Consider the following 113,385-nt stretch of genomic DNA (forward strand, 5'->3'; position numbering starts at 1 on the left):
GAGCCCCATGCTGCCTGCCCTGCCAGACCTCTTCGACCGGCTCGGGTCCAGACGCGTGTGTGCGTTGGCCAGCGGCGATCCGATGCTGTTCGGCCTCGGCTCGACCCTGTCCCGGGTGCTCGGGCCGGACCGGATCGAGGTCGTCCCGCACCAGTCCTCGGTCTCCCTGGCCTGCGCTCGGTTGCGCTGGGCGATCCAGGAGGTCACGGTGATCAGCGCGGTCGGTCGGTCATGGGACCGGCTGCGCGGGGTGGTCGCGCCCGGCCGGCGGATTCTGGTGCTCAGTCCGGACGAGCACGGACCGGCGCGGGTCGCGAAGGTGCTCGCCGAGCTGGGCTACCGGGCGAGCGAGCTGACGGTCCTCGAACAGCTGGGCGGCCCGGGCGAGCGGGTGACCCAAGGGCGGGCGGAGGGCTGGGACGGCCCCGAGGGCGATCCGCTGGTCGTCGTCGCGGTGCACTGCGTCGCGGACCCGGGAACGAGAGGCCTCTCGACGGTCCCCGGGCTTCCCGACGACGTCTTCGAGAACGACGGCCAGCTGACGAAACGTGAGGTCCGTGCACTCACCCTGGCCCGGCTGGAGCCACTGCCCGGACAGCTGCTGTGGGACGTCGGGGCGGGCGCGGGCAGCATCGCCATCGAGTGGCTGCGAGCGGACCAGACGTGCCGGGCCATCGCGGTGGAGCACGACGAGACCAGGGCCGCACGCATCGGCCGCAACGCCGCCGCGCTGGGCGTACCGGCCCTCGACGTTGTGGTGGGCAGGGCTCCCGAGGCGCTCGACGGCCTCGAGACCCCCTCGACGATCTTCATCGGCGGCGGCGTCACGGCAGAGGGAGTCCTGCCCGCGTGCTGGTCAGCGCTGCGACCAGGCGGAAGGCTGGTGGCCAACGCCGTGACGGTGGAAGCCGAGGCGGTGCTTGCCGCCGCCTACGCCGACCACGGCGGTTCGCTCACCCGGATCGAGATCCAGCGCGCGGCCCCGATCGGTGGTTTCACCGGCTGGCGCCCGGCGATGCCGGTTACCCAGTGGGTCGTTGACAGGCCCTAGCGCTCCGCCTCGTACCCGGCTCCAAGGCATCTCGGCTGCGCCGTCGACTCGTGAGTGGCAAGGGCGCCTATAGGCGCCCGGATCACTCACGACGGAAAAGCTGTCGTGAGTGCTCCGAGCGCCTACGCCTTCGGCGCCCCTCCGGGGTAGGCGCCCTTGCCACTCACGTGGGGTGGGCGGCTTTGCCGCTCACGTGGCTAGATCAGGCCCAGGGAACGGACCGCGTCGCGCTCCTCGGTGAGTTCCTGGACCGAGGCGTCGATCCGCTCGCGGGAGAAGTCGTCGATCTCCAGGCCCTGGACGATCTCGTACTTGCCGTTCTTGCAGACGACCGGGAACGACGAGATCAGGCCCTCCGGCACGCCGTACGAGCCGTCCGACGGGATGGCCATCGAGGTCCAGTCGCCGTCCGGCGTGCCCAGCACCCAGTCGTGCACGTGGTCGATCGCCGCGCCGGCGGCCGACGCCGCAGACGAGGCGCCACGGGCCTCGATGATCGCCGCGCCCCGCTTGGCGACGGTGGGGATGAAGGTGTCGCGCAGCCAGTCCTGGTCGCCCACGGCCTCGGCGGCGTTGCGGCCGTTGACCTCGGCGTGGAACAGGTCCGGGTACTGGGTGGCCGAGTGGTTGCCCCAGATGGTGAGCTTCTTGATGTCCGAGACGGTCACACCCAGCTTGGCGGCCAGCTGCGCCAGCGCCCGGTTGTGGTCCAGCCGGGTCATGGCGGTGAACCGCTCGGCCGGTACGTCCGGGGCGTTGGACTGGGCGATCAGCGAGTTGGTGTTCGCCGGGTTGCCGACCACGAGCACGCGGACGTCGTCCGCCGCACCCGCGTTGATGGCCTCGCCCTGCGGCTTGAAGATGCCGCCGTTGGCTTCGAGCAGGTCGCCTCGCTCCATGCCCTTCGTGCGGGGCCGGGCGCCGACCAGCAGCGCGATGTTGACACCGTCGAAGGCGCTCTTCGCGTCGTCGGTGATGTCGATGCTGTCCAGCAGCGGGAAGGCACAGTCGTTGAGCTCCATTGCGGTGCCCTCGGCGGCCTTCACCGCCTGCGGGATCTCCAGCAGGCGCAGACTGACCCGGGTGTCCGGGCCGAGAAGCTGGCCAGAGGCGATCCGGAACAGCAGTGCATAGCCGATCTGACCCGCCGCACCAGTGACGGTGACGTTGACGGAGCGTGCCACAGGGAATCCTTCCGATCCGCGAAATGTCAGGCTCCACGGCGGCTGGGGCGCAGGCCCGCATCACCGCGGTGATGGGCACACTACTCAGCGTCCGGGGCCTCGGCGTGCGGCGGTGACCGGTATCTCCGATCGGGTCCCTCGATCGTGCCCGGTGGGGTCGTAGTCTGCCGGGGTGTTGTCAGGGTGTGGTGTCGGTCGATCCGGCGCGGCCGACGATCGTGCCGGCCCTGTCGATCACCAGTACGTCCGTGCTGACCGGGGCACCGCGCAGCACGTCCTCGGCGGTGGCGAGGGCACGCCGTGCGACGAGGTCGCCGAGCGCGAAACCGGCCTCCTGCCCCAACCGCAGTGCGTCCAGGGCGGTGTTGCCCGCACTGATCCGCCGGGCCAGCTCCGTGTCGGCGCCCGCGTCCAGCGCGGCGTCGGCGAGCGCGTCCAGGTCGACCTGGGAACGCTTCGAGTGCAGGTCGAGATGACCGTCGCCGAGTTTGCTCAGCTTGCCCACCCCGCCGACGATGCTGAGCCTCGGGACGGGATGACGGCGCAGGTACTTGAGGACGGCGCCCGCGAAGTCACCCATGTCGAGCAGAGCGTCGTCGACCAGCCCGTACTCAGCGCGCGCGGTGAGCTCCGAGGTGCTGCCGGTGCACGCCGCGACGTGCCGGTGGCCCACCGCGCGGGCGACGTCCACACCTCTGCGGATGCTGTCGATCCACGCCGAGCACGAGTACGGCACGACGACGCCGGTGGTGCCGAGGATCGACAGCCCGCCGAGGATGCCCAGGCGCGGGTTCCAGGTATGGGTGGCCAGCTCCTCACCACCGGCGACGGAGATCTCGACGAGCACGTCACCGGTGCCGCCGTGCCGGGCGGCGACCGAGGCGACCGCCTCGCGCATCAGTCGTCGTGGCACGGGGTTGATCGCCGGTTCGCCGACCGCCAGCGGCAGGCCCGGCTTCGTCACGGTGCCGACGCCGGGGCCCGCGGCGAAGCTGACCCCGGTGCCGGGAGCAGCCGGACGCACCGTGGCGAGAACCAGCGCGCCGTGTGTCACGTCCGGGTCGTCACCGGCGTCCTTGACCACCCCCGCGGTCGCCGCCGCGACGGCCAGCTCCGCGCGGTCCAGTGCGAACGCGGGCCGGCGCCCCTTGGGCAGCTCGATCCGCACCGGGTCGGGGAACGACCCGGTCAGCAGCGCCGTGTAGGCGGCCGTCGTGGCGGCGGTGGCGCACGCGCCGGTCGTCCAGCCGTAGCGCAGTCCGCCCGGGGTGACCTGGGGTTCCTCGGTCACGATCGCCGGCCCACGGCATGACGCGACAGGTGCTGATCCTGGGCGGGACCGGGGAGGCCAGGCGCTTGGCCGACGCGCTCGCCGACCGTCCGGAGTTCGAGGTGGTCTCCTCGCTCGCCGGCCGGGTCCGCGACCCGGCGCTGCCCTCGGGCGCCGTGCGCGTGGGTGGTTTCGGTGGCAGCGAGGGACTGGCCGCCTACCTGCTGGAACACCGGGTCGCCGCCGTGGTGGACGCGACGCACCCGTTCGCGGCGGTGATGACCGCGTCGGCGGTCACCGCGACCGGACGGCTCGGCGTGCCGCTGCTGGTGCTGCGCCGTCCGGGCTGGACACCGGTCGACGGCGACGACTGGCACTGGGTTCCCACGCTGGAGGACGCGGCGCGTGAGCTGTCCCGGTTCGGCGAACGGGTCTTCCTCACGACCGGTCGGACCGGGCTCGCGACGTTCGCCGGGCTCGACCGGCACTGGTTCCTCCTGCGCTCGATCGACCCGCCTGCCCCGCCGGTACCCCGACGGATGACGGTGTTGCTGGACCGGGGCCCGTTCACCGTCCGTGGAGAACGGGCGCTGCTGGTCGAGCATCGGATCGACGTGCTCGTCACCAAGGACAGCGGCGGTGAGATGACCTCGGCCAAACTTCAGGCCGCGAGGGAGGAGGGCGTACCGGTGCTGATCCAGGCACGTCCCGCGACGCCCCCGGTCGATACCGAATCGACCGTCGCCGGTGCGCTGCGCTGGCTGTCGAACCTGCCCTGACCTGGCCAATCGGGTACCCCTACTCCACGGGTGTCGCGATGGCGTTGATCGCCGCCGCCGCGAGGGCGCTGCCGCCCCGACGGCCGTGCACGACCAGGTGCGTGAGACCCGCCGGATGTTCGGCCAGCGCCTGCTTCGACTCGGCGGCACCGATGAAACCCACCGGTATGCCGAGGATCGCCGCCGGTCGAGGTGCACCCGCATCGATCAGCTCGAGCAGTCGGAACAGTGCGGTCGGCGCGTTGCCGATCGCTACCACCGCACCGTCGAGACGGTCCGCCCAGAGGTCCACGGCGGCCGCGCTGCGGGTGGTGCCCAACCTGGCGGCGAGCTCGGGGACCGAGGGATCGGCCAGCAGGCACAGGACCTCGTTGTCGGCGGGCAGTCGTTTACGGGTCACGCCGGAGGCGACCATCGTGGCGTCACACAGGATCGGCGCGCCCGATTCGAGCGCCGCCCTGCCCTTCGCCACGACATCGGGGGAGTAGCCGAGGTGAGCGGGCAGATCGGTCTGCCCGCAGGTGTGGATCATGCGTACCGCCACTGTCGCCACGTCGTCCGGGAAGCCCGACAGATCGGCCTCGGCGCGAATCGTGGCGAACGAGCGCCGGTAGATCTCCGCCGGATCGCGCACATATGAGTACTCCGCCATGGGACAACCGTATGTCGAGGCCCCCGGGCCACGATCATCCGGCGGCGGAACGGTCGATCTTGACTGTGGTCGACCGGCTCGGCGACAGTGGTGCCCTCGGCGCACCGACACCGCGGGAGAGAGCTCATGACGGACTTCGACGTGATCGTCGTCGGGGCGGGTAGCGCGGGCGCGGTACTGGCCGCCCGGCTGTCGGAGGACCCGGATCGCCGGGTGCTGCTGCTGGAAGCGGGACCGGATCACCGCTCCGCCGAGGTGCCGGAGTCGATCGGCGGCCGGAACTTCTGGGCCGCGTGCGCCGAGCCCGGCCGCAGCTGGGCCGAGCTCACCGCCGTGCACCACGAGGCCCAGGAACCCGCCGCCTACGTCCGAGGGCGTGGAGTCGGTGGCAGCTCCGCGGTCAACGCCATGGTGGCGCTGCGCGGGGTGCCCGAGGACTACGACCGCTGGGCCGATGAGCTGGGCTGTGCGGGCTGGTCGTGGGCCGACCTGCTGCCCTGGTTGCAGCGCGCCGAGGACGACGTGGACTTCGGCGGGGACGGCCTGCACGGCAAGGGCGGACCGATCCCGCTGTGGCGGCCGCCCGCCGACCGCTGGTCCGGTTTGGAGCAGGCGCTGCGGACCGCGACGGCCGAGCTGGGCTACCCCTACTGCCCCGACCACCACGCCCCCGAGGCGACCGGTTTCGGGCCCGCCTCACTGACCGTCCGCGACGAACGCAGGGTGTCGACCAACGACGCCTACCTCGAACAGGCCAGGGACCGTCCGAACCTGACGATTCGCGGGGACTCGCCGGTCGAGAGGATTCTGCTGGACGGCGGTCGCGCGGCCGGAGTGCGCCTGGCCGACGGCACCGAGCTGACCTCGACGGAGGTGGTACTCAGCGCGGGCACCATCCACTCGCCGTCGCTGCTGCTCAACTCCGGCGTTGCCGACCGGCCGGTCGGCCAGAACCTCGTCGAGCACCCCATGCTGCCCCTGGTGCTCGTGCTCACCGAGCGGGAACGTGCCCGCGCGGCCGAGGGACGGACGATCTCCAGCTTGCTGCGCTACAGCTCCGGCATGGCCGGAGCCGGTGCCAACGACATGCAGATGCTGCCGCTGACGCCGTTCGGGGTGGAACCGCCGGGAACGGGCATGGCGGTACTGGCGGTCGCCGCCACGCAGGTCTTCTCCCGGGGCCGGATCACCCTGGACCCGGACGGCCAGGTGGCCACGCCGCGCATCGAGTTCCGGATGTTGAGCGACCCCCGCGACCGGGACCGGCTGCGCGACGGCTTCCACCGCGCGGTCGCGTTGCTGCGCCATCCCGCCGTCGCGGAGCTCACCGAGCTCGTACTGGCCGGTGAGACGCCGCTGGAGCAGCTGGATTCCGACGTCGCGCTGGACAGCTGGATGGACAACACGGTGACCAACTACGTGCACGCGGTGGGGACCTGCCGGATGGGGTCGCCGGACGACCCAGCCTCGGTGGTCGACACCGACTGCCGGTTGATCGGCTACCGGGGGTTGCGCGTCGTCGACGCCTCCGTGCTGCCGGACATCCCGAGGGCCAACACGCACCTCACGGTCGTCGCGGTGGCCGAGCGGATCGCCGAGACGATGACCCGCTGACCGGTCGCTCAGCGACGCCGGGACAACGCGACCCCGATCAGGCAGATCACCCCGCCCACCACCGCCAGCCAGGCGGGCAGCTCGGCGAGGAGCACGGCGGACAGCACGATGGTCAGCGGCGGCGCCAGATAGGTGCTGACCCCGAGCCGCCCGGCGTTGGTCCGGGCCAGCGCGTACGCCCAGGTGCTGAACGCGAGGGCGGTCGGCACCGCACCCAGATAGACGAGGCCCGCCGTGGCGGGCAGCGAGGCCACGGAGAGGTCGTGGACCAGACCCGGAGCGAACGGCAGGCACACGACCATGCCGATCGTGCAGGCGAGCCAGGTCACCTGCAGCGCGGGCAGCCTGCCGAGCACCGGCTTCTGCGCCAGCACTCCGATCGCGTACGTCACCGCGGCGACCAGGCACAGGAGCACGCCGAGCAGATCGGCTTCGGGGGAGCCCGGCGCACCTCCCGGACGTGCCGTCGCGTAGCCGATCAACACGGCTCCTGCGCAGGCCACCGCCGCGCCGATCAACAGCCACTTCGGGAAGCCCTCGCCGAGCAACGCACCGGCCAGCAACGCGATCAGCACCGGCCCGATGTTCACCAGCATCGCGGTGGTTCCGGCGTCGACGCTCTGCTCGGCGGCGTTCAACGCGACGTTGTACACCGCGAACCAGGCAACGCCGCACAACGCGATCAGCAACCACTCGCGCCGGGTAGGGCGGACCCAGGTGCGGCGGACCAGCACCAACAACCCCAGCCCGATGCTGCCGACGAGCAGCCGCCCGAGTGCGAGCGGGCCCGGTGCGAAGCTGTGGCCCACGTAGCGGATGGCGACGAACGCCGAGGCCCAGGCCAGTACGGTCACCGCGACCGCGGCGATGACGGCGATCGAGGATCGGGCCGGAGGCGTCGAGGCGACGGCGGGGGCCGTCTCGGGTTGAGTCACGGATGAACAGTAGGCCGGGAACAGTTCGGCCGAGACCGAATAACGGCCGGTCCGAAGAGCGCGACGGACGGTGCTGATGGGATGAGGCACGCGGGGAGAAAACTCGTCCGACCAGGGCTGCCCTACGATGGCCGGAAGAGTCCGCGCCCGTCGAGGCGCATTCACCAGCGTTCTCCGGGAGATTCAGTTATGCCACAGATCAGCACCGCCGACTTCAAGGGTGGCATCAGCCTCGACCTGTCCGACGGGTTGTTCAACGTGGTGACGTTCCAGCACGTCAAGCCGGGCAAGGGTGGCGCGTTCGTCCGCACCAAGCTGAAGAACGTGCGCAACGGCTCCGTCGTCGACCGGACCTTCCGCGCCGGTGAGCGCGTCGAGCAGGCCATCATCGAGACGCGCGAGCTGCAGTTCCTCTACAACGAGGGCGACACGTACGTCTTCATGGACCAGGAGAACTTCGAGCAGCTCGAGGTGCCCCGCGAGGTCGTCGAGGACATCGCCGACTACCTGCTGCCGGAGATGACCCCGGCGCTGCGCTTCTACGGCACCGAGATCGTCGGCGCCGAGCTGCCCGCCTCGGTCGAGCTGACCGTGACCGAGGTCGAGCCGGGTGTGCAGGGCAACCGGGTGTCCGGCGCCACCAAGCCGGCAACGCTGGAAACCGGCAAGATCGTGAAGGTGCCGCTGTTCGTGAACAACGGTGACCGGATCAAGGTCGACACCCGCACCGGCGAGTACCTGACCAGGGCGTAGGACGCCCTCGGGTTCCGCCGATGACGGCCGGACAGTGGGAGAGCGCATGCGCACGTGGATCGGGATCGTCGTCGGGATTCTGTGCTTCCTACTCGGCGGGTTGTGGTTCCTGCAGGGAATCGGCGTCGTGGGCGGCAGCTTCATGACCGGCAGCCGGCTGTGGCTGTTCATCGGCCTGGTGGTCCTGATCGCCGGCCTGACCCTGATCTACAACAGCGCCCGGCGCCTCCGCCGCCGCTGACGCTCCCGCCTCGACCTGTGCGGACTCCACAATCGCGGTGGTCGCGCTGTGCACTTCGCACGGTGACTTTGTTCTGAACCCGGCCCTAGGGTCATCGCTCGAGCACACCATCGAGTGAACAGGGCGGCCGGCCATGGTCTCGCACATCGGAGTCGACGACCACGCGATGACCAGGGTGCCGGAGAGCGCCCGCTACTCGTGGTGGTCCGTCGCGGTCCAACGGTTCGGCCAGATCTCGGCGCTGAACCAGTTCCTGCTCGGCGCCATGCTCGGTTTCGGCATGACGTTCTGGAACGCGCTCCTCGCGCTGACCCTGGGCGCCGTGGTCCTCGAGCTGGTGGCGATCCTCGTCGGCGTCATCGGCGTGCGCGAAGGGCTCTCGCTGTCCGTGCTGGCTCGCTGGACCGGGTTCGGTCGCGGCGGGTCCGCGCTGATCGGGCTCGCTGTCGGGGTCAGCCTGGTCGGCTGGTTCGGCATCCAGTCGGCGATATCCGGCCAGGGTCTCGTACACCTCGTCGGCGGGTTGTCCGAGGGCGGATGGGCGTTGCTCTTCGGCCTGGTCGTCACGGCGATCGTGGTGCGGGGCATGAGCTCCATGGCCTGGACGGCCTACCTGACGGTGCCCGCTTTCCTGGCACTGGTCGCCTGGTCGGTCGCCACCGAGCTGTCCCGGCACGACCTGGGCGAGCTGGTCGGCTCGGCGCCGGCGGGACCGCCACTGACCCTGGTCGAAGGCACCACACTCGTAGCGGGTGGCTTCATCGTCGGTTCGGTGATCACCCCGGACATGACGCGGTTCAATCGCTCCGTCGCGGACGTGGTCAAGCAGACGGTGCTCGGGATAACCCTGGGCGAGTACGTGATCGGGCTGGCGGGTGTGCTGCTCGCGCACGCCGCGCGGACCGCGGAGATCACCACGATCCTGACGTCGTCCGTCGGCTGGGTCGGGGTTCTGATGGTCGTACTCGGCACTCTGAAGATCAACGACTGGAACCTGTACTCCTCCGGTCTCGGCGTGGTCAACTTCGTGGCGACGGTGTTCGGGCGCCAGGTCCATCGCGGCGTGGTCACCGCGCTGATCGGCGTCGCGGGCAGCGTTCTGGCCGCTCTCGGCATCCTGGGCCGGTTCGCCGAGTTCCTGACCGTGCTCGGGTCCGCGTTCCCTCCGATCGCCGGGATCATGGTGGCCGAGTACTTCGTCGTCCGGCGATGGCGTGGTGACCTGGAGGCCGCCAGAGCCGGGGGGACGCTCCCGGGCTCGGCCCCCGACTGGGTACCGGCGACGCTGGTGGTCTGGCTCGGGTCCGCGCTCGTCGGTCTGTTCGTCCACATCGGGCTGCCCAGCATCAACTCGCTGGTGGCGGCGATGGTCCTGTACGTCGTGGCCGGGCGCCTGGGGTGGGTCCGAGGGGTCGGCGAGTACCGGACCGAGGCGTCCTCATCCGTCATCGTCAGCAAGGAGAACTGAGCAGTGCGCATCGGAATCGATGTCGGCGGGACCAACACCGACGCCGTCCTTCTGGACGGCACCACGGTCCTGGCCAGTGTCAAGACCAGCACGACCGAGGACGTGACCTCCGGGATCGTGACCGCGATGGCGCAGCTGCAGCTCCGGCATCCGTTCGATCCGGGCGCGGTCGGCGCCGTCATGATCGGCACGACGCACTTCATCAACGCGCTGATCGAAGCGCGCCGCCTCGCGCCGACCGCGGCGCTGCGGCTCAGCCTGCCGTCCGGTGCGTCGCTGCCGCCGATGGTCGACTGGCCACAGCGGCTGGTCGACGCGATCGAGGGATGCGGCTACCTGGCGCACGGCGGGCACGAGTTCGACGGGCGGCACATCGCCGAGCTCGACGAGGCGCAGCTGCGCAAGGCCGCCGACGACATGGGCCGTCGCGGCATCCGCAGTGTCGCGATCTCCTCGGTGTTCTCCCCGGTCAACGCCGAGTTCGAGACCCGCGCGGCGGAGATCATCGCGGCCGAGCTGCCCGACGTCGCGATCTCGCTGTCGCACGAGATCGGCCGGATCGGACTGCTGGAACGGGAGAACGCGACGGTGATCAACGCGGCGTTGCGTGAGCTGTCCGCCGACATCGTCGACGGGCTCGGCTCCGCGATCGCCGAAGCCGGGGTGAGCGCCCCGCTGTACCTGAGCCAGAACGACGGCACACTGATGGACGTCGACTTCGCCCGCCGCTACCCGGTGGCGACGTTCGCCTCCGGGCCGACCAACTCGATGCGCGGCGCCGCTGTGTTGTCGGGGCTCGGCACCTGCGCGGTCGTCGACATCGGGGGAACCACCTCGGACGTCGGGGTCCTGCGGGACGGGTTCCCGCGCGAGGCGACCTCGGACGTCAGCGTTGCCGGCATCCGCACCAACTTCCGCATGCCGGACGTGCTGTCGATCGGCATCGGCGGTGGCAGCCGGGTCCGCGAGGAATCGGCCGGGGTGACGGTCGGACCGGACTCGGTCGGGTACGAACTGACGTCGAGGGCGCTCGTCTTCGGTGGGGACACACTCACCGCGACCGACGTGGCCGTGGCCGCCGGGCTGACCGACATCGGCGACGCCTCGCTGGTCGCACACCTGGATCCGGGCCTGGTACGCCGAGCGCTGGACCGGGTCGCGCGCGATGTCGCGGACGCGGTGGACCGGATGCGTACCTCGGCGGAACCGTTGCCGGTGGTTGCGGTCGGCGGCGGGTCGGTGCTGCTGCCCGAACTCCTCGACGGTGTACGGGTGAGCCGCCCGGAGGACTTCGCCGTGGCCAACGCGATCGGCGCCGCGATCGCGCAGATCGGCGGCAAGGTCGACCGGGTGTACGCGATCGAGCCAGGTCGTCGGGACGCGGTGATCGACGATGCGAAACAGGAAGCCGTCGACCGTGCGGTCGCGGCGGGCGCGGTCCCGGCGAGCGTCGAGATCGTCGACTTCGACGAGGTCCCGATCCCTTATCTCCCCGGCAACGCCACCCGGATCCGGGTGAAGGCCGTGGGCGACCTGCAGATGGAGGCATGATGCGCACGATCACCGCCGACGACGTCGTGGACATCGCGGACGGCGCCGCGATCCTGGGGACCGGCGGAGGCGGAGACCCCTACATCGGCCGGTTGATGGCCCAGGTCGCGTTGCGCGAACACGGCCCGGTCGAGCTGGTGTCCCTACCCGAGGTACCGGACGACGCCCAGGTGGTGACGGTGGCGATGATGGGCGCGCCGACGGTCATGGTGGAGAAGCTGCCGTCGGCCGAGCAGGTCGGGCTGGCGGCGAGCGCGCTGACCGACTACCTCGGACGGCCGCTGACCCACATCGCGTGCGCGGAGGCCGGCGGCGTCAACTCGTTGATCCCGGTGGCGGCCGCAGCGCGGCTGGGCCTACCGCTGATCGATGCGGACGGGATGGGCCGCGCGTTCCCGGAGATCCAGATGATGATGCCGACCCTGTACGGGATCACCACCACGCCGCTGGCGCTGATCGACGACAAGGGCAACCGCTGTGTCATGGACACCGTCGACAACGCCTGGGCCGAACGGCTGGCCCGTACGTCGACGATCGAGATGGGGTGCTCTGCGATGCTCGGCTCGTACGCGATGAGCGGGACTCAGGCCCGGGAGTCGCTGGTACCGGATACGCTGAGCCTGTGTGCCGAGCTGGGTGCGCTGGTCCGCGCGGCACGGGCGGCGCACACCGATCCGGTGGCGGCGGTCATCAACCGGATGTCCGGCCGGCACCTGTTCACCGGCAAGGTCGTCGACGTCGAGCGCCGCACCGTCACCGGGTTCGCTCGCGGCGTCGCGCGGTTGACCGGTATCGGTGACGATCTGGGCGCTGAGCTCGTCGTGCGGTTCCAGAACGAGAGCCTGGTGGCGGAACGGGGCGGAGTGGTCATCGCGTCGGTACCCGACCTGATCTGCACGGTGGACCACGAATCCGGCGCCGCGGTCACCACCGAGGGGCTGCGGTTCGGCCAGCGGCTCACCGTGTTCAGTGCTCCTTCGGACCCCCGCTGGCACTCCGAGGCAGGTCTTGCGCTGGCCGGTCCGCGCTACTTCGGCTACGACGTCGACCCGGTGCGGGTGTAGCCGGCCGATGCGGTGACACGGGTGTCCGATCCACGTAACCCACCTCGCCGTGGCCCGTGCCTCAGCGCGCCCTTCTCACCCCACACCGCGCACCGTGTGGTCACACCGCGCTGTGTGCACATGGCGCGGTGTGGACTTACGGTGCGCGGTGTCGCTCACATACCGTTGGGTACACGACTATCGGGCTTACGCCGTGACACGGCGCGAACCGATTTCAGCGCGGAACGCGCGGCCCCACCGGGCCACACATGCTGCGACGGGACGGCTTCCTGCCATGCACATCGACCACAACGCTGTGACGGCACTCGAACGCGGGGTGACGCTGCTCGGCTCGGGAGGCGGCGGGGACTCGGCGACGATGGCCGAGCTGATGCGGTTCCGGCTGCGCTCGCGCCGAGAGCTGTCCGTGACCCCGGTCTCGGAACTGCCGGATGACGCCACGGTCGTCCCGGTGGGCATGGTCGGCGCCACCTCCGCGCTCACCGAGAAACTGCCGAGCGGGCGGGAGTTCGCCGACGCCGTGAGCGCGATCGAACGGTGGACCGGCACGAGCGCCGACGCGGTCGTCTCGATCGAGATCGGCGGCACGAACGGCCTGTTGGGGCTCGTCGCGGCGGACGAGCTCGGCCTGCCCTGCGTCGACGCCGACCTGTGTGGGCGAGCGTTGTCCCGACTCGACCAGTTCTCCCTGGTCGCGGCGGGACGCGAGCTGGGTCCCGTTGCGTTGAGCGATCCCCGCGGCCAGCTGGTGGTCCTCGACCGGAGCGCACCTGCTCGGATCGAACGCACCGTTCGTGCGCTCATCACGCTCGGTGGCTGGGGAATGCTGGCGCTGGCTCCGGTCCTGGCGAGCGAACTGACCCACTGCGCGGTGCTGGGCACCGTCAGCGCGGCACTGCGGCTCGGCGAGCTGGCGCTGTCGCTGAGTCCTCCGGACCTCGCCGAGGCCGTCGGCGGCAGGCTGCTCGGCGAGGGGCGTGTCGTCGAAGTGGCCCGTCGACTCGAGCCGGGCAGGCACGACGACCCGGGTTTCGGCAGAGGCAGCGCGACCGTCCAGGCGACGGCGGGTGGGCTGGTGCGGTTGGAGATGGAGAACGAGTACCTGCTGGCGCTGTGTGATGGCGTGGTGGTCGCGACGACGCCGGATCTGCTCGTGGTGCTGGACAAGCGCACGGGCGTGCCGATCCCGTGTGACCGGCTGCGCCAGGGTATGGAGGTGGGCGTGCTGCAGCTGCCCGCACCGGAGTTCTGGCGGGACCCGCGACGCGGGGCGGCCGTGTGGCCGCGTGCGTACGGCATCGACTGTGATCCCGTCCTGCTGGCGGGTGCGCCGTGACGATCACCGTGCGTCGTCTGCTGGCGCTGGCGGACTGGGCGGGGAACGTCGAGGTGACGGGCGGCCGCGGGGGACTCGACCGTGCGGTGCGCAGGGTGCATCCGATACTGGATCTCGGGGCCCGGCACGAGATCGTCGACGGGGAACTGGCCGTGCTGGTGGAACCGGTCGCGGTGGCGGACTGGCGGGTCGACGCGCTCCTGCGGCGAATCGCGGACGCGGGGGGAGCGGGACTGCTCCTCATCGGCGGTCCGCTCGCGGCCTCGTGCCTGCTCGCCGACCGTCTTCGGGTGCCGCTGTTGAGCACGCCGGCGGAACCTCTCGCGCTGCTCGTCAGTGCCCGGCTGCTGCTGGCCGCTCCCGACCTCGACCGGGCGGAGTTGGTGCTGGCGACGCACGCGGAGCTCGACGACCGGTTGAGAGCACCCGAGGAGATCGTCGGCGTGCTGCGTGGTCTGCTGCGCGCGTCGGTGGCCCTGCTCGACGACCGGGGTACGCCGGTGGCCGGCGACCCGCTCGACGCCGGCCCGGTGCGCGTCGACGAGCCCGTGCCGCAGCGCTGTGCCTGGGCCGGGTGGGAGCTGCTCGCCCATCCGGTGCTCCTGCCGCGCTCCGCGCGTCCGGCGCTGTGGCTGGTGGCCGGGATCCGAGGCGACGGTGCGGCGTGGGCGGACACTGTCGCGCCCGCGTTGGCGATCGCCGCCTCGGCGGCCGCGAGATGGCTGCTGGTGCATCGGGTGGAGTCCGAACGCGACGCCCGTTATCGGACCGCTCTGCTCGGCGACGTGCTGAGAGTCGCCGGCGAGCCTTCCGCGGACCTGCGCCGCCGCGCCGCCGACGCGGGCTGGCGGCTGGGTGGCTGGCACGTCGGCATCCGCATCGGCGTGCCGCCGAGCACCGACGTGCTGGCCAGGGAACCCGACGTGGTGCGGGTACTGCGCGGTGCGGGGGTCGACGCTGTCGTCGTCGGGCACGGTGACGGCTGGACGGGGTGGGCCACGTTCGACGTCGAGCCTTCGGCCGAGCGGGTGCGCGCGACGGCCGCCGGGCTGCGCGATGCCCACCGTGAGCTACGGCGAACGCTGACCGCGCACCTCGGGGTGGGACGTCCGAGACCGAGTCACGAGGGCCTGGCCAGAACGGTCGCCGAGGCGGCCGATGCCGCCACCCTCGCGGCCACCCGACCGGAAAGCGGCTATTTCCTGCACGTCGACCAGCTGGGAATGGCTCAGCTGCTGCTGGAGTGGACACGGACCGACACCTTCGAGCCGGCGGCGCGAACGTTGCTCGCGCCGCTGCAGGAGGAGACCGGTGACCTGGTCAGGACACTGTCGGCGTATCTCGACGCCGAGTCGTCGCTCGCCGCGGCCGCCGCCGTGCTCGGCGTGCACCGCAACACGGTCGCGGCCCGTGTCGCCCGGATCGAACGGTTACTGCAGATCGACCTGGCGAGGGCTGACGACCGGCTTGCACTCCAGCTCGCTTGCCGAGCCGTCACCCTGTCCGACGACCAGGGACGTCCGGGGGCGCCTGCTCACGGCTGGCCGCCGGCGGGCGGGCCCTGGTAGCCGTGCTTCGAGGAGTTGTCGATACCGACCTCGAAACCGATCGTCTGGGCGACCCGGTTGCCGCTGATCTTCGCACCGGTGGATTTGTTGTCCAGCGCGAACGCCTTCTCGTTCTTGCCGGTGATGTCGTTGTTCGTGATGATCATGTTCTTGACGTCGTCGACCATGACGGCCTGCGAGGCCTGGGTGTCGCAGAAGTTGTTGGTGAACGTGACGTTCGAGCTCTCGCCCTTGCCGCTGCCGTCGCCCGCGCTGCTGTTGGGGCCTTCCGCGATGAGGCACTGGTTGTCGATCTTGGTGCACCGGTTGCTGTCGATCCGGACATTGGTGCTGGCCGGGGTGTCGGTGGCGTAGGTCTGCATGCAGTCGGCATGCGCGCCGCCGAGGTTGCGGACGTCGCTCACCGAGTTGTGCAGGATGTTGATGTTCGAGCCGAAGAACCGGATTCCGTCGCCGTCACCGCCCCTCGGTGAGGTGATCGAGTTGTTGAGCGCGGTGATGCCGTTGCCGGTCAGCTGGATGCCGGGCGCGGTCGCTCCGGCCGAGTCGAACCCTTCGACGACGACGTTGTCCGCTTGCACGGTGATGCCCTTCACCGAGGTCTGGCCGTCACCGATGATCTGCAGCGGTGCCGTCGGGGTGCCGGACCTGGTGACCTTCAGACGCTCGGTGGAGCTCCCGGTGGCACAGATCCGGTCGCCCGGATTCGCCGAGTCGATCGCGGTCTGCAGTCCGCCCGCGTCGACCTGTTTGGTGCACGAGACGGGCGCGGGCGCGGGACGCAGCGCGCCCGGACCGCAGATGTTCGCCCCGGCGGGCGCGCTCGGCACCCGCAGTGCGCTGGCGAGTGCGCCCAGCACGCCCCAGGACGCCGAGCACTCGGCCGACACCGGCTGACCGGCGGGGGCGAGGCCAGGAGCGGCCGGCGGCGCCGCGGGCAGGCTCGGCGCGGCCGAGGGCAGCGCGGATGGGAGCGCGGACGGGACCGCTGACGGGAGAGTCGAGGGCAGGGCCGACGGTGCGGCCGGGAGGGCGGACGGTGCGGCGACACCGGCGGCCGGCGCGGGGGGAAGCGCGGAGGGTGCCGGAATCGCCGAGGGCACCTCGGCCGCGGTGCTGGGAACGCCGGGCGACACCGGCGCGACCGCGGCGGGAGGCAGTGCGGCGGAGGTGGGCGGCAGCGCGCTGGGTAGTTGCTGCGGGAGAGCCGAGGGCATCGTCGACTCGGGCAGCGCGGGCTCAGGCACGGTGGAGGGAACGTCCGACTCGGGTGTGGGAGTGGTGATCACCCCGACCCCAGGCGCGACCTTCGGTGGTGTCGGGCGGGGCGGCGGTGTCGGCTTGGGTGGATGGGTCGGTGCGGCCGGCCGTGGTCCCTGCGCGGATTGGGCCAGCAGGGTGGGCGCCGAGGCCGAGCGGGCAGAGGCGGGGGGCGGGCTCACCGCGACCGCGATCAGTCCGGCCGCAACGGTCAGTGTCATGATTCCACCGACGACCGTGCGTCCGAGACCGGCGGATCGACCGTCTCGGGGACGTGGGGTGCTCACACCGCGTCGCAAACTCATGTGTGCACCTCGCTTCTCTCGCCCGCGTCCACTCTTTACTCGAACCGCAGTGACCACTTGGGCCTCTCACGTCACACCGAGTACGCAGAGCGTAGATCGACACCTCCACTAGAGTCAGAAGGTTCACCACACAGCGTGATGTCGCGCTGAGAGTTGCGCACATTAGGTGACAGTATGTTTAGACTTCGGTAACAGTGAGACGCTCACTGTGGGATTTTTGTGATATAGGGCACCGAGATACGACGATCATGCTGCGCGGGGGGCCGTCCACCAGCTGATCGAATCGCGCCGTGACCTGGGTGAAGTAGGTTCACTACACCCCGCCCCGCATCCGAGAAGACGTGACGTCGTTGAATAAGGGGAGCAGGCGGCATTGCGTAGCCTGATCTTGAGTCGGCCATGGACGGTCCACGAAGTCCGTCCGGGGGCGCCTCGGGAGTGGCGGCCCAGGAGCAATGTTGCGGCCGGTACACGCATGCCAGCCACACGGTCGGGTGCGTCATGGTGTTGGGAGCGGTGAATGCAAAGGCTGTCGGCGGCCAAGTGGGGTTACGTCACACGGCGGGTAGGTGAACCCTCGGAGCTGCAGCTCGGGGGCGCCGTCCGGCCGCCCCGCCTCGGTGACTTCGTGGTCGCCACCGTGGCGCACATCGGTGCGCACGAACACCTGGAGAACCCGCACGGCCGCCGTATGCGGATGTACCCGGGCGACGTCGTGGTCGGTGCCTGGGGCAACCGCTACGCGACCGACTTCTACGAGGGCTACCTGCCCGGTCCCGGCGACGCGGTCCACCTGCTCACCTCCGGCGGCCTGATCGGCACCGTGGCGTCCGCGCACACGAGCAAGGACGCGCCGACCGAGCTGGAGGTGCTCGGTCCGCTGACCGACGCCGAGGGCAACCCGCTCAACACCGACGACGTGGCCGTCGCGCCGAGCGAGCCCGGCCGGCCCGAGCTGGGCACGATCGTCGTGCTGGGCTCGGCGATGAACGCGGGGAAGACCACGACCACCTCGGCCATCGTCCGCGGCCTCGCCAAGGCGGGCCTGCGGGTCGGCGCCGGCAAGGTGACCGGCTCGGGCAGCGGCAAGGACCACTGGGCCTACGTGGACGCAGGGGCCGCCTCGGTTGCCGACTTCCTCGACTTCGGCATGCCCTCCACGTTCGGGTACCCGTCGGAGCGCCTGGTCAGCGGCATGTTCGCGATCCGGGACCGGCTCGTTGAGGCCGGCTCCGACGTGGTCGTCCTGGAGATCGCCGACGGCGTGCTGCAGGACGAGACGCGGGAGCTGGCCGCGAAGCTGCCGGGCTTCGCCGACCAGGTGGTGCTCGCGGTCGGGGATGCGCTCGGCGCGATCGCCGGCATCGAGGTGCTCGACGAGCTCGGTGTCTCGGTCCGGGCCGTCAGCGGCCTGGTGACCGCGAGCCCGCTGGCGACCCGCGAGGCCGCCGCCGCGACGGAGCTCCCGGTGCTGACTCCGGCCGAGCTGGTCGGGGGAGCGGCCGTCGACCTGTTGGCCGGCGGGGCGGGTCGGACCGAGGAGTCCGAGGGATCCGAGGAAGCCTCGGACGACGATCTGGTGAATCTGGGTGGTACCTCGGCATGATGACTGCCTCGGCATACCTGCCGGACAGCCGACCGGGGCCGGGTCGACTCGCCCAGGTCCCCCTTGATGTGCTCTCACTCGGACCGGCCGAGATCGTGCTCCCCGAGGCGACGGTGCGCGACGAGCGCGGCGTCGCGCTGCTCGACGGCGACCTCTCGTTCGGGCCCGCCTCCGGTGGCGGACCGGTCGGCGGACCCGAGCACGACCGCGTCGCGCGGGCCTTCGGCCTGGTGAACGTCGCCTTCCACACCCAGCGAGCGCTGCGCCGGATGTCGAGCCTGCTCGGACACCCGCTTCCGCACCTGCTGGTTCGGATCGGAATGCACGAGAGCCCGCGCCGCTGGGGCGGCGGGCACTACCGGGTGGCGGCGAGGTCCTATGATCCGCCGGAGCCCGGCCCGGTGCGGCCGACCGGCGAGGTGCACCTCGGCGGTGGCAGCGGGTTCCTGCTGACCCCCGGCGGCGAGCCGTACTTCGCGGCCCCCTCGCACAACCTGGCGATCATCTACCACGAGATCGGCCACCACGTGTGCCGCCACACGGCCGACTTCCGGCTGAACGGCCTGCGCCCCGCCGGTCAGCAGACCAACAAGAAGATCGCGCTGGACGAGGGCACGTGCGACGTGCTGACCGCGATCATGCTGGACAAGCCAGACATCTACGGCTGGCACCGCAACACCGTCCCGGCATGGGACCGGCGTCGTCGCGCGCTCGACCCGCGCTGGACGATGGCGAGCTTCCAGGGCGGTCGCACCGACCCGCACGGCGACGGCACCGTATGGGCCTCTGCCTGCTGGACGGCCAGGGAACACGTCGCGGCCGAAGGCCACGACCGCGATCGGTTCGACCGGATGCTGCTGCGCGGCCTGGAGCTGTCCTCCTCGGCCGCGTCCGGTGTCCGGTTCGGCACCCCGGAGGCCGAGCAGCTGCTGAAGAAGCGCCGCCACGTGGCGGGGCTGCTCGCCTGGATGGTGGAGGCCGACCCCGAGCTGACCGATCCGGTGCTGGCCGGGATGGCGGCTCACGGAATCCGGCTCGGCGCGTCCAACGTGGAACTGAGGGAGTCCGCTCAGGCCGACCAGCTGGTTGCGGTGGGCGAATGAAGGGTGGGGCCAAGCAGTCGGTTCCCGGTGATCTCGCGGGTCCCGACCTCGGCTTGCTCAAGCAGCTGTGGCGGTTCCGCGCCTACGGCAGGCGGGAACTGCGCCCGCTGCTGTTCGGCGTCGCCATGCGATTCGGTGAGACGCTGTCGGATCTGGCCGCACCATGGCCGCTGGCGTTGGTGGTCAACTACCTGATCAACGACCAGCGGCCGGGTGGTTTGCTGGGGCAGATCACCCAGATCTTCGGCCCGTCCAAGATCGGCATGCTCGCGGTCGCGGGCATCGCGGTGCTGCTGATCACCGCGTTCTCCGGGGTGTTCGACTACCTCGGCGACCGCATCATGAACAGCGCCGGTGAGCGCATCACCTCGGCGATCCGCTCCGACATGTTCGCCCATCTCCAACGACTGCCGATGGGCTACCACGACCAGCAGGCCGTCGGAGAGCTCACCAGCCGGGTCGCCACGGACACCGGCCGTATCGAGACCGGTCTCGTCGATGTCTTCTCGGTACTGATCCCGGGCATCCTGTCGCTGTCCGGCTTCGCCATCACGATTCTCGTCATGGACTGGCGGCTGGGTCTGATCGCGCTGGGGGCGGCACCGCTGGTGTTCTTCACCGCCGCGCGCTACACGCGGCTGACCCGCTGGTCCGCGCGCAGGCGACGCGCGGCGGAAGGCCGGCTGTCCGGCTTCGTGGCCGAGTCGCTGCACGGCATCCGGACCATCCACGCGTTCGGCAGGCAGGACCTGCACGACCGTCGGTTCGGCAACGACAACGACACGGTGCTCGCCACCGGCCTTCGCGCGGTGGAACTGCGGGCCAGGTTCACCCCACTGCTGGAGCTGATCAGCGCGGTCGGCACCGCGTTGCTGCTGCTCATGGGCGGCTACGGCGTGCTGAAGAACTGGTGGTCGGTCACCGTCCTGATCGTGGTGGCGAACTACCTCAAGGACATGCTGAAGCCGTTGAAGGCACTGTCCAAGCTGGCACTCACCTTCACCACCGGAGCAGCGTCCGCCGAGCGGGTCGCGGCGATCTTCGACCAGCACCAGCCGTCCATCGAATCCGGGCGGCAGCTGCCGGACCGGGTGGCCGGCGAGATTCATCTGAGTGACGTGACGCTGGACTACGGACGCGGCCCGGTGCTCGACGGTCTCGAACTGCTGATCCAGCCCGGTGAGCGGATCGCGCTGCTCGGCCACAACGGCGCGGGCAAGTCGACGATCCTCTCCTTGATCACCGGGCTGTACCCGCCGACCAGCGGGGCGGTGCTGCTCGACGGCATCCCGCTGGGTAAGCAGCCGGTGTGGTGGAGGCATCGACAGATCGCGGTCGTGCTGCAGGACACCTTCCTGTTCTCCGGGTCGATCGCCGACAACATTCGCTACGGCAGGCCGGACGCCACCGACGAGGAGGTCCAGGCGGTCGCCGAAGCCGCGTTGGTGACCGAGTTCAGCGACAAGCTGGACACCGGCCTGAACACGACACTCGACGACGGCGGTGTCGGCCTGTCCGGCGGTCAGCGCCAGCGCGTCGGCATCGCCAGGGCGCTGCTGACCGACGCCCCGGTCGTGCTGCTCGACGAGCCGACCACCGGTCTTGACGTGAACGCCGAAGAGGTCGTCGTACAGGCATTGCGTGAGCTGGTGACGAACCGGACGGTCATCATGACGACGCACCGCCCCGCGATGACCAGGCTGGCCACCCGAGTGGTGCACCTGAAGCGCGGCAGGGTGACCGATGATCCGGTCGATCCGGCCCTGTTCCGGCAGCGCCAGCCGATGCATCGTCCCGGGCCCCGGCCGATGCTTCCCCCGCCACCGATGCCACCGAACGGAATGGCACCGAACGGGATGCGGCCCGGCGGCATGCCACCACCCGGGATGGTCCCGAACGGCATGCCGAGTGCCCGGCCCCGGGGCCCTCAGCCCAGGGGTGGGGTCGCGGAGCAGCCGAGGCCGCCGGCCACGCCCGAGCAGACGGACCAGGGACGCCACCGTCTCGACCTGGAGTCGCGGCCCGACGCACCCACGCTGGAGCAGGAGCTGGACCGCGACTCCACGCGGTTCATCGCTGGGTCGTAGCGTCCTGCTGCTCGGCTTCCTTCTGTTCCGCGTGGTACTTGTCGGACCAGGCCTGGATCGCGGCGCCGTTCTTGGCGTCCAGCTCGCCGTGCCGGCTACGCGCCCACTGCTCAGCGGCGAGTAGCCGGCGCTGCGACGGCTGGAACGCCGGCATGACGTGGCGGGCGAACAGCTCGTAGTGCCGTTGGGTCGCCTCCCAGTTGGCCCAGTCGTGCTGCATCATCATGTAGCAGCCGAAGCCGCCGTTCGACTGCTCGACGAGCCGCTCGATCTGGGTGATCGCCTCGTCCGGGGTGCCGATGACACCGAGGCCCGTCTCGTTGATCCAGGCGACCCGCTCCTCGAAGGTGTCGCCCTCGGCGCGGAACGTGGGCAGCGCGAGCGTCCGCTGCGTGTAGTCGCAGAACTGGTCGAAGCCGTAGCGGACGTCCTCGATGGCCTGCTTCTTGGTCTCGGCGATGTGCATCGGCCCGACCAGACGCCAGCGGGACCGGTCGGTCGCCTGGCCGTGCTTGGCTGCCTCCGCCTCGACGACGTTCCAGTGGTGCGCGAGTACGTCGAAGCCCTCCCGGGTGGTGGCGCCGAGCGAGAGCAGGCCGAGCCCGTGCATGCCGGCCAGGATCGGCCCCGCGGGGGAGACCGTGGCCGCCACCGCGATCTCGAAGCACGGATCGGAGTAGGGAGCGAGCTGCGTGCGTGCGTCGACGAGGCGGTACCGGTCGTTCTCGTGACTGACCCGCTCGTCCGAGAGCAGGAGCCGCAGCAGCACGTCGAGGTCCTCACCGAGCGCCGGCCGCAGCTGGGCCGGTTCCAGCCCGATCATCTCCGCGTCGGTCGGCAGCGAACCGGGGCCGACACCGAGCATGAGCCGCCCGCGCAGCAGATGATCGACCAGGATCGCGCGGTCCGCGATCCACAGCGGGTTGTGATACGGCAGCGACACGACGCCGGTGCCCAGCTTGATGTTCTTGGTGACCGCTCCGGCATGCGCGATGAACGTCAGCGGATCGGCGATGATCTCGGTGCCGGCGGAATGGTGCTCGCCGACCCACGCCTCGTCGTAGCCGAGGCGGTCCATGAGCTGCAACGTCTCGATGTTGCGCTGCAGCGACGTCGTCACGTTCTGGGTGGGCGGGCTGTTGAAAGGCGGCATGAAGATGCCGAACCGCAGCTTGTTCACGAACGCTCCCGTGTCCTCGTCGACAGTGGCCCCGATCATCCCGCGATGCCGCTGCCCGCGCGCGTTGTGCACATCGGATTTCCCGCCGGTCGGCGCCACCGCTTGACAGGAAAATCCCGGACATCCACGCTACGTGCCGGTAGTGATCGCGCGGGGTGGAGCGCAATCGTCCCGGGTGCGCCCGGAGCTACCCCAGGCGAGCGATGGAGGACGCCAATGTCGGCTGATCCGAACGCATCCTCAGGCGCGATACGCAGCCTGATCCCGGCCAGGATCGACAGGCTCCCGTGGTCCCCATTCCATACCCGCCTGGTCATGGCACTGGGTGTGGCGTGGATTCTGGATGGGCTCGAGATCACGGTCGCCAGCAGCGTCGCTGATGTTCTGACCAAGCCGGAGACGTTGAACATGTCCTCGGTCGCGGTCGGCGCCACGGCTTCGGTGTACCTCGTGGGCGAGGTCGCCGGAGCCTTGTTCTTCGGCAGGCTGTCCGATCGACTCGGCCGTCGGAATCTGTTCATTCTGACCCTGGCGGTCTACCTGATCGGTAGTGGCCTGACCGCGCTGACACTGGGTTCAGGAGGTTTTTCGATCGCTTGGCTGTATCTGACGCGATTCATCGCCGGCGCTGGTATCGGTGGTGAGTACGCCGCGATCAACTCGGCAATCGATGAGTTGATTCCATCGAAGTACCGTGGACGTGTCGACATCGCGGTGAACGGGACGTACTGGTTCGGTGCGATCCTCGGGACGCTCGGCACCTACGTTCTGCTGAATCACGTTGAGCTCAGCCTGGCGTGGCGCATCGGGTTCCTGCTGGGGCCGGTGCTCGGACTGGTGATCATCTTCGTGCGTCGCAATCTCCCGGAGAGCCCTCGCTGGCAGGTGATGAACGGTCAGGTGAAGGAGGCTGAGGCCTCAATCCAGTTCATCGAGGACGAGGTGCGCAAGTCCAAAAGGGAGCTCCCGCCGGTCGACCCGAGCAAGGAGATGGAGCTGACGCCGGCCGATGACATCGGCTATCTGGCACTCACCAAGGTGCTGTTCCGGGACTACCCGACGAGGGCGATCTACGGTGCCACGCTGATGATCACGCAATCATTTTTGTACAACTCGATCTTCTTCACCTACCTGCTGGTGCTCGGGAAGTTCTATGGCGTGCCGACCGCGGACGGACCGCTGTATTTGATTGCCTTCTGCGTCGGAAACTTCCTCGGTCCGCTGCTCCTCGGTCCGCTCTTCGACACGATCGGCCGCAAGCAGATGATCTCCGGCACGTACATCTTCTCCGGGGCGCTCCTGGCGGTGAGCGCGATCCTGTTCAATGCTGGCGCGCTGTCGGCGGTGACTCAGACCATCGCCTGGTGCGTGATCTTCTTCTTCGCGTCGGCGGGTGCGAGCGCGGGCTACCTGACAGTGAGTGAAATCTTCCCGCTGGAGGTGCGGGCTAAGGCCATTGCTGTCTTCTTCGCAATCGCCCAGTGTTTCGGTGCACTCGGTCCGGTGGTCTTCGGAGCGCTCATCGGAGATGGCTCCGATCCGTTCGACCTTTTCCTCGGTTACTTGCTCGCCGCACTGATCATGGTCATCGGTGGGGTGGTGACGATCGTCTTCGGAGTCGCGGCGGAAGGAAAGTCGCTGGAGGACATCGCAGCGCCGCTCGCGGCCCGCAGACCGGGAACGACGCGTGCCGAGGGCTCAGCGGCGCCGACCGTGTGAGGTGGACGCCCGGGTGGCGCCGCAGCAGGCTGACGGTCGTTCGTCCCGACATTGCCCAGGGCCAGAGTGCGCTTCGGTCAGTCCGCGAAGTGCACTCTGGTCCGGCGACGTGGAATTCGGGGCTTGGAGCCAGGTCAGGGGTGGTACTGCTGTGCGCCTCCCAAGTGGTGCCAGATCCACTTTCCGTTCACTTGCTCTTGAAATCCCCAGGTAATGATTGTGGGTACGAAAGCTCCTGGGTCTTTGGTCGACTTGGAACCTGGCGCAGTGACCACATTTCCGTAAGTCCAGTCTCGGCTGGTGTACGCCTCAGCTGGTGGAGGACCGCTCGGCGCGTAGCCATCGACATATATGTACAAGGCCGCGCGAACGGGTCTGTTGCAGGGGTTTGTGAGTATCGAGACCGAATAGTGGTAATTCATTGCGCTACCAGTCGGCCCCTGAGAGGAGGCGCCGACGGTGCAGTCCTGGGCGGATGCGTATCCGGTAGCGAGGAGTGGAGCTAGTAGTACCGTCAGAACGAGTGCCCAAAGCCTACGGGAAGAGAACATTTTCAGGGTGGTCGATCTAGCGCGAGTGAGGGACCTAGGTGGCATTTGTTTCGTCTCTCGTCGATGGTTCTCAGTGACTGGCCCAGAGATTTTCACACGCACTCGAGTTTCCCGTGGCGTTTTGGCGGAAGTCTGGCAGCCCAGTGGCACAGCCTTATGCCTCGCGGACCTGATGCGAAGGGGCCCAGAGGGCCGTCTCATTCTTACCGGGTGGGTGCGACCCGGGTCAGGTCGCGGACTGTCAGGGCAAGCCATAGCTCGTGACGGTCCTGGGCAGAGGACATCCGGCGGCCGGTGAGGGTCTCGACGGCGTCGAGGCGGTTGCGGACCGTGTGACGGTGGATCCGTAACGCCTCGGCGGTCGCCTCCCAGTGGCCGTTGTGTTCGAGGAACGTGGTGAGCGCCCGGGTCAGCTCGGCGGCCTTGGGCGCGGCGTCCAGGTGGCCGAGCACCGCGTCGCAGTACGCGTCCAGCTGCTCGGTGGCGACCTGGGACAACAGCAGCCGGCTGCTCGCCATCTCCTCGGCGCACAGGTGACGTCCGCTGACCCTGCTCGCGGGCAGCGCGGACCTGGCCTGGCGCAGTGACACGGCCAGCGCACCGGGGCGCACCCCGATACCGATCCCGGCGGGTCGGTCGCGCGCCAAGGTCCTCAGCGCGGCGGGCAGGTCGACGGAGACAGGTGCGGCGAGTTCGACCAGGTCGTCGCCGTCGTCCGACCGTTCGACCCGCAGCAACGCACCGGGGATCGCGGTGGCCAGATCGGCCGCCAGCTCTTCGGCCAGGGGTACGGCGATGACCGCGGCCCGCAGGTCGGCGTCGGTGAGGCCGACCGAGGTCAACCAGCGCGCCGCCACGAGGTCGTCCACCGTCGCCCTGGCCAGCCTGCCCAGTACCTGCGCCCGGCCTCGACGTTCGGTTCCGCCGACGCCGATCTGGCGTTCCAGCTCGAGCGACAGCAGCGACACCAGGTCGCCGGTGACCAAGTTCGACCCGGGACTGTCGACCGGGCCGTCCAACAGCAACAGACCGCGCAGGCGGTGGGCCCCGAGCGGATGCACCTCGCGGCGCCGGTCCGGCGTGACGTCGACCGCCGCGCCGAGGAGACCCTGCTGACGCACCGCGTCCACCAGGTCGGCGAGTCCTCGGACGAGCGGCTCGTTGTCGGCGCCGGATTCGGCCAGGACGCGGCCCAGCACGTCGAGGACGACGCCGGTTCTGCCGGTGGTGTCCCGATGCGCCGACAGGATGCCGGCCAGGCCGCCCGGCTGTACCGCGGCGGCGGTGAGCGCGCGCTGGGTCTGCAACGCCCATTCCAACCTGCGCCGCTCCTGCCGGGCCCGATGAGCGAACACCGCCTTGGTCACCGCGATGAACGGGATCCCGTCCGGCACCGTCAGCAACGGCAGTCCCGCGGTCTCGGCGGCGTGGACCAACGCCTCGGGGGCCCGCTGGTAGCGCAGGTCGGCGCCCAGACCCAGCCCGAGTGCCCGGACGTCGGCCGCGCACAGGTCCGCGACGTACGCGGCGCAGCCCTCGGCGTCCTCGGGCAGCAACAGACCGATGGTGAGCAGCAGCTCGCCGCCTTGGAGCCAGGAACCGGGCCTGATCAGCTCGGACACCGCGGCCGCCGTGATCGGGCGGTCGAGCGAACGGGCCGCCGCGGCGACGCCGAGCCCGAGGGACGGATCCGCGGCCAGCTGGGCAACGGTCAGCTGGGCATCGGTGGGTAAAGCCACGGCGAGCCACGACCTCCCGGAGTCGGCGAACGACGTCATGTCGAAAACATGGCCGAGAATTTCGACACAGCGGCACTTCCTTCAGCCCCACGGTAGCTGGACCCTTGCTCTCACCGGGACAGCAGTGAGGAGACCTCGTGTCGGACGCAGTACAGGACAGCCAGGGCGCCGGTCGCGTGCCACCGGTCGGGCCGGTGGACGGGACGAAGATTCCGCGCTACGTCGGTCCGGACACCTTCGCCCGCCTGCCTCGCGTCGACCAGGTGAGCCAGGTCGACGTCGCGGTGCTGGGCATGCCGTTCGACTCGGGTGTGTCCTACCGGCCAGGCGCCCGGTTCGGGCCCGCGCACGTGCGGGCGTCGTCGAAGCTGCTCCGTCCGTACAACCCCGGTCTCGGGGTGTCTCCGTTCGCCACCCAGCAGGTGGCCGATGCCGGTGACCTGGCGATCAACCCGTTCGACATCGAGGATGCGATCCGCACGATCGAACGAGCGGCCGACGACCTGCGCGGCAGCGGCGCCAAACCGATGTCGATCGGCGGCGACCACACGATCGCGCTGCCGATGCTGCGGTCGATGCACCGGGCGCACGGTCCGGTCGCGGTGCTGCACTTCGATGCGCACCTTGACACCTGGGACACCTACTTCGGCGCCCCCTACACACACGGCACCCCTTTCCGGCGCGCGAGTGAGGAAGGACTGCTCGACCCGGAGCGGTGCCTGCACGTCGGCATCCGAGGACCGCTCTATTCAGAGCAGGACCTCACCGACGACAAGGTGCTCGGCTTCCAGATCCTCCGCTCGGACGACTACCAGACCGACGGGCTGGCCTCGGTCGTGGAACGCATGCGCGCGCGCCTCGGTGACGGACCGGTCTACGTCTCGGTCGACATCGACGTACTCGACCCCGCGCACGCACCGGGCACCGGAACACCCGAAGCCGGCGGGTTGACCAGCAGGGAGCTCCTGCACAGCCTGCGTGCGCTGGCCGGTCTGAACATCGTCGGCGCGGACATCGTCGAGGTCGCGCCCGCCTACGACCACGCCGAGATCACCGGCATCGCCGCCGCGCACGTCGCGTACGAGCTGCTGTCTGTCCTGGCCCTGCCTTCGGGTACCGCCCGGTGACCGGCCACCGCAACGGTGGGGCCGCCGTGGTCGAGACGTTGGTGGCGCACGGTGTGGACACGATCTTCGGCATCCCGGGCACCCACAACCTGGAGCTGTACCGGCCGTTGACCGGCGCCGGAATCCGCGCGATCACGCCGAGACACGAACAGGGCGCGGGCTACGCGGCCGAGGCGTACGCGCGGGTCACCGGAACGCCCGGTGTCGTGATCACCACGAGCGGACCCGGCCTGACGAACGTCATGACCGCCGCGGCGACCGCCTATGCCGAGTCACAGCCGATGCTGATCGTCTCGCCGGGAGCACCGACCGGCACGGTGGGCCGCGACCTCGGGCAGCTCCACGAGACCAAGAACTCGTCGGGCGCGATGGACGACCTGGTGCGCTGGAGCCGTCGCGTCGCGGACCCGGACGAGGCGGCGGAGGCGATCACCGCCGCGTACGAGTCCTTCGAGGGCGGCCGACCGCGCCCGGTGCACGTCGAGGTCCCCGTCGACGTGTTGGACCAGCCGTGGACCGGCGCCGCCCGCCGCGCGGCGGTTCGCGTCGCGCCGGTCCCCGATCGGGCGGCCGTACGCAGGGCGGCCGAGCTGCTGGCCGAGGCCGGCCGGGCGCTCCTCGTCGTGGGTGGAGGCGCGGTCGACGCGGTGAACGAGGTGCGGACGCTCGCCGAGGCGATCGGCGCACCGGTGGCCAGCACGCTCAACGGCAAGGGCGTCCTGGACGAGAGCCACCCCCTGGCGGTGGGCGCGTCGGTACGGTGCCGGGCGCTGCAGCGGGACGCGGCGACGAGCGACGTCGTGCTGGTCGTCGGTAGTGAGCTGGGGGACTCGGACCTGTGGGAGGGTCGGATCACCGGTGCCTCGGTGATCCGGTTGGACATCGAGCGGGGTCAGCTCCACAAGAACTGTCCCGCCGACGTGCCCCTGCTCGCCGACGCCGCCCAGGGCCTGCGCGCGGTGATCGACGCTCTGCCCGCGCACGCGCCGACCGGGTCCGGGTTCGAGCGCGCCGCCGAGCTGCGCGCCGCATGTCTGAAGGAGACCCGAGGCGACGGTGGTGACCACGAGGAGATCAACCGGGCGCTCCGGGTCGGGCTCCCCGCCGACGGGATACTCGCCGGCGACAGCTCGCAGGTGACCTACCTGGGTTCGGCGCACTTCTTCGATCTGCCGGCGCCGCGCCGGTTCTGCTACATGCCCGGGTTCGCGACCCTCGGTTACGGCCTTCCGGCGGCCATCGGCGCATCGGTCGCCCATCCCGGTCGGCCGGTCGCGGCGCTCGTCGGGGACGGTGCGCTGATGTTCTCCGTGCAGGAGCTCGCCACCGCGGTCGAGCTGCGGCTCCCGATCCCGATCGTGGTCGCCGACAACGGCGGCTACCGGGAGATCCGCCACCAGCAGGCGGCCCGGTCGATCGCACCGATCGGCGTGGACCTGTACACGCCGGACCTCGTCCCACTCGCCAAGGCGTTCGGCACCCACGCTGTGCGGGTGGACGAACCCGGCGACATCACCGCACACCTGGCGCAAGCGCTGGACGCCGATCGCCCGACCCTGATCCACCTGCGCACCCACTGACCGTACGTCTGGCCGCATTGCCGCCGGCCGGTGTCGAGCCGGGTGGCGCTGTTCGAGAGGAGCGACAATGGATGTCGCCGTTGTGGTCGTCTATCTGGTAGCCATGATCGCCTTCGGGTTCTGGGGCAAGCGGCGGGCCACCACCCAGTCCGACTTCCTTGTCGCCGGGCGTCGCCTGGGCCCGCTGCTCTACTCCGGGACCATGGCCGCCGTCGTGCTCGGCGGTGCCTCCACGATCGGCGCGGTCGGTCTCGGTTACCAGTACGGGCTGTCCGGCATGTGGCTCGTCGTCGCGATCGGCGTCGGCATCGTGGCGCTGAGCCTGCTGTTCGCCGGGCGGGTCCAACGGCTCGGTGTCTACACGGTGAGCCAGATGCTCGAGCTGCGCTACGGGCCCGGCTCCAGCCTGCTGTCCGGTGTGGTGATGTGGGCGTACACGCTCATGCTGTCGGCGACGTCGACGATCGCGTACGCCACGATCTTCGCCGCCCTGCTGGACCTGCCGAAGATCACCGCGATCGTGATCGGCGGGGGAGTGGTGGTCATCTACTCGACACTCGGCGGGATGTGGTCCATCACGCTCACCGACTTCGTCCAGTTCGTGATCAAGACGGTCGGTGTCTTCCTCATCCTGCTGCCCATCGCGGTGCACCGCTCCGGAGGTTTCGCCGGTCTGGCCACGCAGCTGCCGTCCAGCGCGCTGTCGCTCACCACGATCGGTGGCGGGACGATCGTGACCTACTTCGTCGTCTACAGCTTCGGCCTGCTGATCGGTCAGGACATCTGGCAGCGGGTGTTCACCGCGCGCAGCCCGGGTGTCGCGCGCTGGGCCGGCACCGCCGCCGGCGTCTACTGCCTCGCCTACGGCGTGGCGGGCGCCCTGATCGGCATGACCGCCAAGGTCCTGCTGCCCACGTTGAGCAGCCGGGACGACGCGTTCGCGAGCCTGGTCGAGGCCACGATGCCGCCGGTGCTCGCGGGACTCGTGCTCGCCGCGGCGCTCGCGGCGGTCATGTCGACCTCCAGCGGCGCACTGATCGCCACCGCGACGGTGTTCAGCCAGGACATCGTGGGCCGGCTGCGGCGGGGCAGGGAGGCTTCGCCGGCCGAGCCGGGCACCGTTGAGAGCGACGCGCACGAGGTCCGTGGCAATCGGCTGTACGTCGCGGGGTTCGGCGTGGTCATGGTGCTGATCGCCTGCCTGCTGCAGGACGTGGTCGCCGCGCTGACCGTGGCCTACGACATCCTCGTCGGCGGGCTGCTGGTACCCATCCTCGGCGGCCTGCTCTGGCGCCGGGGGACCAACCGGGGCGCGCTGGCCGCGACCGCGGTCGGCGTCGTCGGGACACTCACCACGATGCTCGCGCTGGGTGACATCTATGCCAACGAACCGATCTACGTCGGGATCCTCGGCGGCCTGATCGCCTTGGTGATCGGAAGCCTCACCTCGCCGCCGGCCGCTCCCGAGGTCCTCGACCACTGGGACCGGCGCTCCGGTGCCACACCCTCGTCGTCGGAGGTGTCCTCGCGGGCTCGGACCGAGAGGGCCTAGTTCTCGTCCGGCGCGTGCGATCGGCGCCCAGAGGTGCGGCCGAACGGCGGCTTCGCCGTTACTGCTCGTCGGAGCCGATGGTCGACCTGCCAATCTGGCGTTCCCCGTCCACGCCCCGAGAGCTGGTCACCGTGACGCTCGCATCACCCAGCCGTACTTCCGGCCGTGTCATCCCACCGTCGGTCTATCCGGTCGTGCCACGGCCCAGGGCGCGCCTCGGGCTGCATCCGCCCTCGGTGGCCGAGGAGCCGGTGGACTCGGAGGAGCTCGGGGACGAGTTCGAAGAGTTGCTTGACGAGTCACCGATCGAAGAGACGGCGAAGCCGGGATGGTGGCGTCGCAGACGCCGGGCCGAGGACCGAGCAGTGATCAACTAGGCCGGTCGGGTGGTTCCTGACGCCCCGCGGCAGGTGATCAACAATGACCCCTCGCGCTGATGCTCTCGCGCCGCTACGGTTCGCGGCGGATCAAGGTCAACAAGCCGGGCCGTGCCCGGCTGGGGGGAGAGCACAGTGGGGACGATTCGACCCGGTAGACGCGCGACCGCTCTGCTCGCGGCGACGTTGCTCGCGGCGGGGTTGGCACTGTCCGGGTCTTCGGTGTCAGGGCCGACGGCGGGCTCGGCGTCGACTACGTCGGCGGGCGCTCGCCACGACGTGGCCGACACCGGCAGCCGGGGACGCGCCGTGGCGGCAGCCGGCTGGACCGACGCGCGGTCGGCGGCGGACGCCGGCGCGCGACCACACCATGCGATCGACCTGGCCTTCGCCCGTGCGGCCTGGTCGGCGCGGGGCGACCAGCAGGAGATCGTCACCGTACGTGCTCGACCGAGGCCGACTGGATGAAGGTCGGGGCGTTCCGTTTGCGCCGATCTCTGATATCACAACCTTCTTGGGTGACGGCTGACGTACGACGTGCGCTGCTAGTGTGAGCCGGGTCGCACTGATTGGCTCCCGGTCACAAGCCGGTTGCCGGTTGTCGTGCCGCCGACCCAGTGACCGAGTTGCGGTGCCATGACAGCGTCATGGACGCAGGCTGAGCCGGGTCACTGCTGACCTGCACGCGACGACGTGGTCGAGAAGCGAGGAGCGCCTGTGTCGGTAACCATTCTCGAACCTGGCTCCAACCTGCTGGTACGCGGCCTGGCCACGCGTGTGGACGTCACAGCCATCGGCGAGTCGGTGCGCGACGCCATCCTGGCGACCGTCTTTCCCGACCGGGTGCAGGACGACACGTTCGTCGCGTCGCTCGGCCGGTGCTCCCGGGAGAACGTCGCCGGCGTCGTCGAGGTGCTGGCCGGCCGCAGCGCGCTGCGAGACGTCGACGGCCACTGCGCGCGGGAGTTCGCGGGACTGGTCGCCCGGCTGGGTATCCCGTTGTCCGAGCTGGAGCGCTCGTACTGGGTCGGTGTCGAGCGACTGTGGCAGGACTGGTTCGACCTGTGCCGGATGACATCCTCCGAGGGCAAGGCCGAGCTGCCGGACCTGCTGGGCGGGTCGACATCGCTGTTGTTCGGTTACGTCGACCGGGTACTGACCCAGGTCGTCGACCGCTATGCGCTCGTTGCCGAGGAGATGTCCGCGACCTGCGAGGACCGGCGACGAGAGGTCGTGCTCAAGCTGCTGGACGGGTCGGTGACCGAGGCGGGCGAAGCCGTTGATGCGCTGCTCGGCTACCGCATGCGAGCGACCCACGTCGGTCTGCTGTTCACCTCGGAGAACAGCAAGGACGTCGCCAGGACCCTCGCCGCGTTACGTGAGGCGAGCAAGGCGCCGGTGTCGCTGCTAGTGCAACCCGACGCCGGGACCTGGTTCGGCTGGCTCGGCTACCACGACGGCGTGGACAACCGGAGGTTGGAGAAGCTACGCCTGGCTGCCACCGAGATCGGTGAACCGGTGGCGATCGGTGAGCCGGGGCGCGGTCTGGCCGGGTTCCGCCGCTCGCACGAGACAGCGCGGCGTACCTCGGATCTGCGTACCACACTTCGCCGGCCCGACACCTGCCTCTGCGCCCGCGACCTCCGCCTGGAGACGTTCCTGCTGGAGAACACCGAGTCGGCGAGGCGCTTCATCACCGACGAGCTGGGCGGTCTCGCGGCGGACACCGATCGCGCCCAGCGCATCAGGGACACCCTGCTGACCTGGCTGTCGGTCGGCTCGCAGGCCAAGGCGGCGGTGGAGCTGGGCGTCCATGAGAACACGGTCCGGATGAGGGTCCGCTGCGCCGCGGAGGAACTGGGAGCGGCACTGGCGGACCGTCGCACGGAGCTCCTGGTGGCCCTGCGCCTCTGCGAGGCCCTGGGCCCGTAACCCGGGTAGCTCGCACAGATCGTGTGTACGCCGCACAGAAGCTCCGGCCTCTGTGCGGCGTACACGCACTCTGTGCGAGCTAGTGGAGGGTCAGACCAGGCTTGCGCTCATGCCCCCGTCGACCACGAAGGCCGAGCCGTTCGAGAAGCGCGAGCGGTCCGACGCCAGGAAGGCGGCCAGGGGGGCTACGTCGCTGACGTCGCCTAGACGGCCCTGGGCCTGGTTGATGATCGCGCCGAAGTCGTCGATGCCCAGGCCCTGCTCAAACTGCGAAGCGCGATCCAGCACCAGGTCCGTGCCGATGAAGCCGGGGCAGATCGCGTTGACCCGCACGCCGTGCCCACGCAGCTCCACGGCCGCGGTCTGGGTCAGCGAGATGACCGCCGCCTTGGCGGCCGCGTAGTGCGCGATCAGCGGTGAACCCGCGAAGCCGGTGATCGATGCCATCGTGATGATCGAGCCGCCGCCGGAGGCAGCCATCGCCCGTCCCGCGTAGCGGACCGAGGAGAAGACACCGTCCAAGTTGACCGCGAGTACGGAGCGCCAGGTCTCGAAGTCCATCTCGGCGACCGAGGTCACCGTGGCGATGCCGGCGTTGGCCACCATGATGTCGAGGTTGCCGTGCCGTGACACGACGTCCTCGACGAGAGCGCCCACGGCGGCGTCGTCACGGACGTCGAGTACCGCGGACTCGCCCCGGTTCAGTCCCTCCGCGGTCTTCGCGGCCCCGTCGCCGTCGATGTCGGTGACGACGACGATGGCGCCCTCGGAGGCGAGCTCGGCGGCGACCGCGGCACCGAGGCCCTTGGCCCCTCCGGTGACGATCGCGATCTTGTCCTTCAGTACATCAGTCATCAGAACAGGCTCCCGGTCAGTCCGCTGTCCAGTACGTAGTGCGAGCCGGTGACGAACTTGGCGTCGTCCGAGGCCAGGAACGCCACCATCTCGGCGACCTCCTCCGGCGTGCCCAACCGTTGCTGCTTGACGGCGACGACGTCGTCGAACTTCGCGCCGGTCGCGCCCTCGAACGGGTTGACCAGGCGCTCGACCATCTTGGTGTTGATGAACGACGGGCACACCGCGTTCACCCGGACACCGTGGTCGCGCAGTTCCACCGCGGCCGTCTCGGTCATGCGGAGAACCGCGGCCTTCGACGCGCAGTACGAGCCGAGCAGCGGCACACCACCGAGCCCGGCGACGGACGACATGTTGACGATGTTGCCGCCACCGGAGGCGATCAGCGCCGGGGTCGCGTGCTTGATACCGAAGAACACGCCCTTGACGTTGATGCTCATGACGCGGTCGAACTCTTCTTCGGTCTGCTGCACGAGCGGCTTGCCGATCTCGATGCCGGCGTTGTTGACCACGATGTCCAGGCCACCGAGGTGGTCGACGGCCGCCTGGATCGAGGACACGACCTGCTCCTCGGAGGTCACGTTGCACACGACGCCGAACGCGGCGTCGCCGAGATCCGCGACGGTCTTGTCGAGCAGATCCCCGTCGATGTCGGAGAGCACGACGCGGGCGCCCCGCTCGATGAACAACTCGGCGACGGCGCGGCCAAGGCCTTGGGCGGCGCCCGTCACGAGTGCTCGCTTGTCTTTGAGGTCAGAGAGCATTGCCGGAGGCTATTGCCCCCGGTGGGGCCGCCGGTATGTCGGAATCCCACTGTCGGCGTCCGAGGCACCGTGGGGTCTCGACATTGGCCCCGTCACCCGGAGCGGCCATGATCCTCGGTTAAGTCTGATCGAAGCTCCCATACGTGAGTCACGGAAGGACCAATACATGTTGGTGCACAGCGCCGGCGCATTGATAGAGCGTTGCGGGCAGGCATTCGGTCCGCGCACGGCTGTCGTGCACGGCGACCGGAGGATCACCTACACCGAGCAACTGGCGCGCATCCGGCAGACCGGGCGCGCGCTGCTCGACCTCGGACTCACCAAGGGCGACCGCGTCGCGATCCTGATGTCGGATCGGCCGGACCTGCTCGACGTGTTCTACGGGGCGCTGTGGGCCGGGCTGTCGGTGAACCCGCTCAACGCGAAGATGGACGCCGAGGACCACGCCTACATCATGGGCAACTCCGGTGCCAAGGTCGTCGTGCACGACTCCAGCAAGGCCGACACGATGGCGAAGGTCCGGGCGCAGACCGAGTTCGAGCTGAAGCTCGAGCACGTGCTGAGCGTCGACGACGACGCGGTCCTCGATGGCGGTAGCCCGCTGTCCCGCCTGACCCAGGCGCAGTCCGACGGCGCCGGCCTGCCGGTCACCACGCCGGAGGACCGGCTCGGCATCTTCTACACCGGTGGCACCACCGGCCGGCCGAAGGGCGTCGAGCACACCCACCGGTCGTTCATCTCGGCCTGGATGAGCGAGCTGCTCGAACTGGGCCTCGGCGAAGGGGACGTCTTCGGGCACGTCGCTCCGCTGACCCACGCCGGAGGCCTGTTCGTGCTTCCGGTGTGGATGCGCGGCGGCACCAACGTCGTCCTCGGCGGCTTCCGGCCGGAGCAGTTCATCGACGCGGTGGTGAAGGAGAAGATCACCGCCTCGATGATGGTGCCGACCATGCTCTACGTCCTTCTGGACAGCCTGAAGAACGGCAAGGAGGGTCTGGAGTCGCTCGAGACGGTCATCTACGGGGCCTCGCCGATGGGCAAGGAGCGTCTGTTGCAGGCGCTCGACACGTTCGGTCCGATCTTCGCCCAGCTCTACGGGCAGACCGAGGCGCCGAACCAGCTCTGCGTGCTGACCAAGGGTGACCACGCGGAAGCCCTCCAGACCGGCAACCACGAGCCGCTGTCGTCCTGCGGGCGTCCGGTGGCGATCGCGGACGTGCGGCTGTTCGACGACGACATGAACGAGGTCGAGCACGGCCAGTCCGGTGAGATCGTGGCCCAGGGCCCGCACTTGATGACCGGGTACTGGCAGCTGCCCGAGGAGACCGACAAGACGCTGCGCAACGGCTGGCTGTGCACCGGTGACGTGGCGAAGGCCGACGACCGGGGCTTCCTGTACATCGTGGACAGGAAGAAGGACATGATCATCTCGGGTGGCTTCAACGTCTACCCGAAGGAAGTCGAGTCGACCCTGTTCGGGCACCCCGCGGTCAAGGACGTCGCCGTCATCGGCATCCCCGACGAGAAGTGGGGCGAGAGCGTCAAGGCGGTCGTGGTGAAGGACCCGGACGTGCAGGCGGACGAGGCCGAGCTGATCGCCTACGTGCGCGGCCGCAAGGGTGCCGTGATGACCCCGAAGTCGGTCGACTTCGTCGACGCCATCCCGCTCACCGCCGTCGGCAAGCACGACAAGCCGGCGTTGCGCGCCCAGTACTGGGGCGGCCGCGACCGCGGCGTGAACTGACCTCTGAGCCGAGTCCCGACCCTTTTCAGCTAGCGAAGGCAGGAAGAGTTAGTGAGCACTGACAAGCCCGTTATCATTTATGGCGCGAGCGGATATACCGGCCGGCTGGTCGCGGAGTTCCTGCGCGAGTTCAACCTCCCGTTCATCGCCGCGGGGCGCAACGCGAAGAAGATCACCGAGGCCATCGAGACGGTGCCCGGGATCGACACCATCTCCTACGACGTGGTCGAGGTCGAGCACACCGTCGAGGCGCTGACCGAGCTGTTCACCGGCGCGCAGGTCGTCTGCAACACGGTCGGCCCGTTCGCCAGCTTCGGCGACGTGGTCGTGCAGGCCGCGCTCGCGGCCGGCGTGCACTACCTCGACACCACCGGCGAGCAGAACTGGACCCTGCACGCCCGCGACACCTACAGCCGCAAGTTCGCCGATGCCGGTCTGCTGCTGGCGCCGTCGACGTCCTACATGCACACCGTCAGTGACATCGCCTCGAACATCGTGCTGGAGCACGAGGGCATCGACAGCCTCGACATCCTGTGCCTGTTCTCCGGAACGCCGACCTTCGCATCCACCCAGAGCATCTTCACGATCCTGGCCGCCGATCACTACTACCTCGAGCAGGACAAGCTCGTGCAGTGGCCGGCCAACTCGGTGTCGAAGGTGCAGCTGCCCGGTCAGCACGAGGTCTACACCGCGCTGCCCTGGGGCGGTACCGCGCTTCCGGTGTGGTTCCAGGACGACCCGAGGGTGGCCAACACCAGGGCATTGTCGGGTGTGTTCGACCAGCAGCTGATGGAGGGCGTCGCCCAGATGGCACGCCACTTCGAGGAGAACATCAAGCCGCTGCCCAAGGACGAGCAGGACAAGGCGCTGCAGGAGCAAGCATCCGGCGTCCAGGGTGGCATGCCGCCCAGGGAGAACCGCCGGATTCACCGCACCCTGGACTCGGTGTACGGCCGCGGACCGAACAAGCTGGTGCACTGCGTCATCCACGGCAATGCCACCTACCTGCAGACCGGTGCGATCCAGGCCTACGCGGCCCGGCAGCTGATCGTGTCCGGTTCCCGCAAGTACGGTTTCGCGTCGGCCTGCGCCGCATTCGGCCACCGCGAGATCCTCGGCATGCTGCAGGGCTTCGGCTTCGTGGGCGACCCGATCGTCACCGGCCACGTCGGCTAGATCGTCGTCACGGCGGCACGAATGTGGCTTCGGGGACGTTCAGCGTCCCTAAAGCCACATTCGTGCGGCTCTGAGTGGAATGGCATGCTAGAGACATGAATATCGGGGTCCAGTACGCCATCTACTACGTGCTGTTCTTCTTCTGGCTCGCGCTGGTCACCCGGCTCGTCGTTGAAGTGGTCAAGAGCTTCGCCCGTCACTGGCGCGGTCCGTCCGGCGTGGCGGCGGGGTCGCTCGAGGTGGCGTTCGTGGTGACCGATCCGCCGATCAAACTGCTGCGCAAGCTGATCCCGCCGGTTCGGCTCGGGTCGGTCGATCTGGATCTGTCGATCACGATCCTGTTCTTCGTGGTGTTCATCGCCATGCGGTACGCGCACGCCGGGCTGTAGGCACTCAGCATGTGACGAGGGGCGGCGATCCGACCGGGATCGCCGCCCCTCGTCGTCCGCGTACCGCGAAGCTCGGACAGAGGTCCTCTACGCCGCACAGAGGCCCAGGCCCAATGCCACTTGGCTCAAGCGGATCATCGTGAGTGACCCGCGGCTTTGTCGGCGGTCCTGTCTACTACAGCCTGGACCGGGGTGGGTGAGGTTCGGGGCCGGATGTTGTCGCTGGCCGGTGGTCGGGGTGCGCGGGCTGCGCTCGACAGCCACCCAACCATGATCACCACGGTCTGGTAGCTGATTTCGCGCGAAAATTCAGCCATCACACCGTGGTGATCAAGAAATGCCGGTCAGGGGTGCGACTTCGCAGAGCCTCACGTCGCGTCGCAGACACTGCAGTGTTTGCGACGCGACACGACGCTCTGCGAGGTGAGGTGAATGAGACTGGTGGGGCCGGTGGTGTGCTGGTGCGCGAAGCATCCGGAGCTTCTGTGCGGCGTGCACCCGGTCTGTGCGAGCTGGTTTCTCACGGTGGATCGGGTCGGAACGGTCAGTCGGAGACGCGGTGCTTGCCGACGTAGCCGTAGCCCATCGAGTCCGGGCCGAACGAGCTCCGGTGCGAGCGGCTGACGACCTGACGGATCGAGTCGCTGCCCGACGACGCCCAGTGGCTGCTGATCCGCCTGCCCAGCTGGCCCTGCAGCTGCCGCGCGGAGCGAGCGGTGGTGTTGCGACCGCCGTGATCGAGCCACTGGTCACCGACCTCGCGGATGATCTGACGGCTCAGCTGGTCGGCGAACTTCCGGCCGGCGTCGCGGTGCCGGGGGGTCACCGTGCGGATGATGTCTTTCGGCAGACGGTCGATCCGGCGGACGACCTTGTTCACCGGCGCGGTGGTGCGGCGGACGGTCGCCAGCGGGGCGGCCAGTGTCCGGGTGACCGGTTTGGTCGCCGAGTGGATCAGGTCACGTGCGGTGGCGGGCAGCTGGACCGGGGGCGCGCTCGGCCGGCTCGGTGCGGCCTCCGGCGCCGGTGCCTCGGGCGCGGCCAGGTAGGGCGCGGACGCCGGAGGTTCGGCCGGCGACTGTGTGGTGGCGCCACCGGCACCCTTGGACGGCATCGCCTGTGGAATGCCCTCGACGGTGCCGAGCGGGCTCGGCGAGGACTGCAGGTTGACCGCGCTCACGGTGCTGATCGAGCCCAGGAACAGGACCGAGCCGGCAAGCGCGATCCGAGTGGGCAGCGGGTGCATCGTGACAACTCCGTTTCGCCGGGGACCTGGTCACTATCTGGATCATCGTGACGGGGTCCGTCGGCGTTATCCGAACAACACGATCGTGTAACGACGTTCGGATCAGTGCTGCTCAGCGTTGTACCGAGGGCGGTGTCGACTGACCGTTGAGTTGCACCTTCGGCAACCCGTCCTTACCCCACACGAGTCCGGCCGCGAACATTCCGCGCTGGAATCGCCCGATGTCGGCATGGAACACCAGATAGTCGTGAGTGCCGCCGAGAACGACCTCCTGGCCGCCGGGATTCGCGTACTTCTTGTTCAGCGTGTTCCCGTCGAGCAGCGTTCCGGGGTGTTTGACGAATGGGCCGGCGAGACTCGACGCGGACGCATAGTTGATGAAGTACCGGCCGCTGTTGTATCTGTTTCCGGAATAGAAAAGTATGTACTTCCCACCGCGCCGCACGAGCGTGGGTGCCTCGACGACCTGCGCTTCCTCTGGCCGGTCGGAAGTGAGCAGCGCGCGCCGCTGGCCGACCGGGGTGATGCCGTCCGGGGTCAGTCGCTGCAGCCAGATGGTCGTGCCGTTGTTCTGGCTCGTGTAGAGCAGGTAGCGCGTGCCGTCCGCGTCGGTGAACGGCATCGGGTCGATGCTGTCGCGGTACTGCGGGCGGCAGATCAACGGCGTCGTGCCGTCCGGGGTGAACGGTCCCTTCGGTGAGCTCGACGTCGCCACGCCGATGCAGTGCACGTTGAGCTTGGCGTCCTGCGCGGTGAAGTACAGCAGGTAGCTGCCCGGACCTCGGCTCACCACCGCCGGGGCCCACACCGAGCTGGCTCCGGTGCGGTCCTTGGCCACCCAGGCCGGCAGCTGCGGCAGGGCGTCCCCGGCGTCGGCCCACTTCCCGGCGCCCGGACCACTCGCCGAGGTGGACTGGAACACCGGGACGTGCCGGCGGGTCGTGCCGTAGACACTCGAGGTGGAGTAGGCGTAGTAGGTCTTGCCCACCGCGAGGATCGACGGGTCGGGGAAGTCCCGTGCGATGACCGGTGCGACGAGGGGTGCGGCGACCGCCGCGACGACCGCCGTCAGAGCAGGGCCAACTTTTGCGGCGCACGCCCATAGGGTGCCGCTGAGCGGGAGCATAGCGACAGAAAGTAGCGGATGACTGACCGAAAGCGTGGCAACGTCGGTCCGGCGTGTCTATTCATCACGGTCAGTCGTAACTTAATGCAATATCAAACAAATAGCCGCGCACATCTTTCTGATTAGTCCCTATTGTCTCATTAATCTCTTCAGTAACACTGATCGGGTGATGATCGACGATCAGGTGGTGTCCTGGCGCAAGCGCAACGCGAGCGCGGGGCATGCCGCGGCGGCGCGGCGGGCGTGGGCGAGCAGCTCCGGAGGCACCGGACGGTCGGCGAGCATCGGATAGCCCCACTCGTCGAGGCTGATCAGCTCCGGCAGCAACTCCTCGCACAGGCCGTGCGCCCGGCAGCCGATCGGGTCGAGCTTCAACCGGGTGGGGGTCGACGTCCTCATCTCCATCCTTCCTGAGCGCGCGAGAGCTCGGCGATCATCGGCAGCGCCGCGACGTCGGGACGGCCGCAGGCGCGGCCACGCAGGTGCGCCTCCACGTCCTCGGCGAACACGGTGAGCGCGCTGGCGGCCAGCCGCACGGCCCCGTCGGGGTGAGCGCATGCGCCGCGACCTGGGATGACACCGAGCCGGGAGCGCAACCGCTCGTTCGTCTCCGGATCGACGCGACCCGACGCGAGGCCGACGAAGTCCTCGGCGACCGAGGGCAGGCCGAACATGCACGGTCCGCACTGTTTCGCCGACTCACCGGCCAGGTAGCTCAGGATCGCGGAGGTGACCGAGAGGCCGCAGGCGTCGTCGGGCAGCACCACGACCGACGCCACACCGAGACCGACGCCCTCGGCCGCACACCCTTCGTGGGACAACGGCAGGTTGCCGGTCGCGGGCAACGGCAGCCAGCTACCTCCGAGCCCGCCGAGGAGCATCGCCTGGGCGCGTCCGACGGTTCCCCCGGCGAGACGCAGCAGGCGACCTGCCCGGATGCCCGGGTCGACCTCGTAGACACCGGGCCGCTGCACGGCCCCGCCCACGGTGACCAACATCGTGCCGGGGGACTGCTCGGTGCCCCTCTCGCGGAACCAGTCGTCGTCGTTGCGGGCCAGCAGCGCCAGGTGGGCGAGCGTCTCCACGTTGTCGACCAGCGTCGGCCTGCCCTGCACCCCGCGTTCGGACGGCAGCGGCGGGGACGTCGTCGGCCGGGCGTCCCCCTCGGTCAGGAACCGGACCAGGGCGTTCGCCTCGCTGGCCACATAGCGGTCGGGCGTGGTGACGACATGGATGTCGCACGGGTCGTCCGTGCGCTCGCCGATGGCGTGCTCCACCGAGTCGATGAGCGGGCTGTCCCGGTGGATGCACAGGATGGCCTGGTCGGCGCCGACCGCGTGGGCGGCGAGCGCGATCCCGTCGAGCACCAGATGCGGTGCGCTGTGCAGCAGCAGCCGGTCCTTGTCGCTGGTCGGATCGCCCTCGCAGCCGTTGGCCACGACGACCGGCCTGCGTCGCGCCGTCGCGGCGTCGAGCACCCCCGCCATCTTGCGCGCGGTGGGGAAACCGGCGCCGCCTCGCCCGCGCAGGCCCGATCGGGTGGTCAGTGCGACCAGCCGGTCCGCGCCGAGTCGTCCCGCGAAGTCGGCACGAGGCAGCGGGCCGTGCCGCTCCAGGTGCTCGGCGAGCCCGGCGGGGCGAGCCGTCTCCAGCCAGCCGGCGAGTAGCCGTGGCTCGGCCTCCTCGGTCCGCCTGGTTGCTGGGCTGTTCGGCGCCTCCTCCGCCGGCTCGGCGGGTGGTGCGGCGACCGGTTTGGTGAGCAGCGCGGTGGAGCGGGGGTCGCGTTGTGCCGCAGCGGCGGTGGGGATCGCCGCGGTCCGCGGTTCGGGCACCGCGCGCAACGGTTGCCGGGCCGGAAGCGGGACACGTTGGCGCGACGGCGGTGGCGGCCGAAAGTCCGGGGGCGGAGGCGGCGGCGCGTAGGCCGAGGGGGGCGGGGTAAGCCATCCGTCGTTCGGCGGGGGAGGGCCGGGTGGGGAGAACCGGGGTGCGAGGCTGCTCTCCGGTGCGCTCCACGGCAGGTCAGCGGGTCGTGCCGGCGGCCGGGCGGGCACAACCGGTACGGGCTGCGACCCGACGGCGCCACGCTGAGCCGGGACCGATCGGTCCGTGCGCTGGCGTTCCGCCAGTGCGTGGCGGGGCGTGCCCGCCGCCCGAGCGGTGCGGCCCTGGATCGGGATCGGTTGCGTCCGGTCGGCCGTGGAAGGATCGATCCACGACGGCGCCAGGAGCGCCAGCGCCGGCGCGCCGTGCGGATCGCGTGGGACGGAGCGGTCGGGAAGGTTCTGCTCGGTACGAGACGAGTGACGGCCCACGGGTCACCTCCCGCCGACGGTCGCGGTCCTGCGGACCTCGGTGTCCGGGTGGCTGCCCATCCGCAGCCGCCAGCCGACGGCGATCAGCACCGCCACCGTGCAGCCGGCGTTGAGGCCGATGACCCAGCTCAGCGTCGCGTCCTTTCCGCCGATGCCCAGACCGTGGACCAGACCGATCGGCCAGCACGCGTACCCGGCCCAGTGCACACCGCGCCACAGCCGATGACTGATGTGGCCGCGCAGCACACTCGTGAGGAACACCGCGAGCAGCAGATCGAGCGCGATCGCGCCCAGGCCGAGCCAGAACGGGTGGTAGACCGACACGAACGGCACCACGGCGTCCACCCACCGGATGCCCGCGTAGGGGTCGATGATCGCGGTCGACACGTGCACCGCGAGGAACAGCATGGTCAGCAGCGACACGTTGCGGTGCAGCGCGGCGAGGGTGAACCTCGGCCAGCGGTCACCGGCGACCCTGCCCACGCCGATGACGCCGAGCACGAGGCTCAGCGTCAGCAGCGGCAGCGCGACCAGCCCGGTCGCCCGGCTGGCGAACCAGAGTGCTTGGTCCACCGGTCAGTCTCCTTCCTGGGTGTTCGGCCAGTCGGCGGTGTGCACGACGTGTCCTTCCGGGCTGACCAGTCGTGCCGGCAGCCCGAGACGATCGAGCCAGCCCGGGGCCGAAGCGCCCATGACGATGGCGGCGGTCGTGGCGGTGTTCGCGTCCACGCAGGTGGCCGCCGCGACGGTGACCGTCCGCCAGGCCGGGCTCGGGTTGTCTCCGGTCCGTGGATCCACGATGTGATGGCGGCGTCGCCCGTCGCGCAGCCACGACCGGGCGACCGTGCTGGAGGTGGCGAGCCCGCCGCTGGTGACGGTCACCGTCTGGTCCGGCCGGTCCCAGCCCTGCCGGTGGTCGTCGGCGAGCGCGATCCGCCAGCCACCCTCGGGAGCGTCGCCCATGGTGGCCAGGTCACCGCCGAGACTGACCAGCACACCGCAACCGGCGGCCTCGGCACAGCGTCGAGCGGCACGATCGGACGCCAGCGCCTTCGCCGTGGCCCCGAGATCGAGGCCGACACCGCGAGGCAGCACGATTTCACCGCGATCCGGGTCCCACCGCACCCGCCACCAGCCCGGTGCCGCACGGGTGGCTCCGACCGGTGTCCGATCGGGTTCGATCAGAGCGAAGTCACGGTCGTAACCGAGGTGGCTGACCGAGTCGGCCACGGTCGGGTCGACCAGCCCGTCGGTCAGCTCCGCGGCGCGCAACGCGACCTGCAGCGCCTCACCGAGCAGCGGGCTGACCGTGACCGTTCGTCCGGCGCGGCGCCGCAGCCGCGAGATCTCGGAGTCGGCGCGGAATCTGCTGCAGGTCCGGTCGATCGCGGCGAGCTCGTCCCGCAGCGTTTCGGACGCGGCATTCATTCGAGCGGGGTCCATGACGAGCAGCAGCGCTGAGGTACCCAGCGCATCGAGCTCGTAACGCGCGGGCGAGTCGAGGACCGTACTCACGAGCCACCCGATGAGGCATGCGGGCTTTCCGAGGGCGCCGTCTTCTTTTCCGATTGCTTGGTACTTGTGGTGCCGCTGGTGTTCGAGCCATTCCGTGGTGTGGTTGAAGGCGCACGTAGTGGCGTGGTGGGACGGGTCGATTTCTCGGCGGCCGCGGCGGGGGCGTGCGCCGGCGCGGCCTGGGTCGGAATGACGGCGGGCGCCGGGGCATTCCCCACCGGCGCGGTCCGGGCGATGTCCGCGACGCCGTCGACCGATGCGGGCTGCGCGGCTTCGGCCTTGGGCGGTTGCCCGGAGGCGAGGACCGCGCCGAAGGCCACGGCGAGTGCCGCCGCGCCGGTAGCGCCGGTCGCGGTGACCAGGGCGACACGGCGGCGCCCACGATCACGCTGACGACGCAAGCTGCGAAGATGTTGGCTCATGAGCGTTCTGGCTCCTCGGTTCGGGGGTTCGGTCCAGCCACGCCCCTCCAGGGGGCGGCTGCGCCTGTCGGCTCGAGCGGTCCGCTGGGGATCGGACCGGGGGAGCACGAGCCGTCGGCGTGGAGCACGACGGAATCTAGGCACCGGTCCGTGCCGAGGGCGCGAACATGAGAGTGCGGGTTACGCGCGATCGGCGACAGGTGGCCCAATCGCGTCGACGAACGCAGGGTTGCTCCACTCGCCGGGACCGCTACACCGTTCGGAGCCGTACCCTGCTCAGGTGACCGGAATTGGCCGACATCCAGCGCAACGAGCAGCTGTCGAACGAAGGGTTCGCCGCGTGCCCTCGGTGCATACAAGTACCGCGAGTACGGGTAACTGATTAGGCTGTCAACTGTCGGCAATGCCAGTGACGATTTTCTCCGAGTGTTCGGCAAGCGGGAGTGAGTGAAATAGGGGACATGTCCGTACATCAGTGCGCCTTGCCCGGGTGCGAGGTGATGATCGATCAGGTGCCTGGCAAGCCGGCGCGCAAGTACTGCAGCGCCGCGCACCGAGCGGCCGGGCGGCGGCTGCGCGGTGGTCAGGAGGACGACGGCATGGATGCCGAGTTCGAGCCGATACCGATCCAGCTCCCACAGACCCAGGAAGCCCAGCCCGCCGCCGCTCAGGGCAACGGCAGCCGTGTCTCCGTCGGTGCGCCCGCGCGTCAGGCATCGCCGTCGGACATGCCTGAGAGACCGGCTCCGTCCCCGTCCGGCACCGGCGGGCAGCAGGCCGTTCGGCGGCCGGCGCCACGGCCACAGTCGGGACCGGGTGGCGGCGGGGCCGCCAACCCCCCTCTGGATCCGGGGTATGGACCTACCGGCGGCCAGGGCGATCCCTTCGATCACGCACCGGCGGGACCCGCCCGCCCCTCGCAGCACGGAGCTCCCATGTCGGGAAATTCGCCGTTGACCGACGACATGATCGTCCGGCCGAGGGCGCAGCGGCCGACGATGGGATGGCGCAAGGCCGTCTACTCGGCTTCCGGTGGCCGGTTGAACCCGGGCGTCAGCGAGGCGGAGGCGGCGCGCAACGTCCTGCTGCGGCGTGTGCGCAGGCACCTGCCCGGTGCGCACCAGATCGCGGTGAGCTCGCTCAAGGGTGGTGTCGGTAAGACCACCGTGTCCGCTGTGCTCGGGCTGACGTTGGCCGAGCATCGCGGTGACCGGGTCGTCGCGCTGGACGCCAACCCGGACGCGGGAACTCTCGCGGACCGGTTGACCGGCGAGGTCGGTGTGACCGTCCGCCAGATGCTGGACAACATCGACAGCATCGACTCGCTGACCGCGGTCTCGCACTTCACGAGCCTCGCCGGTCGTCTGCAGGTGCTCGCCTCCGAGCAGGACCCGGCGATGAGCGAGGCGTTCAACCGGGGCGAGTACGAGCAGATCTGTGCCGTCCTTGCGCGGTTCTACAACATCATCATCACCGACTCGGGCACGGGACTGGTGCACTCCGCGATGGAGGGCACCCTGGCGCTGGCCGACTCGCTGGTGGTGGTCGGAGCCCCGACGGTGGACGGCGCGTCCCGTGCGTCGAAGACGCTGGACTGGCTCGTCGCGCACGGCTACGCCGAACAGGTCGCCGACGCCGTCGTGGTCCTGTGCTGCGACCGGGTCAGCCCGGAGATCGACAGGGAGCGGGTCCGGGCGCACTTCCTCGGCCGCTGCCGCGCGGTGGTGGAGATCCCGTTCGACCCGCACCTGGCGACGGGTGGCCGCCTGGACCTCGGCGCGATGCGCGACGAGACCCAGATGGCCTTCCTGGAGCTGGGCGCCCTGATCGCGGACGAGTTCTCGGCCTGAGCATGGGCCCGGTGACTCTTCGCGGCCCGAAGAGTCACCGGGTCGCCGCGTGCTCAGGGGATCGGCAGCGGGACAGCGGGGGCCTGGAGGGTCAGTCGTCCTGAGACGCACTGGGCCTGGGGCGCGGCGCTGCGGACGAACTGGCTGACGCAGCCTGCCAGCTGGGCGTGGCCCTGGGCGTTCGGGTGGTAGGACTCCTGGGCCACGTGGCCGAGCGCCGCGAAACCCTCTTTGATGAACGCCTTCGTGTTGACCGTGAGCCGCCGCTGCCATTCCGGGCCGGCCGCGGTGCACGCCTCGTGGCCCTCGGTCGCCCTGGAGAGGTCCAGGAACCTGGCGCCGACGCGGTCGGCAACCTCGTGCAGTGCCGAGGACAGCTGGGGCACCGCGACTGTGCGGCCCCACTGGGCGTCCTCCTTGCGGTACGGGCAGCCGACGAACCCGTGGCTGCGCCCCATCCGTTCGGTCACCGGGGACGGGTAGGAACCCAGCACCAGCACGTAGTCCTGGTCCTGGTAGCCGGCCTGCCGCATCGCGGAGCGCACGTCGGTGAGCGCCTTGACGACCTTCGGTTGCATCGCGGCGAGCCTGCCCGGCCACTCCCGTGCCAGCGCGACCGAACAACCCGGCTTGCTCGGGCTCACGTAGGCGACCACGCAGCTGACCATCGAGCTGCCGAACCCGGGGTCGTCGTTGGCGCCGAGCTGGGCGACGATCGTGGTGACCCGGTACTTCCTGGCGACGGCGGTCAGTCGCTGCGCCTGTGAGCCCTCCGTGTAGTGCTCGTCGCCACCGAAACCGACATTCGCCGACGTGGCGCCCGAACAGGCGAGGTTGACCGCCGTCGTAGCGAGACCCGTGCGGTTGATGTAGGCGTTGGGGGAGCGATGACACCAGTCACCGCCCTCACCCGCTGTGCCCGGCTCGTAGCTCCCGGCGCCCTCGCCGGACGCGGAGCTGTCACCCAGGGCGACGATCGCGGTGGACGTCGCGGGAGCGGCGGACGCCGTGGATACGCCGATCAAGGGCGCTATCAGGCAGGTCAACGACGTGACGAACACGAGGAGTGACATTCTACCGAGGCGTCGGGCCATTCGATCACCGTAATCAGTGAGGCGGCTGTGAGTGAGCGCTCGAACGGGTAGATCTCGGGGTCGAACCCTGAGTGATGTCCGGGAAGACCACGAGTTCAGCTGGGCCGGAAAACGGGCAGTCTGAGAACTGGAGCGACGCAGCGCGCGTCGCCGACGAAGGAGGAACTCGTGAGCTCCACGCTCAGCCGCCCACAGAGCGGGAAGGTCATCGCCGGAGTGTGCGCCGGCCTCGCCGACCGGTTCGGGATGAGCCCGTTCATGGTTCGGCTGCTGTTCCTGTTGTCCTGCCTGCTGCCCGGCCCGCAGTTCGTGATCTACCTGATCCTGTGGGTGATGATGCCGAAGCGCGCCTACTGATCGGACCGGGTGACCGGTGCTGACCCAGCACCGGACACTATCCTGACCGGGTGACCGCCACCCCGACCGCCGACCGGGTGACGACGCGTCGACAGTGGCCGGGGTGGCTCGCGGCCGGTCGAGTGCTCGCCGCGCCTGTCGGTGGCGTCCTGCTCTACCTCGCGTGTGCGCCCCGGACCCTGTGGTGGCTCGCGCCGCTGGGGCTTGCGCTGTTCGCCCTTGCGCTCAGGGACCGCCGGTGGCGGGCCGGGCTCGGGATCGGGTTCCTGTTCGGGCTCGGCTACTTCGTGCCGTTGCTGCCATGGATCGGGATCTACGTCGGCCCGGTGCCCTGGCTCGCACTGGCCGGGTTGGAAGCCCTTCTGCTCGGGCTCGGCGCCGCACTCATCGCCCAGGTCGACAAGCTCCCGTGGCGGCCGGTCTGGGCGGCCGCGCTGTGGGTCGCGACCGAGGCGTTCACCTCGCGCGTCCCCTGGGGCGGATTCTCCTGGGGCAAGGTCGCCTACTCCCAGGCCGACGGGCCGTTCGTCTGGCTGGCGTCGATCGGCGGCACGCCACTGGTGTCCTTCGCCGTGGTGCTCGTCGGGTTCGGTCTTGCCGAGCTGGCGGGTCTGGTCCCCTCCTTGAGGCTGCCGGGCAGGGCATGGCCGGTCGGTGCCGTGTGCGTCGTCGTCCCCCTGCTACTCGCCCTGCTGGCCGACGCGGTGCCGATCGGGCTCACCGAGGCCGGACCCCAGAAGACGGTGACCGTCGCCGCGGTGCAGGGCAACGTGCCTCGCCTCGGACTCGACTTCAACGCGCAGCGCCGAGCGGTGCTCGACTACCACATCCGGCGGACCCTGCAGCTGGCCGACGACGTCGACGCCCACCGCGTACCGCGTCCCGACCTGGTGATCTGGCCGGAGAACTCCTCCGACATCGACCCGCTGCGCAACTCCGACGCCTACACCGAGATCAGCAACGCGGTGAACCGGATCGGCGTCCCGCTGCTGGTCGGCACGGTGCTGGTGCAGCCAGACGGCCAGCACACGACCAACTCGTCCCTGGTCTGGCAGCCGGGGGTCGGACCGGTGCAACGCAACGACAAGCGGCGGGTCCAGCCATTCGGCGAGTACCTCCCGTGGCGCGGCTTCTTCCGGCTGTTCTCCTCCTACGCCGACCGCGCCGGCTTCTTCGTGCCCGGCACCGGGACGGGTGTCGTGCGGATGGCGGGAGTGTCGGTCGGCGTGGCGATCTGCTGGGAGATCGCCTTCGACGACCTGGTGAACGACAGCGTCCGCAACGGCGCCCAGATCCTGGCCGTGCCGTCGAACAACGCCACGTTCGGCAAGTCCGAGATGACCTTCCAGCAGCTGTCGATGTCCCGGTTGCGCGCCGTCGAACATGACCGAGTGGTGGTGGTCGCGGCGACGACGGGGGAGAGTGCGATCATTGCTCCGAACGGTGCACTGCTCGCCACCACACCGCTGTTCACACCGGCGGCACTGGTCGAGCGGGTTCCACTGCGCACGACCACTACCCTGGCCACCCGATGGGGAGAGTCGCCCGAATGGGCGCTCACCGTACTAGGTCTGGCAGCGCTGGGGTTTGCGCTGCGCGGCAGGCGCCGCCGACGGACCAACGATGCGACGAACGACAGTCGAGAGGACGAGAATGGCTGACCGGCCCTCAGCGGACCGTAACGAGTCGATGCTGGTAGTCATCCCGACCTACAACGAGAAGGACAACCTGCTGCCGATCGTGCGGCGGTTGCACGCCGCCGTGCCGGCCACGGATGTGCTCGTCGTGGATGACGGCAGCCCGGACGGGACGGGTGAGATCGCGGACGGCCTCGCCGCCGAGGACTCCCGGGTGAAGGTCATGCACCGGCAGGGCAAGGGTGGCCTCGGTGCCGCCTACCTGGCGGGTTTCGCCTGGGCGCTGGACCGCGACTACCAGGTCATCGTGCAGATGGACGCCGACGGCTCGCACCCGCCGGAGACGCTGCCCGCGATGCTGGACCGCCTCGCGGACGCCGACCTGGTCATCGGGTCACGTTATGTGCCCGGCGGATCCGTGGTGAACTGGCCGAAGCACCGGGAGTTCCTGTCCCGGGGCGGGAACCTGTACTCGCGCCTGGCGCTGGGTGTGGGTATCCGGGACATCACCGCCGGCTATCGGGTGTTCCGCCGCACGGTGCTCAGCGAACTCGCGTTGGACGAGGTCCAGTCGCAGGGCTACTGCTTCCAGATCGACATGGCGTGGCGCACGGTGCGCGACGGCTTCCGGGTCGCCGAGGTCGCGATCACGTTTACCGAACGGGAACGCGGCGACTCGAAGATGAACGGGTCCATCGTGCGTGAGGCCCTCTGGCAGGTCGCCATGTGGGGTGTCCGCAGCAGGCTCGGAATCGGCTCCGACGGCAGGCCGAAGGACACCGTCTCCGCCTGACCCACACAGCACTGTGGGCCTGGTCCGAGATGGACCAGGCCCACAGGGTGGTTGCGCGCGTCAGTTCGTGCCGGTAGTTCGCCGGGTGGCGTCAGGCGCTCTTGGTACGACGTCCACGCAGTTCTTCGAGACGCTCAGCGAGGAGCTCGTCGAGCTCGGCCAGCGACCGGCGCTCCAGGAGCATGTCCCAGTGGGTGCGCGGCGGCTTGACCTTCTTCGACTCCGGCTCGACGCCGTCGATCAGCTTGGAGACGTTGCCGTGAAGGCGACACTCCCAGGTCATCGGAGGTTCTGCGTCGTCGGAGAAAGGTACGTCGAAGTCGTGGCCCTTCGGGCAGGCGTACTGGACCGACCGGCGCGGCGCGAGGTCGTGATTGCGGTCGGTCTCGTAGCTGACAGCCCCGAGCCGGCTGCCTCGCAGCACACGGTCCGCCATGATGTAGTCCTTTCACCTCGTGGCCCGGAGGAGGGATCCCGGGCTCGCAGCACCTCGTGTAACGTCGCCTCTAGCGAATACGTTCCCTCTCCGGCACGTCGGTCGACGTGGCGTCGATGACGCTTGAGCCAATCGCGTGCCGTCCCTGAGTGTCCCCTACATGTCGGGATTGCAATCACTTTTGTGACGGGGTAGCCATATGTGAGCCGCGTCACACCTGAAGTTACATCCTGGCAAACACTAGACGAGTCGAGGCTCCGGGTTGCCCGCCGCACGGATACCACGACGAACCGGCACCAGTGTGGTTACCCCGAACCCGATCATCAGAAACATCACGAGCGAAAGAATCGCCGGACGGTACGACCCGGTGGCCTCGGCGACGAGGGAGAAGACCAGCGGACCCAGTGACGAGGTGCCGCGTTCGCCGAGCGTGTAGAGCGCGAAGTACGCCGCCTGACTGCCCTTGGGCACCAGCTGGCTGTACATCGATCGGGACAGGGCGGGCGTTCCTCCGACGACCAGGCCGATGCCCAGTGCCAGCGCATAGAACTGCAGTCGTTGGCCCGGCTGGACGAAGTAGGCCGCCGCGATCACGACCACCCACACCGCGAGGCTGATCAGGATCGTGCGTTTTGCGCCGATCCGACCGGCCAGCCAGCCGTGGGCCAGCGCTCCACCGAAGGCGACGAACTGCACGATCAGGATCGTCACGGTGAGCACCTCGACGGGCAGCCCGAGCTCCTGGGAGCCGTAGAGGCTCGCGGTGGTGTTGACCGTGTTGATCCCGTCGATGAAGATCAGGAACCCGACGAGGAACGCGAGGGTGATCGGCAGGCGCCTGGCCTGGGCGACCGTCCGCGCGAGCTGCCGGAAGCCTTCGGACAGGACCGGACCGTCCGGCGGCGCGGCGACCGGTGCCCGATCCCGCAGCCGGGCGAGCGCGACGACGGTGAACGCGGCCCACCAGAGACCACACATGACAAAACACAGCCGGATCGCGTCGGCCTGGCTCAGCCCGAACACGTCGCGGGCCTGGATAAGCGCGATGTTGAGCGCCAGACACAGCCCACCGCCGAGATAGCCGAACGCCCACCCCTTCGACGAGACCGCGTCGCGTTCGTCAGCGGTCGCGATGTCGGCGAGGAAGGCGTAGTAGACGACGACCGAGGCGTAGTAGCAGACGTTGGCCAGCGCGAACAGGACCGCGCCGAGCCGCCACGACGTTCCGTGCAGTACCGCCAGGCCGCAGGTCGCCGCCGCGCCTGCGAACGCGAAGCCGCCGAGCAGCGCGCGCTTGTGTCCGGTCCGGTCCGCGATCGCCGCGGTGACGGGCAGCACGAGCAGCTGGAGAACCGTCGACGCGGCGAGCAGGAACCCGAACAGCGAGCCGGCCTGTACCGAGAACCCGAACACCGGGACCCCGCACCCGGTCAGTGCGGTCACACAGGGCTGTCCCATCGACCTGGCGTCCGCGCGCACGATCTCGGTCAGGTACAGCGAGAAGAACACGGCGAGCACGGAGGTCTTGAAGACCGTGTTCGCCCAGTCGTAGATGCACCAACCGCGCTGCTCGGCATCCAGTCGGCTCGTCACCGGCCCGGCCACTCGCCGCGGTCGGCCAGCACGTCGCGCAGCATGTCCGGACGATCGGTCACCAGGCCGTCGACGCCCATGTCGAGCAGCTCGCGCATCTGAGCGGAGTCGTTGATGGTCCACACGTGGACCTCCATGCCGAGTGCGTGTGCCTCGGCGACCAGCGAGGGGTCGACGACGGTCAACCTGCCGTGCCGGCGCGGCAGCTGGGCCAGCTGGGCCATGACCGGCAGCCGGGAGCCGAGCGGGCGAAGGCGGGCCTGACGCAGCCAGCCTCGGGTCCGCAGCGCGACGGCGTCCCTCGGCGAGCAGGACGTGATCAGCTTCGGACCGGCCGCGGCGCGCAGCCGGGTGAGCCGGGTCGCGGAGAAGGACGCCAGGCACACCCGGTGCCACGCGTCGGTCGAGTCGAGGAGCCGCAGCGTCGGTTCGACGGCCGGGTCGGCCTTCACGTCGATGTTGAGTAGCGCATCCGGCAGGCTCTCGATGACCTCGCGCAGGGTGACCACCGGCTCGCGTCCCGCGATTCGTGCTCTTCGGACCTGCTCCCAGGTTTGTGCGGCGATGGGACCGACGCCGTCGGTCGTCCGATCCAGGGTGCTGTCGTGTGACACCACGACCACGCCGTCGGACGTCGCGTGGACGTCGATCTCCAGGTAGCGGAAGCCTTCGTCGAGGGCCCGCCGGAAGGACGACAGCGAGTTCTCCATGCCGGTCAGCTCGTCGAGCTGCCAGCCCCGGTGCACCAGGGCGCGAGGGAACGGGCCGGTCAGGTACGGATGGGCCTCGGTCACAGTGTCCGGACGCTACCCGAAAGCCCGCGCCCGGTCCGGCAGCGCCGGAGCCGGCCGGGGATCGTTGTCCGAGATTTCACTCGCTTCGAGATTTGTGATCACAGATCACCAAGTTGTACAGTGAGGTGGACCACGATCAAGGGAGATCATGATGGCCGACCTGCAGGTGCCGGTACTGATCGTCGGTGGGGGCGGGTGCGGGTTGTCCGCATCGCTGTTCCTGTCGAACCTCGGGGTCGACCACCTGCTGGTGGAGCGGCACACCGACACGTCGCATCTTCCGAAGGCGCACTACCTGAACCAGCGCACGATGGAGGTGTTCCGCCAGCACGGCCTGGCCGAAGCGATCTATGCGGTCGGAACGCCGCCGGAGAACTTCGGCAAGGTGCGCTGGCGGACCTCGCTCGGCGGAGACGGCCCGCTGGACGCCAGGACGTTCCACACCATGGACAGCTTCGGCGCGGGCGAACTGTACGAGCGATACGCCCACGACGGCCCGAGCCCGTCGAGCAACTACCCGCAGCTGCGGCTCGAACCGCTGATCCGACAGCACGCCGAGCAGCGCGGACCCGGCCGCGTCCGGTTCAACCACGAGCTGGTCGAGCTGGAGCAGGACGCGGACGGGGTGACCGCCACGGTGCGCGACCGAGCGAGCGAGGCCCCGTTCACGGTACGGGCGCAGTACGTGATCGCGGCGGACGGCGGCAAGACGATCGGGGAGATGCTGGGCGTCGAGATGCACGGGCCGACCGGGCTGCTGGACATGGTCAGCACACATTTCACCGCCGACCTGTCGGCGTGGGCCGATGACTCGTGCCTGATCAGCTGGTTCGTGAACCCGGACGGCGCGGGTTCCTGGGGCAGCGGTGCGCTGGTGCCGATGGGCCCGACATGGGGTGCGGCGTCCGAGGAATGGGTCGTGCACTTCACCTTCGGCCCGGACGATCCCGCGAGGTTCGACGAGCACGCGATCGTGCCCCGGTTGCGCGAGCTGTTCAAGCTGCCCGAGCTGGACATCACCGTGCACAAGGTCAGCCACTGGATTCTCGAGGGGGTCCTCGCGGACCGCTACCAGGTCGGCAGGGTCTTCCTCGCGGGCGATTCCGCGCACCGGCATCCGCCGACGACGGGCCTCGGTCTGAACACCGCCATCCAGGACGCGCACAATCTGGCATGGAAGCTGGCCGCCGTCGTGTCCGGCGCGGCGGGACCGACGCTGCTCGACAGCTACGAGTCCGAGCGTCAGGCGATCGGCATGCGCAATGTCGACTGGGCCATGTTCACCTTCCTCAACCACATGCTGATCGACGCCGGTATCGGGTTGATGCCCGGTCAGTCGGCGGAGGCCAACCGCGCGACGTTCGAGGCGTTCTTCGCGGACACCCCGATGGGTGCGACGAGACGAGCGAGAGCCGACGAGGTGATCCGGACCCAGCGGACCGAGTTCCAGGCGCACGACCTGGAGATCGGGTTCCGGTACGAGCGGGGAGCGCTCGTGCCCGACGGCACCGAGCCGCCCCCGTCCGACCCGATGGGCGGCGTCTACCACCCGACGACCAGGCCGGGACATCGGCTTCCGCACGCCTGGCTGGAACAGGACGGCACGCGGCTGTCGACCCACGACCTGACCGAGCTCAGCCGGTTCGTCCTGCTCACCGGGCCGGACGGAGAGGCCTGGGCAGCGGCCGCCGCCATCGCCGAGGAGAAGTTCGGCGTCCCGGTGCGGGTCGTGTGCGTCGGGGACGGGTTCACCGACCCGGAAGGCACCTGGGCACGGGTGCGTGAGGTGTCCGATGCCGGCGCGATCCTTGTCCGTCCCGACAACCACGTGGCGTTCCGGGCCCCGGCCGCCGTCGACAATGCCACCGATGTCCTGGTCGATGCGTTCAGCACCGTCCTCGGTCACTGAGAGGTCCCCATGGCTGCCACACCGAAGTTCGCCCACGTCGTACTCCAGACCAGCAGGCTCGACGAGATGCGCGACTGGTACTGCGCGCTGCTGGACGGGCACGTCGTCTTCGAGAACGGGGCGCTGTCCTTCGTCACGTTCGACGAAGAGCATCACCGCATCGCGTTCATCGCGCCGCCGGTCCAGCTGGAGGCCAAGTCTCCGCTGGCCAGCGGCATGCATCACGTCGCGTACACGTTCGCGTCGCTGGACGACCTGCTCGACCGGTACGCGAACCTGAAGGAACGGGGTATCGAGCCCCATGTGCCGGTGCAGCACGGTGTCACGACGTCGCTGTACTACCGGGACCCGGACGGCAACTTCGTCGAGCTGCAGGTCGACAACTTCGCCACGCCCGACGAGGCGACCGCCTACATGTCCGGCCCCGAGTACAGCGAGGATCCGGTGGGCGTGGGCTTCGAGCCGGACAAGATGGCAGCCGCGTTGCGTGCGGGCACCGAGCAAGGTGAGCTCATGACCCGGCGGTGGGCGCTGACCACCAGCCCGGGAATGCCGAACCCGCTCGAAGCGATGAGCCGATAGCGTGACCGACGTGATGCCGAGGACCGGCGACTCCATGCGTCGGGTCACCGCGACCAGCGTGGTCGACCAGGTGACCGCCGAGATCCGCCGTTCCATCCTGTCCGGGGTGCTGAAACCCGGTCAGGAGCTGGCGCTGCGTGAACTGGCGACCCGGATGGGGGTCAGCACGATCCCGGTCCGGGAGGCGTTGCGCAGGCTCGAAGGCCAGGGACTGCTGGTGTCGAGCTCGCGCCGCAGCAGCCGGGTGGCGCCGCTCGACGCGGCCGACCTGCACGGCATCTACCGGCTGCGGCTCGCGCTGGAGCCGGAGATCGCCGGTCGGTCGTGTCTGTTGCTGTCCGACGGTGACCTCGCCGAGCTCGACCGGATCGCCGACTCGTTGGGCGATGCGGGACGCAGCGACGAGGAGATCTACCTGGCGCACCACGATTTCCATCTGCGGTTGCTGGCGCCGGCGGCGACCGCATGGGATGTGCGCACCCTGGAGAACCTGTGGCGGGCGGCCGAACGCTATCTGCGACTCGCGTTCGGCGCCCGAGACGACCGGGCGGACGACCATCTCCGCAGGCAGCACGCGCACACCGACCTGATGGCGGCGTTCCACGCCAGGAGCCCGGAGCAGGTTCGGGCCCAGGTCCGTCATCATCTGGAGGAGAACGAGGCCATCGCCCAGGAAGCCATCGGCCCCGTCCAATGATCAGCTGATCGGTGCATCCGTCTCATAGGTGACGATGCGGTAACGCAGGCCGGTGCGGGACACGTGCCAGCCCACGTCCGGCTCGTGGCCCACCACCCGCCAGGTCGGCTCCAGGTCGGGCGCGTAGACGTTGCCGTCGAAGGTGTCCGCGAGCTCGGTCACGATCAGCCGGTCGGCGTAGGGCATCGCGGCCCGGTACACCTCGGCCCCGCCGATCACCCACAGGTCGCCGGTGTGCTCGGCGAGCGCTTCGGGAAGTGACGTCACCGGGATCGCGCCCGGCGCGCTCCAGCCGGACTGCCGGGTGAGGACGACGTTGCGGCGGCGGGGCAGCGGACGGAACGGCTCGGGGAGCGAGTCCCACGTGGCCCGGCCCATCAGGACCGTGCCGTCGACGGTGAGTGCGCGGAAGTGCTTGCGGTCCTCCGGCAGGTCCCAGGGCAGCGCGCCGTGCGCCCCGATGACACCGTTGGCGGCCTGGGCCCAGATCAGCGTGACCGTCATACCGCGACCGGCGCACTGATCGACGGGTGGTGGCGGTAGTCGACGACCTCGATGTCGGAGAAGTCGTAGTCGAACAGCGAGTCCGAAGGCTTCAGCCGCAACTGGGGGAAGGGGTACGGGGCGCGGCTGAGCTGTTCGCGCACCTGGTCGGAATGGTTGTCGTAGATGTGGCAGTCACCGCCGGTCCACACGAAGTCACCGACGCCGAGGCCCACCTGGGCGGCGACGAGATGGGTGAGCAGCGCGTAGCCCGCGATGTTGAACGGCACGCCGAGGAAGAGGTCGGCACTGCGCTGGTAGAGCTGGCAGGACAGCTTGCCGTCGGCGACGTAGAACTGGAACAGCGCGTGGCAAGGCGGCAGCGCCATCTGCGGGATCTCGCCGACGTTCCACGCCGAGACGATCATGCGGCGGGAGTCGGGGTTCGTCCGCAGTGTGGTGAGCAGGTCGCTGATCTGGTCGATGTGCTGTCCGTCCGGCGTCGGCCACGACCTCCACTGGACCCCGTAGACCGGACCGAGATCGCCGTCCGGATCGGCCCACTCGTCCCAGATCGTCACACCGTGTTCGCGCAACCAGTTCACGTTGCGGTCGCCGCGCAGGAACCACAGCAGTTCGTAGGCCACCGACCGGAAGTGCACCCGCTTGGTGGTGATCAGCGGGAAGCCCTGGTCGAGGGGGAAACGCATCTGGTGGCCGAACACACTCCGCGTACCGGTTCCGGTCCGATCGGACTTCGCCGTCCCGTCGGCCAGGACATGGCGCAGAAGGTCCTCGTACTGGGTGTCAGGCTCAGCGCTCACCCCTGCAGGCTAGTCGGCCGGCAAGGCGAACCTCGTACCCCGTAACGGTGCGAGCAGGTCACCGTGGGTGTCCAACCGCCCGGGCAGGTCAGGTGCGGTGAACCGCAGCTCCTCGGGCTCCCGGCAGGCGCGGACCTCGTCCCAGGTGACGGGAGTGGCGACCGTCGGGTGATCCCTGCCGCGCAGTGAGTAGCTCGCCACGGTCGTCTTGGCCTGGTTGTTCTGGCTCCAGTCGATCAGGACCTTGCCCCGGCGGCGCTGGCGCGCCATCACGGCGATCACCCGGGTGGGGTCGTCGGCCGCGAGCCGTTCGGCGACGCTCTTCGCGTAGCGGTTGGTCTGGTCGGGAGCGCTGCTCCGGACCGGGCTGTAGAGCTGCATGCCCTTGCCGCCGCTGGTACGCGGATAGGCCGGGATGTCGTCCTCGGCGAGCACCGCCGCGACGCGTTCGGCGACCCTCGCGCAGTCGACGACCGTCGTGCCCTCCCCGGGATCGAGGTCGAAGACCAGGAGATCGGGATCGTTGCGCTCGGCGTCGTCGGTGACCGTCCACTGCGGGACGTGCAGTTCGAGCGCGGCGAGGTTCGCGGCCCAGGCGAGGGTCGCCTCGTCGTCGAGCAGCGGGTAGTCGATGTAGTCCGACCCGGCGGCGCTCCCGGGAGTGTCCAGGCGGACCGTGCGGACCCAGTCGGGGACGTGCCGGGACACGTTCTTCTCGAAGAACGACGCGGCCGCGACGCCATCCGGCCAGCGCCGCAGGGTGACCGGCCGCCCCTGGACGTGTGGCAGCAGGACGGAGGCCACCCGCAGGTAGTGCTCCAGGACGTCGCGCTTGGTGAAGCCGCTCGCCGGGTAGAGGACCTTGTCCGGGTTGCTCAGCCGGACGCGCCGTCCACCGACCTCGACGCTGGACACCGAGCGGCCGGTCGGGGCGCGGCCGGCCGGTGGTGGGGCCGGGGTCCCGGTTCCGATCTCGAGCCACTCGTCGGTACGGGCGCCCGGCCGGTAGGTCGAGTCGGTGCGCTTGGCCACGACGGCGGGCAGGCTCTGTTCACGCGCGGCGGCGAGCACCGCCGCTCCACCACCGGGGTAGGAGGGAACGAGCCGCCACGCCTCGCCGCTCAACGGTAGCGACTCCGCGAGCGTGCGGCGCTCGCGGTACGGCAGCGCGGTCACGTCCCTGCCGTCGACGTACAGCAGATCCGTGATCCACAGACCGGGTGGCGTGCCGTCGATCTCGCCGTCCAGGACGACGGGGACCGCGCCCAGCCCGAGGCCGAGGCCCGCGAGCTCCGGATGCCGCTCATTCAGCGTGCCTCCCTCGGCGTCGCTGAGCTCCACCCGGCCACCGTCGACCCGCACGAGGACCCGGCGGCCGCCGAACCGCACCTCGTAGTGCCAGCCCTCGTCTGGGTCGGGCAGCTCACCGGGAGAGGCGAGCATGGGGGAGAGCCCGGCGGGCGGAGGCCGCCAGTCCTCCGCGATCGGCGGGTCACCCCTGCGCAGCAACCACTGGTTCGGACCGTGCCCCCGGTGCAACAGGATGTAGCGACCTCGCGCACGCGTGCCGTGCAGCACGACCTGGACCTCGGACTCGGTCCACTTGATCGTGTCGTAGTGGCCGCGGTCCCAGATGGTCATCTGCCCGGCGCCGTACTCGCCCCGTGGGATCTCGCCGGCGAAATCGGCGTACTCCATCGGATGGTCCTCGGTGCGCACCGCGAGCCGGACCGTCTTCGGGTCGGGCGGCAGGCCCTTGGGCACCGCCCAGGAGACGAGCACACCGTCGCGTTCGAGCCGTAGGTCCCAGTGCAGGCTCCGGGCGTGGTGCTCCTGGACGACGAACACCGTGCCCTCGCCGGACGTACTCGGGTCGTCAGTGGGGACCGGCTCCGGGGTGCGGCCTGGATCACGTTTGCGGCGGTACTCGTCGAGCGGCACGGTCCCTACCTGGATGGCTGATGTAGGACGCACATTTGCGTAACCGAACTTAGCCCAGACCGGCGTCGTCGGTCTTGCGCCGCCCAGGCAAGGCATGCTTTCCTTAGGCTTGCCTCACTAACCTTTCGGAGGGCGGGACACGTGTTCGTCTGCATGTGCCGTGCGGTCACGGAGACCGAGATTCGCAGCTGTATCCGTGGCGGAGCCCGAACGGTCGAGGAGATCAGCGACGAGACATTGGCGGGCACCGGTTGCGGCGGATGTCTGGACAGCGTCGAGATGATCTTGGAGGATGGTGGGGTGCTCGGTCTGGACGTGATGCGGCGGCCCCCGCTGGCGCAAAGCGCGTGACAATAGCACGCTGCAAATAAGTGGCATCAGGCCTGGATAACCTCAGTTATCGAATGCTTCCCTAACGCGCAGTGACTGTGTCCTAATACGCAGAGTTACGTGTACCGTCGATCCGGTTCAGAGGATCGACGAGGGGAATTGTGACCCATGCGTGGGGATGACGAGGTCATTGCGCTGCTGAACGAGCAGCTGACCAGCGAGCTCACTGCCATCAACCAGTACTTCCTGCACGCGAAGATGCAGGGGAACTGGGGCTTCACGAAGCTCGCGGAGCACACCCGTGCTGAGTCCATCGAGGAAATGCAGCACGCGGAGAAGATTACCGACCGCATTCTTTTCCTCGAAGGACTGCCGAACTATCAGCGGTTGCTGCCTTTGCGCGTCGGTCAGACCGTGCGTGAGCAGTTCACGTCCGACTTGGCGATCGAGCTGGAAGTCGTCGCGCGTTTGCGCCCGGGTATCGCGATGTGCCGGGAAAAGGGCGACATCACCACGGCGAATCTGTTCGAGGAGATTCTGGCCGACGAGGAAGGTCACATCGACTACCTCGAGACCAACCTCGAACTGATGGAGACGCTGGGCGAGCAGCTGTTCCTGTCGCAGCTGGTGGAACGGCCGCCGACAAACGGCTGATGCGCCGACGCCGCGCGACTCACCGGACCCGACGCCGGCCCGACATGACCACTCTGTCGCGCCGGCGTCGTTCTGTGTCCTCGGTGCGGTCGGCGGAAAAATCGACGGGCTAACCTTTTACCTGTCCGTTACAGTGGTGGGGGGCGAGGGGATGAGGTCCTCCCGGAGTGGGAATGTTGCATCCTCGAGACACTCTCATTCTCCGGGGTTCGGCTAGGAATAAGCTGGCCGAGCTGGTGCGCTTCTGCGATGACTGGAGTCGAGGCCGGCACGCAGGTACCGGCTGAAGAGCAACGAGGCACTTCGCGGCGATCGATGGTCGTCGCGGCCGCTGGAACGATCATCGAGTGGTACGACTTCTCCCTGTTCATATACATCGCGCCGGTACTCACCCGGGTGTTCTTCGGTGGAGACGGCCACTCGCTGATCCTGACGTTCGGAATCTTCGCGGCGGGCTTCCTGTTCCGCCCGATCGGCGCGATCTTCTTCGGCCACCTGGGTGACCGGATCGGCCGCAAGAGCACGCTGGTCATCTCCGCGGGGCTGATGGCCATTTCCATGTTCGGCGTGGCCATCACGCCGAACGAGGCGACGATCGGCATCTGGGCCGGAGTCGCACTGTTCGTGTTCCGCTGTCTGGCCGGGTTCGCGGTCGGTGCGGAGTACACCGGAATCCTGGTGTTCCTGCTGGAGAGCGCACCCGCCAACCGCCGTGGTTTCGCCACCAGCTGGGCGGCGGCCAACAGCGAGGTCGGCGCGCTGCTCGCGGTCGGCGTCGCCGCGTTCTTCTCGGCGACGCTCGCCCCGGCGCAGCTCGACTCATGGGGCTGGCGGATCACCTTCGTCGTCGGCGGTCTGCTGGCCGCTGTGATGATCCCGCTGCGGTCGCTGCTGGAGGAGACGACCGTGTTCGAGCGGGTCAAGGCGAACGAGGAGATCGTCAAGTCGCCGGTCATCGACGTGCTCAAGCGTCAGCCCAAGGCCGTGCTGCTCGCCTTCCTGATCTCCACCGTGGGCTCGGTGTCCTACTTCCTCAACATCGGTTACGTTCCGACGTTCCTGGACAGCGTCGTACACATGTCCCAGACCAACGCGCTGTCGCTCGGTACGCTCGCCGCGTTCATCGTGATCGGCGTGACCCCGGTCATCGGCTACCTCTCCGACCGGGTCGGGCGCAAGCCGACGATGATGGTCATCGCGGCGGTGCTGGTGACCTGCACGATCCCGTTCTTCGCCATGCTGGGCGGTGGATCGACGTCGATGGTGCTGATGGGAACGATCGCGCTGGCCATCCCGGCGGCGTCGTGGAGCGCGGTCGCCGCCTCGGCGGTACCGGAACAGTTCGCCGCGGTCGGTCGGTTCGCCGGTATGGCCATCGGCTACAACATCGCCACCACGCTGTTCGGCGGTCTGTCACCGCTCATCGCCACGCTGCTGATCGACGCGACCGGCTGGTCTCTTGCGCCGGCCGCATACTCGACGGTGGTGGCACTCGTGGTGCTGCCGATTCTGCTGCTCATGCGGGAAACGGCAGGGCGCCCGCTGCCCGACCGCGTGTGACACTGGACGGCCGGTGCAAGATCCACAGTGAATCCGACAGCTCACCAGGAGGTGTGTAGATGACCCAGAAGCGGCCGGGACCATCCCGTCAGGCCCGCCGCGCGTCGTTGCCGGAGAAGCTGCGCGCTCAACCGGCCGTCGCCAGCTATCCCAGGGAGGAGTCGGCGGACCAGGTCAGCTCGGGGCTCGCCTCGTTGACCCTGACCGACGGGCCGGACCTCCTACCGCTGCCGGACTCACCGAAGCACGTGCGGCTCACCCTGGACGGCGACTCACTGACCTGGGCGGACGCGGTGTCCGTGCTGGAAGCCGACTCGGTGACGGTCAGCCTCGCCGAATCGGCCCGCGAGCTGATGACCTACACCAGGTCGGAGGCGTTGCGTCAGCTCGCGGAAGGACAGCGCGTCTACGGCTGGAACCAGGCGCTCGGTCCGCTCAAGGACCACGCGTTGGCCGATGACGACCAGCTGCAGTTCCAGGTCAACATCCTGCGGTCGCACGCGGCGGGCGTCGGGGAGTACCTGTCGCCGCCGATCGCCCGGCTCGCACTGATCCTGCGGGCCAATGCACTGGCCAGGGCGACCAGCGGCGTCCGGCCCGAGGTGATCGACCGGATCCTCGCCGTGCTGAACTCCGGCATCACACCGCTGATGCCGGAGATCGGCTCGCTGGGCACCGGCGACCTGCAGCCGATGGCGGCCGCGGGTCTGATGCTGATCGGTGAGCGGGTCCCCGCCGCCGACTCCACGGGCATCACCTGGGCGGACGAAGCGCTGCGGCGCGCTGGGCTGCCGGCGAGCTTCGCCTTGCACGCGGGGGAGGCGCTGTCGTTGATCAGCGGCAGCAGCGTGCTGTCGGCCTGCTACACGGCGGCGGTGCGGCGGGCCGAGTACCAGCTCGATGCCTTCCTCGGCGCCTTCTCGATGTTCTGCGAGGCCACGCGGGCCGAGCTGCAAGCCTTCGACCTGCGGCTGCACGCCGAGCGGCACATCCCACAGGAGATGCTGGCGACCACACGGATCCTGGACCTGGTGGCCGGCACCGAGTGGATGACCCCGGGCGGACGATCTCGGCTCGGGGAAATCCGGCCCCGGGTACAGGACTCCACGTCGGTGCGCAGCACACCGCACAAGGTGGCCAGTGTTCTCCGCACCCTCGACGAGGCGAAACAGTTCCTGACCTGGGAGTCCAACGCCTCCAACTCCAACCCGCTGCTGTTGAGGTGTGAGGACGGCAGCTACGAGTTCGTGATGGGCGGCAACTGGGACTGCTCGGTACTCGGACATTCCGCTCACTCGATCAACGTCCACATGACCGACCTGGCGGTACTCGCCAAGGACCTCGCGGCGCGGCTGGCCAACGAACTGTGGAGCTATGGCCTGCCGGCCAGCCTGTCCGGCGGCAAGGTGGGGCTGAACTCCGGGATGACGCTCGTGCACGCCGTCGCGGCCTCGCTGATCCCGGAGATCCACGTACGGTCGACCCCGGTCAGCTCGCTGTCCTTCCCGCTGAAGGGTGGGCAGGAGGACCACAACACGATGGCGATGGCCTCGGTGCGCAACCTGGTGTCCAACCTGGAACGCATCGACGTCGTGCTCGCCGTGCTGGCGCTGATGAGCGCGCAGGGGATCGACCTGATCTCGGTGGCGATGTCCGGGCTGTCGCTGGGCGCCGGCACCCAACGGGTGCACACCATGGTGCGTTCGGTGATCGACCGTCTCGAGGACGACCGTTACATGACCGACGACATCGAGCGCATGATCCTGCTGGTCAGAGGTGGCAGGCTGGGCGTCGAGGTACGGGACTGCTGGTCGACGGCGAACCTCACCACCCACGGCGAGGTCGCGTCCTAGCCCAAGCCGAAGAAGCCCGCACAGACCGTACGTGCGCCGCGCAGAGGCTCCAGCCTCTGTGCGGCGGTTACGCGGTCTGTGCGGGCTTCTTTACATTGGGTATACTGAATTGTGATTCCCGATCTGCGGGAAAGTTGTGTTGGGCGGCGGGGAGTGGTTCCTATCGTTCCCGGCATGCGAGACGGTACCGACACGGTGATCATCGGGCGGCTCCGCGACCGGGACGACTCGTTCCGGGCGGGGCGGCTCCACGTCGCCGACGGCGTGGTCAGCCGGGTGGTGTTCGACGACGGCCCTTACGAGGGCCCGGGCGAGGTGATCGACGTCGGTGACAGCTACGTGCTGCCCGGTGCGGTCGACGGCCACGTCCACTCCTACTCACACGGCGGCGAGGGGCTGCGCGCCTCGACGTCCTCGGCCGCGGCGGGCGGGGTCACCACCATCGTGGAGATGCCGTTCGACGGGATCGGTCCGGTCAACAGCCTGGACCGGCTCGCCGCGAAGCAGGAGAAGGTCGCCGCCGAGGCGGTGATCGACGTCGCGCTGCTGGGGACGTGCGAGCCGGGCGGTGGCTGGCGGCGCGCGGGTGACCTGGTCGAGGCCGGCGTGGTCGGCTTCAAGGTGTCGCTGTTCGACACCGACCCGTTCCGCTTCCCGCGCATCGACGACGCGGAGCTGCGCGACGTCATGGCGGCCGTCCGCGACGCCGACGCCACACTGTGCACGCACGCGGAGAACAACGAGATCATCAAGGCACTGATCGCCGACGAGGCGAACCGGGCATCCACCGATCCTTCGGTGCACGGCCGCACTCGCCCCCCGGTATCGGAGACCCTCGGGGTGCTCACCGCGATGGAGATCGCCGCGGAGCAGGGCAACCGGCTGCACCTGTGCCACCTGTCGCTGGGCCGCTCCGCCGACCTGGTGGCCTGGTACCAGAGCCAGGGCGTCGACGTCACGTTCGAGACCTGCCCGCACTACCTGCTGCTCACCGAGGACGACATGTCGCGCCAGCGGGGCCGGCTGAAGATCAACCCGCCGCTGCGCACGGCCGCCGAGAAGGAAGCGATGTGGCGAGCGGTGGGCAGCGGCCTCGCCTCGGTCATCTCGTCCGACCACGCGCCGTGGCCGACCACGCTCAAGGACCACGAGGTGATCTTGAACAACTCGTCGGGGGCGCCGGGAACCGAGACACTCGTCGCCACGACGCTCGGCGAGTGCCTGCGGCGCCACGGCGCCGGCCCGGAGTTCGCACGCGCGATCGACGCGGTGACCGCGAACCCGGCCGACCGGTGGGGCATTGGTCAATGTAAAGGTCGGTTGACCCCTGGTCATCACGCCGATGTGATGGTCCTCGAACCGACAGCCGACTGGCAGATCGACGCCGAGGCGCTGCACTCCAATGCGGGGTGGAGCCCCTACTCGGGCTACGCGCCCGGTGCTCGGGTCACTCTGACCATGTCACGTGGCGACGTTGTGTGGAGCGCGGCAAAAGGTCTGGTCGGGGAACCAGGCCGCGGAGAACAGGTGACCCGAGGATGACTGCATTGATTGGTGAGTCCGGCACTCGTACCGGCGCACGTACGACCGGCGAGCTCTCCTCGCTGGACCGGGGACTGCAGATTCTGGCGTACATCCAGGATCGCGGCCAGGTCGACGTCGCGGGCATCGTCGAAGGGCTGGGAATCCCACCCTCGACCGTCTACCGCTACGTCCGCATGCTCAAGACGGCGAACTTCGTGGTCGACATGGGTGGTCAGCTGCTGCCCAGCAGGCGTCTGGCGGACCCGTCCTCCGCCGGCTCCCAGCACCTCGTCGACGTGGCCCGTCCGGTGCTCGGCCATCTGCGCGAGCGGACCGAGCTGTCGGTCACCCTGACCGTGCGGGTGCACACCGCGGCGCTGTGCCTGGACACCTGGAACGGCGGCAGCGGCAGCGTGGCCTACCACCCCGGCGAGGTGCTGGCCCTGTACGCCGGCGCCAGCGCGACGACCCTGCTGGCCATGGCACCGGCGTCGGTCCAGCGCCAGGTGCTGAGCGGCAGGCTCACCCGGTTCACCGCCGCCACCCCGGACGCCATGGGACTGCGCGAGGAGATGGCGCTCATCCGTCGGCAGGGCTACCACGTGACCAGGGGCTGGCTGACCCCCGGCATGACGGCGGTCGGGATGCCCGTGCTGACCGGTGGGGCGTGTCTGTGCGCGCTGTCGCTCATCGGCCCGGACAGCCAGCTGCGTGACGTGACCGCCGCCGTCCGCCTGCTGCGCAACGCCGCGGGCGAGCTCGTCTCCCGGCTGCCGCAGGCGCCGATGGTCGCCTGGAGCCCGCCCGAGGCCGAGGTGCCGGTGTGACCTCCACCGACGACCGACCGGTGACCGCGGCGCGCGGAACCGAGCTACGGTGTCGCAACTGGCGATCCGAAGCGCTCCTGCGGATGCTGGAGAACGTCCTCGAGGTCGGTGAGCGACCCGCTGACCTGGTGGTCTACGCCTCGCTCGGCAAGGCGGCGAAGGACTGGCCCGCCTACCACGCGATCACCTCGGCGCTGCGGGAGCTGGACGAGGACCAGACACTGGTCCTGCAGACCGGCCGGCCGATCGGCGTCCTGCGTACCCACGCGGGTGCCCCGATGGTCATCTCGGCGGTGAACAACACGGTGGGCCAGTGGGCCACCGAGGAGATCTTCTACCGGCGGATGCACGACGGGCAGACCATCTGGGGTGGGCTCACCGCCGCCGCCTGGCAGTACATCGGCAGGCAGGGCGTCCTGCAGGGCACCTACGAGCTGTTGCGTGCCGCGCTGCGCACCCACTACGGGGAGACCCGCTCGGAGCGCCGCTGGTTCCTGACCGCCGGACTCGGCGGAATGGGGTCGGCGCAACCGATCAGCGCCCGCATGCTCGGGCTCAGCACACTGGTCGTCGAAGCCGACCAGGCCAAGATCGACAAGCTGCGTGAGGCCGGTGGCCTGGACGCGGTCGCACACAACCTCGACGAGGCACTCGCGCTCGTACACAAGGCCGTGCAGAACGCCGCGCCGACCGCGGTGGCACTGTGCGACAACGCGGCGACGGTCTTCGCCGAGATCGCCGCCATGGCCGAAGCCGACGCGGCGTTCGTGGCACCGGACCTGGTCACCGACCAGACCGCCGCGCACGATGCCCGGTACGGCTACCTGCCCGAGGGACTGGACCTGGCGGGGTGGGCCCAGCTGCGGGACTCGGACCCGGCGCAGGTCGAGCGGCGCGCCAGGGAGTCGATGCTGCGGCAGGTCCGCGCGATGCTCGCACTGGCGAAGCGGGGCTGCGTCGTGTTCGAGAACGGCAACAACCTGCGGGTGCAGGCCTCGGTCGGTCTGTCCGAGGACGCGGCGAAGGACATCTTCACGATCAAGGGCTTCATGGAGGCCTACCTGCGTCCGCTGTTCTGCGAGGGGATCGGTCCGTTCCGCTGGGTGGCGCTCTCCGGGTCCGAGGACGACCAGGCGGTCGTCGACGAGCTCGCCGCGTCGCTGTTCCCAGCACGTCCCGAGGTGGCGGAGTGGATCGGCCTGGCCCGGGAGTGGGTCCCCCAACAGGGCCTGCCCGCGCGATCCTGCTGGCTGGGCTACGGGGAACGTTCGGCGCTCGCGGTCGCGGTCAACGAGGCGGTGCGCGACGGCCGGATCAGCGCCCCGGTGCTGTTCAGCCGCGATCACCTCGACTCGGCGGGCATGACCCATCCGCGCATCGGCACCGAAGGAATGCTCGACGGCTCGGACGGCGTCACCGATTGGCCGCTGCTCGACGCGATGCTGCTGGCCTCCGGCGGCGCCGACATGGTCGCCGTGCACTCCGGCGGCGGCGGATACGCGGGCTGGATGCAGTCGGCGGGGGTGTCCGTGGTCGCCGACGGTTCCGCCGAAGCGGAGACCCGGCTGCGACTCGCACTCGACCTCGACTCCGGCCTCGGTGTGCTCCGGCACGCCACCGCCGGCTACCCGGAGGCCGAAGCGGCGGTGTCGGCCTCCCACCGACCGGACAGTGCCGGGCCACCGTTGGCCTGGATCAGACCCAGCAGCTGAAGCGACGCTGCTCAACCCGTGCCCGAGAAGGAGTATCTCCACAATGCGTGAACTGACCAGCGACGATGCCCGGCGCGCCGTGATCGGTGGCGGGGTCTTCGCCTGCGGTGGCGGCGGTTGGAAGTGGCACGGCGAGCTGATGGGTGGGCTGGCCACGTCGGTCGGTCGCCCGGTCCTCGCCGAGGTCGACGAGCTGCCTGCCGACTCGTGGGTGGCCACCGTCGCCGCGATCGGCGCACCCGCCTCGCTGAACTGGGAGATCCAGCCGGTCGATTACGTGCGGGCGCTGCAGAAGCTCATGGAGGTGTGTGAGCACCCCATCTCGGCCGTTCTGACCGGCCAGAACGGCTACTCGACCACGGTCAACGGCTGGATCCAGTCCGCGATGCTCGGGGTGAAGGTCCTCGACGCCGCCGGCGATGTCCGCGCTCACCCGACCGGCAAGCTCGGCTCGCTCGGACTCACCAGCCGACCGGGCTACACCACGACCCAGGTCGTCAACGGCGGCAACCGTGAGCTGCACGGTCACTTCCTGTCGATCAACCAGGGCAGCGTGCAGACCTGCGACGACGTGCTGCGCGACATCTCGGTCCGCACCGGCGGCTTCATCGCCTCGGCGCGCAACCCGGTCGAGCTGTCCTGGGTCCGTGAGCACGCCGCGCTCGGCTCGATCTCGCTCGCGCTCGACCTCGGCGCAGCCATGGAAGCCGCCGCGCCCGGCGGCGGGGACGCGGTCGTCGAGGCCGTCTGCTCGACGATCGGGGCGACGGTGCTGGCCAAGGGCGAGCTACGGCACGAGGTCTCGCTCATCACCAAGGGCGGGTTCGACCACGGAACCTTCCGCATCGGGTCGCACACCGTGCCCTACCTCAACGAGTACATGGCCGTGGACGTCGATGGTGAGCGGGTGGCGACCTACCCCGACACCATCGCCATTCTTCGCGCGGACAACGGCCTGCCGCTGGCCGTCCAGGACGCCGTCGAGGGCCTGCCGGTGGTGCTCGCGGTGGCCGAGGCCAACTCACTGCCACTGTCGTCCTCGGCGCTCGACCCGGTCGCGGTCGGGGAGTGCGAGAAGCTGATGGGCATCGAGTTCCTGCGCTACCTGCCGACCAAGGCCGCCTGACATGGCAGACCTCGACGTACTGGCACCGGACTCGGGACGACTCGCCGAACGGCTGGCGCGATTGTCCGAGTACCACGATTCGACGCTGCCCGGCTGGAGCCGCGAGGTCTTCTCCGAGTCGTACCGGGCATCGCGGGAGTGGACCCGGTCGCTGTTCGCCGAGGCGGGGCTCAACCCGACCGTCGACGCGGCCGGCAACATCATCGGCCGTCTGCCCGGCCGTGCCGGGGGCGGTCCGGCGCTGGTCACCGGATCGCACACGGACACGGTGCAGAACGGCGGCCGGTACGACGGCATCGTCGGGGTGCTGGCCGGTGTGGAGGTGGCGCAGCGGCTGCGGGAGACCGGCACCCGGCTCGACCACGACCTCGTCGTGGTCGACTTCCTCGGGGAGGAGGCCAACGAGTTCGGCATCTCCTGCATGGGGTCGCGCGCGGTCGCCGGAACGCTGACGGCCGACCACCTGGACCGGGTGGACGGCACCGGTCTGCGCCTGGGTACCGCGATGGAGCGATTCGGCAGTGATCCGGACGCCGCGCTGGGTCAGGCGTGGGGCCCCTCGGACGTGCACGGCTACGTAGAGCTGCACATCGAACAGGGACCGCTGCTGGAACGCAGCGGGCACGGCATCGGTGTGGTGACCGCGATCGCGGGCATCGACCGGCTGTTGGCGCACTTCGCCGGACGCACCGGCCACGCCGGGACCACCCCGATGGGCGACCGGCACGATGCGCTGGTCTCGGCGGCTGCTGCCGTGCTGACCGTCGAGCGGATCGCCTGCGGCGCGCCGGTGCACGGTGTCGCGACGTCGGGCCACATCCAGTCGACGCCCGGTTCGATGGGCGTCATCACCGACCAGGCCCGCCTGTGGGCGGAGATTCGCAGCGTGGACGGCAGCTGGCTGCACGGAGCCCGCCGCCAGATCGTCGAGGAGATCGCGGCGGAGACCAGGGCCCGAGGCGTGGAGCTGGACGTCGAATGGCTCTCCGATCAGGACCCGGTGCCGACCGCCGAGGCGGTCCGTGACGTGATCAGCGGTGCGGCCGAGGGGCTCGGCCTGTCCTGGCGCGCGGTGCCGTCCGGCGCCGGTCACGATGCCGCCCACCTGGCACGACTCGGACCGATGGGCATGATCTTCGTGCCGTCGGTCGACGGGCGCAGCCACTGCCCGGAGGAGATGACCGCACCCGAGGACATCGCCACCGGTACGCACGTGTTGGCCGCGACCCTGGTTCAGCTCGACAAGTCCCCTGCCAGGGCCCTGTGAGCGAGCCATCGGTGACCGGGCCGGTGCGTCGCCACTCCGGCGACGCACTGGCCCGGCGTTCCGTCGCCGCCGCCTCCTTCGGCAACGCCCTGGAGTGGTACGACTTCTCCGTCTACGCGTTCTTCGCCAGCTATGTGGCTCAGAACTTCTTCAAGCACGGCGACGCGACATCCGCGCTGGTCAACACGTTCATCGTGTTCGGGGCCGGGTTCGTGGCGAGGCCGCTGGGCGCGATCGTCATCGGCCGTTACGGCGACCGGGTCGGTCGCAAGGCCGCGCTGGTGCTGTCCATCGCCACCATGGGCGCAGGCATTCTATCCTCGCGGTCGCGCCGCCGTACGCGGTCATCGGTATCGGAGCGCCGCTGTTGTTGCTCGTGGCCCGGTTGCTGCAGGGCTTCTCCGCCGGCGGTGAGATCGGCGGCGCGGCGGCCTTCATGATCGAGCACGCTCCGGTCGAGAAGCGGGCCCGGTACGCGGCGTGGTTGCAGGCCTCCATGGGCATCTCGAACCTGATGTCGGCGGTGGTCGGCCTGACCATCACCACGGTGTTCACCTCCTCGCAGGTCAGCGACTGGGCGTGGCGGATCCCGTTCGTGATCGGGCTGCTGATCATCCCGGTCGGCTTCTACACGCGGCGCAGGCTGCCCGAGCCCGAGGCGTTCTCCCGTGCCGCCGCGGCGCGGGAGAACGACCGCGACCCGCTCCGCCGGTTGCTGACCGAGCACCTCGCAACCCTGGTCACCGGGTTCTTGTTCTCGGTGTTGTGGACGGTCGCCGTCTACGCCTTCGTGATCTACCTGCCGACCTACTACATCTCACCGGCGGTCGGGCTCGGCTTCACCGCGCAGCAGGCGTTCCTGGCGACGGTCGTCGGCAACATCGTGCTGATCGTCGGCTGTCTCATGGTCGGCCGTCTCGCCGACCGGATCGGCGCGCGGCGGATCGTCGTCGCCAGCTCGGTCACGATGCTCGTGCTGCCGGTGCTGTGCTTGATGTGGCTGCACGCCCAGCCGAGCACGATCGTCCTGCTGGTGGTGCACTGCCTGCTCAGCGCGAACGTCGCGGCCTTCGTCGGTGTCGCGCCCGCGACGCTGCCGATGGCGTTCCCGGTCGCGGTGCGCTCCACCGGTCTGGCACTGAGCTACAACATCGCGTCGATCTTCTTCGCGGGCTTCACCCCGGCCCTGATGACCTGGGCGACCGCCCGGTTCACCGTGTTGGCGCCTGCCGTGTGGGTGGCGTTCGGCGCGCTGGTCTGTCTGGTGTCGGTCCCGGCCCTGTTCCGGCAGATCGCGCGGGTGAACGGCTAGGCGTCCAGGACCTGGTTGTCACGCGCGACGACCGGCGGCTGGACCGACCAGGGAAAGTTGATCCACCTGTCGGTCTTGCGCCAGACGTACTCGCAGGTGATCTCCGAGTTCGGCTTCTGGTAGATGACCGCGCACCGCACCTCGGCCACATGGTCCGCGCAGAAGTCCCTGACCAGCTTCAGCGTGGCGCCGGTGTCCGCGACGTCGTCCGCGATCAGCACTGTCGCACCGGTCAGGTCGACCGCGTTCGGCACCGGCGGCAGCATGACCGGAAGGTCGAGCCGCTGGTCGACCCCGGTGTAGAACTCGACGTTCATGACGTGCAGGTTCTTCACGTCCAGCGCGTAGCCCAACGAGCCCGCGACGAACAGGCCACCTCGGGCGATCGACAGGATGAGGTCCGGGGCGAACCCGTCGTCCGCGATGGTCTGGGCCAGCTCCCGACCCGCCGTGCCGAACAGGTCCCAGGTGAGCTCTTCGCGCTCCATGCCGCGTCTCCTATGTGGTGGGTCGCCCGACAATGGTGCGGGCCAGCAGGTTGTCGAGGTGGGTGCCGGTCGGGAAGGAGATCTGGGTGCCGGGGCGGGTGACCGAGTCCGAGGCGAGCTCAAGCGCGAACTCGATGGCGTCCAGCGGGTCGATGCCCCGGCCGATCGCGTAGCCGAAGGCGCCGACGAACGCGTCACCGGCACCGGTGCTGTCCCGTACCTCGACCGGCGGTGCGTGCAGGTGCCGGACCGTGTCGTCGATCCCCGGCCGGTACAGCATCGCGCCGTTCGCGCCGAGCGTCGTGACGACCGCGACCCCGCAGCTCTCACCGAGCGCTCGGGTGCGTTCGGCGAGGTCCGAGGGGCAGGAACCTGTCGTCGCCCGGACGAGCAGTTCGCACTCGGTCTCGTTGGGGATCAGCCAGTCGCACAGCTCGAGTATCTCGGGGGCGACCGGCGCGGCGGGCGCCGGGTTGAGGATCGTCGTCGCGCCGTGGTGCTTGGCGAGCTGGAAGCCGCGCAGGATCGCGCTCTGTGGCACCTCCAGCTGGGAGAGCACGACGCCGGGCCTGCGCAACGCCGCGAAGGCGCGCTCGACGTGGGACGCGCTGAGCCTCTCGTTCGCGCCGGGCCCCAGGATGATCCGGTTGTCCCCGGACGGCTCGACCATGATGTTGGCGACGCCGCTGTACGTCGGCTCGACGCCGACCTGGCTGACGTCGACGCCGAACGAACGGAAGTTGGCGATCGTCTCCCGGCCGAACGAGTCGTCGCCGACCCGGTTGACCATCGCCACGTCGGCGCCGAGCAGCGCGGCCATGACCGCCTGGTTCGCGCCCTTCCCGCCGAAGCCCTGTGCGAAGGACCGGCCGAACACCGTCTCACCCTGGTCCGGCATTCGTTCCAGGTAAGAGATGAGGTCGATCATCGTGGAACCGACGACGGTGATGGCGGGGCGATCGGTCACGGTGCTCCTTCGGGGCCTACGGTGACGTCCGGAGAGTCACCAGCATTACCTCACATCTCACTCGCCGTCGTCGTGTGGGCTGACTAGTTCACTGAATGTGCCCTCGGCTCGCCAGGTGTACCTAACTGGGGGTTATGAGGCGAGTGAGATGTCAGTTCCTGCTCCTCTATAGTTCTTGCTGTGGCAACTGGGCAGGAAGTTGTGAGTTCGCCTGAGGCACGTCGCGGGCGGCGCCCGTCCGGCGCGATCCCAGTGAATCGACTGCTCGAACGTGCCAAACTCCCGGTCGAGCGGGCGCGAGCTCCGCTCGCCTATCCCTCTCGTCACGCGGAGGAAGGCGCTCCGATCTGGGAACGTCGTCGCGCCTGGCTCGTGGTCAGCGTGTTCGGGTTGCTCGCTCTGGCGATGGTTCTGCTCGCCACGGTGCTGCGCTCGCCGTCCACGTCGCCGCTGGTCATCGACCACGATGCGCGGGTTCCGGCGTCGGCGCAGCCCATGCCGGCCTCCCCGCCCCCTCCGCCTCTGGTGATCACGACCACGACGACGGTCGCCCCACCGAAGCACGCCACGCCCGCCCGCCCCCCGGCATCACGATCACACAGCGAGTCCGACTCCTCCGACTCGTACGACGACGCCGGCCCCGACGGCCCGCCCCGGATGCCGCCCGGTGCCGGAGCCGCCGGCGACATGGCCCGCCGATGGATGAGCCCGTGGTCGAATTCATCCATCGGCAGTTGGTAGCCCCGACGGCGTTCTAGGACGCGTTGTCCCCTGGGTCGGGGTCCAGGTCGATGGGGCGGTAGTAGCCGCTCTCCACGAACTCGTTGAGAGCGCTCTCCGGAATTCGATACGAGCGTCCGACCAGTATCGAGCGGATTTCTCCACCATGGATGAAACGGTACACGGTCATTTTCGAGAGACGCAGCATTGCCGCGACCTCGTTCACGGTGAGAAGTGGCTCAGGGCGATCACCGAACGGTTGGTCACATTCGTCTCGCTCGCGGATCATGAGGGGGGCGACACCTTACTGTGCTGACATCGACCTTTTTCGATGTTGCCCCGAACGTTAGCGATGCGACAGATGCGGAACAAGTGAGTGAAGAATAAAGTCTCGATAGGGAATAGTTAAAGAGAAGATAAGGTCAGGATTGTGCGTCTAGTCCACCGAAGAGTAGTTCTACTCGCGCTCCGCCACCAGGGGGTGTTCCGAGCTGCATTTTACCGCCCGAGTCTTCAGCGGTGTGTCGCGCGATATCCAGTCCGAGTCCGGTGGATGCGCCTTTCGACCTGCCGCGCACGGTGACGTCGAGATTCGGGAAGCCCGGACCTGCATCGTCCACGATCAATAGTGCATCGGTGCCGGCACGCTGAATGCTCAAGTGTATGGGCACCCCAGCCGGCGTGTGCGCAAATATATTGCCTAGAAGGGCGTCCAGGGCTGCCGCGAGCGCGGCGGGCCCGGCACCGATGACCAATGGCCCGGCACAGAAATCGCACGAGATTTTCCGGTCGGTCTCTTCAGCGAGAACCGACCAGAATTCAACTCTTTCATTGACCACGGACACCAGATCGGCCGCTGGACTCGCGCCGTCGGCGGTGGTCCTGCGCGCCGCGAGAATGACCTCGTTCAGCACCCGGCTCAGGGTGTCGTGGTCGTGGATCAACCGCTGCGTCAGAGGCCCCCCGGGCAGCGCATCGATGTCGAGCCGCAACGAGGTCAGCGGGGTCCGGAGCCGGTGGGCGAGGTCGGCGGTCCGCTGGGCCTGCTTGTTGAGCAGCTGGTCGACCCGGATGGCGAGCAGGTTGAGCTGGGCTCCCGCGCGCCGAATCTCGGCGGGCCCGTCCGACCTGGCCCGTGCGTGCAGGTCGCCGCCCGCGATGGCTGAGGCCGTGGACTCCAGGTCGTGTACGGAGCGCAACAATCCCCGCGCGAGCCGTTCGGCGAGCAGCGCCCCTACCAGGACCAACGCGATGGAGATGACGATCAGCATCAACGTGATCCCGGCCGCGCCCTCGTACAACGCGGTCCTGTCGGCCAGCACCCGCACGACGGTCGGGCACCCGTCGTGGCCGGCGACCGGCACCAGTACCTCGACACCCTCGGAGGTCTCGGTCGTCGTGGGCGTGCAGTGTCGTGCGGCGGTGACGTCCGGCCCCGGCTGGGCCGGAACCCCGATGATGCCTCCGTCCGGCAGGAACACCGTCGCGGCGAAACCGTCGACGGGCGTGGCGGACAGCGCCTTCGCGGTGAGGGTGGGTGCGACGGAGGCAATGGTGATCGCCTGCTCGGTCGCCGTAGTGACTGCCTTGTTCCTGGCGTCCCGGTGGACCAGGATCGACAGCGGTATCAGAAACACGATCAGCACCAGGCACATGGTCGCCGTGACGGCGCTGATCAGGTATTTGAGCATCGGCTAGCCCGCCGGAGGGTCGAGGCGAAGCCCCACACCGCGAACGGTGTGCAGATAGCGTGGATTCTGCGCACTTTCGCCGAGCTTGCGACGCAGCCACGACACGTGAACATCGACGGTTTTGTCAGCATTGCTGAAGGGAAGTCGCCACACCTCGGTCAGCAGTTGTCTCTTCGTGACGACTTCGCCGACATGTTGCGCCAGGTAGTAGAGCAGGTCGAACTCTTTGGGTGTCAGCGTGAGGGTGCGGCCGTCCATCTCGGCGGTTCGTCGAGCAACGTCGACCGCCAGCTGCCCGATTGTGATTCTCGGCTCCGGCTCACGCCGATTTGACCCCGGCCCTCGGCGCAGTACCGCACGAACTCGAGCCACCAACTGCCCCGCGGCGAATGGTTTGACGAGATAGTCATCGGCTCCCGCGTTCAACAAGGCGATGATCGTTCTTTCATCGTCGGAGCCGGTCGCGACGATGATCGGCACCTGGCTGATGACCCTGATCATGGTCAGAACTTCTTGCCCCGGGATGTCGGGCAGACCGAGGTCGAGAACGACGAGGTCGGGATGGGTTTCGACCGCGGCTTTCAGTCCGGCCATACCGGTGGCGGCCGCCGAAGTGGCGAACTTGGCGTCGGACAGAAAGCGGAGCAAACCTCGACGGAGCTCGGTATCGTCCTCGATCACGAGGATATGGGGCATGTATCGCAGCGTAGCGCGATCGACACGCAGTCGATCACCTGCTTTCGTAGCCTCGCACCAAGTTCGCCGGTGTAGGTGGCGCGCCCCGTGTCACACGCCCAGATCCAGGTGGGCGTTGGGCGCCATCGCGGCGGTGGCGAGGTCGCTCAGCTCGACGACGGCGACTCCGTGCTGAGCGAGCAGTTCCACACCGACACAGTTCTCCACGAACAGCGCCGGCTCGCGCCACGCGATCACTACCCGACCGATCCGCGAGTCGAGGATGAGCTGGGTGCACGGCCGCGGTCTGCTGGCACGCTGCGAACAGGGTTCCAGCGTGCTGTAGATCGTGGAGCCGCCCAGCCGGGGATCGTCGTCGGAGAGCTTGGCCAGCGCGGCCTCCTCGGCATGCACCTTGGGATCGGTCTCCCGCGAGTACCCTGTGGAGATCTCCCGGCCGCCCGCGTCGACGATCACCGCGCCGACCGAGTACGCGCCTTCGGCGGGCGGACAGAGGTAGGCGAGCTCGATCGCCTTCCGCATCCAGTACTCGTCCTCAGCTCTGTTCATCCGCTCACTCCTCACCGAACGCGACTGGCTGGCCGGGGTGCTTCGGCCTCACCCTCAGAACGGGGGCGGGTCGTGCCCATTGTCGGGCTCGGTGATCGGTTCTGCCCGGGTGGGGTAGGTGCGGCCGAGTGGGCTTGTCCAGCGGAAGTGGCCGGGTGTGGGTTGGGTGACTGTCCAGCGTCCTCGGTGTTTGAGTGCGTGGTCGTGTGTGCAGGCGGGTGCGAGGTTGGTTGTGGTGGTGGGTCCGCCGTGTTGGATGTCGTGGGTGTGGTCGAGTTCGGAGTGGACTGCTGATCGTCGGCAGCCTGGTGCTGTGCAGGTGCGGTCCCGGATTTGGGTGTATCGCCGCAGCGCGTTCGCTGGGTGTCGCCGCCCCGGCTGAGCATCCAACCTCCCGACAGGATCCCGCTCGCGGGCCCGCCGGTATTGGGTGGCGATGTCGGTGATCACCTTGGCCCAGGCTCGGGGTGGGTCTTTGGTCAGTTGGGTGAGTGTGGTGGCGGGGATCGCGAGTTCGACGATTCCGCCTTCGGCGCGGTAGCTGGGTGGGTTGGTGGTGGGTCGGCGGCGGGTGATGCCTTCGGCGATGAGGTAGCCGTCGGTATCGGTGACCACCCACCGCCACTGACCGCTGTGCTGGCGCCCAGCAGCGCGTCGAGCGACCGACCCGAGGATCGGGCCCCAGCCCGGGAGTTCACCGGGGAGGTTGTTGAGTCCGGCGAGGGTGTCGAGCAGGGCCCGCACCTCGATCCCCGACACCCGCCCCACCACCTCAGTGAGGGCCTCGGACGGTTCGGGGGTGGCCGGGTTTGGTGGGGAGGTTTCGGCCAGCAGGGCGGCGATCATTTGTGTGCGGGTGAGGTGATGGAACCGCCCGTCCAGCAGCCGCAGGAAGATGTCGGCGCGTAGCTGGTCGATCCGGCCGCGATGGCCCGCGCGTTTCGCGGCCAGCGCCAGTTTCGCGATCCGCTCGGTCGCCGCCGCGGCTTCATCGGGTGGCAGGCCGGTGGCGGTGATGGTCGCGGTGCCCGCTGAGTCGAGGTAGCCGACCACCATCCGATCGGCCAGGGCTTGTTCGTACTGGTCTTCGGCCCGGTCCGGCTCCACGGTGATGATCAGCTTCAGGATTCGGGCCCGCAACTGTCCCGTCGTCAACCCCGGCGCGACCGGCAACACCCGTGCGATCACGGCGGCGGTCAGGTCTTCGGGCAGGCCGGCGAGGTGGTGGGTGAACACCATCGCCCGGTCCCGGTCGATCAGCCCGGCCAGCATCGCCGCATGTACCGCGGGCAGCTCCAGACACAAGATCTGGGCGAAGTCACACTCGGTTCGCGCCCGGCTGCGGGACAAGGTCAACGCGGCGCGTACTTCATCGGAGGCGTACTGGTCCGACCCGACAGCAGCGGCGCGTTGCACCACTGTGGTGACCGCGGCGGTGTACAGCCCTTCGACATGCGCACGCTGACGCCCACACGCTTGCAGCACATCGACGACGAAGTCATCGGACACCGCGTCCATGTCCAGGGCGGACAGGACAGCACCGAGGACTGGCCCAGCGGGGATACCCGCGAGCCAGGTACCGACCGACACCCCACCCTGCATGTCATCGATCATACGTTCGAACACCGACAAAACAGAGAACCAGCAGGTCAGCCGACAAATAGCCCCGTTACCGCGGTAAACGGCAGAGCCCACAACACGCGATCAGGCCCACACTGACCACCCACGCAAGGCGACCAGAAGGGACTTCATGGGCAACCCGAGTCGCACCACAGGGCCCCCAGGGTCTTGCGGTGCGGCTCGGGGCGGCAGTCCAAGTAGTAAAAAGCCAGGGCCACAGACTGTTAGACCACGTACTGAGCGATGCCGTACCCGAACGACCAGTCGATGGAGGAGTTCTCGGTCAGCACGATCATCACGTTCCGGGGCTCGGTACCCGCGTACTGCTCGGCAAGCTCGGCGATCCGTGCGTAGAGCGCCTGCTTCTGCTCCGGCGTGCGTCCCGACCGCATGGTCAGGCTGACGTACACGACGCCCTCGTCGCGTCGGATGCCCAGGTAGTCGTCATAGCGGAGCAGGCTCCGTGCGCCGTCATGGCCGACCAGGATGTGGAACCGATCGTCGGGTGGGAAGCCGATCGTCTCGGTCAGAGCGTCGTGCACGGCGCGACCCAGGGCTTCGAGCCGAGTGCTGTCGGCTCCGATCGCATCGATACGGACGAGTGGCATGGCGGTGGCCTCCCGAGGAGATCGGATCGGTACGACCACCAGCATACCTACTAGTAGTTACAGAGTGGCGAGCCACGCCTCGAAGGTGGTCGGCGCGATGCGGGCACCCTCGGCGGGCAGGAGAACGTTGCCGGCCATCGTCGGTCCGAACATGGTGGACCAGGTAGGGGCGAGCTTCACCGAGTGGCCACGGGCAGCATGGGTTCGTCGTGCCATGTCGACGAGATCCTGGGGGTCCGGTCCCGCCACGTCGGCGTATCGGCCGCGAGGCTCGCCGACCGCCAGTTCGGCGAGGATGTCGGCCACGTCGGCCGGCGCGATCGGCTGGATGAGCAGCGGCGCGATCGGCGCGACGCCGTCCTGCTCGGTCCAGCTCGCCACCATCTCGGCGAAGTCGTGGAACTGGGTCGCCGGAACGATCGTCCACGGCGTCGGCCCCTCCGACACGAGCCGTTCCTGCTCGCGCTTGCCCGCGTAGTGGGCGTTCCCGTCGACGCGGTCGACCCCCGCGATCGACAGTAGGACATTGTGCCGGACGCCCGCGCGTTGCTCGGCGGCGAGCAGATTCCCGGTGGTGGTGCCGAAGTAGGCGATCGCCTCGGCTCGGTCGGTCGCCCCGCAGTTGGTGACGTCGACGACCGCATCGGCGCCGGTCAATGCCTCATCGAGCCCGTCGCCCGTCTCCAGGTTCACGCCCAGTGAACGGCTGATCCGGACGACGTGGTGTCCGCCCCGTTCGAGTGCCGCAACGGTGAGTGCTCCGATGTTGCCGGTCGCACCGGCTACCGCGATCCGCATGATGAACTCTCCCTCTCGTGGAAGTCGACACCCGCACACTAACACGGACTAAATGGGTCCGTAATATCTGCGATAGGATGTAGTTGTGAAACTGCCGGCGAGCACCGAATGGGTCCTGCACTGCGCCACGACGCTCGCGCAGCTCGAGCCGGGCACCAGCGCGTCGACGAGTCAGCTCTCCCAGTACTACGACCTTCCGGCGCCGTACCTCGCCAAGCAGCTGAAGGCACTCGTCAAGGCCGGTGTGCTGACCGCGACGACCGGGCCGAGGGGTGGGTTCAGGCTCGCTCGACCGGCTTCGGAGATCACGCTTCTCCAGATCGTCGAGGCCGTCGACGGAGCGTCCTCGCCGTACGAATGCCGGGAGATCCGCCAGCAGGGTCAGGGCGCGTTGCCCGCCGAGGACTGCCGGGACACGTGCATCCTCGCGGTCAAGATGGAGGAGGCGCACGAAGCGTGGCGCACTAGCCTCGGCGGGGTCACGCTCGCCGGGGTTCTCGATACGCTGCCGCCGTCCACGCCGTCCCGCACCAGGGCGAAGATGGCGAAGGCGGAGTGAACGCCGGTCAGTGGGTGACGGCTCCGCTCTCCGGATCGAGCAGGACGGGCGTCGTGTGCGTGGCCGCGGTGAAGTCGAACATGCCGTCCGGGCGGACCAGATCGGGTGCCGACTCGTCGAACGAGCCGTCCCCGATCCGGCCGAGGGACCAGTTGTCCTCGATGAAACGCAACACCGAGGCCTGGCTCCCCACGCCGTGGTCGACGTAGTTGACCTTGCTGTAGGGCGAGATGACCAGCAGCGGCAGGCGCGGACCGTAACCGCAGCGGTCCAGGTAACCGCTCGCCGCGGGCTTCGTGGTGCAGGGCGTGGAGTCGCGCGCCGGGTCGTTCGAGCCGTTCACCAGCGGCGGCATGACGTGGTCGTACCAGCCGTCCGAGTCGTCGTAGGTGATGAAAATCGCGGTCGAGGACCAAAGCGGCGACTGCTGGATCTTGTTGATCTGTTCGACCATGAAGCGCTGCTCGTCCACCGGGGAGGAGTTGCCCGCGTGCCCGTTCTGGGCCGCGGGTGCCTTCAGATAGGTGACCGACGGCAGGTTCCCGGCGGCCAGGGCTGCATCGAAGTCGGTGAGGTCGTAGCTGTGGTTGGCCTGGTCGGTACGGCCGATGGTCTCGACCGAGGTCGGCGGAAGGTGCCGAGGGTTGACCGTCGAGGCGAAGTACTGGAACGGATCGTGGTGCGGCACGTAGCCGGCGACCATGTTGCCGCCCGCGTTGGCGTGTTTCGCCCCGCACACGGCCTTGCCCGAGGCGTCGGTGCCGGTGGGTTTGAAGCCGCCCTGGAACCAGCCCCAGCTCAGCCCGTGGTCATTGAGCAGGTCACCGATCGTGCGCCCGGTGAAGTCGGCCAGCGTGTCCGTCGTGGTGCGGTTGGTGTCCGAGCACTCGTCGAGCACCGGGTCCGGGTCGTGGATCATGGTGCCGACACCGTTCGCGTCGGGGCTGGCGGAGTACTTCAGGTCGGTCGTCGGCTTGCCGGTCTTCGGGTCGAACACCCGGATGCCGTGGGTGTTGCCCGCGACCAGGTTGAGTGCGCCGGGGGAGGACGGGCCGTAGGTCGCGGCGAAGTAGTTGTCACTCATCGCGAAGTGCTGCGCGTAGTTCCACAGCGCGGTGACGGTGTTGCCGTCGTAGTAGTCGAGGTCGATGCCCGGTTCGCCGAACAGGATGGGCTGGCCGGTGCAGGTGTCGACCTCGGTGTTCTGCACGAAGCTGTCGAGCGCACCGTTGTTGTAGGAACGTTGTTCCTTGTCGTAGTCGTGCGACTGGTCGCACGTCATGGCCTGGTCGCGGGTGAGTCGCTTCGGGTTGTGCAGGTTCGGGTTGTGGGTCAGCAGCTCGGGCGACAGGCCGTTGACCGCCGGCGTGCCCGGTGCCGCGGTGAACGGAGTGCCGTCGGTGTTGGCCGCGTTCGGGTAGGTGCCGAAGTAGTGGTCGAAGGAGATGTTCTCGGAGAACAGGACGACGACGTGTTTGATCGGAGTCGCGGTCTTCGCGTCCGCGGCGGCGACCGGTCCCGAGGCAGCCGGAGCGCCCGCCTGAGGAGCGCTCGAGGGGCCCTGGCGGGTCAGCACCACGACCACCACGACGAGGACGACGACCACGGCGAGCGCGATGCCGACGAGTACACCTCGGCGCGGGCGTGGGTTCGAGTCGGACATCAGTACCCCTCAATCGCCGTGGTGGACCCCGCTGGACGGTCGGCGGGCAGCTGAGCCAGCATCCGCTGGCCCCAGTACGAGTGCTCGTCACGGACACCGGGCAGTACGAAGAAGTAGCCGCCGCCGTTCGGCACGATGTAGTCGACCAGTGGTTCGTCGGCCAGACGGTTCTGCACCGCCTCGAACTGGGCGACCAGATCCCGCTGATAGCTGATGAACAGCAGGCCCATGTCCAGGTTGCCCGCGCCGTCGACGCCGTCGTCGTAGTTGTAGGGCCTGCGCAGCAGGACGCTGCCCTCGGTCTCCGGTGTTCTCGGGTTCGCCCTGCGGATGTGGCTGGTCAGCGGGACCGCCGCGCCGACCGGGTCGAGCGTGTAGTTCGGGACGTCGTGTTCGGCGGTTCCGTCGAGGGGCGCGCCGGTGTCGCGGCGCCGGCCGAACATGTTCTCCTGCTCGAGCACCGACACCCGGTCCCAGAACTCGACGAGCATGCGGATCCTGCGGATCACCTGGAACGTCCCGCCCTGGGTCCATGCCTGGTCGTCCACCCAGACCAACCGGTCCATCAGCTGGGCATTCGAGCTGTCCGGGTTGGCCGTGCCGTCCTTGAACCCCATCAGGTTGCGCGGGGTGCCGCTCGGCCGGGGCGGTGAGATGAACCCGTCGCTACGCCAGCGGATCTGCATGCCACCCCTGGTCCGCCTCGCCAGCTCACGCAGCGCGTAGGCGACGGTGTCCGGGGACTCGGCACAGATCTGCAGGCTGAGATCGCCGTGACAGCGTGCCGGTTCGAGGCTGTCGTTGGGGAACGTCCGCATCTGGATCAGACCCGCCGGGCGAACCGCACCCAGACCGAAACGGTCGTCGAACAGCGACGCGCCGACGCTGAGCGTGATCGAGAGGCGGTCAGGGGAGGGGCTCGGCCCCAGAACGCCCGAGTCGACCGGTGGCCCCGCGATGTCGCGTAGTACCGGCTCGCTCCCGGCGCACAGCTGACGTGCGCTGCTGGTGAGGGTGCGCAGCAGGTCGGTCAGCTCGCCGCGGTCCGCCGCGGTCACGTCCCACGCCACGACAGCGGCGTTGCGCTGCGCCGCGGTGGTGACACCGGCCTGCCTGGGGCCGTGGAAGGGGATCCGCTCCGGGAGGACCGTCGCCGGGCGATCGGTGCCGCTGACGGCGACGGCCCCGACCGCCGCACCCGCCGCGGCGACCCCCGCTCCGGCCAGCAGACCTCGTCTGCTCACCCGGCCCGTCACGAGGTCCGCCTCGGCTCGCAGATCGCGGCGATCGGCGCCAGCAGCTCGACGGCGTTGCCGACCTCGGCGTTGATCCGCTGCCGCTGCGTGTGGTCGAGCGCCGTGAGCGGTGTCCAGACACCGTTGTGCCCGAATGTGTCCAGGTCGTCGGCCAGGCGGCGCAGCGCCGGATCGACCTGCGGCAGCGCCGCGTAGCGGCCGGCGAGCAGCGGGACCAGCGGTTCGAGCGCAGCCTGCGTGGCCTGCACCTGAGCGCGCGCGACGGCAAGGGCGGAGCCGCTTCCCTGGTCCGACTCGCCGGTCAGCTCGAACCGGCTGGTGTCCTCGAGGATCTCGTGGACCCGCCGGGTGAGGTCGAGACCGTCGATGGCCAGCTCGGGCGACTGGTCCCTGAGCGCGGTGACCGAGCGGAGCAGCGCGTCGGCGACCGGACCGAGCGCCGGGAGTGGCTCGTCGTGCCACAGCCCGTACTCCAGGCGCCGGAAACCGGTGAACTCCGGATCGTGGACTCCCTCGGCCAGGCCGCCGGGTAGCCCGTTGATCGCCGAGTCCAGGTCACCGAACGCGCCGTACGCGGCGCCGAGGCGCTGGTAGTCGAGAAGAGCGGTCAGCCAGGCCGCGCGGGCCCTGTCCCGGTCACCTGACGCGACCGCCGCGCGGAGGGCCTCCGTGTCGGTGACCAGCGGTGCCATCCCGGCCGCGACCGAAGCCTGGTAGGCCTGAACCGGGGCGACGAGGTCCGCGCGGGTCACGGGCTTCACCCCGGTCGGCCCTGCAGGACCCTCGACGCGCACCGTCGGCCCGGTCACCGCGCCGAGACCGTCGAACACACAGCGCACGGCGTATCGCCCGCCGCCGAGGTCGAGCCGGATCGGCAGAGTCGCGCCGGACCCGACACCCTCCACGTCGACCAGCACCTTGTCCGTCGCCACGTCGATGAACTGGACGTCGGCCGCGAGGCCACCGGTGTTGCGCAGCACCACGGTCTGCGCGCCGGCGCGCAGAGCGGTCCAGCCGGTCCCGCAGTCGTTCGCCGCGACCGAGACGGCGGGTGGCTCCTCGGCCCGCCCGGAGGCGGAACACCCGGCGATCGTCACGAGACCGAGCGCGCCGACCGCGAACCGACTCATCCGCACTACACGCTCACCCCCACCGACCCGCCCCGGGCGTGCAGCAAAACACTAGAACGTTGTAGCGCGCAAGGGCACGTGGCGACGCCGAAGCCGGCGAGGCGGGCGGCTCGATAGGCTCGCGGGGTTCGTCCCGAGGTTACTTCGCACACCGTGGTGTTGCATCGCACATGTCCGGACGTCTGCGACGCAGCACGAAGGTGCGCAAAGTGCGCCCCTTGGCGGTGCGTGGGGTCACAGATCAAGCGGAGGTCAAGTTCTTTGCGAGCGTCCGCCCCGGTCTATACGGTGGGGCGCGATCGACCGCGGCCGAGATGGCCGCCGTCAGTGCGAGGGGAGTCCGGACGTGGGCGCAGCGCCCTCACCGCGCCGTGTGTGGCTGGTTCGTCGCCACCACGTGGACCTCTGTCGCACCAGCACCGCGGTCTGTCCGCGCTGACCGCCGAGCGCGCCGGATAGGCTGCGCCCGATTCGCGCTCGCTGCTGTGCTCTCCCGATGACGGTCCACGGTCGCCCGTGTCGATCGCATCGGAACCCCCGGTTGTGTCCGGCCGTGTGGCCGGTGTCGAAGGAGAAACTCAGAATGAGGCTCAGAGCTCTACTGGCGGTACCCGCGATCGCGGCGGTCGTTCTCGCGGCAGCGGGCTGCGGCGCGGCGCCGGGGTCCGAGACCGAGGCGGGCACGGTCAAGATCGGTGTCGCGGACGGACAGCTGGCCTACTGGAAGACCTTCGAGGCGAAGGCGTCCGCCGCCGGCATCCACGTGGAGCTGGTGAACTTCACCGACTACAACCAGCCCAACCCGGCGCTGGCGCAGAACCAGCTGCAGCTCAACCAGTTCCAGCACATGCAGTACCTGGCCAACTACAACGTGAAGAACCACGACACGCTGGTCCCGATCGGCGCGACGGCCGTGTACCCGCTGCCGCTCTACTCGCTCAAGCACCGTTCGGTCGGCGAGATCCCGGCAGGCGGTCAGGTGGCGATCCCGAACGACCCGACCAACCAGGCCCGCGCGCTGCTGATCCTGCAGACCGCCGGACTGGTCACGCTCAAGGGCGGCGGTACGACGCTGTCCACCCCGGGCGACGTCGACACGGCGGCCTCGAAGGTCACGGTCGTCCCGGTGGACGCCGCGCAGACCGCCGCCAACCTGCAGGGCGTCGATGCGGCGATCGTGAACAACAACTACGCCACGGCCGCCAAGCTCGGTGACGACAAGATCGTCTTCAAGGACGACCCGAACAGCCCGGCCGCCAAGCCCTACATCAACACGTTCGTCGCGCGAGCGCAGGACAAGGACAACCCGACCTACCGCAAGCTCGTGGAGATTTACCACGACCCTGAGGTCGAGGCCGCCGCGCAGAAGGACCTGGGCGCGACGACCGTGTTCAAGAACAACGACGCGGCCGACCTACAGGCCGAGACGACCAAGCTGGAAGACACCATTCGGCACGCGGGCTGATGTCGTCGGTCATCAGCTTCCGAGGGGTCTCCAAGGAGTTCCGGGTCGATCGCGGTGTCCTCACCGCGGTCGACTCGGTCGACCTGGAGATCCAGCGCGGGGAGATCATCGGCATCATCGGGTACTCCGGCGCCGGCAAGAGCACGCTGGTCCGGTTGATGAACGGCCTGGAACAGCCGAGCTCCGGCAGCGTCGTGGTGGACGGCAAGGAGATCGCCGGGCTGAAGGACCGCGACCTGCGGGACCTGCGCTCCAGGGTCGGGATGATCTTCCAGCAGTTCAACCTCTTCAACTCCCGCACCGCCGCTGGCAACATCGGGTACCCGTTGAAGCTGGCCGGCTGGTCGAAGGAACGGCGTAGGAAGCGCGTCGCGGAGCTGCTGGACTTCGTGGGCATCGCGGACAAGGCGAGCCAGTACCCCAGCCAGCTGTCCGGCGGTCAGAAGCAGCGGGTCGGCATCGCCAGGGCGCTGGCCACCTCGCCGACGATCCTGCTGGCGGACGAGGCGACCAGCGCGTTGGACCCGGAGACCACCCGGGACGTCCTCGGCCTGCTGACAAGGATCAACCGCGAGCTGGACACGACCGTCGTGGTGATCACCCACGAGATGGAGGTGGTCAGCTCGATCTGCCACAAGGTCGCGGTCATGGAGCGCGGCAAGGTGATCGAGCACGGCCCGGTCTACGACGTGTTCTCCCAGCCCAGGGAACAGGCCACCCGGCGGTTCGTGCACAGCGTCCTCAAGGACCGTCCGTCCGGTGACACACTGGAACGGCTGCAACGCAGCTTCCCGGGGCGTCTGGTGACCATCCCGATCCGCGACGGTGGAACATCGCAGGCGATCCTGTCCCAGAAGTTGGGGGAGCACCAGGTGCAGGGCACGATCATCTACGGCGGCGTGGGGGAGCTGGCGGAGAAGCCGTTCGGCAGCATCACCTACGAGCTCGTCGGCGACGACACGGCGGTCGACGCGCTGGTCGCGGAGCTGCGTGAGCTTGCTCCCGTCGAGGAGATCGGGGCGCGGGCATGACCGACTGGCACGAGCTGTCCCCGATCCTGCTGCTGTCCTTCCAGCAGACGATCTACATGGTGGCCTGGACGATGGTCATCGCCGGCGTGCTCGGACTGTGCATCGGCGTGCTGCTCTACACCACGCGGCGTGGCGGTCTGCTCCAGAACACAGCGGTGTTCCAGCTGTTGAACGTACTGGTCAACATCGTGCGGCCGATCCCGTTCATCATCTTCATCACCGCCGTCGGCCCGCTGACCCTGGTGGTCATGGGCACCACGATCGGCACCCGCTCGGTCGTGTTCCCGATGGCGGCGATGGCCAGCTTCGTGATCGGGCGCATCGTCGAGCAGAACCTGGTCGGTGTCGATCCCGGGGTGATCGAGGCGGCGCGTGCGATGGGGGCGAGCAAACCCCGGATCATCTGGTCCGTGCTGATCCCCGAGGCTCTCGGACCGTTGGTTCTGGGCTACACGTTCGTCTTCGTCGCGGTCATCGACATGTCCGCGATGGCCGGCTACGTGGGCGGCGGCGGCCTCGGCAACTTCGCCATCACCTACGGCTACCAGCAGTTCAACTGGCCGGTGACCCTGGTGACGGTCGTGATCATCATCGTGATCGTGCAGGCGGCTCAGCTGCTGGGGAACTGGCTGGCCCGCAGGGTGATGCACCGCTGACCCATGCGGGGCGTGGTCAGCCGCGGGGGGCGTAGCGCAGCAGGGCTATGTCGTCCAGCTGGCGTAGGTCGATCAGGCGCATCCTGCGGTGGGGCGCGCCAGGGTAGTCGGCTGGGTTCAGGAAGCGCGGCGCCGTTGCCTCGCCCACCAGGAGTGGGGCGATCGCCAGCTGGACCTCGTCCGCCAGGTCAGCCGCGAGGAACGCGGTGTGCAGGCTGCTGCCGCCTTCGACCATCAGCGACCGGACACCGCGTCCGCCCAGGTCGTCCAGCAGCGCGGCGAAGTCGACCGTCGGGCCGAGCGAGACGACGTCGGCGAGACCGGCCAGGGTGCGCCGCAGTTCGGACGCGGCCGCATCCACGGTGTAGACGACCTTCTCGCCGCCGTGGTGCCAGAACTTCAGTCCGGGGTCGAGCTTCCCGGTCGCGGAGACGGTGACCTTGAGCGGATGTTCGGGTCTGCCCGCCGCGACCCGTGCGGACCTGCGTGCCTCGCTCCGGATCATCAGGCGCGGGTTGTCGGCACGGATCGTCCCTGCACCCACCATGATCGCGTCCGACTCCGAACGGACCTGGTCGACCCGGTCGAAGTCCGCGTCGGTCGACAGCAGCAGGCGATCCGGGCTCGCGTCGTCGATGTAGCCGTCGACACTCGTGGCCACGCTGAGTAGTACGTACGGCCGCGCCTCGGACATGGCGCGAGAGTATCCGACGGCCGGGAATCCTTACCTATCCAGTTGAGAATTGCAATGTGATCCAGAGCTGTTGCGCGAGCGTCGACGCTGGTCCGGTGCCGTGTTAGCGTCACTCCCATGAGTGACGGCGGCGCCTTCCTGAGCATCCGCCGCCATGTGGACTTCTGTCGCACGGCCACCGCGCTGTGTCCGGCCTGATCTCGCCGCGTAGCTGATCCCGCGGCGCCAGCGCCCGTTCTTTCCTTCCCACCTCGGCCTTTCCCGACTGCTCCGGACTCCACGGACGAGCAGCACGGCCAGGTGCGCCCGCGCCAGGAGAACCCCAGATGAGTTCCGCCGTGTTGTCCCGCCGTCTGTTGCTGCGCGCCGGTCTCGGTGCCGGTGCCCTCGCCGGGCTCGCCCCGCTGGTCGCCGCGTGCGGCGGATCGGGCGGCGGCGGTGCGCTGCCCGCCGGCCCGCCGGCGGACCTCAAGGGCGCCACGATCCGGGCGATGGTCAACCAGCCGCACGTGCTGGCGTTCACCCAGTTGCTCGCGCCCGCGTTCGAGCGGGAGTTCGGAGGGAAGCTCACCGCGACCGCCGTGCCGTACGACCAGCTGACCAGCCAGCAGATCCTCGACGTCCAGGGCGGGGCGGGCCAGTTCGACGTCTTCGACTACTTCTACTTCGGCCTCGGAGTGCTGGTCGACGCCGATGCGTTGGTCGACCTCACCGACTACATCGCCGCGAACCCGGCGATCGACCCGGCCGACTTCCTGCCGTCGGTCTACGACCCGTACACGCTGCTGAACGGCCGCCGCTACGGCCTGCCGTTCGACGGCGACACCCACGTCCTCTACTACAACCGCGCGGTGTTCGACCGGTACGGCGTGGCCCCGCCGAAGACCTGGGACGAGTACGACCAGGTCACCCGTACCATCACCGAGCGCAGCAACCGCACCGTGTACGGCGCCGTCGTCGAGGGCCAGCAGGTGCCGATGATCCTGGGCTGCTCGTTCATCAACCGGCTCGCCGGGTACGGCGGCACGCTCGTCGGTCCGGACGGGGCGCCGAAGCTCAGCTCGCCGGAGGCGAAGGCCGCGCTCCAGCATCTGGTGGACGTCGCGCCGTACGCGCTCCCGACGCCGCTGCAGATCGGGTTCGACCAGGCCAACTCGGCGTTCCTGTCCGGTCAGGCCGCGATGCTGGACACCTGGACCGACCTCGGGCTCAAGGCACAGGACTCGAAGAGCTCGAAGATCGTCGACCAGTGGGGCGTCGTGCCGCTACCGGTCGGCGGTACCAACACCCAGCACCGCACCGCGCTCAACTCCGGTTTCGGGCTCGGTGTCTCGACGGCAGCCAAGGACAAGGCCAAGGCGGCCGCGTTCGTCACCTGGGCCACGGACACCACCCGCAACCTGCTGCTGGCCAGCACCGGCGGGTCGGGCATCGACCCGGCCCGGCGCAGTGTGCTCGACTCGCCCGACTACGCGAAGGCGAGTGCTCCGGCGACCGAGGTGATCCGCGAGGGGCTCACCGGAAGCCCTTTGGTGTGGCCGAAGGACAAGCTCGCGCCGAAGCTGCTGCAGGACCTGGTCGACCAGCTCGCGCTGGCGATCCAGGGCACGCAGAGCGTGGACCAGTCGCTGAGCAACGCGCAGAGCGGCTGGGAGCGTGCGTTGGCATGACCGACGTGGTGCTTCCCGGGCGGGTCGGTGTCGCGGACCGGATCACCCCGAAGCGCTCCATCGCGGGCGTGCCGCTCTGGTTGGCGCTGCCGGCGGCGGCGTCGCTGCTGGTCACAGCCGGTTATCCGACGGTGGTCGGTATCGGGCTGGCGTTCACCAGCTCGTCGCTGGCCCGTCCGCTGAGGGCGTTCGCCGGGTTCGACAACTTCGTGGCGGCGGCCGAGTCGGTGGCGTTCGGCGGGTCCTTGCTCCGCTCGGTGCTGTTCGCGGTGCTGGCGACGGCGGTCAGCGTGGTCGCCGGAGTGCTCGCCGCGCTTGCGCTCGAATCGCGCGGCGGCAGGCTCGGCCTGTTCGGCACGCTGGTCCTGCTGCCGATGGTCACTCCGCCGGTGTCGGTCGGGGTCGCGTGGAAGCTGCTGCTCGCGCCGGTGGGCGGCGCGCTCACCGGTCTGTGGCACGTCCTCGGGGTCGACGGGTTCAACCCGCTGGGCAGCGGTGCCGGGGCGTTCACCACGCTCGTGCTGATCCACGCGTGGCAGTGGACGCCGCTGGTGACCCTGCTCGTCTACGCCGCGCTGCTCGGTGTGCCCACCGAGCTGCGGGAGGCCGCCGCGTTGGACGGCGCCGATCGCCTGCGTACGTTGACCGAGGTCGTCGGGCCGTTCGTCGCGCCGTCGGTGATCGCGGCGGTCCTGGAGCTGGTGATCGCGTTCAAAGTCTTCGACCTGATCGTCGTCGTCACCGCCGGTGGCCCCGGGGTGTCCACGACGGTAGCCGGGTTCGAGGTGTTCCGCACCGCGTTCCGGGGCAGCTTCGAGGTCGGGACCGCGGCGGCCGAGACGCTGCTGCTCGGACTGGTCGTGGGCGCGGTGCTCGCCGTGGTCGGCCTGGTGACCAGGCGATTCCGGGACGTCGAGCAATGAGGGCGAACCGGCTGGTCCTGGGGGTGTCCGCAGTCCTCGCGGTGGTGCCGGTGCTGTTCCTCGTCTCGTTGTCGTTGCGCGGCGTGGACGACATCCAGCACGGCGGATGGCTGCCGGCCAGGGTCCGTTGGGACAACTGGCCCTCGGCGTTCGACACCGTGCCCCTCGCCCGGATGCTGACCAACTCGTGGCTGATCGCGCTGGGCGCCACGGTGCTCACCGCGCTGATCGCCACACCGACTGCGTACTTCACCGCACGGGCCGGACGCTCGGGCCAGCGGCTGTACTCGGTGCTGCTCGCGGCCTACTGCGCGCCGCCGGTGGTCGCGGTACTGCCGCTGTACTTCCTGCTCAAGAGCGTCGGGCTGACGAACTCCGTCGTGGGGCTGGCGCTGGTGAACGGTCTGGCGAACGTCCCGGTCGCGGTGTGGCTGCTCGACGGCTTCGTGCGCAGGGTGCCGAAGGACCTCGAAGAGGCCGCGTGGGTCGACGGTGCGACGACGACCGGTGCGATGGTCCGGATCGTGCTCCCACTGGTCGTGCCTGGCCTGGTCGCGGCGTCGCTGGTGTGCTTCTTCCTCGCCTACAACGAGTTTCTGTTCGCCGTGTCGTTCTCCCAGTCTCCGGCGTCGCAGGCACTCACCGTCGGGCTGTCGCTGTTCCAGGGTGATCGCACCGTCCAGTTCGGTCAGCAGGCCGCGGCCTCGCTGGTCGCCATCGTCCCCGTGTACGTGCTCGCCGTCGCCGCCCAGCGTCTGCTGATCGGTGGCCTGTCCCAAGGAGCCGTGAAGTGAGCCGGAGGATCCATCTCAACGCGTTCGACATGACCTGTGCCGGCCACCAGTCGCCCGGACTGTGGCGGCACCCGGAGGACCAGTCGCACCGCTACCGTGACCTGCGGTACTGGACCGACCTGGCGCGGCTGCTGGAGCGTGGCCGGTTCACCAGCCTGTTCATCGCCGACGTGGTGGGGCTCTACGACGTCTACCGGGACGGGCCGCAACCGGCGTTGCGGGATGGCATCCAGGTTCCGGTCGGCGACCCGACGCTCGCGGTGCCCGCGATGGCGGCGGTCACCGAGCACCTCGGCTTCGGCGTCACCGTGTCGCTGACCTACGAGAAGCCCTACGCGTTCGCGCGCCGGTTCGGGACGCTGGACCACTACACCGAGGGCCGCATCGCCTGGAACGTGGTCACCTCGTACCTGGAGTCCGCCGCGCGCAACCTCGGTCTGGAGCACCAGGTGCCGCACGACCAGCGTTACGACGTCGCCGAGGAGTTCATGGAGGTCGTCTACAAGCTGTGGGAGGGCTCCTGGGACGACGACGCGGTCGAGCTGAACCGCGAGACGGGGGTGTACACCGACCCGGCGAAGGTCCGCCCGATCGAGCATCACGGCCGTTTCTTCGACGTGCCGGGCATCGCGCTGTCCGAGCCTTCGCCCCAGCGCACTCCGGTGATCTTCCAGGCAGGGGCGTCGCCGCGAGGCCGCCGGTTCGCGGCGTCGCACGCCGAAGGCATCTTCATCACCGCGACCCGGCCCGAGATCCTCGCACCGTCCATCGCCGCGACCAGGGCGGCGGCACAAGAGCTGGGCAGGGACCCGAGGTCGATCAAGTTCTTCACGCTCATGACGGTCATCACCGCGGCGACCGACGAAGAGGCGCAGGCCAAGTACCGCGACTACGCGCGGTACGTGAGCCTGGAAGGGGCGCTCACCCTGTACGGCGGCTGGAGCGGGCTGGACCTGTCCCGGATGGACCCGGACAAGCCACTGCGTTACGCGGAGACAGAAGCGGTGCGCAGCGCGGTGGAGGCGTTCACGACGGTCGACCCCGACCGGGAGTGGACACCGCGCGACATCGCGAACTGGATCGGCATCGGAGGCATGGGAGTGGTCGTGGTGGGTGGTCCGGAGACGGTCGCCGACGAGATGCAGCGATGGGTGGACGTCGCGGACGTCGACGGCTTCAACCTGGCGTACGCGGTCACGCCGGGGACGTTCGCCGACATCGTCGAGTTCGTCGTGCCCGAGCTGCAACGACGCGGGGTGCTCCCTACCGAGTACACCGGCGACACGCTGCGGGAGGAGCTGTCCGGACCTGGGCAACGCAGGCTGCGTGACGACCATCCGGGCGTCCGGTACGCGCACCGGACGGTGGCGGCCCGATGACCGGCACCGAGACGACCGCGCACGTCATCACTTCCCCGGACGAGGCGCTGCAGGTTGCGCAGGATTTCGCCGCTCGGTTGGCCGAGGGCGACTCGAAGCGGGACACCGAACGGATACTGCCGCGAGCGGAGATCGCCGAGCTGGCCGCGTCCGGGCTGCTGGGGGTCAGCGTGCCCAGGCGCTTCGGGGGTGCCGACCTCGACGCCCGGACCATGGGTGAACTGATGGCGACCCTGTCCGCCGGCGACGCGAGCGTGGGTCAGATTCCGCAGAACCACTACTTCTTCGTCCAGGTGCTGACCGAGGCCGCGAGCGAGGACCAGCAGGAGTTCTTCGCGGGCGAGGTGCTCGCCGGCAGGCACTTCGGCAACGCGCTGTCCGAGCGTGGCACCCGTACCGCACGCGACTTCGCGATCGGGTTCGACCGGCGACCCGGCGGTGACGTGTTGATCGACGGTACGAAGTACTACGCCACCGGGTCGCCGTTCGCGCCGTGGATTCCGATCTACGCCAACGACGCGGACGGACGCCTGATGGCCGCCTGGGTGCCCTCGGACGCACCCGGGGTGACCGTGGTGGACGACTGGGCCGGTATGGGCCAGCGGACGACCGGCAGCGGCACGGTCCGCTTCGAGCGGGTGCTGATCCCCGACGAGTGGGTCGTCCCGCTGTGGCAGGTGTTCGAACGGCCCGAGGTGTTCGGCGCCTTCGGTAACTACCTGCACGCCGGGATCGACCTGGGCATCGCCGACGCCGCGTTGCGCGACGGCCGCGAGCTGATCCGAACCCTGGCCCGTCCCAGGGCGGAGTTCGACCCGCCATCGGCCTACGAGGACCCGCTGGTGATCCACGCGTTCGGTGAGCTGGCGCTGCGGGTGCGCGCCGCACGGGCGCTGCTGCACGAGGCGGGCGAGGCGATCGACGCGGCCAGGGAGAACCTGACCGAGGACACCGCGGCTGAGGCGTCGATCGCCGTGGCCGCGGCGCGCGCCCAGGCGGACACGGCGGCGGTGAGCGTCGCCAGCGATGTGTTCGCACTCGTCGGTACCCGGGGCGCCGCGGACGCGCTCAACCTGCATCGGCACTGGCGCAACGCACGCACCCACACGTTGCACGACCCGCGCCGGCTCAAGATCCAATATCTCGGCGACCACGCACTCAACGGCCAGGCGCCCCCGAGCACCGGGCTGGTCTGACGACATGCCCACGAAGGAGATGACCGTGACCACGTCCGGGGAAGCCCTGGAGACGGCGAAGAACGTCGCCGCGACGCTCGCCAAGGATGCGCTGGAACGGGACCTGGCGAATCGGGAGCCCGAGGGCGAGGCGCAGCTGCTGCGTGACTCGGGGCTGCCCGCGCTGCTGCTGCCCACAAGGGTCGGCGGTGCCGGCCTGGACTGGGGGACCGCGCTGCGCGTCGTCAGGGAGATCGCCGAAGCGGACGGCTCGATCGCCCAGCTGCTCGGCTACCACTACGTCAACTCCGCCGACCTGGTGTGGGTAGCGGATGAGGCCGGGGTGCAGCGCTGGGGGAGGCCCTCGGCTGCCGAGCAGTGGCTGTGGGGCGACGCGGTGAACCCGGTCGACCCGGACCTCGAGCTGGTGCCCGACGGCGACGGCTACCTGCTGAACGGCCGGAAGAACTTCGCGACCGGTGTGTCCAGTGGCGACGCCTCAGTGGTCGCCGGGACGGTACGTGGCTCGGGGGAGCCGCTGCTCGTCGTGGTGCGCCGCCACGACCGCGGCGTCCGGCCGGGCGGGGACTGGGACAACCTCGGGCAACGGCTTTCCGCGAGCGGGAGCGTGACGTTCGATCAGGTGGTGATCCGGCCGGAGCAGGTGCTGGGCAGCCTGGCCCACGATGCTGCGACGCCTCGCTCATCGCTGGTCACGCCCGCGATCCAGGCGGTTTTCGGCAACCTCTACCTCGGTATCGCGCAGGGTGCGCTGGCCACGGCGCGCGACTACACCACGACGACGTCCCGCGCGTGGCTGCTGTCCGACGTCGAGCGGGCGACCGAGGATCCGTACGTGCTCGCGACCTACGGGCGGCTGGTGGCCTCGGTCAAGGCGGTACGTGCGCTCGCCGACGAGGTGGGCCGTGCGCTGGCCGAAGCGGATGCCGCCGGTCCGGCGCTGACCTGGGACCAGCGGGGTGAGCTGGCGGAGCAGGTCGCCGCGCTCAAGGTCGTCGCGACCGAGGTCGCGCTGACCGTCACCTCGACGATCTTCGAGGTAACCGGCGCTCGCGCGACCAGCAACGCGGTCGGGCTGGACCGGTTCTGGCGCAACGTCCGCACGCACACGCTGCACGACCCGGTCGCCTACAAGCAGCGCGAGGTGGGGGACCACTTCTTGAACGGCACCCATCCCGCGTTCACCCTCTACACCTGAGGTTCCGGCGGCGGAGCCGTGTCCTGCTGCCTGGCGGCGCGGGCGGCCGCGTAGCGCGCGACGCGTGTCCACAGTCTGGCCGAGGCGAGACGCCGGACCATGCCGCGGCGGCGTGCGTCGCGTTCGGTCTCCCGCATCATGCGCCTGACGACGACGTCGTAGAGCGGAAGCATGCTGACGAATCCCCCCGAACCCAGCAGGTGGCCGGTGACGGCGCACACCGTCAGACTCCCTCGGAGCAAGCTACGGGGCAACAAAATGACGCAGCAACTAGCGTTATAGCGCAGCTCACGCTGCTATGCGATTTTTTCGGACTGGATCATGACGGCCTGGGGGCGGCCTCAGGTGGTGGGATAAGTCTCAGGCCGACCTGAGAGGTTGAACGCGACAATATATCGGTGACGACGACCCAGATGGTGCTGATCGCGCTCGCCGGCGCAGCGGCGGGAATGATGAACGCAGCCGTTGGGTCAGGTTCGCTGATCACCTTCCCGACCCTGCTGGCGTTCGGCTTCCCTCCGGTGCTCGCCAACGTCTCGAACAACATCGGGCTCGTGCCCGGCGGCATCGCCAGTGTGTGGGGCTACCGCCGCGAACTGCGCGACCAGCGTCGACGGTTGCTCGTGATGGGCTCGATGTCGCTGCTCGGGGGCGCGACCGGCGCGGTGCTGCTCCTGGTGCTGCCGTCGACGACCTTCCGGGCCGTGGTACCGGCACTGCTGGCGCTGGCGGTGCTCATGGTGATACTCCAGCCGATGATCCAGCGAGGGCTTGCCCGTCGTCGTGAGCGGGCGCACTACGTCGCCGGGCGCGACGTCGGTCCCGGCGCGATGGTGGCGACCGGGCTGGCCGGGATCTACGGCGGTTACTTCGGTGGTGCGCAGGGCATCCTGCTCGTCGGTGCGCTCGGCACACTCATGGCGGAAACACTCCAGCGCCTCAACGCGCTCAAGAACGGGCTGGTGACCTGCGTCAACACGGTCGCGGCCGTCGCATTCCTGGTGATCGCCCCCACTCAGATCGACTGGCGGATCGCGGCGCTGATCGCCGTGGGCTCCGCCCTGGGCGGCCTCCTGGGCGCGAAGGTAGGCCGCCGACTACCCCAACCGGTCCTCAGAGCGTTCATCGTGACGGTAGGCCTGATCGCGATCGTGTCCCTCCTGCGCTCCTGACCCGAAACCCGACTGGCACGAATGTGGCTTTAGGGACGTTCAACGTCCCTAAAGCCACATTCGTGCCATCGGTCGGGCCGTTAGCGGGAGGTGTTGAGGCGTTCCTGGAGCCAGGTTTCCACGTCGCAGATGTGTTGGGTGGCCGCGGCGAACGCGCCCAGGCTGTCGCGGGCGCGCAGCGCGTTGTAGATGCTCAGGTGCTGCTGGTGGGTCAGGGACACGACGTCGTCCTTGACCATCGCGCGCCAGACCCGTGCCCGCGCGGTGCGCTGGGCCACGGTGTCCGCGAGTGACACCAGCGTCGGGTTGCCGGTCGCCGCGACGATCGCGGAATGGAACGCCAGGTCCTCCGCCACCAGGTCCGCCGGATCGTTCGTGGCGGCCATGCGCTCGATGTGCTCGTACAGGTCGGCGAGCTGGGCATCGGTGATGCGGGTCGCGGCCAGAGCCGTGGCGCTGGGCTCGACGACCCGGCGGCATTCGAACAGCTCGCTCAGATGATCGTCGCTCGCGAGCTCCAGGAAGCCGCCCAGGACGCGCATCATCTTGTCCGGGCGCAGCTCGGTGACGAACGTGCCGTTGCCCCGCCGGACCTCCAGCACGCCGGCCATCGCCAGCGCTCGGATCGCCTCGCGCAGCGACAACCGCGACAGCTGCATCTCCTGGGCCAGGACCGACTCGGAGGGCAGCTGGGCTCCGGGCTGCAGCTCGCCGTTCTCGATGCGTGCCTTCAGTCTGGATATCGCCTCATCGACGACGCTGCCGGGGCCGAGTGCGGTCATAGGGTGATTCTCCGGCATCTCACTTCCAGGCTCCGCCATCGGGGAACCGGAAGTGGGTCAGTGTGTCGCGCTTGATCTCCGCGCTGTACCCGGGCGCCTCCGGGACGAGGTAGCGGCCACCGCTCATCCGCACCGGGTCGATGAAGTGCTCGTGAAGGTGGTCGACGTACTCGATGACCCGGTTCTCCAGCGACCCGCTCACCGCGATGTAGTCGAAGATCGACAGGTGCTGGACCAGCTCGCACAGTCCGACCCCGCCGGCGTGCGGGCACACCGGGACTTCGTGGGCCGCCGCCAGCAGCAGCGTGGCGACGGCCTCGTTGACCCCACCGAGCCGGCAGGCGTCGATCTGGCAGATGCCGATCGCGTCGGCCGCGAGGAACTGCTTGAACATCACGGCGTTGTGTGCGTGCTCGCCGGTGGCGACGTTGATCGGCGCGATGCGCTTGGCGATCGCCGCGTGGCCCAGGATGTCGTCGGGACTGGTCGGCTCTTCGAACCACCAGATGTCGAACGGCGCCAGCGCCTCGGCCCACCGGATGGCGTCTGGCACACTCAGGTTCTGGTTCGCGTCGATCATCAGACGCGCGTCGGGCCCGAGGATTCTCCTGGCGATTCCGCAGCGGCGGACGTCGTCCTCCAGGTTCGCACCGACCTTGAGCTTGACCGACGACCAGCCCGCGTCGACCGCCTCCTGGCACAGCCGGGCGAGCTTGGCGTCGTCGTAACCGAGCCAGCCGGCGCTCGTGGTGTAGGCCGGGTACCCGTCCCGCTGGAGCAGGGCGGTGCGCTCCGCCCGCGTCGGCTCCTGGCGTTCCAGCAGCTCCAGGGCAGCGTCCGGGCTCAGGACGTCGGTCAGGTAGCGCCAGTCGACCAGATCGACGATCTGGCGGGGCGACATGTCGGCGAGCAGCTTCCAGAGCGGCTTGTCGGCGCGCTTCGCGGCCAGGTCCCACGCCGCGTTCAGCACGGCGGCCGTGCCCAGGTGGATCGTGCCCTTCGCGGGGCCGAGCCACCGCAGCTGGCTGTCGGACTCGAGGTGCCGGGCGAACCCGCCGAGGTCATTGACCACCTCGTCGACGGACAGGCCGATAGCACGCTTGCCGATCGCCTCGGCCGCGGCGACGGCGAGCTCGTTGCCCCTGCCGATCGTGAAGGTGAAGCCGTGCCCCTCGGTGGCGGGGTGGACCGCGTGGTCGTCTGTGCCGTCCACGTGCAGGACCACGTACGCGGCGGAGTAGTCAGGCGCCTCGTTCATGGCGTCCGAACCGTCCAGGTCCCGCGAGGTCGGAAAGCGGACGTCGATGGTCTCCAGATCGACAATTCGGGCTGGCATGGTCTCTCCTGCGGTCGGCTAGACATCAGATGTCTTGTCGAGCGGTGACGATATATGCGCCTTGTCATGCTGTCCAGCAGTCGTTAGTGTGCTGAGACATCTGAGCCCTGGGTCAACGAAGACAGTGAAAGGGAGCCACGTGAGCGCAGGTGAGATCGCGCGGGCCACCGCGGAGGGCGTGCGTCGCACAGTGAGCAGGCGGCTCCTCCCGCCGCTGTTCGTCATGTTCGTCCTGTCGTTCCTCGACCGGACGAACGTCAGCCTCGTGAAGGACCATCTCCACGCAAGCGTGGGGATCTCCGCCGGCGTGTACGGCCTCGGCGCGGGCATCTTCTTCGTCGGCTACGCCTTCCTGGGCATCCCGTCGAACCTCGTGCTGCACCGCGTCGGTGCACGCCGCTGGCTGGCGATCATGATGGTGGTCTGGGGCGTGCTCTCCTGCGCGATGGCGCTGGTGACCGGCCCGGTCAGCTTCTACGTGCTGCGCTTCCTGCTCGGCGCGGCCGAGGCGGGTTTCTTCCCCGGCGTCATCCTCTACATCACCTACTGGTTCCCGGCTCGCGACCGGGGGAAGGCGACCGGGATCTTCCAGTCCGCGGTCGCGATCTCCAGCGTCATCGGGAACCCGGTCGGCGGCTATCTCCTCGGCCTCCACGGCATCGCCGGGCTCGACGGCTGGCAGTGGATGTTCATCATCGAGGGCCTGCCGACGATCCTCGTCGCGCTCGCGGTGCCGTGGCTGCTGACCGACCGCCCCCACCAGGCGACCTGGCTGACGGAGGAGGAACGGACGCTGCTCGCCGAGTCGATCAAGGCCGACGAGCCGCCAGCGACCATGCGACCGAAGCAGGGCATCCGGAACACGGTGGGCGACAGCAGAGTCCTGCGCCTGATCTACGTGTACTTCGCGATCCAGCTCAGCGTGTACGGCGTGACGTTCTGGCTGCCGGCGCTGATCAAGAGGATCGGCGGGCTCTCCGACCTGCAGGTCGGGTTCATCGCCGCGCTGCCGTGGGTGTTCGCGCTGGTCGGAGTCCTGGTGCTGCCATGGATCTCCGACCGGACCGGCGATCGGCGTATGCCGCTGCTCGTGGCGCTGTGCTGTACCACGATCGGGCTCCTCGGGGCCGTCGTCCTACCGCCGTGGCCGGCGGTCGCGGCACTGTGCGTCGCGGCGTTCGGCTTCCTCGGGGCGCAACCGGTGTTCTGGACCGTGCCACCCACGATCCTCGCCGGGGTGCAGATCGCCGCGACGATCCCGCTGATCTCCGGCATCGGCAACCTGGGCGGGTTCGTCGGCCCATACCTGCTGGGTGCGGTCGAGGACGCAACCGGCAGTGGCGCGGACGGGCTCTACGTGATCGCGGCCGTCGCCCTGCTGAGCATCGTGGCGGCGGCGACCTTCCGCTGGGTGGGCAGTGACCGGAGCGACAAGAGGAACGGGGAGCCAGCATGCACATCGTCCGATTCGCCGACGACCGCGACGAACTCCACTGCGGACTGATCGGCGACCGCGATCCGGACGGCGGGATCATCGCGTTCGACGGCATCAGCCGCATCGCGGACCTGTTGGCGCTGCGCCGGACCGAGTTCGACGAGCTCGTGGCGAAGACCGCGACGCGCGAGGTGAGCCACCGGGCCGGGGACGTCGTGCTGTTGCCGCCGGTGGATGGGCGCAGTGAGGTCTGGGCGGCGGGCGTCACCTACCGTCGTTCCCGCGAGGCACGGGTCGAGGAGAGCACCGAGCGGTCGGTGTATGAGCGGGTCTACGACGCCGACCGGCCCGAACTGTTCCTCAAGGCGGTGCCGTGGCGGGTCGTCACCGACGGCGAGCCGATCGCGATCCGGGAGGACTCGGCGTTGAACGTCCCGGAGCCCGAGCTCGGTGTGGTGGCCAACCGGCACGGCGAGATCATCGGCTACGTCGTCGTCAACGACGTCAGCTCGCGCACGATCGAGGGGGAGAACCCGCTCTACCTGCCGCAGGCGAAGATCTATGCGGGCAGCGCGGCTCTGTCGACGGCGATCCGTCCCGCGTCCGAGGTTGCTGAGCCGGGCGCGTTGGACATCGGCTTGACGGTGCGGCGGAACGGCACAGAGGTGTTCGGGGGAACGACCTCCACAGCGCAGCTGAACCGCACACCGGACGAGCTGGTCGACCACCTGTTCCGGGGCCAGCCGTTCCCGGACGGCGCGGTCCTGGCCACCGGCACCGGCATCGTGCCGTCGATGGACTTCACACTGCAGCCCGGCGACGAGGTCCGAATCGAGATCAGCGAGATCGGTGTGCTCACCAACCGTGTGGTATCCGGCCAGGAAGAGCTGGCCTGGCTGGTTGCCGCCGCCGACGTCCCCGGTGCGCGGGCCCGGCGCTGAACCCCGGTGCTCGCGCACAGGTCGCTCGCCGGTCACCTGGTGAGCCTGCGGGCCTCGAGGATCGCGGCGACCGCGAAGCCTCCGCCGCCCGCCAGCGCCAGTACCCAGAAGAGACTGGGCAGCCCCAGCAGGAGCGCGGCGGCGGAGGTCAGGGCCAGCCACGTGCCCAGGGCGTAGTGCAGGAGGTTGCGGCGCGTGGCGCCTTCGCCGAGGTAGAGCACACCCACCAGGAAGCCGGACAGGGTCGGCCAGAGCATCGTCTGCAGCTCCGGCATGTCCAGCCGCGCGGCCAGACCGGTGATGACCAGGAACAGCGCGGCGAAGGCACTCACCCAGGACAACCCGAGGAGCTTGCCGGACAGGATGTCGTGCTTGCTGGCGCCTCGCTGGGCCCGGTTGGCGGCGAGTGTGGCAAAGACCGTCCCGGCCGCGAGTCCGGTGCCGAGCAGTGTCATCGGCAGCCAGGCGGGCAGGTCGATCAGCGGGTCGGGCCCGAGCGAGACGGCTGACGCCCCGTGGCCGAGGACGTAGGCGAGTCCGAAACTGATGTAGGCGGCATGGCTGTCGACCTCGCCGGTGGCGGGAGCGGTGGGGCGTTCGACGGGACGGGTCAGGGTCGCGGCGGTCATCAGGTCTCCGATGTGCGTGGGGCGGGCTCGGCGTCAGGTGACGACGAGGTGGGACAGCGGTGCGGTGACGCGGGCGACGATGTCCGTCGGCCAGGGATAGGACGTCGTGACCGCGCGCTGGTGGGCGAGGCCGTGCAGGCCGACCCAGAGCAGAGCGGCGTCGGCGGCGGGGTTCGTGCTGGTGGAGCGGCCGGCGGCGACGCACTCGGCGAGCGCCGTGGTGAGCAGGCCCAGTGTCCGGTCGGCGAGCCCGATCGGGTCGTCGGATGCATCGAACATGGCCCGATAGCGCTCCGGATGGCTGTCGGCGAACCCGACGTAGGCCCGGCACGCGGCGTTCAACCGGTGGCGAGGATCGGCGCCGGCCGTGTCGATCGCGGAGCGGATGCCGGCGTTCAGCTCGACGAAACCCTGCTCGGCCAGCGCGAGCATGATGGCGACCGTTCCGGGGAAGTGCGGGTAGATCGACGGTGCGGTGATCCCGGCCCGGCGCGCCACGGCGCGCAGGGTCACCGTCCGCTCGTCGCCACCGTCTTCGAGCAGCTCCGTCGCGGCGGTCAGAATCTCCTCGCGGAGCACCTGGCCGTCGCCTCGACAGCGTCGAGACCGGCGACCGGCTCGGTGAGCGGGGATCACGGCGATCACGCGTCCGGGACGATGACGACCTTGCCGGCGACGGTCCGCGACTCGGCCAACGCGAGGGCCGATCCGGCCTCCGACAGCGGGAACCGTGCCGCGACCTGTGCGGCGAGCACACCGTCGGCCAGCAGGGCCAGTACCGACGTGAGGTCCTCGCGCAGCCGGGCCCTGAAGGAGTCGATGCGACGCTTGCCCGCCCAGAAGTTGTAGAAGCTCGCCGACCTGCCGTTGGGCAGGAGGTTCCACAGCACGAGCTGCCCGATCAGCTTCAGCACCGGGAGCCGGGAGTTGCCCGCGTCGTCCTTCGTGGCCGCCGTCCCGTAGGACACGAGCGCCCCGCCTCGGCGCAGCAGTCGCCAGGACTCGACGATTCCGGCGCCACCGACGTGGTCGAACACGGCGTCCACGCCGTCCGGTGCGATCTCCCGGATCCGCTCGTACATGTCCGGGGCGTGGTAGTCGACCGGCGTCGCGCCCAGTTCGCGCAGCGCCTCGTGGTGGCGGGGTGACGCGGTGCCGATCACCGTGATCCCCGCGTGCCGGGCAAGCTGGACGAGGGTCGTCCCGACACCTCCGTTGGCGCCGAGCACGACGATCGTCCCTCCGGCGCCGACCTTCGCGGTCCGGTGCAGCATCTGCCAGGCGGTGATCCCGTTGACCACGACGGTCTCGGCGTCGACCGGGTCCACGTTCTCCGGCACGGGCACCAGGTCCGCGACGTCGATCAGCCGGTGACTCGCCCAGCTCCCGATCTTGGTGACCGCCGCGAACCGGCGGCCGACCACGGCGGGGTCGGTGTCCGGACCGGTGGCGGTCACCGTGCCGACGACGTCGTAGCCGGGGACGAACGGGAACGGTGGCTGGTCGAAGTACTTGCCGAGCCGCATCTGCTGCTCGGCGAACGAGACTCCGGTGGCGTCCATGCGCAGGATCGCCTGGCCGGAGGCGGGTGCCGGGAGGTCGCGGGTACGGACCTGCAGGCCGGTCGACTCGACCTTGCCGGGCAGGACGATCTCGGTGGTCCGGGTGGTGACGGTCGTGTGTTCCATGTCGTGCTCCGTTCAGCGGGGGAGGTAACGCTCGTAAGGTTACGCATGTAAGTCTACTGAGCGCAAGGCTAACACTTGTAAGCTTTCTGCTGTACGGTGACGGCATGTCACAGGAGCAGGCGACCACGGCCACCCGCCCTCGCAACCGTCGCGGCGAGGGTGGGCTGCTACGGGACGAGATCGTGGACGGCGCTGTCGCGGTGCTCGACGAGACGGGCGATGAGAAGGCCGTGACCCTGCGTGCCGTCGCGCGTCGGGTGGGGATCGCCGCCCCGTCGATCTACCGCCACTTCGCGGACCAGCCCAGCATCATGCTCGCCGTCGTTCAGAAGGCCTTCGACGAGCTCGACGAGGTGCTGAGTGACGCACGGGACGCGGCGGGTGACGATCCTCGGGCGCGCCTCTTCGCCGTGTGCTCCGCTTACCTGACGTTCGCGCGCCGGCACCCGGGCCGCTATCGGACGATGTTCGGCGGGCTCTGGATGCCCGACCTCGAGGCGAGCTCCCTCACCGAGGCCGACATGCACGCGCTGGGTGAACCGAGCCTGACGCTGCTCGCCGACGTGCTCGATGACTGCGTCGCGTCGGGCATCGCCACCACCACGGACCCGGCCGCGGACGGAGTGGCGCTGTGGATCGGCCTGCACGGTCTGGCTCATCAGCAGTCGGTCACGGTCGCTTTCCCCTGGCCGGCGGACATCGAGGAACGTCTGGTGACCGCGCTCGCCCACCTGAAGCCATGAACACCGTGACCCTCGGGTCGATGTCCTCGGGGTTCGTCCGGCGTTCATCACTCGTTCGCCCTGGACCGCGGGGTGAGTGCGATCCTGAGAGGACGCTGAGCACTCATCCAGGGAGCGGAAAATGCTGAAGAAGGCTCTGTCGCGCTGCATGGTCGTCGCGGGTGCGGCGTTGGTCGTCGCCGGTGCGGTTGTCGGGGTGTCGACCGCGGCGGGATTCGACGTGGTCGCGTCCGGCGACTCGACGCAGGTGGCCTCCGGCCCGTTCGGTTCGCCGGACGGCGGTATGCCCTACAACTGAGGAACGTCGAGGTAGACCGCACGCCGCCACACCTCGAAGAGTGTTGCCGAGAGGTGTGGCGAGGGTGCCTCGCCGGCGTGGATGGCCCGCACGTCCCGCTCCATGGCCTGGAAGATCGCGCCGACCAGGACACAGGCGAGAGTGGGTGCGTCGACCTCGGTCCGTGCGTCGCCGCGGTGTCGGTCGGAGCTGATACGGGCGGCGGTCCGTTCCTCGAACCGCCGGACCCAGCCCGTCCAGATCGCGCGGACCTCGGGGTCCGAGCCGACGGCATCGAGCATGCCCACCATGAGCTCCGCCTTGGCGCGCCAGCGCACGATGCTGGTGTCGATGCCCGCGCGCAGCTGAGCGAGGGAGTCCCCGTCGCGTAGGTCGAACCACGGTGCCACCCGGAATATGTCCTCGTAGATGTCCCCGAGCAGCTCGGCGACCGCCGCCGCCTTGGTGGGGAAGTAGAAGTAGAACGCCTGCCGGGTCACGTCGGCGGCGCCGGCGATGTCGGCGACGCTGATCGACGCGAACGTCCGTGTCTCCAGGAGCCGATGCAGTGCGTCGAGCATGCGTGCCCGCCGACGATCGCCGACGGTCGGCCCGGCCTGATGCCGCCGTGTCCCTGGAGAAGCACTCGTCATCCGCCGAGTATAGGGACTGCCGCTGACGTCTGTCAGCAAGAATTGACACCTGTCAACACCGCTCCATACGATGCGCCCATCGGAACCAACGGAGGCGGGCGTTGATGAAGATCGCGATCATCGGGGCGGGTGTGGCGGGCGCAGCGGCGGCGCACACACTGCGCCGGAACGGGGCACATCCGATCGTGCTCGAGGCATCGGACGCCGTCGGCGGACGCACCCGGACCGTGGACCACGACAAGTTCGCTCTCGACTCCGGGGCGATCTTCGTCATGGGTTCGTACGCCAGGACCCTGCACTACCTGCGGGAGTCCGGCCACAGGCCCGACATGCGGCGCTGGGTGGCGCGCACCGCGGTGCTGGACGATTCCGGTGCCCGGCACTCGGTGCGTTTCGATCTGCCCTGGACCCTGCTGCGGATGCCGCAGCTGGGATGGCGCGACCGGGCGCGCCTGGCCCTCGGCGTCGCGGGTCTGCTGCTGCGTCGAGCATCGAGTCCGTTCGACATCGATGATCTCGCGGCGCTGGACGACGGTCGTTCACTGGCGGAATGGGCCACCGACAGCTTCGGAGAGCGCGTCTACGAGTACGTCGTCCGTCCCCTGATGGAGCCGCTGACCGGCGCCGACGCGACCGCGATCTCGGCCGCCTTCACGATCGCGTTGCTCAGCCAGCCGACCCGCACCAGGCTGACGGTGCCCAACGGCGGGCTCGGCCGGATCGCCTCCTGGCTGCTCGACGGCGTCGACGTGCGGCTGTCCACCCCGGCGCTGTCGCTGCACACCGGTCCAGCGGGCGTCACGGTCGAGACGACCGACGGCCCGCTCGCCGTGGACGCGGTCGTGATGGCCACCGACGTCCGCCGTGCCCGATCGTTGCTCGACGGCGTCGTCGACCGGGCGGTGCTGGGGGCGCTGGACGCCGTGGTGCCCATTCCCGCCTACCACGTCCTTCTCGGATATCAGACCGATCCGTGGCCGGACGCCCGGCAGGACCTCGTCGTCCACGCGGGTCCGGGGCTTCATCACAACTACGGGGTGCTGCTCAACAGCCGCCGCGCGGCCGGCTCGACGCCGGAGGGCGGGCAGACGGTCAGCGTGTACTTCGACCGCGCTCAGGCCCCGGCAGACGACGAGAAACAGGTCGTCGACCTGGCTCGCGAGGCTGTCGACACGGCGTTCGGTCCGGCTGTCCCCGACTTCCACCAGGTGTTCGACATGGACGTGGCGCTGATCGCGCCGGTGCCGGGGCACTACCGGAGGATGCGTGCGGCACGTGACCTGATGCCGGACGACATCCGCCTCGCGGGTGACTTCCTCACCCACTCCGGAATCGAGAGCGCACTGCGGTCCGGCGAACAGGCGGCCCGGGACCTGCTGGCGAGGAAACGCTGACCCCGGGGCCGGCGCTCAGGTGGCGTAGCCACCGTCCACGTCGAGGGTCTGCCCGGTGATCCACCGGGCCCGGGAGGACAGCAGGAAGCGAGCGGCCTCGGCGACGTCGTACACCGTGCCGAAACGCTGGAGCGGAATGTTCCGGCGCGCCGCCGCGAGGAACTCCTCGTTGTAGTCGCCGCGTTCGACCAGCTGGGTCCACATCCCCTCGCCCTCCAGCAAACCGACCGCGACGCAGTTGGCCCGCACCCCGAACCTGCCCTCCTCGACCGCGATGCCGCCGATGATGGCCTCGACGGCCGCTTTCGGTGCCATCGAGAGGAGGTCCTTGCGCGCCGCGCGATGAGCGGCGGCCGTGGTGATCGCCAGCACCGCACCGCCGGTGGCCCGCAGATGGGGGAGCGTGGGCTGCAGGAGGTTGAAACAGCCCTTCAGATCCGCGTCGATCGTCTCCGCGAAGAGCGCGGGATCGAGCTTCGAGACGTACTCCATCGGCACGTGGGGCCCGGCCGCTGAGACGACGGCGTCGAGACCGTACGTCGTCCCGACCTCCTCGACGATCGCGGCCGTGGCCGCCGCGTCCCGGAGATCGACCTGGTAGCTGAGCACCTGCCGACCGCGTCGGGTGAGCGACTTCGACAGCGCGTCGGCGGCATCGGTGTTGCTCCGGTAGGTGAACGCCACGTTCCAGCCGTCGTCGGCGAGGAGCTCGGCGATGGCCCCGCCGATGCCTCCCGAGCCTCCGGACACCAGTGCCCATCGATCACGTGCCGGCTCGTTCGTCATGCTCCGCTCACGGCCTTTCCTCGGATCTCGGTGGGTTCGGTGTGTCCCGGCTTGCCTGCTCCTTCGAGCAGCAGCCTTCGGACCAGCTGGGACAGCGTCGCGGTGCTCAGGTGGGAGCGCTCCGCCCACAGCGGCATCACCTCCAGGCTGTTCACCAGGAACAGCCGCACCACGAACCCGTCGATGTCGTCGCGCAGCACCCCGGCCTCCTGCGCCTGCCTGGTGATGCGTGCCCAGAGGGCGCCGTAGGCGCGGCGATAGGGCCGCACCTGGTCGCGGATCGCCCTGGGTGCCTGGCTGAAGACGTGCGGATGGGCACGGGCGACGGCGTTGAGGTCGAGCAGGGCCCGCAGGTGGGCGGCCATCGCGGCGTCGAGGCGCACCGAGGGTGGCGCGTCGGGCGGCAGCGAGTCGAGCAGTGCCCGGACCTGGCCGTGTACGACCTGTACGCCGTACCGCAGCACTTCGGCGACGAGGTCGTCCTTGGAGCCGAAGTAGTGGTAGAGGCTCCCCGCGCGCAGGCCCGCCTCGGCAGCGATGTCGCTCATCCTGGTCGAGGTGTAGCCCTTCTCGGCGAGCACCCGGCCGGCGGCGTCCACGATCCGGCGATGCGTCGTCGAGGACCGTGCGGGTCCAGGTGTGGCGGTCGGCCAGGCCGAGTGCTCGGGCGCGGGATCCTGCGACGTCCGGCTCGATAGCCTGCGGAACCGCTGCTCCGCCGCCTGCCTGGTACGCAGCTCGAGCGCAGTGGCGATCTGTGCCCAGCTCAGGCCCGCCGTTCGCGCCGCACGCAGCAGCGCGAGCTCGGCACGCTCCGCGGCGGCACGCCGTTCGGCGTTGTCCCGGAGCTTGTCGAGCAGCTCCCGCTGCGCGGCGGTCACCGTTGAGAAATACCTGAGCGACGGTCCCGATGTCAACAAGTCGTGGACATCCGCGCTTCATCTGTTCAATCAAGGCGGACGAACCAGTCAGCTGCCGGCTCTCCTGAGAGATCTGCCGCCACCTGCGGATATACCCGACCAGTAGGAACTCCTGAGGGCCTCCTGCCGGTGCGGCGGGCCGGCCCCCAGCAGTGCGAGGTTAGGACATCGTTGATTCTGTCGATGCTGGGTTAGAACATGGGGCAGACGTCGGACAACGTGAGGAGCCCACAGTGCACGTCGGCATGGGAGTGTTCTTCCAGGGGCTGGAGCCGGGGCGCGACGACCACGACGTGGTTCGCGGTGGGCTGGCTCTGGCCGACCAGGCCGAAGGCCGTGGGTTCGAGTCGATCTGGACGGCTGAGCACCACTTCACCAGGTACCACATGATGCCGAACCCCGCGCAGCTGCTGACCTACTTCGCCGGGCGCACCACGGCGGTCCGGCTGGGCACGATGGTGATGGTGCTGCCCTGGCACGACCCGGTCCGGGTGGCCGAGGAGATCGCCTGGCTCGACTCGGTGTCCCGGGGCCGGGTGGTGCTCGGAGTCGGACGAGGGCTGGGCTCCATCGAGTTCGACAGCTTCCGGCTGGACATGGGGCAGTCGCGGCAGCGGTTCGTCGAGTACGCGACCGCCATCTCGGCGTCATTCGAGACCGGCGCGATCCAGCACAACGGCGAGCTCTACGTGCAGCCGCGCGCGGAGATCCATCCACCCGCGTTCACCACGTTCCGGGGGCGGACCTACGCCTCCGCGGTGTCCCCCGAGTCCGCGAAGATCATGGCGAGGCTCGGCTACGGCCTGATGCTCATCGCGCAGAAGCCCTGGCAGGTCACGGTGTCCGAGACAGCGGCGTATCGGGAGCTGTTCGTCGAGGTCAACGGGCATGAACCGCCCGCGCCGGTGCTCGTCAACTTCACCACCGTCGACCCCGACCCGGTGCGCGCGCGTGAGCTGCACGACGAGTACGCGACGGGATATGCCCGTTCCACGATCGGGCACTACGAGTTCACCAACGAACGTCTCGAACACATCAACGGGTACGAGTACTACGCGGGACTGCGCGCGAACATCACCAAACACGGGCTCGACCGGTTCAACCGGTTCCTCGCGGACCTGCAGATGGGCGGCACACCGGACGAGCTGGTCGACCAGACTGTCGAGCGGGTACGGGCGCTCGGTGCCGGTGGCGTGGTGAACATCTTCGGGTTCGGCGGCATGCCACAGGCCGTCGCGCAGCGCACCTACGACGTCTACACCGAGCAGGTACTTCCCCGGCTACGCGGGATCGACACCTTCCGTGACATCTGCGCGCCGCTGCAGCGGGGCATCGGTCAACCGGCCGTGGGGTCGAGCCCGAACACCTGATCCAGACCGACGACGCGGAACATCCGGGTCATGTGGGTGGGGACGCCCTCGAGGGTGAGCCGGTGCCCGGTGGCGATGGTCCGGTTGCGTGTGGCGAGCAACGCGGTGATGCCGCTGGAGTCGCAGTAGCTCACCTCGGTGACGTCGAGTACCAACTGCCGGCTGTGCTGGAGATCGGCCCGCTCGACCGCGTCGCGGAACAACGCCACGGTGGCGACGTCGAGGTCGCCGTCGAGCCGAAGCACGGTGCTGGACTCGCGCACGTCGGTGGTGATGCGCAGATCGTCGGTCACCGTGGCGCACCGCCCGGGCCGGCCGGCACGCCCAGCGCCAGGATCGCGGCGTCGTCCTCGAGGCCGTCACCGAACCGGGCCAGCAGGTCGACGACCTCACCGACCAGGGCCGGAGCGCCGATCGGAGCGAGCGCCGAGGTGAACTCGAGCAGAGCGGCCTCGTCGTAGCGGGACCGCGCGGTGCCGGTGCGCGCCTCGGTGAGCCCGTCGGTGTAGAGCAGCAGGGTGTCACCGGAACCGAGCCGCAGGGTGGTGGTCCCGAACACCGGGTCGTGCAGCACGCCGACCAGCTGACCGCCCGGGGTCGGCCGGTAGGCACAGCGGCCGTTCGAGTGCAGCAGCAGCGCGGGTGGATGACCTCCGCTGGCCAGGGTGATCACGGCGTCACCTTCGTCGACGGTCAGCAGGCCGAAGATCACGGTGCAGAACGCGGGCAGCTCGGACCGGTACTCCTGCAGCAGCACGGAGTTGAGATTGTGCAGGACCGCGACCGGGTCCGGGTCGTACACCGTGGCCGACCGCAACGTGTAGCGGGTCAGCGAGGTGAGCGCCGCCGCATCGCTGCCCTTGCCGCACACGTCGCCGAGGAAGAACGCCCACTGGCCGTCCGCGATGGGGAACAGGTCGTAGAAGTCACCGCCGACCTCGCTCACCGACGCCGGATGGTAGTGCGCGGCCACCTCGACGCCGGGCACCTCGGCGAGCCGGGGTGGCAGCAGGCTGCGCTGCAACGTCGTGGCGAGCCGCTGAACCTGGTCGCGTTCACGATCGGCCCGCTCACGGGCGGCGTCGGCCTCCTGGCGTGCGCGGAGCAGCTCACGTTCGTAGGTGCGCCGGTCGCGGGCGTCGAACACCGTGGTGCGGATCAGCAACGGCTCGCCGTCGGCCCCGGTCTTGATCGTGGAGGTGACCAGGACCGGGAGCCTCGCGCCGTCGGCGGCGGCGAGCTCGAGCGCCACCCCGCCGATCTCGCCCTGCATGCGCAGCAGCGGCGCGAAGTGCGTCTCGTGGTACAGCTTGCCGCCGATCGTGAGGAGGTCGGCGAACCTGCGACGGCCGACGAGCTCCGCCCGGCTGTAGCCGAGCCAGTCCAGCAGGGTGGTGTTGATCTTGGCTATCTGTCCGTCCAGGAGGGTCGACAGATAGCCGCACGGAGCGTGCTCGTACAGGTCCTCCGCGTTGTCCTCCAGCAGGGCGGAGAACGTCGCCCGGTCCTGGCCCGACCCGTCACCGGGCCGAGGGTGCCCGGGGCACTGGGCGCCACCGGGGTCACCTGTCATCACGAACCGAGGACGAAGGTCGTGATGGCGTCGGCGGTGGCCTCCGGAGCGCTGAGCTGCGGACAGTGACCTATCGCGTCCAACGTGACCAGCCTGCTGCCCCGGATGTGCTCGTTCACGTAGGCCCCGACACCGCGCGGGGCGATCACGTCCTCGGCGCACTCGAGCACCAGCGTGGGAACGCTGACCTCATCCAGATCGGCGCGGTTGTCGGACAGGAACGTGGTGCGGGCGAACGTCCTGGCGATGGTGGGATCGGTCCGGCAGAAGCTGTTGGTCAGCTCCTCGCCCAGCTCGGGCCGGTCCGGGTTGCCCATGATGACCGGCGCCATGGCGGCCGACCAGCCGAGGTAGTTGCTGTCCAGGGAGTCGAGCAGCTCCTCGATGTCGGTCTCGCTGAACCCACCCCGGTAGTCGCCGTCGTCGAGGTAGCGCGGGGACGGGGTCAGCAGCACCAGCTTGCCGAACCGGTCGGGTTCCCGCACCGAGGCGAGTACCCCGATCATGGCGCTCACCGAGTGGCCGACGAAGACAGCGTCGCGCAGGTCCAGCTCCCTGGCGATCGCCAGCACGTCGTCGGCGTAACCGTGCAGCGTCGAGTACTTCTCCGGCCGCCACGCGGACAGGTCCGAGCCGCCGGCCCCGATGTGGTCGAACAGCACGACGCGGAACTGCTCCGCCAGCGCGGGGACCACGAGCCGCCACAGGTTCTGGTCGCATCCGAAGCCGTGCGCGAGCATCACCGTGGGGCCGTCTGTGCGGCCGGTGAGCACCACGTTGTTGCCGCGCCGCACATTCACCGGGCCATCTTGTCACCCACCGAGGTTCATGGGGGACCCACTCTGGGTAGTGCACTGGAATGGGCAAACTGAAGAAGATGAAGAAACTGGCCTTACGGACGCGTCAGGACGCCGACCGTGCACAGGTCGCGGCCGACCGCGCCGACGAGGCGTACCGCCGGATGGCGGCCCAGCTGGGCACCGAGGCCACCCTGGGCGCGGCCCCGAGCAGCGCGAGCGGCGAGAAGCGTCCGTCGATCTACACCGGCGCTCCCGGCGTCACCGACACCCCCGCCGCCGCCGGCTGACCCCACCGCCGCGCTCGCACGGACCGCGCCGAGCTCGCAGATCTTCACGTCGTGTCGCAGACACGGCAGCGTCTGCGACACGACACGGTGCTCTGCGAGGTGACTCGGACGGCCATCGGGTCTTCCGATGGGGGGCATCGCCTGCTTGCGCCGGGGACCGGGGATGTTCACCTCGCGGACAGGTCGGGTTCGCCGGCGGTCGGGTTCGTACGCGCAGGCTTCCTGCTCGGACGCGTGAGGATCGCGTCCCGGCGGAGGTGGACGGGTATGGCTGGTCCGGGAGCTCGCGCGCGGGTGGGCTGGTATCGCCGGCTGTACGTATGGGTGCTGGCGGGAATGGTGCTCGGGGCGGTGACCGGGCTGGTCGCACCCGAGGTCGGGAAATCGCTCGAAATCCTCGGCGACACGTTCGTCAGCCTCCTGACCATGCTGCTCGGGCCGATCATCTTCTGCATGGTGGTCGGCGGCATCGCGACCGTGGCGAACCTGCGCCAGGTCGGCAAGGTCGCCCTTCGCTCGATCGTCTACTTCGAGATCGTCACCACGCTGGCCCTGGT

Annotated in this window: 109 protein-coding genes (2 of these 109 running past the window's edge); 60 read left to right on the forward strand and 49 right to left on the reverse strand. The window is 69.3% G+C overall.

Annotated elements, in window-relative coordinates:
• On the forward strand, positions 1 to 1,051 hold the 3' portion of the coding sequence (locus G406_RS0126130) for a bifunctional cobalt-precorrin-7 (C(5))-methyltransferase/cobalt-precorrin-6B (C(15))-methyltransferase (protein WP_028936033.1). 173 nt of this gene lie to the left of the window's left edge; the window shows 1,051 of its 1,224 coding nt (coding positions 174-1,224); its start codon lies beyond the left edge, outside the window; it ends in the stop codon at positions 1,049 to 1,051.
• A 197-nt stretch (positions 1,052 to 1,248) separates the two neighbouring features.
• Here the strand turns inward: G406_RS0126130 and G406_RS0126135 are convergent, their stop codons facing one another.
• Together G406_RS0126135 and G406_RS0126140 are read right to left on the reverse strand one after the other, a co-directional pair.
• A complete protein-coding gene (locus G406_RS0126135) occupies positions 1,249 to 2,235 on the reverse strand; it encodes a malate dehydrogenase (protein ID WP_028936034.1) in 987 nt (328 codons plus the stop codon).
• A 178-nt stretch (positions 2,236 to 2,413) separates the two neighbouring features.
• Entirely contained in the window at positions 2,414 to 3,526 is a 1,113-nt protein-coding gene (locus G406_RS0126140) for a cobalt-precorrin-5B (C(1))-methyltransferase (protein ID WP_028936035.1), read from the reverse strand.
• A 17-nt stretch (positions 3,527 to 3,543) separates the two neighbouring features.
• On the opposite strand from G406_RS0126140, the gene G406_RS0126145 reads away from it, so the two are divergent.
• Positions 3,544 to 4,284 (forward strand): cobalt-precorrin-6A reductase, encoded by a 741-nt coding sequence (locus G406_RS0126145; protein WP_037078445.1) that lies wholly within the window; start codon positions 3,544 to 3,546, stop codon positions 4,282 to 4,284.
• A 19-nt stretch (positions 4,285 to 4,303) separates the two neighbouring features.
• Here the strand turns inward: G406_RS0126145 and G406_RS0126150 are convergent, their stop codons facing one another.
• A complete protein-coding gene (locus tag G406_RS0126150; protein WP_028936037.1) occupies positions 4,304 to 4,936 on the reverse strand; it encodes a precorrin-8X methylmutase in 633 nt (210 codons plus the stop codon).
• 126 nt (positions 4,937 to 5,062) lie between these two features.
• Between G406_RS0126150 and G406_RS0126155 the strand changes: the two genes are divergently transcribed.
• Complete coding sequence (locus tag G406_RS0126155; protein ID WP_028936038.1) at positions 5,063 to 6,550, forward strand: GMC family oxidoreductase; 1,488 nt, start codon at positions 5,063 to 5,065, stop codon at positions 6,548 to 6,550.
• Positions 6,551 to 6,558: 8 nt separating this feature from the next.
• Here the strand turns inward: G406_RS0126155 and G406_RS0126160 are convergent, their stop codons facing one another.
• Positions 6,559 to 7,485: a DMT family transporter gene (locus G406_RS0126160; protein ID WP_245607219.1), complete on the reverse strand. Its 927-nt coding sequence runs from the start codon at positions 7,483 to 7,485 to the stop codon at positions 6,559 to 6,561.
• Between the two features lie 189 nt (positions 7,486 to 7,674).
• On the opposite strand from G406_RS0126160, the gene efp reads away from it, so the two are divergent.
• The 7 genes from efp to G406_RS50050 all read left to right on the forward strand — a co-directional run bounded on the left by efp (position 7,675) and on the right by G406_RS50050 (position 15,466).
• A complete protein-coding gene (gene efp / locus G406_RS0126165) occupies positions 7,675 to 8,238 on the forward strand; it encodes an elongation factor P (protein ID WP_028936040.1) in 564 nt (187 codons plus the stop codon).
• A 46-nt stretch (positions 8,239 to 8,284) separates the two neighbouring features.
• Positions 8,285 to 8,479: a hypothetical protein gene (locus tag G406_RS0126170; RefSeq protein ID WP_028936041.1), complete on the forward strand. Its 195-nt coding sequence runs from the start codon at positions 8,285 to 8,287 to the stop codon at positions 8,477 to 8,479.
• A 133-nt stretch (positions 8,480 to 8,612) separates the two neighbouring features.
• Entirely contained in the window at positions 8,613 to 9,947 is a 1,335-nt protein-coding gene (locus tag G406_RS0126175; RefSeq protein WP_028936042.1) for a purine-cytosine permease family protein, read from the forward strand.
• A gap of 3 nt (positions 9,948 to 9,950) precedes the next feature.
• Entirely contained in the window at positions 9,951 to 11,498 is a 1,548-nt protein-coding gene (locus tag G406_RS0126180) for a hydantoinase/oxoprolinase N-terminal domain-containing protein (protein ID WP_028936043.1), read from the forward strand.
• Positions 11,498 to 12,562 carry an S-methyl thiohydantoin desulfurase family protein gene (locus G406_RS0126185; RefSeq protein WP_084216389.1) on the forward strand — a complete coding sequence of 355 codons (1,065 nt, stop codon included), beginning with the start codon at positions 11,498 to 11,500 and terminating at the stop codon, positions 12,560 to 12,562. Before G406_RS0126180 ends, G406_RS0126185 begins: the two co-directional genes overlap by 1 nt.
• Positions 12,563 to 12,836: 274 nt before the next feature.
• The gene (locus tag G406_RS0126190) at positions 12,837 to 13,898 is read left to right on the forward strand and encodes a DUF917 domain-containing protein (RefSeq protein ID WP_028936045.1); all 1,062 of its coding nucleotides are present in this window, start codon (positions 12,837 to 12,839) and stop codon (positions 13,896 to 13,898) included.
• A complete protein-coding gene (locus G406_RS50050; RefSeq protein WP_245607220.1) occupies positions 13,895 to 15,466 on the forward strand; it encodes a PucR family transcriptional regulator in 1,572 nt (523 codons plus the stop codon). The genes G406_RS0126190 and G406_RS50050 overlap by 4 nt, the downstream gene beginning before the upstream one ends.
• Here G406_RS50050 and G406_RS58525 read toward each other — a convergent pair.
• Positions 15,433 to 16,947, reverse strand: a complete 1,515-nt coding sequence (locus tag G406_RS58525; protein ID WP_051342707.1) for a right-handed parallel beta-helix repeat-containing protein — start codon at positions 16,945 to 16,947, stop codon at positions 15,433 to 15,435. The two genes, G406_RS50050 and G406_RS58525, sit on opposite strands and share 34 nt — an antisense overlap.
• A 604-nt stretch (positions 16,948 to 17,551) precedes the next feature.
• Here G406_RS58525 and G406_RS0126205 point away from each other — a divergent pair.
• The 3 genes from G406_RS0126205 to G406_RS0126215 are packed head-to-tail and all read left to right on the forward strand — an operon-like array spanning position 17,552 to position 21,827.
• Complete coding sequence (locus tag G406_RS0126205) at positions 17,552 to 18,637, forward strand: P-loop NTPase family protein (RefSeq protein WP_028936046.1); 1,086 nt, start codon at positions 17,552 to 17,554, stop codon at positions 18,635 to 18,637.
• Positions 18,637 to 19,740: a hypothetical protein gene (locus G406_RS57915; RefSeq protein ID WP_169736788.1), complete on the forward strand. Its 1,104-nt coding sequence runs from the start codon at positions 18,637 to 18,639 to the stop codon at positions 19,738 to 19,740. The genes G406_RS0126205 and G406_RS57915 overlap by 1 nt, the downstream gene beginning before the upstream one ends.
• The gene (locus tag G406_RS0126215) at positions 19,737 to 21,827 is read left to right on the forward strand and encodes an ABC transporter ATP-binding protein (protein ID WP_028936048.1); all 2,091 of its coding nucleotides are present in this window, start codon (positions 19,737 to 19,739) and stop codon (positions 21,825 to 21,827) included. Before G406_RS57915 ends, G406_RS0126215 begins: the two co-directional genes overlap by 4 nt.
• Here G406_RS0126215 and G406_RS0126220 read toward each other — a convergent pair.
• Entirely contained in the window at positions 21,811 to 23,046 is a 1,236-nt protein-coding gene (locus G406_RS0126220) for an LLM class flavin-dependent oxidoreductase (RefSeq protein ID WP_084216390.1), read from the reverse strand. The two genes, G406_RS0126215 and G406_RS0126220, sit on opposite strands and share 17 nt — an antisense overlap.
• Before the next feature lie 276 nt (positions 23,047 to 23,322).
• Between G406_RS0126220 and G406_RS0126225 the strand changes: the two genes are divergently transcribed.
• The gene (locus tag G406_RS0126225; RefSeq protein ID WP_245607221.1) at positions 23,323 to 24,726 is read left to right on the forward strand and encodes an MFS transporter; all 1,404 of its coding nucleotides are present in this window, start codon (positions 23,323 to 23,325) and stop codon (positions 24,724 to 24,726) included.
• A 754-nt stretch (positions 24,727 to 25,480) separates the two neighbouring features.
• On the opposite strand, the gene G406_RS50060 is transcribed toward G406_RS0126225, so the two are convergent.
• The gene (locus G406_RS50060) at positions 25,481 to 27,055 is read right to left on the reverse strand and encodes a helix-turn-helix domain-containing protein (RefSeq protein ID WP_051342708.1); all 1,575 of its coding nucleotides are present in this window, start codon (positions 27,053 to 27,055) and stop codon (positions 25,481 to 25,483) included.
• Positions 27,056 to 27,192: 137 nt separating this feature from the next.
• Here G406_RS50060 and speB point away from each other — a divergent pair, with 137 nt between their 5' ends.
• The 6 genes from speB (at position 27,193) to G406_RS0126260 (ending at position 33,584) form a co-directional block, all read left to right on the forward strand.
• Positions 27,193 to 28,143 (forward strand): agmatinase, encoded by a 951-nt coding sequence (gene speB / locus G406_RS0126235; protein WP_028936052.1) that lies wholly within the window; start codon positions 27,193 to 27,195, stop codon positions 28,141 to 28,143.
• Positions 28,140 to 29,723, forward strand: a complete 1,584-nt coding sequence (locus tag G406_RS0126240; RefSeq protein WP_028936053.1) for a thiamine pyrophosphate-binding protein — start codon at positions 28,140 to 28,142, stop codon at positions 29,721 to 29,723. The genes speB and G406_RS0126240 overlap by 4 nt, the downstream gene beginning before the upstream one ends.
• A 67-nt stretch (positions 29,724 to 29,790) precedes the next feature.
• Entirely contained in the window at positions 29,791 to 31,275 is a 1,485-nt protein-coding gene (locus G406_RS0126245) for a sodium:solute symporter family protein (protein ID WP_028936054.1), read from the forward strand.
• A gap of 77 nt (positions 31,276 to 31,352) precedes the next feature.
• Entirely contained in the window at positions 31,353 to 31,652 is a 300-nt protein-coding gene (locus tag G406_RS0126250; protein WP_028936055.1) for a hypothetical protein, read from the forward strand.
• A 135-nt stretch (positions 31,653 to 31,787) separates the two neighbouring features.
• Positions 31,788 to 32,120: a hypothetical protein gene (locus G406_RS57345; protein WP_156935178.1), complete on the forward strand. Its 333-nt coding sequence runs from the start codon at positions 31,788 to 31,790 to the stop codon at positions 32,118 to 32,120.
• A gap of 249 nt (positions 32,121 to 32,369) precedes the next feature.
• Positions 32,370 to 33,584 (forward strand): PucR family transcriptional regulator, encoded by a 1,215-nt coding sequence (locus tag G406_RS0126260; RefSeq protein ID WP_028936057.1) that lies wholly within the window; start codon positions 32,370 to 32,372, stop codon positions 33,582 to 33,584.
• Between the two features lie 90 nt (positions 33,585 to 33,674).
• On the opposite strand, the gene G406_RS0126265 is transcribed toward G406_RS0126260, so the two are convergent.
• Both G406_RS0126265 and G406_RS0126270 read right to left on the reverse strand, forming a co-directional pair.
• Entirely contained in the window at positions 33,675 to 34,439 is a 765-nt protein-coding gene (locus G406_RS0126265; protein ID WP_028936058.1) for an SDR family NAD(P)-dependent oxidoreductase, read from the reverse strand.
• Positions 34,439 to 35,203 (reverse strand): SDR family NAD(P)-dependent oxidoreductase, encoded by a 765-nt coding sequence (locus tag G406_RS0126270; RefSeq protein WP_028936059.1) that lies wholly within the window; start codon positions 35,201 to 35,203, stop codon positions 34,439 to 34,441. The genes G406_RS0126265 and G406_RS0126270 overlap by 1 nt, the downstream gene beginning before the upstream one ends.
• A gap of 166 nt (positions 35,204 to 35,369) precedes the next feature.
• On the opposite strand from G406_RS0126270, the gene G406_RS0126275 reads away from it, so the two are divergent.
• From G406_RS0126275 to G406_RS0126285, 3 genes are all read left to right on the forward strand, one after another.
• Positions 35,370 to 36,947, forward strand: a complete 1,578-nt coding sequence (locus G406_RS0126275) for an AMP-binding protein (protein WP_028936060.1) — start codon at positions 35,370 to 35,372, stop codon at positions 36,945 to 36,947.
• 51 nt (positions 36,948 to 36,998) lie between these two features.
• Entirely contained in the window at positions 36,999 to 38,123 is a 1,125-nt protein-coding gene (locus tag G406_RS0126280; protein ID WP_028936061.1) for a DUF5938 domain-containing protein, read from the forward strand.
• 95 nt (positions 38,124 to 38,218) lie between these two features.
• Positions 38,219 to 38,512, forward strand: coding sequence for a YggT family protein (locus tag G406_RS0126285; protein ID WP_028936062.1), 294 nt, complete (start codon positions 38,219 to 38,221; stop codon positions 38,510 to 38,512).
• 544 nt (positions 38,513 to 39,056) lie between these two features.
• Here the strand turns inward: G406_RS0126285 and G406_RS0126290 are convergent.
• From G406_RS0126290 to G406_RS57350, 7 genes are all read right to left on the reverse strand, one after another.
• Entirely contained in the window at positions 39,057 to 39,758 is a 702-nt protein-coding gene (locus G406_RS0126290; protein ID WP_028936063.1) for a hypothetical protein, read from the reverse strand.
• A 112-nt stretch (positions 39,759 to 39,870) separates the two neighbouring features.
• The gene (locus tag G406_RS50065; RefSeq protein WP_051342709.1) at positions 39,871 to 40,884 is read right to left on the reverse strand and encodes a glycoside hydrolase family 43 protein; all 1,014 of its coding nucleotides are present in this window, start codon (positions 40,882 to 40,884) and stop codon (positions 39,871 to 39,873) included.
• A gap of 180 nt (positions 40,885 to 41,064) precedes the next feature.
• Positions 41,065 to 41,283: a ferredoxin gene (locus G406_RS0126300; RefSeq protein ID WP_037078946.1), complete on the reverse strand. Its 219-nt coding sequence runs from the start codon at positions 41,281 to 41,283 to the stop codon at positions 41,065 to 41,067.
• Positions 41,280 to 43,199 carry an NADH-ubiquinone oxidoreductase-F iron-sulfur binding region domain-containing protein gene (locus G406_RS50070; protein ID WP_245607222.1) on the reverse strand — a complete coding sequence of 640 codons (1,920 nt, stop codon included), beginning with the start codon at positions 43,197 to 43,199 and terminating at the stop codon, positions 41,280 to 41,282. The genes G406_RS0126300 and G406_RS50070 overlap by 4 nt, the downstream gene beginning before the upstream one ends.
• A gap of 3 nt (positions 43,200 to 43,202) precedes the next feature.
• On the reverse strand, positions 43,203 to 43,772 hold the full coding sequence (locus G406_RS0126310) for a ferric reductase-like transmembrane domain-containing protein (protein WP_028936065.1): 570 nt from the start codon (positions 43,770 to 43,772) through the stop codon (positions 43,203 to 43,205).
• Between the two features lie 3 nt (positions 43,773 to 43,775).
• Complete coding sequence (locus G406_RS0126315) at positions 43,776 to 44,714, reverse strand: FAD:protein FMN transferase (RefSeq protein ID WP_342666242.1); 939 nt, start codon at positions 44,712 to 44,714, stop codon at positions 43,776 to 43,778.
• Entirely contained in the window at positions 44,711 to 45,136 is a 426-nt protein-coding gene (locus G406_RS57350; RefSeq protein ID WP_156935179.1) for a hypothetical protein, read from the reverse strand. The genes G406_RS0126315 and G406_RS57350 overlap by 4 nt, the downstream gene beginning before the upstream one ends.
• A gap of 500 nt (positions 45,137 to 45,636) precedes the next feature.
• Here G406_RS57350 and G406_RS50075 point away from each other — a divergent pair, with 500 nt between their 5' ends.
• Positions 45,637 to 46,986, forward strand: a complete 1,350-nt coding sequence (locus tag G406_RS50075; RefSeq protein WP_051342710.1) for a MinD/ParA family ATP-binding protein — start codon at positions 45,637 to 45,639, stop codon at positions 46,984 to 46,986.
• Between the two features lie 53 nt (positions 46,987 to 47,039).
• Here G406_RS50075 and G406_RS50080 read toward each other — a convergent pair whose 3' ends face one another.
• Positions 47,040 to 48,059 carry a GDSL-type esterase/lipase family protein gene (locus G406_RS50080; RefSeq protein WP_051342711.1) on the reverse strand — a complete coding sequence of 340 codons (1,020 nt, stop codon included), beginning with the start codon at positions 48,057 to 48,059 and terminating at the stop codon, positions 47,040 to 47,042.
• 189 nt (positions 48,060 to 48,248) lie between these two features.
• On the opposite strand from G406_RS50080, the gene G406_RS0126330 reads away from it, so the two are divergent.
• From G406_RS0126330 to G406_RS50090, 3 genes are read left to right on the forward strand one after another with little or no spacing between them, the layout of a single operon-like run.
• Complete coding sequence (locus G406_RS0126330; RefSeq protein ID WP_028936067.1) at positions 48,249 to 48,437, forward strand: PspC domain-containing protein; 189 nt, start codon at positions 48,249 to 48,251, stop codon at positions 48,435 to 48,437.
• A gap of 50 nt (positions 48,438 to 48,487) precedes the next feature.
• Positions 48,488 to 50,098, forward strand: coding sequence for an apolipoprotein N-acyltransferase (lnt, locus tag G406_RS50085; protein WP_211241257.1), 1,611 nt, complete (start codon positions 48,488 to 48,490; stop codon positions 50,096 to 50,098).
• Between the two features lie 28 nt (positions 50,099 to 50,126).
• Complete coding sequence (locus G406_RS50090) at positions 50,127 to 50,867, forward strand: polyprenol monophosphomannose synthase (protein ID WP_245607223.1); 741 nt, start codon at positions 50,127 to 50,129, stop codon at positions 50,865 to 50,867.
• A gap of 91 nt (positions 50,868 to 50,958) precedes the next feature.
• On the opposite strand, the gene G406_RS0126345 is transcribed toward G406_RS50090, so the two are convergent.
• The 3 genes from G406_RS0126345 to G406_RS0126355 form a co-directional block, all read right to left on the reverse strand.
• Positions 50,959 to 51,303: an RNA polymerase-binding protein RbpA gene (locus tag G406_RS0126345; RefSeq protein ID WP_028936068.1), complete on the reverse strand. Its 345-nt coding sequence runs from the start codon at positions 51,301 to 51,303 to the stop codon at positions 50,959 to 50,961.
• A gap of 240 nt (positions 51,304 to 51,543) precedes the next feature.
• Positions 51,544 to 52,896: an MFS transporter gene (locus G406_RS0126350; protein WP_245607224.1), complete on the reverse strand. Its 1,353-nt coding sequence runs from the start codon at positions 52,894 to 52,896 to the stop codon at positions 51,544 to 51,546.
• Entirely contained in the window at positions 52,893 to 53,690 is a 798-nt protein-coding gene (locus G406_RS0126355; RefSeq protein ID WP_028936070.1) for a glycerophosphodiester phosphodiesterase family protein, read from the reverse strand. The genes G406_RS0126350 and G406_RS0126355 overlap by 4 nt, the downstream gene beginning before the upstream one ends.
• A 151-nt stretch (positions 53,691 to 53,841) precedes the next feature.
• On the opposite strand from G406_RS0126355, the gene G406_RS0126360 reads away from it, so the two are divergent.
• From G406_RS0126360 to G406_RS0126370, 3 genes are read left to right on the forward strand one after another with little or no spacing between them, the layout of a single operon-like run.
• Complete coding sequence (locus G406_RS0126360) at positions 53,842 to 55,599, forward strand: FAD-dependent monooxygenase (protein ID WP_028936071.1); 1,758 nt, start codon at positions 53,842 to 53,844, stop codon at positions 55,597 to 55,599.
• A 9-nt stretch (positions 55,600 to 55,608) separates the two neighbouring features.
• A complete protein-coding gene (locus G406_RS0126365) occupies positions 55,609 to 56,181 on the forward strand; it encodes a VOC family protein (RefSeq protein ID WP_028936072.1) in 573 nt (190 codons plus the stop codon).
• 1 nt (position 56,182) lies between these two features.
• Complete coding sequence (locus tag G406_RS0126370) at positions 56,183 to 56,878, forward strand: GntR family transcriptional regulator (RefSeq protein ID WP_211241258.1); 696 nt, start codon at positions 56,183 to 56,185, stop codon at positions 56,876 to 56,878.
• On the opposite strand, the gene G406_RS0126375 is transcribed toward G406_RS0126370, so the two are convergent.
• Genes G406_RS0126375 through ligD form a run of 3 tightly spaced genes read right to left on the reverse strand, consistent with a single transcriptional unit; the run spans position 56,879 to position 60,126 of the window.
• Positions 56,879 to 57,382 carry a dihydrofolate reductase gene (locus tag G406_RS0126375; RefSeq protein WP_028936074.1) on the reverse strand — a complete coding sequence of 168 codons (504 nt, stop codon included), beginning with the start codon at positions 57,380 to 57,382 and terminating at the stop codon, positions 56,879 to 56,881.
• Complete coding sequence (locus G406_RS0126380; protein ID WP_028936075.1) at positions 57,379 to 58,185, reverse strand: thymidylate synthase; 807 nt, start codon at positions 58,183 to 58,185, stop codon at positions 57,379 to 57,381. The genes G406_RS0126375 and G406_RS0126380 overlap by 4 nt, the downstream gene beginning before the upstream one ends.
• A 9-nt stretch (positions 58,186 to 58,194) precedes the next feature.
• On the reverse strand, positions 58,195 to 60,126 hold the full coding sequence (gene ligD, locus G406_RS56145; protein WP_169736789.1) for a non-homologous end-joining DNA ligase: 1,932 nt from the start codon (positions 60,124 to 60,126) through the stop codon (positions 58,195 to 58,197).
• Between the two features lie 153 nt (positions 60,127 to 60,279).
• On the opposite strand from ligD, the gene G406_RS50095 reads away from it, so the two are divergent.
• From G406_RS50095 to G406_RS50115, 11 genes are all read left to right on the forward strand, one after another.
• Complete coding sequence (locus G406_RS50095; protein WP_084216454.1) at positions 60,280 to 60,477, forward strand: (2Fe-2S)-binding protein; 198 nt, start codon at positions 60,280 to 60,282, stop codon at positions 60,475 to 60,477.
• A 147-nt stretch (positions 60,478 to 60,624) separates the two neighbouring features.
• Complete coding sequence (bfr, locus tag G406_RS0126395; RefSeq protein WP_028936077.1) at positions 60,625 to 61,110, forward strand: bacterioferritin; 486 nt, start codon at positions 60,625 to 60,627, stop codon at positions 61,108 to 61,110.
• A 249-nt stretch (positions 61,111 to 61,359) separates the two neighbouring features.
• On the forward strand, positions 61,360 to 62,670 hold the full coding sequence (locus tag G406_RS0126400) for an MFS transporter (protein WP_028936078.1): 1,311 nt from the start codon (positions 61,360 to 61,362) through the stop codon (positions 62,668 to 62,670).
• Positions 62,671 to 62,729: 59 nt separating this feature from the next.
• Entirely contained in the window at positions 62,730 to 64,523 is a 1,794-nt protein-coding gene (locus G406_RS50100; RefSeq protein WP_064743036.1) for an HAL/PAL/TAL family ammonia-lyase, read from the forward strand.
• A 174-nt stretch (positions 64,524 to 64,697) separates the two neighbouring features.
• Entirely contained in the window at positions 64,698 to 66,065 is a 1,368-nt protein-coding gene (locus G406_RS0126410) for a dihydroorotase (RefSeq protein WP_037078456.1), read from the forward strand.
• Positions 66,062 to 66,874 (forward strand): IclR family transcriptional regulator, encoded by an 813-nt coding sequence (locus G406_RS50105; protein ID WP_051342714.1) that lies wholly within the window; start codon positions 66,062 to 66,064, stop codon positions 66,872 to 66,874. Before G406_RS0126410 ends, G406_RS50105 begins: the two co-directional genes overlap by 4 nt.
• On the forward strand, positions 66,871 to 68,586 hold the full coding sequence (locus G406_RS50110) for a urocanate hydratase (protein ID WP_051342715.1): 1,716 nt from the start codon (positions 66,871 to 66,873) through the stop codon (positions 68,584 to 68,586). The genes G406_RS50105 and G406_RS50110 overlap by 4 nt, the downstream gene beginning before the upstream one ends.
• A gap of 43 nt (positions 68,587 to 68,629) precedes the next feature.
• Complete coding sequence (locus G406_RS0126425) at positions 68,630 to 69,712, forward strand: S-methyl thiohydantoin desulfurase domain-containing protein (RefSeq protein ID WP_028936080.1); 1,083 nt, start codon at positions 68,630 to 68,632, stop codon at positions 69,710 to 69,712.
• A 1-nt stretch (position 69,713) separates the two neighbouring features.
• Positions 69,714 to 70,979: a M20 family metallo-hydrolase gene (locus tag G406_RS0126430; RefSeq protein ID WP_028936081.1), complete on the forward strand. Its 1,266-nt coding sequence runs from the start codon at positions 69,714 to 69,716 to the stop codon at positions 70,977 to 70,979.
• Positions 70,980 to 70,990: 11 nt separating this feature from the next.
• Positions 70,991 to 71,419: an MFS transporter gene (locus G406_RS59445; protein WP_281172554.1), complete on the forward strand. Its 429-nt coding sequence runs from the start codon at positions 70,991 to 70,993 to the stop codon at positions 71,417 to 71,419.
• Entirely contained in the window at positions 71,356 to 72,291 is a 936-nt protein-coding gene (locus G406_RS50115; RefSeq protein ID WP_342666247.1) for an MFS transporter, read from the forward strand. The genes G406_RS59445 and G406_RS50115 overlap by 64 nt, the downstream gene beginning before the upstream one ends.
• Here G406_RS50115 and G406_RS0126440 read toward each other — a convergent pair.
• From G406_RS0126440 to G406_RS0126485, 10 genes are all read right to left on the reverse strand, one after another.
• On the reverse strand, positions 72,288 to 72,779 hold the full coding sequence (locus G406_RS0126440; RefSeq protein ID WP_028936082.1) for a phosphoribosyltransferase: 492 nt from the start codon (positions 72,777 to 72,779) through the stop codon (positions 72,288 to 72,290). The genes G406_RS50115 and G406_RS0126440 overlap by 4 nt on opposite strands.
• A 10-nt stretch (positions 72,780 to 72,789) precedes the next feature.
• Positions 72,790 to 73,746 carry a ribokinase gene (locus G406_RS0126445; RefSeq protein WP_028936083.1) on the reverse strand — a complete coding sequence of 319 codons (957 nt, stop codon included), beginning with the start codon at positions 73,744 to 73,746 and terminating at the stop codon, positions 72,790 to 72,792.
• Between the two features lie 323 nt (positions 73,747 to 74,069).
• Complete coding sequence (locus G406_RS57355; RefSeq protein ID WP_156935180.1) at positions 74,070 to 74,474, reverse strand: hypothetical protein; 405 nt, start codon at positions 74,472 to 74,474, stop codon at positions 74,070 to 74,072.
• Positions 74,475 to 74,500: 26 nt separating this feature from the next.
• Positions 74,501 to 74,755: a helix-turn-helix domain-containing protein gene (locus G406_RS50120; protein ID WP_037078460.1), complete on the reverse strand. Its 255-nt coding sequence runs from the start codon at positions 74,753 to 74,755 to the stop codon at positions 74,501 to 74,503.
• Between the two features lie 133 nt (positions 74,756 to 74,888).
• Positions 74,889 to 76,112, reverse strand: coding sequence for a sensor histidine kinase (locus G406_RS0126460; protein WP_169736790.1), 1,224 nt, complete (start codon positions 76,110 to 76,112; stop codon positions 74,889 to 74,891).
• Between the two features lie 48 nt (positions 76,113 to 76,160).
• Entirely contained in the window at positions 76,161 to 76,853 is a 693-nt protein-coding gene (locus G406_RS0126465; RefSeq protein WP_028936086.1) for a response regulator transcription factor, read from the reverse strand.
• A gap of 90 nt (positions 76,854 to 76,943) precedes the next feature.
• Positions 76,944 to 77,402, reverse strand: a complete 459-nt coding sequence (locus G406_RS0126470; RefSeq protein WP_028936087.1) for a cytidine/deoxycytidylate deaminase family protein — start codon at positions 77,400 to 77,402, stop codon at positions 76,944 to 76,946.
• Between the two features lie 54 nt (positions 77,403 to 77,456).
• Positions 77,457 to 79,004, reverse strand: coding sequence for an HNH endonuclease signature motif containing protein (locus G406_RS0126475; RefSeq protein WP_169736791.1), 1,548 nt, complete (start codon positions 79,002 to 79,004; stop codon positions 77,457 to 77,459).
• Positions 79,005 to 79,246: 242 nt separating this feature from the next.
• On the reverse strand, positions 79,247 to 79,630 hold the full coding sequence (locus tag G406_RS0126480; protein WP_028936089.1) for a tautomerase family protein: 384 nt from the start codon (positions 79,628 to 79,630) through the stop codon (positions 79,247 to 79,249).
• Positions 79,631 to 79,687: 57 nt separating this feature from the next.
• Positions 79,688 to 80,428: an SDR family oxidoreductase gene (locus tag G406_RS0126485; RefSeq protein ID WP_028936090.1), complete on the reverse strand. Its 741-nt coding sequence runs from the start codon at positions 80,426 to 80,428 to the stop codon at positions 79,688 to 79,690.
• 85 nt (positions 80,429 to 80,513) lie between these two features.
• On the opposite strand from G406_RS0126485, the gene G406_RS0126490 reads away from it, so the two are divergent.
• Complete coding sequence (locus G406_RS0126490) at positions 80,514 to 80,987, forward strand: RrF2 family transcriptional regulator (RefSeq protein WP_028936091.1); 474 nt, start codon at positions 80,514 to 80,516, stop codon at positions 80,985 to 80,987.
• A gap of 7 nt (positions 80,988 to 80,994) precedes the next feature.
• Here the strand turns inward: G406_RS0126490 and G406_RS50125 are convergent, their stop codons facing one another.
• Genes G406_RS50125 through G406_RS0126505 form a run of 3 tightly spaced genes read right to left on the reverse strand, consistent with a single transcriptional unit; the run spans position 80,995 to position 85,036 of the window.
• Entirely contained in the window at positions 80,995 to 82,650 is a 1,656-nt protein-coding gene (locus G406_RS50125) for a phospholipase C (protein WP_037078463.1), read from the reverse strand.
• A complete protein-coding gene (efeB, locus tag G406_RS50130; protein ID WP_051342716.1) occupies positions 82,650 to 83,906 on the reverse strand; it encodes an iron uptake transporter deferrochelatase/peroxidase subunit in 1,257 nt (418 codons plus the stop codon). The genes G406_RS50125 and efeB overlap by 1 nt, the downstream gene beginning before the upstream one ends.
• On the reverse strand, positions 83,903 to 85,036 hold the full coding sequence (locus G406_RS0126505; protein ID WP_028936092.1) for an EfeM/EfeO family lipoprotein: 1,134 nt from the start codon (positions 85,034 to 85,036) through the stop codon (positions 83,903 to 83,905). Before G406_RS0126505 ends, efeB begins: the two co-directional genes overlap by 4 nt.
• A 583-nt stretch (positions 85,037 to 85,619) precedes the next feature.
• Between G406_RS0126505 and G406_RS0126510 the strand changes: the two genes are divergently transcribed.
• From G406_RS0126510 to G406_RS0126520, 3 genes are read left to right on the forward strand one after another with little or no spacing between them, the layout of a single operon-like run.
• The gene (locus G406_RS0126510; RefSeq protein ID WP_028936093.1) at positions 85,620 to 86,501 is read left to right on the forward strand and encodes a MetQ/NlpA family ABC transporter substrate-binding protein; all 882 of its coding nucleotides are present in this window, start codon (positions 85,620 to 85,622) and stop codon (positions 86,499 to 86,501) included.
• Positions 86,501 to 87,532 carry a methionine ABC transporter ATP-binding protein gene (locus G406_RS0126515; RefSeq protein WP_028936094.1) on the forward strand — a complete coding sequence of 344 codons (1,032 nt, stop codon included), beginning with the start codon at positions 86,501 to 86,503 and terminating at the stop codon, positions 87,530 to 87,532. Before G406_RS0126510 ends, G406_RS0126515 begins: the two co-directional genes overlap by 1 nt.
• Positions 87,529 to 88,188: a methionine ABC transporter permease gene (locus G406_RS0126520; RefSeq protein WP_028936095.1), complete on the forward strand. Its 660-nt coding sequence runs from the start codon at positions 87,529 to 87,531 to the stop codon at positions 88,186 to 88,188. Before G406_RS0126515 ends, G406_RS0126520 begins: the two co-directional genes overlap by 4 nt.
• A 16-nt stretch (positions 88,189 to 88,204) precedes the next feature.
• Here G406_RS0126520 and G406_RS0126525 read toward each other — a convergent pair whose 3' ends face one another.
• Complete coding sequence (locus tag G406_RS0126525; protein WP_037078466.1) at positions 88,205 to 88,882, reverse strand: RibD family protein; 678 nt, start codon at positions 88,880 to 88,882, stop codon at positions 88,205 to 88,207.
• A gap of 326 nt (positions 88,883 to 89,208) precedes the next feature.
• On the opposite strand from G406_RS0126525, the gene G406_RS0126530 reads away from it, so the two are divergent.
• The 6 genes from G406_RS0126530 to G406_RS0126555 are packed head-to-tail and all read left to right on the forward strand — an operon-like array spanning position 89,209 to position 96,042.
• Positions 89,209 to 90,552 (forward strand): ABC transporter substrate-binding protein, encoded by a 1,344-nt coding sequence (locus G406_RS0126530; protein ID WP_028936097.1) that lies wholly within the window; start codon positions 89,209 to 89,211, stop codon positions 90,550 to 90,552.
• Positions 90,549 to 91,475 carry a carbohydrate ABC transporter permease gene (locus G406_RS0126535; protein WP_084216392.1) on the forward strand — a complete coding sequence of 309 codons (927 nt, stop codon included), beginning with the start codon at positions 90,549 to 90,551 and terminating at the stop codon, positions 91,473 to 91,475. Before G406_RS0126530 ends, G406_RS0126535 begins: the two co-directional genes overlap by 4 nt.
• Entirely contained in the window at positions 91,472 to 92,269 is a 798-nt protein-coding gene (locus G406_RS0126540; RefSeq protein WP_028936099.1) for a carbohydrate ABC transporter permease, read from the forward strand. Before G406_RS0126535 ends, G406_RS0126540 begins: the two co-directional genes overlap by 4 nt.
• Positions 92,266 to 93,648: an LLM class flavin-dependent oxidoreductase gene (locus G406_RS0126545; protein ID WP_028936100.1), complete on the forward strand. Its 1,383-nt coding sequence runs from the start codon at positions 92,266 to 92,268 to the stop codon at positions 93,646 to 93,648. Before G406_RS0126540 ends, G406_RS0126545 begins: the two co-directional genes overlap by 4 nt.
• A complete protein-coding gene (locus tag G406_RS0126550) occupies positions 93,645 to 94,844 on the forward strand; it encodes an SfnB family sulfur acquisition oxidoreductase (protein WP_028936101.1) in 1,200 nt (399 codons plus the stop codon). Before G406_RS0126545 ends, G406_RS0126550 begins: the two co-directional genes overlap by 4 nt.
• A 4-nt stretch (positions 94,845 to 94,848) precedes the next feature.
• Complete coding sequence (locus G406_RS0126555; RefSeq protein ID WP_028936102.1) at positions 94,849 to 96,042, forward strand: acyl-CoA dehydrogenase family protein; 1,194 nt, start codon at positions 94,849 to 94,851, stop codon at positions 96,040 to 96,042.
• Here the strand turns inward: G406_RS0126555 and G406_RS0126560 are convergent.
• A complete protein-coding gene (locus tag G406_RS0126560; protein ID WP_028936103.1) occupies positions 96,033 to 96,263 on the reverse strand; it encodes a hypothetical protein in 231 nt (76 codons plus the stop codon). The two genes, G406_RS0126555 and G406_RS0126560, sit on opposite strands and share 10 nt — an antisense overlap.
• Positions 96,264 to 96,440: 177 nt before the next feature.
• Here G406_RS0126560 and G406_RS0126565 point away from each other — a divergent pair, with 177 nt between their 5' ends.
• Positions 96,441 to 97,214: a sulfite exporter TauE/SafE family protein gene (locus tag G406_RS0126565; protein WP_028936104.1), complete on the forward strand. Its 774-nt coding sequence runs from the start codon at positions 96,441 to 96,443 to the stop codon at positions 97,212 to 97,214.
• 80 nt (positions 97,215 to 97,294) lie between these two features.
• On the opposite strand, the gene G406_RS0126570 is transcribed toward G406_RS0126565, so the two are convergent.
• Both G406_RS0126570 and G406_RS0126575 read right to left on the reverse strand, forming a co-directional pair.
• On the reverse strand, positions 97,295 to 97,996 hold the full coding sequence (locus G406_RS0126570) for a FadR/GntR family transcriptional regulator (protein WP_028936105.1): 702 nt from the start codon (positions 97,994 to 97,996) through the stop codon (positions 97,295 to 97,297).
• Positions 97,997 to 98,015: 19 nt separating this feature from the next.
• Positions 98,016 to 99,332, reverse strand: coding sequence for an enolase C-terminal domain-like protein (locus G406_RS0126575; protein WP_028936106.1), 1,317 nt, complete (start codon positions 99,330 to 99,332; stop codon positions 98,016 to 98,018).
• A 139-nt stretch (positions 99,333 to 99,471) separates the two neighbouring features.
• On the opposite strand from G406_RS0126575, the gene G406_RS50135 reads away from it, so the two are divergent.
• Together G406_RS50135 and G406_RS0126585 are read left to right on the forward strand one after the other, a co-directional pair.
• The gene (locus G406_RS50135; RefSeq protein ID WP_051342717.1) at positions 99,472 to 100,836 is read left to right on the forward strand and encodes an MFS transporter; all 1,365 of its coding nucleotides are present in this window, start codon (positions 99,472 to 99,474) and stop codon (positions 100,834 to 100,836) included.
• On the forward strand, positions 100,785 to 101,708 hold the full coding sequence (locus G406_RS0126585; protein ID WP_028936107.1) for a fumarylacetoacetate hydrolase family protein: 924 nt from the start codon (positions 100,785 to 100,787) through the stop codon (positions 101,706 to 101,708). The genes G406_RS50135 and G406_RS0126585 overlap by 52 nt, the downstream gene beginning before the upstream one ends.
• Before the next feature lie 32 nt (positions 101,709 to 101,740).
• Here G406_RS0126585 and G406_RS0126590 read toward each other — a convergent pair whose 3' ends face one another.
• The 3 genes from G406_RS0126590 to G406_RS0126600 all read right to left on the reverse strand — a co-directional run bounded on the left by G406_RS0126590 (position 101,741) and on the right by G406_RS0126600 (position 104,025).
• Entirely contained in the window at positions 101,741 to 102,337 is a 597-nt protein-coding gene (locus G406_RS0126590; protein ID WP_028936108.1) for a hypothetical protein, read from the reverse strand.
• A 33-nt stretch (positions 102,338 to 102,370) separates the two neighbouring features.
• On the reverse strand, positions 102,371 to 102,916 hold the full coding sequence (locus tag G406_RS0126595; RefSeq protein ID WP_211241259.1) for a TetR/AcrR family transcriptional regulator: 546 nt from the start codon (positions 102,914 to 102,916) through the stop codon (positions 102,371 to 102,373).
• Positions 102,917 to 102,978: 62 nt separating this feature from the next.
• Entirely contained in the window at positions 102,979 to 104,025 is a 1,047-nt protein-coding gene (locus G406_RS0126600) for a medium chain dehydrogenase/reductase family protein (RefSeq protein ID WP_028936110.1), read from the reverse strand.
• 104 nt (positions 104,026 to 104,129) lie between these two features.
• Here G406_RS0126600 and G406_RS0126605 point away from each other — a divergent pair, with 104 nt between their 5' ends.
• The gene (locus G406_RS0126605) at positions 104,130 to 104,768 is read left to right on the forward strand and encodes a TetR/AcrR family transcriptional regulator (protein ID WP_028936111.1); all 639 of its coding nucleotides are present in this window, start codon (positions 104,130 to 104,132) and stop codon (positions 104,766 to 104,768) included.
• A 121-nt stretch (positions 104,769 to 104,889) separates the two neighbouring features.
• The gene (locus tag G406_RS57360) at positions 104,890 to 105,066 is read left to right on the forward strand and encodes a hypothetical protein (protein ID WP_156935182.1); all 177 of its coding nucleotides are present in this window, start codon (positions 104,890 to 104,892) and stop codon (positions 105,064 to 105,066) included.
• Here the strand turns inward: G406_RS57360 and G406_RS54575 are convergent.
• Complete coding sequence (locus G406_RS54575) at positions 105,057 to 105,698, reverse strand: TetR/AcrR family transcriptional regulator (protein WP_084216394.1); 642 nt, start codon at positions 105,696 to 105,698, stop codon at positions 105,057 to 105,059. The genes G406_RS57360 and G406_RS54575 overlap by 10 nt on opposite strands.
• A gap of 104 nt (positions 105,699 to 105,802) precedes the next feature.
• Here G406_RS54575 and G406_RS0126620 point away from each other — a divergent pair, with 104 nt between their 5' ends.
• Positions 105,803 to 107,092, forward strand: a complete 1,290-nt coding sequence (locus G406_RS0126620; RefSeq protein ID WP_028936112.1) for a protoporphyrinogen/coproporphyrinogen oxidase — start codon at positions 105,803 to 105,805, stop codon at positions 107,090 to 107,092.
• A 15-nt stretch (positions 107,093 to 107,107) separates the two neighbouring features.
• Here the strand turns inward: G406_RS0126620 and G406_RS0126625 are convergent, their stop codons facing one another.
• Both G406_RS0126625 and G406_RS54580 read right to left on the reverse strand, forming a co-directional pair.
• Positions 107,108 to 107,878, reverse strand: coding sequence for an SDR family NAD(P)-dependent oxidoreductase (locus tag G406_RS0126625; protein WP_028936113.1), 771 nt, complete (start codon positions 107,876 to 107,878; stop codon positions 107,108 to 107,110).
• Positions 107,875 to 108,759, reverse strand: a complete 885-nt coding sequence (locus G406_RS54580) for a TetR/AcrR family transcriptional regulator (RefSeq protein ID WP_051342719.1) — start codon at positions 108,757 to 108,759, stop codon at positions 107,875 to 107,877. Before G406_RS54580 ends, G406_RS0126625 begins: the two co-directional genes overlap by 4 nt.
• A gap of 272 nt (positions 108,760 to 109,031) precedes the next feature.
• On the opposite strand from G406_RS54580, the gene G406_RS50150 reads away from it, so the two are divergent.
• Positions 109,032 to 110,168 carry an LLM class flavin-dependent oxidoreductase gene (locus G406_RS50150; protein WP_051342720.1) on the forward strand — a complete coding sequence of 379 codons (1,137 nt, stop codon included), beginning with the start codon at positions 109,032 to 109,034 and terminating at the stop codon, positions 110,166 to 110,168.
• Here G406_RS50150 and G406_RS0126640 read toward each other — a convergent pair.
• Genes G406_RS0126640 through G406_RS0126650 form a run of 3 tightly spaced genes read right to left on the reverse strand, consistent with a single transcriptional unit; the run spans position 110,135 to position 112,541 of the window.
• On the reverse strand, positions 110,135 to 110,461 hold the full coding sequence (locus G406_RS0126640; protein ID WP_064743038.1) for an STAS domain-containing protein: 327 nt from the start codon (positions 110,459 to 110,461) through the stop codon (positions 110,135 to 110,137). The two genes, G406_RS50150 and G406_RS0126640, sit on opposite strands and share 34 nt — an antisense overlap.
• Entirely contained in the window at positions 110,458 to 111,741 is a 1,284-nt protein-coding gene (locus G406_RS0126645; RefSeq protein WP_028936115.1) for a PP2C family protein-serine/threonine phosphatase, read from the reverse strand. The genes G406_RS0126640 and G406_RS0126645 overlap by 4 nt, the downstream gene beginning before the upstream one ends.
• On the reverse strand, positions 111,741 to 112,541 hold the full coding sequence (locus G406_RS0126650; RefSeq protein ID WP_028936116.1) for an alpha/beta fold hydrolase: 801 nt from the start codon (positions 112,539 to 112,541) through the stop codon (positions 111,741 to 111,743). Before G406_RS0126650 ends, G406_RS0126645 begins: the two co-directional genes overlap by 1 nt.
• A gap of 59 nt (positions 112,542 to 112,600) precedes the next feature.
• On the opposite strand from G406_RS0126650, the gene G406_RS0126655 reads away from it, so the two are divergent.
• Complete coding sequence (locus tag G406_RS0126655; RefSeq protein WP_028936117.1) at positions 112,601 to 112,828, forward strand: hypothetical protein; 228 nt, start codon at positions 112,601 to 112,603, stop codon at positions 112,826 to 112,828.
• A 267-nt stretch (positions 112,829 to 113,095) separates the two neighbouring features.
• A protein-coding gene (locus G406_RS50155) for a cation:dicarboxylate symporter family transporter (protein WP_084216396.1) crosses the window boundary here: on the forward strand, positions 113,096 to 113,385 show its 5' portion. It continues 1,048 nt past the right edge of the window; 290 of the gene's 1,338 nt are visible here — the first part of the coding sequence; its start codon is at positions 113,096 to 113,098; the stop codon falls past the right edge of the window.

Source organism: Actinospineispora spinosispora DSM 44797, assembly GCF_000429025.1.
In the GTDB taxonomy this organism is placed as follows: Bacteria; Actinomycetota; Actinomycetes; order Mycobacteriales; family Pseudonocardiaceae; genus Pseudonocardia; species Pseudonocardia spinosispora.

Coding starts and splice junctions, on each gene's coding strand:
- G406_RS57355 (WP_156935180.1), bottom strand. CDS start 74,474: ATGGATGAATTCGACCACGGGCTCATCCATCGGCGGGCCATGTCGCCG.
- G406_RS0126645 (WP_028936115.1), bottom strand. CDS start 111,741: ATGACAGGTGACCCCGGTGGCGCCCAGTGCCCCGGGCACCCTCGGCCC.
- G406_RS0126145 (WP_037078445.1), top strand. CDS start 3,544: ATGACGCGACAGGTGCTGATCCTGGGCGGGACCGGGGAGGCCAGGCGC.
- G406_RS0126590 (WP_028936108.1), bottom strand. CDS start 102,337: ATGACCGCCGCGACCCTGACCCGTCCCGTCGAACGCCCCACCGCTCCC.
- G406_RS50095 (WP_084216454.1), top strand. CDS start 60,280: ATGTGCCGTGCGGTCACGGAGACCGAGATTCGCAGCTGTATCCGTGGC.
- G406_RS0126620 (WP_028936112.1), top strand. CDS start 105,803: ATGAAGATCGCGATCATCGGGGCGGGTGTGGCGGGCGCAGCGGCGGCG.
- G406_RS0126300 (WP_037078946.1), bottom strand. CDS start 41,283: ATGAGGACGTCGACCCCCACCCGGTTGAAGCTCGACCCGATCGGCTGC.
- G406_RS0126600 (WP_028936110.1), bottom strand. CDS start 104,025: ATGGAACACACGACCGTCACCACCCGGACCACCGAGATCGTCCTGCCC.
- G406_RS0126655 (WP_028936117.1), top strand. CDS start 112,601: ATGGGCAAACTGAAGAAGATGAAGAAACTGGCCTTACGGACGCGTCAG.
- G406_RS0126550 (WP_028936101.1), top strand. CDS start 93,645: ATGACCGGCACCGAGACGACCGCGCACGTCATCACTTCCCCGGACGAG.
- G406_RS0126535 (WP_084216392.1), top strand. CDS start 90,549: ATGACCGACGTGGTGCTTCCCGGGCGGGTCGGTGTCGCGGACCGGATC.
- G406_RS50125 (WP_037078463.1), bottom strand. CDS start 82,650: ATGTCCGACTCGAACCCACGCCCGCGCCGAGGTGTACTCGTCGGCATC.
- G406_RS0126440 (WP_028936082.1), bottom strand. CDS start 72,779: ATGGAGCGCGAAGAGCTCACCTGGGACCTGTTCGGCACGGCGGGTCGG.
- G406_RS0126570 (WP_028936105.1), bottom strand. CDS start 97,996: ATGACCGCACTCGGCCCCGGCAGCGTCGTCGATGAGGCGATATCCAGA.
- G406_RS0126575 (WP_028936106.1), bottom strand. CDS start 99,332: ATGCCAGCCCGAATTGTCGATCTGGAGACCATCGACGTCCGCTTTCCG.
- G406_RS0126265 (WP_028936058.1), bottom strand. CDS start 34,439: ATGACTGATGTACTGAAGGACAAGATCGCGATCGTCACCGGAGGGGCC.
- G406_RS0126205 (WP_028936046.1), top strand. CDS start 17,552: ATGCAAAGGCTGTCGGCGGCCAAGTGGGGTTACGTCACACGGCGGGTA.
- G406_RS57915 (WP_169736788.1), top strand. CDS start 18,637: ATGACTGCCTCGGCATACCTGCCGGACAGCCGACCGGGGCCGGGTCGA.
- bfr (WP_028936077.1), top strand. CDS start 60,625: ATGCGTGGGGATGACGAGGTCATTGCGCTGCTGAACGAGCAGCTGACC.
- G406_RS0126225 (WP_245607221.1), top strand. CDS start 23,323: ATGGCACTGGGTGTGGCGTGGATTCTGGATGGGCTCGAGATCACGGTC.
- G406_RS0126220 (WP_084216390.1), bottom strand. CDS start 23,046: ATGATCGGGGCCACTGTCGACGAGGACACGGGAGCGTTCGTGAACAAG.
- G406_RS0126185 (WP_084216389.1), top strand. CDS start 11,498: ATGCGCACGATCACCGCCGACGACGTCGTGGACATCGCGGACGGCGCC.
- G406_RS54575 (WP_084216394.1), bottom strand. CDS start 105,698: ATGACGAGTGCTTCTCCAGGGACACGGCGGCATCAGGCCGGGCCGACC.
- G406_RS0126475 (WP_169736791.1), bottom strand. CDS start 79,004: ATGCAGGGTGGGGTGTCGGTCGGTACCTGGCTCGCGGGTATCCCCGCT.
- G406_RS0126430 (WP_028936081.1), top strand. CDS start 69,714: ATGGCAGACCTCGACGTACTGGCACCGGACTCGGGACGACTCGCCGAA.
- G406_RS0126585 (WP_028936107.1), top strand. CDS start 100,785: ATGCACATCGTCCGATTCGCCGACGACCGCGACGAACTCCACTGCGGA.
- G406_RS0126360 (WP_028936071.1), top strand. CDS start 53,842: ATGGCCGACCTGCAGGTGCCGGTACTGATCGTCGGTGGGGGCGGGTGC.
- G406_RS0126540 (WP_028936099.1), top strand. CDS start 91,472: ATGAGGGCGAACCGGCTGGTCCTGGGGGTGTCCGCAGTCCTCGCGGTG.
- G406_RS0126250 (WP_028936055.1), top strand. CDS start 31,353: ATGGTCGACCTGCCAATCTGGCGTTCCCCGTCCACGCCCCGAGAGCTG.
- efp (WP_028936040.1), top strand. CDS start 7,675: ATGCCACAGATCAGCACCGCCGACTTCAAGGGTGGCATCAGCCTCGAC.
- G406_RS0126515 (WP_028936094.1), top strand. CDS start 86,501: ATGTCGTCGGTCATCAGCTTCCGAGGGGTCTCCAAGGAGTTCCGGGTC.
- G406_RS0126290 (WP_028936063.1), bottom strand. CDS start 39,758: ATGCACCCGCTGCCCACTCGGATCGCGCTTGCCGGCTCGGTCCTGTTC.
- G406_RS50090 (WP_245607223.1), top strand. CDS start 50,127: ATGCTGGTAGTCATCCCGACCTACAACGAGAAGGACAACCTGCTGCCG.
- G406_RS0126215 (WP_028936048.1), top strand. CDS start 19,737: ATGAAGGGTGGGGCCAAGCAGTCGGTTCCCGGTGATCTCGCGGGTCCC.
- G406_RS50105 (WP_051342714.1), top strand. CDS start 66,062: ATGACTGCATTGATTGGTGAGTCCGGCACTCGTACCGGCGCACGTACG.
- G406_RS50100 (WP_064743036.1), top strand. CDS start 62,730: ATGACCCAGAAGCGGCCGGGACCATCCCGTCAGGCCCGCCGCGCGTCG.
- G406_RS50075 (WP_051342710.1), top strand. CDS start 45,637: ATGATCGATCAGGTGCCTGGCAAGCCGGCGCGCAAGTACTGCAGCGCC.
- G406_RS0126190 (WP_028936045.1), top strand. CDS start 12,837: ATGCACATCGACCACAACGCTGTGACGGCACTCGAACGCGGGGTGACG.
- G406_RS0126275 (WP_028936060.1), top strand. CDS start 35,370: ATGTTGGTGCACAGCGCCGGCGCATTGATAGAGCGTTGCGGGCAGGCA.
- G406_RS0126510 (WP_028936093.1), top strand. CDS start 85,620: ATGAGGCTCAGAGCTCTACTGGCGGTACCCGCGATCGCGGCGGTCGTT.
- G406_RS0126485 (WP_028936090.1), bottom strand. CDS start 80,428: ATGCGGATCGCGGTAGCCGGTGCGACCGGCAACATCGGAGCACTCACC.
- G406_RS0126480 (WP_028936089.1), bottom strand. CDS start 79,630: ATGCCACTCGTCCGTATCGATGCGATCGGAGCCGACAGCACTCGGCTC.
- G406_RS0126410 (WP_037078456.1), top strand. CDS start 64,698: ATGCGAGACGGTACCGACACGGTGATCATCGGGCGGCTCCGCGACCGG.
- G406_RS0126555 (WP_028936102.1), top strand. CDS start 94,849: ATGCCCACGAAGGAGATGACCGTGACCACGTCCGGGGAAGCCCTGGAG.
- G406_RS0126530 (WP_028936097.1), top strand. CDS start 89,209: ATGAGTTCCGCCGTGTTGTCCCGCCGTCTGTTGCTGCGCGCCGGTCTC.
- G406_RS0126605 (WP_028936111.1), top strand. CDS start 104,130: ATGTCACAGGAGCAGGCGACCACGGCCACCCGCCCTCGCAACCGTCGC.
- G406_RS50060 (WP_051342708.1), bottom strand. CDS start 27,055: ATGACGTCGTTCGCCGACTCCGGGAGGTCGTGGCTCGCCGTGGCTTTA.
- G406_RS0126245 (WP_028936054.1), top strand. CDS start 29,791: ATGGATGTCGCCGTTGTGGTCGTCTATCTGGTAGCCATGATCGCCTTC.
- G406_RS0126525 (WP_037078466.1), bottom strand. CDS start 88,882: ATGTCCGAGGCGCGGCCGTACGTACTACTCAGCGTGGCCACGAGTGTC.
- G406_RS0126345 (WP_028936068.1), bottom strand. CDS start 51,303: ATGGCGGACCGTGTGCTGCGAGGCAGCCGGCTCGGGGCTGTCAGCTAC.
- G406_RS50120 (WP_037078460.1), bottom strand. CDS start 74,755: ATGATCCGCGAGCGAGACGAATGTGACCAACCGTTCGGTGATCGCCCT.
- G406_RS0126365 (WP_028936072.1), top strand. CDS start 55,609: ATGGCTGCCACACCGAAGTTCGCCCACGTCGTACTCCAGACCAGCAGG.
- G406_RS57360 (WP_156935182.1), top strand. CDS start 104,890: ATGCTGAAGAAGGCTCTGTCGCGCTGCATGGTCGTCGCGGGTGCGGCG.
- G406_RS50065 (WP_051342709.1), bottom strand. CDS start 40,884: ATGCTCCCGCTCAGCGGCACCCTATGGGCGTGCGCCGCAAAAGTTGGC.
- G406_RS57350 (WP_156935179.1), bottom strand. CDS start 45,136: ATGAGCCAACATCTTCGCAGCTTGCGTCGTCAGCGTGATCGTGGGCGC.
- G406_RS50080 (WP_051342711.1), bottom strand. CDS start 48,059: ATGTCACTCCTCGTGTTCGTCACGTCGTTGACCTGCCTGATAGCGCCC.
- G406_RS0126505 (WP_028936092.1), bottom strand. CDS start 85,036: ATGAGTCGGTTCGCGGTCGGCGCGCTCGGTCTCGTGACGATCGCCGGG.
- G406_RS0126170 (WP_028936041.1), top strand. CDS start 8,285: ATGCGCACGTGGATCGGGATCGTCGTCGGGATTCTGTGCTTCCTACTC.
- G406_RS0126425 (WP_028936080.1), top strand. CDS start 68,630: ATGCGTGAACTGACCAGCGACGATGCCCGGCGCGCCGTGATCGGTGGC.
- G406_RS0126150 (WP_028936037.1), bottom strand. CDS start 4,936: ATGGCGGAGTACTCATATGTGCGCGATCCGGCGGAGATCTACCGGCGC.
- G406_RS58525 (WP_051342707.1), bottom strand. CDS start 16,947: ATGACACTGACCGTTGCGGCCGGACTGATCGCGGTCGCGGTGAGCCCG.
- G406_RS0126285 (WP_028936062.1), top strand. CDS start 38,219: ATGAATATCGGGGTCCAGTACGCCATCTACTACGTGCTGTTCTTCTTC.
- G406_RS0126270 (WP_028936059.1), bottom strand. CDS start 35,203: ATGCTCTCTGACCTCAAAGACAAGCGAGCACTCGTGACGGGCGCCGCC.
- G406_RS0126155 (WP_028936038.1), top strand. CDS start 5,063: ATGACGGACTTCGACGTGATCGTCGTCGGGGCGGGTAGCGCGGGCGCG.
- G406_RS0126470 (WP_028936087.1), bottom strand. CDS start 77,402: ATGAACAGAGCTGAGGACGAGTACTGGATGCGGAAGGCGATCGAGCTC.
- G406_RS0126400 (WP_028936078.1), top strand. CDS start 61,360: ATGACTGGAGTCGAGGCCGGCACGCAGGTACCGGCTGAAGAGCAACGA.
- G406_RS0126520 (WP_028936095.1), top strand. CDS start 87,529: ATGACCGACTGGCACGAGCTGTCCCCGATCCTGCTGCTGTCCTTCCAG.
- G406_RS0126625 (WP_028936113.1), bottom strand. CDS start 107,878: ATGACGAACGAGCCGGCACGTGATCGATGGGCACTGGTGTCCGGAGGC.
- G406_RS0126465 (WP_028936086.1), bottom strand. CDS start 76,853: ATGCCCCATATCCTCGTGATCGAGGACGATACCGAGCTCCGTCGAGGT.
- G406_RS0126375 (WP_028936074.1), bottom strand. CDS start 57,382: ATGACGGTCACGCTGATCTGGGCCCAGGCCGCCAACGGTGTCATCGGG.
- G406_RS0126175 (WP_028936042.1), top strand. CDS start 8,613: ATGGTCTCGCACATCGGAGTCGACGACCACGCGATGACCAGGGTGCCG.